The organism is Acidovorax sp. Root568, assembly GCF_001427445.1.
Lineage (GTDB): Bacteria > Pseudomonadota > Gammaproteobacteria > Burkholderiales > Burkholderiaceae_C > Acidovorax > Acidovorax delafieldii.
The window spans coordinates 112,263-227,605 of the sequence record NZ_LMGP01000015.1 but is presented as its reverse complement, the minus strand read 5'-3'; the positions used below and the strand labels follow the sequence as shown (position 1 = coordinate 227,605).

The window sequence follows — 115,343 nt, the reverse complement described above, 5'->3', positions numbered from 1 at the left end:
TCCGGGTATCTGCTGGGGTACTTGCACCGGTCCAGCGCCTGCTTGAACGGGCCATCGCATTCGGCTATCAGCGCGAGCATGTCCTCCAGGCTGCCATGGCTGGGGGTGAGCCAGCCTTCAGGGTCGTGGTGTCGCAGCGCCCACAGCATGATGTCCAGGCTCTGCTCCAGCACCTGGCTGCTGGGCAACACCAGCACGGGCACCGTGCCCTTGGGGGATGCTTGTAGCAGACCCTGGGGCTTGTTCCTCAGCACCACCTCGCGCAGTTCGCAAACCTGGCCGCTCACGGCCAGGGCCAGGCGGGCGCGCATGGCATAGGGGCAGCGGCGGAACGAGTACAGGACGGGCAGGGCGGTCATGTTGTGCCATCCATGCCATCGTCCTCCGCGTGCTTGGCCACAGCGCGTGTGGGGCGGCCGGGTTGCTGCGCGCCGATGTGCTCTTGCCCACGCTGCCGGGCCAGCTGCATCTGCCGCTCGCGCTCGGCCAGGGCGCGTTCCTGCTCGGGTGTGCGGGTGCCGTGGCAATACGGACAGCTCACACCGGGCACGTATTGTGACGACTGCAGTTCGGCCTCGCCCAGCGGCATGCGGCAGGATCGGCACAACTGGTGGTGGCCCGGTGCGAGGCCATGGCCTACGGACACACGTTCGTCGAACACAAAGCAGTCACCGTGCCAGCGGCTGGATTCTTCGGGCACGGTTTCCAGGTATTTGAGGATGCCGCCTTCCAGGTGGTACACCTCGTCAAAGCCTTGTGACTTGAGGAACGCGGTGGACTTTTCGCAGCGGATGCCGCCCGTGCAGAACATGGCCACGCGGGGCTTGCCAGCCAATACGCCGCCAGGCTGCGATTGCTGCGCCACCCAGGCCGGAAACTCTGCAAAGGTCTGCGTGTGCGGGTTGATGGCGCGCTCAAACGTGCCAATGCCCACCTCGTAGTCATTGCGTGTGTCCACCACCACCACGCCCGGGTTGTCGATGAGGGCGTTCCAATCTTCGGGCTTCACATAGGTGCCGGCGTTGCGTGCGGGGTTCAGGCCTGGCACGCCCAGGGTGACGATCTCGCGCTTGAGCCGCACCCGCATGCGGTAGAAGGGCATGCGCTCGGCCAGCGCCTCCTTGTGCTGCAGGGCGGCAAAACGCGCATCGCTGCGCAGCCAGGCCAACACCGCATGCACGCCCTGTGGTTCGCCCGCAATGGTGCCGTTGATGCCCTCGGGCGCCAGCAACAGCATGCCGCGCACGCCGTTCGCGTCGCACAGGGACTGCAGGGGCTCGCGCAGGGCGGCAAAGTCTGGCAGGTCCACAAACTGATAAAGCGCGGCAGTGAGATAGCGGGGTGTGACCGAGTCCACGAAAAAGGCGTTTTTGAAACAGGAAGGGGGATGATAGCTGTCACCTTTCGTTACGATGCGGGGTTACCAACGCTGCTTGCAAGGTGGTCGCATGAGCAAGGAATCCACTCTCAATCTGTTCCGTCGGCTGGAGCAGCTCAATGGCATCGGCGCTGCGCTCTCGCGCGAGCGGGACATCGACCGGCTGCTGGAGAACATCCTGGAGGCCGCCAAGACCATCACCGGGGCCGACGGTGGCACGCTCTACAGCGTGACGGAAGACCAGTCGGCGCTCAAGTTCGAGATATTGCGCACCGACTCGCTGGGCATCAACCTGGGGGGCACCACGGGCAAACCCATCGACCTGCCGCTGTTACCGTTGCGCACGGCCGACGGCGGGCCCAATGATTCGCTGGTGGCGGCCCACGCGGCCATCCACGACCGCACGGTGAACATTGCCGACGCCTACAGCGCGGCAGGGTTTGATTTTTCGGGCACGCGCGCGTTTGACCAGCGCACGGGCTACCGGTCGCAGTCGTTCCTCACGGTGCCGATGAAGAACCACGACCTCGAACTCATCGGCGTGCTGCAGCTCATCAATGCGCGCGACCCGGACACGGGCGAGGTCATCACCTTCTCGCAGGCCGACCAGAGCCTCGCCGAGTCGCTGGCCTCGCAGGCGGCCATTGCGCTGACCAACCGGCTGCTCATCACCCAGCTCGAACGCCTGTTCGAGTCGTTCGTGAACCTGATCAACCTGGCCATCGACGAAAAATCGCCCTACACCGGCGGCCACTGCCAACGCGTGCCCGCCCTCACGATGATGCTGGCCGAGGCTGTGGATGCCACCCGCGAAGGGCCGTTGGCCGCGTTCCAAATGAGCGACCGCGACCGCTACGAGCTCAAGATGGCGGGCCTGCTGCACGACTGCGGCAAGATCACCACGCCTGTGCACGTGGTGGACAAGGCCACCAAGCTGCAGACCATCTACGACCGTATCGGCCTGGTGGACACGCGGTTTGAAGTGCTCAAGCGCGATGCCGAACTGGCCGCACTGCGCCGCCAGCTGGCGTTGCGTCCGGTGGTGGATGCACGGGCTGAAGGCCAGGAGCTGCAGGCCCTGCAGCACGAGATCCATGCGCTGGAGGAAGACCGCGAGTTTCTGCGCCGCAGCAACACCGGCACCGAGGCCATGCGCCCCGAAGACCAGCAGCGTGTGCGCGATATTGCCGCCATGCGCCACTGGCGCAACCCGCAGGGTGTGCAGACGAGCTTTTTGACGGGGGAGGAAGTGGAGAACCTCACCATCCGGTCCGGAACGTTGAACCAGGCCGAGCGCGACACCATCAACTACCACATCGTTGCCACCATCAAGATGCTGGAGACGCTGCCCTGGCCGCGCCACCTCCAAAACGTGCCCGAATACGCTGGGGGCCACCACGAACGCATGGACGGCAAGGGCTATCCGCGTGGCCTCACGCGCCAGCAGATGTCGCTGCAGGCCCGCATGATGGGCATTGCCGACATCTTTGAGGCGCTGACGGCCGCAGACAGGCCCTACAAGAGTGGCATGACCCTGTCGCAGGCGCTGGCCATCATGTGCAGGATGCGGGACAACGGGCACATCGACCCCGACCTGTTCGAGGTGTTTGTGCGCGAAGGGGTGTACCTGCGCTATGGCCAGCAGTTTCTGGATGCAGGGCAGGTGGACGGGGTGGATGTGGCGGCGATGGGGTTTTGACACCGCTGCACCCCGTGCATCACGGCGTACGTTTGCTATGTAATTGATAGCTTCTGGCGCATGATCCACTAGCGCTACCGGCCAAAATCATCCCAATTCTTCAGTCCCGGCACCCACTGTGACGCTGGCCTGTGACATCAGCCAGTCCCGGAACGCCGCCATGGCCCCCGTGGTGGTGCGCGATTGCAAGCGGGTCAGCCAGTAGGCGCCCCGGTGCAGCTCTTGTGCAAAGGGCTGCGCCAGGCGGCCCTGCTGCAGTTCGCGCGCGAACATCTTCACTGGCAACAGTGCCATGCCCGCGCCCTGCGCCGCCGCCTCGGCCAGCGTCAGGGACGAGTCGAACACCGCGCCACGCACCACGGGGCAGGGCGCACCCGCAGCCTCGAACCAGGCCGTCCATTCGTCGGTGCGGTAGCTGCGCAGCAAGGGCTGGCGCGCCAGGTCGGCCACCGTGCGCAGGCCACGGGCCAAGGCGGGCGAGCACATCACGGACATGGGCGCATCCATGATGCGGTCGGCCTGCGTGCCGTGCCATGCGCCGTCGCCAAAGCGGATGGCGTAGTCCAGCCCTTCGCCCGCCATGTCCACCCGGTTGTTGTGCGTGAGCAGGCGCAGGTCCACAAAGGGGCAGGTCTGCTGAAAGTCGCGCAGCCGGGGTAGCAGCCAGCCCACCGCGAAGGTGCCCACGGCGCCCACGGTCAGCACCTCGCGCGGGCGGGTGTCGCCCAGCTTCTCCAGGGCGCGCTGCAGGTTGCCAAACGATTCCACCACCACCGGCAGCAGGGCCTGGCCTTCGTCCGTCAGCGCCAGGCCGCGTGGCAGGCGGCGGAACAGCGGCTTGCCCAGCCGATCCTCCAGCTTGCGGATGTGCTGGCTCACGGCGGTCTGGGTCACGTGCAGCTCCTGGGCGGCGCGCGTGAGGTTCAGGTGGCGGGCCGAGGCCTCGAAGGCCCGCAGAGCATTGAGTGGCAGGTGCATGGTGCCAAAAGGTCAAAGTTTTTCTTGGGGCTTTTGGCAATTATTGTCGATGGTGCTGGGGGCTGAACCTCCGTATCGTTCGGGCCTTGTTCCCCACTACGCTTTCAATCGATATGCAAAGAAGACAGTTTTCCTTGGGTTTGATGGCCGCCACGGCCATGCCTTTATGGGGTTGTGCCGCTGCCAGCAACCCAGACCGCCGCGAGCAGACCACCAGCGCCTGGAACGATGCCCTCGCCAGCATCGAACGCGCCGCCCAGGGCCGTCTGGGGGTGGCCATGCTGGACACCGGGTCGGGCCTGGCGCTGGGCTGGCGGCAGGACGAGCGTTTTGCCATGGCCAGCACCTTCAAGCTGGTGTTGGCCGGCTGGATGCTGGCTCTGGTGGACCAGGGCAAGGAGCGGTTGGAAGCGCGCGTGCATTACCCGGCCACCGACGTGGTGGCGTACTCGCCCGTCAGCGGCCCGCGCGCGGGCGATGGTGGCGGCCTGACGGTGGGTGAGCTGTGCTCTGCCACCGTCAGCCTGAGCGACAACACCGCTGCCAATGTGCTGCTGGCCCGCCATGGCGGCCCGGCCGGGTTCACCGCGTTCGTGCGTTCGCTGGGTGACGAGGTCACGCGGCTGGACCGCACCGAGCCCACGCTGAATGAGGCTGCCGTGGGCGACCCGCGTGACACCACCACGCCGCTGGCCATGCTGCAGACCATGCAGAAACTGGTGCTGGGCAACGCGCTCAGCTCCATGTCCCGGGCCTGGCTGCAGCGCTGGCTGGTGGAGACCAGCACGGGCGATAAGCGCCTGCGTGCCGGTGTGCCGGGCTGGAAGGTGGGCGACAAGACGGGCACGGCGGGCGAGAGCGGCACGGCCAACGACATTGGCGTGTTGTGGCCCGCGGGCGGCGGCGCGCCGGTGCTGGTGACCTGTTACCTCACGCGCTCCAAGGCGTCGCCGGAGCAGCGGGATGCGGCGATTGCGCAGGTGGCGCGCGCCGTGGCGGCCGCGCGCGAGACTTTCACCCGCTCTTAGAGCTTCTTGACCAGCACCTGGCTCTTGCGGTCCCAGTTGTACTTGCGCTTGCGGGCGTCGGGCAGCCAGTCCGGGTCCACGGGGGAGAAGCCGCGCTTGATGAACCAGTGCATGGTGCGGGTGGTCAGCACAAAGATGCTGTCCAGCCCCAGCAGGCGCGCGCGCTGCTCGATGCGCTTGAGCAGCTTTTCGCCGTCGCCCGTTCCCTGGCTTTGCGGCGATACCGTCACCGCGGCCATCTCGGCCGTTTTGGCTTCGGGGTAGGGGTAGAGCGCCGCGCAGCCAAAAATCACGCCGTCGTGTTCGATGATGGTGTAGGTGGCGATGTCGCGCTCGATCTCGGTGCGGTCGCGCTTGACCAGCGTGCCGTCCTTCTCGAAGGGCTCGATCAACTGCAGGATGCCGCCCACGTCGTCAATCGTGGCCTCGCGCAGCTCTTCGAGCTTTTCGTCGATGACCATGGTGCCGATGCCGTCGTGCACATAGACCTCCAGCAGCAGCGAGCCGTCCACCGCAAACGGCAGGATGTGGCTGCGCTCCACGCCGGCCTTGCAGGCCTTCACACAGTGCTGAAGGTAAAAGCCCGTATCGGTGGGCTGCTGCGCCGGGGGCAACTGGGCCAGCAGCGCCTGCGCGGCGGCCAGCGGCAACTCGGTGTCGATGGGGTTGTCGTCGCTCTCGGGCTCGGTGGGCGACATGCGGATGCCCTGCACCTCGGTCAAAAAGATGAGTTTGTCGGCCCGCAGCTCGATGGCCACGCTCGTGGCCACTTCTTCCATGCTCAGGTTGAAGGCCTCGCCCGTGGGCGAAAAGCCGAACGGCGACAGCAGCACCAGTGCGCCCATGTCCAGCGTGCGCTGGATGCCGGCCACGTCCACCTTGCGCACCAGGCCCGAGTGCTGAAAATCCACCCCATCCACAATGCCCACGGGCCGCGCCGTGAGGAAGTTGCCCGAGATTACGCGCACCGTGGCGCCCGCCATCGGCGTGTTGGGCAGGCCCTGGCTGAACGCTGCCTCGATCTCGTAGCGCAGCTGTCCGGCGGCCTCCTGCGCGCAATCGAGTGCCACGGAGTCAGTGATGCGGATGCCATGGGAGTACTTGGCCGCATGCCCCTTGGCTGACAGCTGCTCATTCACTTGCGGGCGAAAGCCGTGCACCAGCACGATCTTCACGCCCATGGCCTGGATCAGTGCCAGGTCTTGCGCAATGCTGTGCAGCTTGCCGGCCGCAATCGCCTCACCCGTCAGCCCGATCACAAACGTCTGGTTGCGGAACTTGTGGATGTAGGGCGCCACCGAGCGGAACCAGGGGACGAAGGTGAAATTGAAGACGGCGGACATGGAGAAAGGTGTTTGGGGCAGTGGTGGTAATGCGCGAGGAGCGAATGATAAGTGTCCTTAGCGACCGGGTGCTGGGATTTGCACGCTCAGCCAGGGTGACCCTCGAACAGCGCCGCGATGCGGCTGCGCCAGCGTTCGGCATCTTCCCGCCGGTCAAACCCGCCCAGCTGCATGGGACGCTCGCCACGCACTGTCAGGCGCAGCACATGGTAGGGGCCGTCTTCTGAGGTGCGTTCCACCACCTCTGGTGGTGCAAAGCGATCAAACGCAATGTGCACAGTGCGGCCCACCAGCGGCCAGCGCGAGGTGCGCCGCACCTGGCGCCTGGCTGGGTCGAAATGTAGCGTCAGCACCCGCCCCAGAGCAATCGCCAAAAACAGCGCACCCATGGCGCAGGCCGCCACCACACACGCGGCGGCCAACAGAAGGTGCAGCCACGGCGTCCGGGCCGTGGCGTGCATCACAAAGGGAACAGGAATCAGGAACATGCCCAGCGCAATGGCGCCCACAAAGAGGCGCATCGGCACCGAGATGTGCTCGGCGTAGTGCAGCCCGTCATCGGACTCGGAAAACCCGCTGGCCATGTCGATCCTTGGTCCTTCGTGCTGGGTGTCACGCCAGCTGGCGTGCAGAGGACGCCGCCCCGCGTGCGCGAAACGCGCTGAGTTTGGCACCAAAAGGCTCCAGCACCAGACCTTCTTCGGGCAAGGTGCCTGCAGCGTCCGAGGGGGCCTCCAGCGCAATGCCGCAGCCCTGGAGCAGCGCCACCATCTCCGCAGGGGCGATGGTGCCGTGTTCCAGTAAGGCGTCCACCGTGCGCCCCAGTGCCTCGTGGTGCGTGGTCAGCAGCGCCTGGGCGCGCTGGTATTGCTGCAGCATCAGCGTCTCGATGGCCTCGTTGCTCGGGCCGATGTCGGTGTTGACATGGTTGTCCATCTCCACGGTGACATCGGTGCGGGCCAGCCGCGCGCCAAAGCCATGGTGGCGGATGTAGCGCGCTGCCTCGGCCGTCACCTGCTTCAAGTCCTGCTCGGCCCCGGTGGTGCAGGCCATTTCTCCAAACACCAGCTCCTCTGCCACGCGGCCCGCCAGGCCTACGCACATCATGTCGAGCGCGTTCTGGCGCGTGGTGGCCTTGAGGCTGGAGAAGCTGTTGTAGCCGCCCTCGAACGAGGCAATGTTGATCTTCACCTCTTGCGGAGCATGGCCGAACAACACGCAGTACGCCAGCCCGTGGCCTGCCTCGTGCACGGCCAGCAGGGCCCGAAAGTCTGCATTGGCACGTTGCTTGAGCCGGTTCAGCTCCAGCGTCACCGCAAACGCGGCCTGCACTGCGCCCTCCGGCCCCTGGCCCGACACCAGCAGGTGGCGCTTGTCGGGCGCCAGGTGAATGGCGAACTCCTGGTCCGTTGAGAGCTGCTCCTGCACCACCCATAACGCCGCGTTGACCAGGTTGGCGCTCAGGATCGCGTGCACCGACGAGAACAGTGGCCGCGTGCCCTGCGCAGGGAACACCGCGTTGGCATACAGCTCGCTCAGCACATCCTGCCCGATGGCAAACCGCACGCCACACTGCGCGGCAATATCGTCCACATAGCGTGTGCACAGGTTATGGATGAGGCGCTCATACGTCGCCTTGCTGAACGACGGGTAGACCACATGTTCATTGCCCAGCCGTGCGATCTGCTCGGGCTTGAAGCGCTCGCCCAGCGCCTTCTTCACATCGATGAGCGAGAGCTTGCGGGTTAGGCGGTGAAAGATGTCGGCATCGGTGTCGCAGTCTTCTACACGCTGTGCGGTCTCGTGGTACATCTCGTCGAGGTTGCCACATACAAACACCAGCAGCTTGCTGTAGTCGGTCTCCCACGCATGGCTGGACTGCTGAAAGCTGGCAAACAGCGCCTGCACCTTGGCGGGCGGCCACTGCATGATGGCGGACAGCGGCTCCTGCAGCTTCAGCATGCGCTTGAGTTCTTGCGCATCCCAGGCGTCCAGCTGAAAGCGGTAGGGCTTCTTGCCTGCGCGGTCGTCATCGCCATCTTCGGCGCGCTCAGCCTCGTAGTGCGCATCGGCCAGCTTGCGCTCGATGTTGGACAGCGCGCTCAACGCGGGTGGCAGGCGCCCGTCGGACAGCAGCGTCCACACGTCCTGGTAGCGCTCCACCTTCACGTCGGCGCCCTTGGTGTCCACCGTGCGAAACCGCTGGAACTCGTCCAGCACCAGGATGCCCGGCATGCCCTCGTGGATGCCCGAGTCGCCCAGCATGCCCGAGATGGACGAGCTGCGGTAGCTCGCGCCGTGGCTGAAGCCGTCCATCTGCACTTCCACAAACCGGTCGTAAAAGCCCAGCAGCTGGGCCAGCCGCCGCGTGAGCTGCGTCTTGCCTGTGCCGGTCAGGCCCCACAGGCAGACGATGACCGGCCGGGTGATGAGCTGCGGCAGCACGTACCAGGCGCGGATGGCATTGATCACGCGGTCGATCACGTCGTCGATGCCGAACAGCTCGGCTTTCAGTTGCAACGCCGCGCGCGCCAAAGCCTGCTGGCGCTGGGCCAGCTCTGCGCTGCTGGCAACTGGCGTGATGGGCGCGGCTGTCTGGGCACGCACAGGGTGCGCTGAGTGCATCGGGGATGGATGCGCTGCCAGCGTTGGCGCACCGGCCAGCGCTGGATGCGGAGTGGGATGCCGCTGGTGTGGCGGCAGTGGGTTGTTGAAGGGATTCATGTCAATCGTTCAAAAAGGGGTTCTGGATCGCCTTGCGCAGGGCGACGTTGTCCGCACGGCGCTGGGCCCCACGGGTTCGGATGTGCTTGCCTGCCGCGCTGGACAGGCTGCGTTGGGCCAGCGCTGCGGCCACAGGGTTTCGGGGCGGGCCCGAGGCTTCGAGCTTCAGCACCAGGGGCTGCTTCATGCGACGCAGCTTCTTGATTTCACCCTGGGCGAAGGCCCGAGACAGTTTTTTGGCACTCATGGTGTGCACGTACTCCACAAACAAAAAACCCCGGCGATGGAGCCAGGGCTTGCGGAGCGCGTGAAAGAGCGCGCGGGTGCATTTGCCATGGCTGAACTGTGTGTGCACAGTCCAGCCGGGGCGGTGGACTGTGGTCAGACGGGTGCGGCGTAAAGGGCAGACATGTCGGGGACCTCCAGGGGTTCGTTCGGGCCGTGCGCCGAGGGTGGCGCTGAACAGGGGCTTGCGAAGAATGGGCGCGATTTTGGCGGCGCTGGCGGGCTTTGGCAACGAAAAGCGCTGAAAACGCGGCGAAATGTCGTACCAAAAGCACAGATGCAGCGCAGGGGGCAGGGTGCTGCTATCGATAATGCGGGCCTATGTCTTCTTCTGATCCGCGTTTGCCTGCGTCGTCCCGCGTTCCTGCTCCAGCACCCGTATCTGCACCTGCACCTGCCGCGCCGCCAGCGCCGCTGCGCATCACGTTCCCCGAGTCGTTGCCGGTGTCGGGCAAGCGCGACGAGATCATGGAGGCCATCACCAAGCACCAGGTGATCATCGTGTGCGGTGAAACGGGGTCGGGCAAGACCACCCAGCTGCCCAAGATTGCGCTGGCGCTGGGCCGTGGCAAGTGCAATGCCAAGCCGGGACAGAAAGGGCAGCTGATTGGCCACACCCAGCCACGCCGCATTGCGGCCAGCAGCGTGGCCAAGCGCATTGCCGAAGAGCTGAACACGCCGCTGGGCGACGTGGTGGGCTTCAAGGTGCGCTTCCAGGACCGTCTCTCGCGCGATGCGTCCGTTAAGCTCATGACCGACGGCATCTTGCTGGCCGAGACGCAGACCGATCCGCTGCTCAAGGCCTACGACACCATCATCATCGACGAGGCGCACGAGCGCAGCCTCAACATCGACTTTCTGCTGGGCTACATCCGCCAGATCCTGCCGCGCCGGCCGGACCTGAAGGTCATTGTCACGTCGGCCACGATTGATGCGGACCGGTTTGCCAAACACTTTGAAAGCGCCAAGGGTCCGGCCCCGATCATCATGGTGTCGGGCCGCACCTTTCCGGTGGAGCAGCGCTACCGCCCGTTTGAAGAGAGCCGCGACTATGGTCTGAACGAGGCCATTGCCGATGGCGTGGACGAGCTGTGGCAGGGGAATGCGGCGGGTGACATCCTGGTCTTTTTGCCCGGTGAACGCGAGATCCGCGAGGCTGCCGACCACCTGCGCAAGCACCTGTCGCACCAGCCCGTGATGCGCAATGCCGAGGTGCTGCCGCTGTTCGCGCGCCTCAGTCAGGCCGAGCAGGACCGCATCTTTGACGGCCACACGGGCCGCCGCATCGTGCTGGCGACCAACGTGGCCGAGACCTCGCTCACGGTGCCGGGTATCCGCTACGTGATCGACGCAGGCACAGCGCGCGTCAAGCGCTATTCATTCCGCAGCAAGGTAGAGCAGCTGCTGGTGGAGCCCATCAGCCAGGCCGCGGCCAACCAGCGCGCGGGCCGCTGCGGGCGCGTGGCCAACGGCATCTGCATCCGCCTGTACGACGAGGCGGACTTCAACAGCCGCCCGCGCTTTACCGACCCCGAAATTTTGCGCAGCTCGCTGGCGGGCGTCATCCTGCGCATGAAGTCGCTGCACCTGGGCGATGTCACGCAGTTCCCGTTCATCGAGGCGCCTTCGGGCCGTGCGATTGCCGACGGCTACCAGCTGCTGGCCGAACTGGGCGCGGTGGACGACGCCAACGAACTCACGCCCATGGGTGTGGAGCTGTCGCGCCTGCCGCTGGACCCGCGCGTGGGCCGCATGATCATCGAGGCGCGTGACCGCAAGGCGCTGGACGAGGTCTTCATCATCGCCAGCGCACTGAGCGTGCAGGACGTGCGCGACCGCCCCATGGAGGCGCAGCAGCAGGCCGACCAGGCGCACGCCAAGTTCGACGACGACAAGAGCGAGTTCAGCGGGTATCTGAAGCTGTGGAAGTGGATCAACGAGGCCCGGGGCGGGGCGCCTAGCCTGCCGTCGGCCCGCGCCCAAAAGGCCATGGCCGCGCAGAAGGCGCCTTCGCAGGCGTATCTGCCGGTGGCGCAGCGCAGCGGCGGGGGCAGCCCAGCGGCAGCGCTTCCTGCACCCGGAGGTGCCGCTGTGGCCCCAGCCGCCACCCACAAGCTCAGCAACCGCCAGTACGAGCAGCTGTTGCGCCAGAACTTCATCAGCATCCGCCGCCTGCGCGAGTGGCGCGACATCCACACCCAACTGCTCACGGTGGTGACCGAGCACAAGTGGCAGATCAACACGCAACCCGCGAGCTACGAGCAGCTGCACCTGTCCATGCTGGCCGGGCTGCTGGGCAACGTAGGCTGCAAGAGTGACGAGGAAGACTGGTACCTGGGCGCGCGTGGCATCAAGTTCTACAAGCACCCTGGCGCGCACCTGAACAAAAAGCCCGGCCGCTGGATCATCGCGTCGGAACTGGTCGAGACCACGCGCCTGTTTGGCCGGGGCATCGCCGCCATCGAGCCGCAGTGGCTGGAGCAGATCGGCGGCCATTTGCTCAAAAAGCAGCTGCTGGACCCGCACTGGGAGAAGAAGTCCGCCGAGGTGGTGGCGCTGGAGCGCGCCACGCTCTACGGCATCGTGGTCTACAACAACCGCCGCGTGAACTTTGGCAAGGTGGACCCGCACGCTGCGCGCGAGGTGTTCATCCGCGAAGCCCTGGTGGGCGGTAACTGGGAGACGCGCCTGCCCTTCCTGGCTGCCAACCAGAAGATGATCGCCAAGGTGGAAGAGCTGGAGCACAAGTCCCGCCGCCAGGACGTGCTGGTGGACGACGAACTCATCTACGCCTTCTACGACCAGCAACTGCCGCCCGAGGTGTGCAGCGGCCATAGTTTTGAGGCCTGGTACCGCGAAGAAAGCAAAAAGCAACCCGACCTGCTCAAGCTCACCCGCGAGGAGCTGATGCGCCACGAGGCTGCAGGCATCACCACCAACGCCTTTCCCAAGACGGTGCGCCTGGGCGGTGTGGACTGCGCTGCAAGCTATCTGCACGAGCCCGGCGATGCGCGTGACGGCATCACCGTGACCATCCCGCTCTTTGTGCTCAACCAGGTGAGCGACGAGCGCTGCGAGTGGCTGGTGCCCGGCATGCTCAAGGACAAGATCCAGGCCCTGCTCAAAAGCCTGCCCCAGCGCCCGCGCAGCCGCTTTGTGCCGCTGCCCGACAGCGCCACGCGCCTGGCCGAGCTGCTGGGCGCACCCGAGCGCTTTGGCACGGGCAGCCTGACCGATGTGCTGCTCAAGCAGGTGCGCGACGAAACCTCGCTCGACGTGAAGCGCGCCGACTTCAAGCTCGACATGCTCAGCCCCCATTTGTTCATGAACTTCCGCGTGGTGGACGAGCACGGCCGCCAGCTGGGGCATGGCCGCAACCTGGGCGCACTCAAGGCCGAGTGGGGTGCCAAGGCGCGGGGCGCGTTCCAGGCGCTGGCGGGGCTCAAATTGGGCAGTACAGCTGCCGATACGGCGGATTTGAAGCAAAAAGCGCCGCAGGCGCTAGAGAATCATGCCCGGGGTGCTATCAAATCAGGAGTTAACGGGCCAGGCCCAGCGGCCAAGCCAGGCGGCACGACGCTTTCCACACCCGCTGCACCATCTACCCCTGCAGGCCAGCGCTACACCACCTGGACATTCGGCGAGCTGCCCGAACTCATGGAGATCAGGAAGGCCGGCCAGACGCTGATCGGCTTTCCGGCCCTGATCGACGGTGGCGACGCCGTGACCATCGAAGTCTTCGACGAACCCGAGGTGGCCGCCGCCAAGCACCGCGCGGGCCTGCGCCGCCTGTTTGCGCTGCAGATCAAAGACGCCCTTAAGTACGTCGAAAAGAACATCCCCGATCTGCAGAAAATGGCCGTAGCGTTCATGCCCTTGGGCACGCAGGAAGAGCTGCGCACCCAGATCATCGACGTGGCGCTGGACCGCGCCTTCTTGCTCGACCCGCTGCCCACCGACGAATACGCCTTCAAGCGCCGCGTGGAAGAAGGCCGGGGCCGCCTCACGCTGATCGCCAACGAGGTCGCGCGCCTGGCCGCCACCATCCTCACCGAATACGCGGCCGCCGCCCGCAAGATCAAAGATACGAAGAACGCGCCCGACGCTACAGCGGACGCCCTGCAGCAGCTACAACGCCTGGTGCCCAAGAACTTCATCGCTGTGGCCCCCTGGGCGCAACTGGCGCACTACGCCCGCTACCTCAAGGCCATCACCCTGCGCCTGGACAAATACCGCGCCGACCCCGCCCGCGACGCCGCCAAGCTGGCCGAGCTGCGCCCGCAAGAGCAGCGCTACTGGCGTCTGGTCGCCGAGCGCAAGGGCGCAGTGGATGCCCGCATGCAAGAGCTGCGCTGGCTGCTGGAGGAACTGCGCGTGAGCTTCTTTGCGCAGGAGCTGCGCACGCCCCAGCCGGTCAGCGTGAAGCGGCTGGACAAGCTGTGGGCGCAGATTCAGAGCTGAGTGGAGGAGGGTGGGCATACGCCCGCCCAGTCCTTACTCTTCGACCACTTCCCCCAGGTCTCCCGCAATCAGTCTGAACTGCGCCAGCGCTGCCTCCAGGTCTTCCACAATCTCGCGCGCAATCACGCCAGGTAGGGGCAGGTTGTCGCTGTCGGCCAGTGATTCGTCTTTGAGCCAGAAGATGTCCAGGCTGGTCTTGTCCCGCGCCACCAGCTCGTCGTAGCTGTAGGCGCGCCAGCGGCCTTCAGGTGTATCTGGCGACCAGGTGGCTTGGCGCTGTTGGCGGTTGTCGGCCTGGTACAGCGCCACAAACTCGTCCAGGTCCGCGCGGGTCAGCGGGTTGGTCTTGAGTGTGAAGTGCTTGTTGGTGCGCAGGTCGTAAATCCACAGCTGCTTGGTCCAGGGCGTTTCGCTGGCGGGCTTCTTTTCAAAGAACAGCACGTTGGCCTTCACGCCCTGGGCGTAGAACAAGCCTGTGGGCAGGCGCAGCAGGGTGTGCACATCGCACGCGTGCAGCAGCTTTTTGCGAATGGTTTCGCCCGCGCCACCTTCAAACAGCACGTTGTCGGGCAGCACCACGGCTGCGCGGCCGTGGGTGGTGAGCAGCGTCTTGATGTGCTGCACAAAATTGAGCTGCTTGTTGCTGGTGGTGGCCCAGAAGTCGTCGCGCTCGATGGTGTCTTTTTCAGTGCTGGTGCGGCCGTCTTCACCCACGATGACGGTGCTGCTCTTCTTGCCAAAGGGTGGGTTGGCCAGCACCACCTCAAAACGCTCGCCAGGGTCAGCCGCCAGCGCGTCGCCCACAACCACAGGCACGGATTTTTCAGAGCCAATGCCGTGCAGCATCATGTTCATGGCACAAACGCGGGCCGTAGCCTGCACCAGTTCGTAGCCGGTAAAGGCCTTCTCCTTGAGGTGCTTGAGCTGGTCGCGCGTCAGGTTCTTGTGGTGGGCTGTGATGTAGTTGTGCGCCGTGAACAAAAAGCCGCCCGTGCCGCAAGCCGGGTCGCAAATGCGCTCTGCCGGTTTGGGTGCCATGCACTCCACCATGGCCTGGATCAGAGCCCGGGGCGTGAAGTACTGGCCCGCGCCGCTCTTGGTGTCTTGCGCGTTGCGCTCCAGCAGGCCTTCGTAGGCGTCGCCCTTTACATCCGCGCCCAGAATTGTCCAGGTCTCGGCACCGATCAAATCCACAATCACGCGGCGCAGCTTGGCCGGGTCCTGGAACTTGTTTTGCGCCTTGCCAAAAATCAGGCCCAGCGTGCCTTTTTCTTGCCCCAGCCTTTCCAGCGCATGGCGGTAGTGGTCAAACAGCTCGTCGCCGTCCTTGGCCAGCAGCGTGGGCCAAGCGTAGTCTGCTGGCACGATGCTGGGCTGGTTGTAGGGCGGCTGCGAACGTTCGTCGGCCATCTTCAGGAACAGCAGGTACGTGAGCTGCTCCACATAGTCGCCATAGCTCATGCCGTCGTCGCGCAGCACGTTGCAGTAGTTCCAGAGCTTCTGGACGAGGGAGTGGGTGGTGGTGTTCATCAGTCTTTCAATCTTGCGATCTGTGCCAGCCGGGCTTTCACGGTGGGTTCGCGCTCGGGGTCGCTCAACAGGCCGGGCAGGGCATTGTGGAAGGCGGGCATTTGCAGCAGCGCTGCGGCTGCTTGCGCCACATGCTGGCGCACGGGTGCGCTGGCGGCGGCCACCTCGCGGGCCACAGCGGCGCGGCCCTCCAGCACGGTCATGATGTCTTCTAGGTCGTGGCTCAGGTACACATCGTTGCCGCCACGGTCTTTGAAGGCCTCCAGCTTGGTCGCCAAAAAGTGCGGTGCCGACAGGTGCCGCACCACCAGTCCATCGGCAAGCCCGTCTGCCCGCCCATCTCCCAGCGTAGCCGTCAGCGCCTCGTCAAACCCCACGCGGTACCACGGGTTGGCAAAGCCCAGCACTTTTTCATCCAGCGGCACCAAGTCCAGCTGCATGCGGTGCCAAAACCAGCGAAAGGGCGGCGTATTGTCGGCCATGGTTTGCGTAAAGCCGCGCTGCATCAGTTGCTCTGTCAGGCGGTGGTAAGCGCCCAAGGTGGCCACCTCCACAATGGCGTCCACGTCTTTGCACCAATGCGGTGGCCCTGTCGCTGCCTTCGCTGAATCCGGCGTGCAGCAGGGTGTCTTGCGTCACCACGTCGATCACCAAGTCTGCCTTTTGCTTCATTTTTAGTAGCTGCTCGCGCAATGCGGGTAAGGCAAAGGGATTGGTTGCGTCCCTGAACCGCTGGTCCGCCTCGGCGGGCGGCATGTCTTGGGTGGCGTCGATGGCGAGCGCTTCCACAATGCCGCGCGCCAGGTCGCGCAGGGTTTTGCCGCCGCTGAGCTCCACCACCTTGGCGCGGTCGGCGTCGCTGGCGTCTTTGTCCAGCCGGGCCAACCTAGCGGCGATGCTGCTCAACACTTCGTCTTCCACATTGCCCAGGCTCACGGCTTGCAGCAGTTTGTCCAGGGGCACGCTCTTTTTGGCGTCCATGGGGCGGCTGTCGGTTTTGTCGCGCTCGCACACACCCACGCAATCGACGATGACGAAGTGGTCTTTTTTGATGTGTTCGCCGGGGTTCACAGCGGCCAGGTCCGTGGGGTTGCACACGCGCACGCCACGGCCTTTCATCTGCTCGAAGAAGCTGCGGCTTTTCACGCTGCGCATGAAGACGACGATTTCCACCGGTTTGATGTCGGTGCCAGTGGCGATCATGTCCACGGTGACGGCCACGCGGGGGTAGTAGCTGGAGCGGAAGTCTTTGATGAGCTGGTCGGGGCTGGTGCCGCCGCCCTGGGCGCTGCGGTAGGTGATCTTTTGCGCAAACTCGTTGCCCCGGCCAAACTCTTCGCGCAAGATTTCGACGATCTTCTCGGCGTGGTTGTCGTCTTTGGCAAAGATCAGGGTTTTGGGCAGCTCGGTGCGGGCTGGGAACATGTCGGGCTGCCAGCGGTCGCGCAGGGTGCGGACCACGGTGCGGATCTGGTCGGGGGTTTGCACGGCGCGGTCCAGCTCTTCGGGCTGGTATTCAAAGTCGTCGTCCAGCTGCCAGGCGGTCTTGCGGCGGGTGGCTTTGTCTTGGGTTTCAAGCCAAAAGCCTTTGTCTACCTTGGCACCGCTTTCGCCCACCTCGGTTTTGATGCGGTAGACGTCGTAGTTCACGTTCACGCCGTCGGCCACGGCCTGGGCGTGGCCGTATTCCATGACCAGGTTTTGGTTGAAGAAGCCAAAGGTCTGTTTGTTGGGCGTGGCGGTCAGGCCAATGAGGTAGGCGTCAAAGTACTCCAGCACCTGGCGCCACAGGTTGTAGATGCTGCGGTGGGCCTCGTCGGTGACCACAATGTCAAAGCTCTCGATGGGGATGGCTGGGTTGTAGCCAATGGGTTCGGGGTCTTTGAACAGGGTCTCAATCTTCTCGGTGGATTCTTCGTCGGCCTCCTCGGCCAGCTCGCGCCCTTTGAGCATGCTGAACATGCGCTGGATGGTGCAGATGACCACGCGGGCGGATGTGTCGATGTGGCCGCCCTGCAGGTGCTGGACGATGTACTCCTCGCCAAATTTGTAGTTGTTGTAGGGGCTGGCGTGGGCGTCAAACTCTTTCTTGGTCTGGCGGGCCAGGTTGCCCCGGTCTACCAAGAAGAGCACGCGGCGCGCGCCGCCAAACTTGATGAGGCGGTAGATGAAGCCGATGCTGGTGAAGGTTTTTCCGCTCCCGGTGGCCATCTGGATCAGGGCCTTGGGCTTGTTGGCGGCCAGGCTTTTTTCCAGGTTGGTGATGGCGCCTATTTGTGCAGGCCACAGCTGGTAGTGCGCGCCGCCGCTGCCCCATTCGGTCACCAGCTTGGGCATGTTGCGCATGCGGGCCAGGAAGGTGCTGGGTGGTTCGCTGGCGCCGTTGCCGTTCATCATTGGTGGCAGCAGCGCCAGCCATTGCACCAGCAGCTCGGGGCGGAAGAAGGCGAACACGCTGCGTGCGCGGGGTTCGGGGTCCAGGCCGTTGGTAAAGTGGGTTTCTACGCCCGTGCTTTCCCACACAAACGGCAGGGGGCGGCCCCAGGCGGGCAGGGTGGTGGGCAGGCCTTTGGCGTAGCGGCTGCTTTGCAGCTCTACGCCGGTCAGGGTGGCGCCTTCTTTTTTGGCTTCGATCACGCCGCAGGCTTTGCCGTTGACGTAGAGCAGGTAGTCGGCATAGCCGTAGCCAGGGTTCAGTGGGAATTCGCGAATCGCCACGCCCACGGCTGCGTGGATGTTGGCGTCTGCAACGTTGCACACGTGCCAGCCTGCTGCTGTCAGCAGTGCGTCAATGGTTTGCCTGGCCTCGACCTCTGGCGTCATGCGTGTTCCTCCCTGCGGGGCATTCTAGGTGCGACCGATACATTTGGTTAATGGTTTGTGGCAGGGCGATGGATTGCGAGTACACGGCCATGTGCTTGCGTGAACAAGGCGAGTAAGCCCGACCTTCGGCGGGGTGCCATGCGTCACATGGGTGACGATCATGGGGGCATTCCCCTTGCTTGGTACAGGTGGGCCATCTAGGCTGCGGGAAACAAGGAGACTGTTTGCCCATGCGCCCTCACTACCAGTTCTGGCCCCGTCGTTTGCCCAAGTCCATCACACTGCCTGCCACCTCGCTGTGGGACAACCTGGCGACCAATGCACGCCGCTACCCTGACAAGGCGGCGCTGGTGTTTTTCGGCACTACGGTCAGCTACCGGCAACTGATGGAAGGCGCGGAGCGCCTGGCTGCGCGGCTGGCCCAACTGGGGGTGCAGCGTGGCGACCGGGTGGTGCTGTGCATGCAGAACTGCCCGCAGTTGGTGATGGCGCACTTTGCCATCCTGCGGGCCAACGCAGTGGTGGTGCCGGTCAATCCGATGAACCGGGCGGAGGAGCTCAAGCACTACATCACCGATCCCGACACCAAGGTGGCGATCAGCACCGGTGATCTGGCCCCGGAGATGGCCAAGGCCAGCAATGCGTTGGCCCCTGGCGAGCGGCTGGCGCATCTGGTGGTCACGCAGTTCTCGGATGCGTTTGACGTGGCCGTGACCGGCATGGATGCGCCGCCCGAGGCGTGGATGGACTGGCTGGGCACGCGCCACCCCTTGCCGGCACTGGAGGGTGGGCAAGCCCACGCCTGGGCAGATGCCCTGGCTTGTACTGATGCGCCCCCCGCTTTGTTGGTAGGCCCGGCCGACCTGGCGCTGTTGCCCTACACCAGTGGCACCACGGGGCTGCCCAAAGGTTGCATGCACCTGCACAAAAGCATCATGCACAACACGGTGGCCGCCAGCCTGTGGGGCAATGGATCTGCCGACAATGTGACGCTGGCGGTGGTCCCCATGTTCCATATCACCGGCATGGTGAGCGTGATGCACACGTCGATCTACTGCGGCGCCACGCTGGTCATCATGCCCCGCTGGGACCGCGACCTGGCCGGGCGCCTGATATCGCGCTACCAGGTCACCACCTGGACCAACATTCCCACCATGGTCATTGACCTGCTGGGCAGCCCGAACTTTGCCAGCTATGACCTCTCCAGCCTGGCCTATATCGGTGGCGGGGGGGCAGCCATGCCGCAGGCCGTGGCGCAGCGGCTTCTGGAGCAATATGGCCTGCGGTATGCCGAGGGCTATGGCCTGACCGAAACGGCCGCTCCGTCGCACGCCAACCCGCCGGACCACCCCAAGCAGCAGTGCCTGGGCATTCCGTTCATGAGCACCGATGCGCGGGTGATCGACCCCGACACGCTGCAGGAGCTGCCCGTGGGCGAGCAGGGCGAGATCATCATCCATGGCCCCGAGGTGTTCGAGGGCTACTGGAAGCGGCCCGATGCCACGGCGTCGGCCTTTATTGAGTTCGAGGGCAAACGGTTCTTCCGCTCGGGCGACCTGGGGCGCATGGACGAGGACGGTTACTTCTTCCTGACCGACCGGCTCAAACGCATGATCAATGCCAGCGGCTTCAAGGTGTGGCCGGCCGAGGTCGAGGCACTGATGTTCCGCCACCCAGCGATCCAGGAGGCCTGCATCATCGCGGCCAAGGACAGCTACCGGGGCGAGACAGTCAAGGCAGTGGTGGTGCTGCGCGCCACCCACAAGGACACGACCGAGCAGCAGATCATCGACTGGTGCCGCGAGAACATGGCCGTCTACAAAGTGCCGCGCATCGTGCAGTTTGTGCCGGCGTTGCCCAAGAGCGGCAGCGGCAAAGTGATGTGGCGTGCGCTGCAGGAGCAGGAAGCGCAGTGACGGGTCGGCACCCGCCGGTTTGACAAACGCGCCAAGAAGAAAAGAGATGCCGCTACGGCGGCGGTGACGAGCCCTGCGGCGGCCGTCAGTGCGCCGCGCCCGCCATGGTCAGTTCGCCCAGGTCCCGCTCCAGCAGGGCGGGGTCGCCCAGTTGCAGCTCGATCAGACGGCGCAGGTGGGTGACGCTGTCCAGGTCAATGCCCTTGCACAGCAGCCCGGTGTGCAGGCCTTGCACGTGGGCCACCTCGGTGGACATGGCGATGTGGTTGCCCGTGTCGGCCAGGGGGATGGTCAGTTGGCACAACGTGCCTTGCCCCAGCGTGGCCTGCGCGGGCACCATGATCAACGCGCCCTTGAGCGACAAATCCAGCACATGCACGCTGAACGCATCGGTGGCCGTGGTCAGCAGGGCCGGTGCATCAAAACCAACGCGGACGAAGTGGCGGCGTTCATGGGGCATCGCTGTCTCCTGGGCGGGCGGGGGTTGGGCACATGCTACCCCAACCGGCACACGGTAGTTAATTTTTGGAGATTTTTGCAAGCATTCGTTAACATGGTTTCTCCATCACCTGGGGGGGCCGGTGTGAAACCTGGCGTGAACTGGCTGGTGCGGCGTTGTGCCGCGTGGCTCAAAGGCATTGTGTGGGCGGCCGTATTGACGGCCAGCGCCAGCATTGCTGCGGCACCCCGCGAGCTGCGTGTGGGCGTGTACTCGAACGAACCCAAGGTGTTCGTGGATGCCGACGGCAAGGCCGCAGGCATTTTTGTGGATCTGCTGCAATTGGTGGCTGCGCGCGAGCAGTGGACCATCAAATATGTGCCCTGCAGCTGGCAGGACTGCCTGGATGCGCTGCGCGAGGGCCGGCTCGACCTGATGCCCGATGTGGCTCGCTCGCCCGAGCGCGAGATCCTGTACGACTTTCACCGCCTGCCAGTGCTGCACAGCTGGTCGCAGATCTATCGGACATCAGGCGCGCCCATCTACTCGTTGTTTGACCTGCAGGGCAAGCGGGTCGCGGTGCTCAAGGGCTCCGTGCAGCGGTCTACATTCCTGAACATGGTGGACAGCTTTGGCATCCAGGTGACTTTGGTGGATGCGCCCAGCCTGATAGATGCGTTTGCCATGGTGCAGCGGGGCGAGGCCGATGCGGTCATCTCCAACCATCTGTTCGGCAATTTCCATTCGGCCCGCTATGGCGTGGTGGACACGGGCATTGTGTTCCAGCCCGCTACGCTGTTCTTTGCGACCGGCCCCGGCCGCAATGCAGATGTGCTGGCGGCCATTGACCGATCCGTCGAGAACTGGCGCAGTGGCGCCGATCCGGCCTATGCCCAGGTGATGCGCCACTGGGGCGGGCAAGACCCTGGCGTGCAGATTTCCCCCTGGGTGTGGCGGGGGCTTGCGGGCTTGGTGGCGTTCAGCTTGCTGGCTGCGTTGATGGTTGCAATCTTGCGTCGCCAGGTCCAAGAACGTACGCGCCACTTGCGGGACAGCGAGCAAAAGCTCGCCACCATTTTGGACAGTGTTGGCGCGTTCATCTACATCAAGGGCAAGGACTACCGTTACCAGTACGCCAACCACCACACGCTGCATTACTTTGGCAGGCCGGCGCACGAGGTATTGGGCCATAACGATGCGGCGTTTTTCGACGCAGCCACGGCGCAACGGCTGAGGGCCAACGACCGCCGGGTGCTGGAGGACGGCGAGACGCTGGAGGCGGAGGAGGTGAACACGCCCGCCGCCACGGGCGAGACACGCGCGTTTTTGTCGATCAAGATTCCGCTGCGCCACGCGGATGGCAGCATTTATGCGCTGTGTGGCATCTCGACCGACATCACCGAGCGCAGCAAGGCCGAAGAATCGCTGCAGATTGCTGCCACGGTGTTTGAGTCGTTCGAGGGCATGATCGTGACAGGGCCCGACCAGAGGATCCTCAAAGCCAACCAGGCCTACGCGCGGCTGACCGGCTACTCGGTGGACGAGCTGGTGGGCCGGACACCGCGCCTGCTGCACTCGGGCCGCCAGGACGCGTCTTTTTATGCGGCCATGAAGAACACCTTGCACTCCAGCGGCATGTGGCAGGGCGAGGTATGGAACCGGCGCAAGGACGGCACCGAATACCCGGCCTGGATCACCATCACCACCGTGCGTTCGCCGCGCGGCGAGATCACCCATTACGTGGGCACGCAGACGGACATCTCCAGCCGCAAGGCTGCCGAAGAAGAAATTCGCCTGCTGGCCTTCTACGACCCGCTCACGGGCCTGCCCAACCGTCGGTTGATGAATGACCGCCTGCAACACAGCCTGGCCGCCAGCGCACGCTCAGGCGCGGGCGGTGCGTTGCTGTTTGTGGATCTGGACAACTTCAAGGACCTGAACGACACCCAGGGCCACGAGCTGGGCGACCAGCTGTTGCGCCAGGTCGCCGCACGCCTAGGGGGCTGCGTGCGCATGGGCGACACCGTCGCACGCTTGGGTGGAGACGAATTTGTGGTGCTGCTGGAGGGGCTCAGCGCGCAGGCGCACGAAGCGGCCGCCCAGGCCGAAACAGTGGGGCGCACGGTGCTGCAGGCTCTCAGCCAGAGCTACCAGCTCGACGGCCATTCACACCACAGTTCTTGCAGCATAGGCATTGCGCTGTATGCCGATGCACGTGGCTCGGTGGACGAATTGCTCAAGCACGGCGATATGGCCATGTACCAGGCCAAGGGCGCAGGCCGCAACACCTTGCGGTTCTTTGACCCGCGCACCCAGGCCAACGTGACCGCGCGCACGCTGCTGGAGGCGGGCTTGCGCGACGGGCTGCGCGAGGGGCAATTCTTGCTGCACTATCAGGCACAGATTCACCAGCAGCGAGGCATTGTGGGCGCCGAGGCGTTGGTGCGCTGGCAGCATCCGCAGCGCGGGCTGGTGTCGCCCGCCGAGTTCATTCCAGTGGCCGAAGCCTCGGGCCTCATCGTGCCGCTGGGCGTGTGGATTCTGCGCACGGCCTGCCTGCAACTGGTGGAGTGGGCACGCGACCCGCAGACTGCCCACTGGACCTTGGCCGTGAACGTGAGCGCACGGCAGTTCCGCCACAGCCACTTTGTGGACGAAGTGCTGGGCGTGCTGGAAGAAACCGGCGCCAACCCGCACCGGCTGAAGCTGGAGTTGACCGAGACCCTGCTGCTTGACGATGTGGAGGACACCATCCAGCGCATGGACATCCTACGTGCATCGGGCCTGGGCTTCTCGCTGGACGACTTTGGCACGGGTTATTCGAGCCTGAGCTACCTCAAGCGCTTGCCACTGGACCAGCTCAAGATCGACCAAAGCTTTGTGCGTGACCTGCTCACCGACGCCAATGACGCCAGCATTGCCCGCACCATCGTGACCCTGGCCCAGAGCCTGGACCTGGGGGTCATTGCCGAGGGGGTCGAAACCCAGGAGCAACGCGACATGCTGGCCGGGCTCGGCTGCCACACCTGGCAGGGCTACCTGTTCGGGCGCCCCGGGCCGGCGGAGGCACTGCAGCAGGCGGCTGCCAGTGCAACGGCGTCGTGATGCCGGTGGACGTATACCAGGCTTAGGCGCCGGCAGCCAAGGCCTTGCGGTACCTCATCTCGCGCCAACAACTGTCGCCATTGGCTGACATTTTGTAGCGTCTGAAAGGTGTAAGGTGCAGGAAACCTTGTGACTCACACAGGGCCGCCCTCCCTGTGCACACACTGTTTGCGTGCACGGTGTGGCAGTCAGCAGGAGCTTTCCATGAAAAACACCATGTTTCCCACGATCCGTCTTCTTGTTTCGGGTGCGGCTGCGGCCGCGCTCCTGGGCCTGGCGGGCGGCGCGCATGCGCAGGCCTACGTCAATGCCACCGTGGGGGGCGAACTGGCACCCGGCGTGTATGGCCGCATCAACATTGGCAATGCACCGCCGCCACCGCTGATTTACGCAGAGCCCGTCATCATCCAGCGCCCTGCTGTGGTGGTGCCGCGTGCGCCCATTTACCTGTATGTGCCGCCCGGCCATGCCAAGAACTGGGGCAAACACTGCGCTCGCTACAACGCCTGCAGCCAGCCGGTGTACTTTGTGCAGGAGCCGCCCCCACGCCGTGGCAACCCGTACCAGGGTCCGCGCGGGCGCGATGACCATCGCTGGGATGACGACCGTGGACGCGGCGGCAAACACGACCGTGACCATGACCGCGGGCATGGCAAGGGTGAAGGCCGTGGCAAGGGCCATGGCAACCGGGACTGAGCGGCTTGCGACCACGGGGGCTGGCCGGGTTGCGTGGATTCGGATGCGGCCCCCACACTGCCCCCACCCTGTTTGCGCCATCGCAGAACCCGTGGTGGCGGCTGCGGTTAAGCTCGGGCCTCTATGGCCCAAGTCTCCTTTTCTCCCCCTTTCACTACACCGGCTGACGTCGCCAGCCAGCTGCAAAGCAGCGGCTTTGCCGTGCTCAGCCCTGAGGCCGTTGCCGAGTGGGTTGGCGCTGACCTGTCGGCGCTGCTGGCCCTCAACAGCGACTGGGCAGCCTTGCCGCCCGATGAATTCCTGAAGGACGGTGGCCGCTACCGCCGTCGTCGCCACGCCTGCTTTGTGCTGCAGGAGGGCCGGATGGAGCAGGTGCCGCACCGCGCCCACTGGCAGCCCGTGGAGTACAACGCGCTGCACGGCGGCATGGAGCGCTGGTTTGCCCCCATGGAGCCCGCCACCGTGGCGCAGCCCGTGTGGCAGCAATTGCTGGCCGCGCTGGCGGGCGTGTCGGACGCCGTGTTTGCCGGGCCGCAGGCACCGGTGCCCTGGTTTGTAGAGGCACACCAGTTCCGCATCGACACCACCGATGGCATTGGTCGCCCCACACCCGAAGGTGCCCACCGCGACGGGGTGGATCTGGTGGCGGTGTTTCTGTTGGGGCGCGAGGGCGTCAAGGGGGGCGAGACGCGGGTGTTTGAGGCCAACGGCCCTGCCGGGCAGCGCTTTACGCTGACGCAGCCCTGGTCGCTGCTGTTGCTGGACGACGCGCGCATGATCCACGAGTCCACGCCCATCCAGCCGCTCAAGGACGGAGGCTACCGCGACACCCTGGTGGTGACCTGCCGGCGGGGCAACTTCCAGGGCGCGGACGTGGTGGGGCAGGCGCCGTCCGGGGCCTGAACACTGCGGCAGAAGTGCATCCGATTTGATGCGAATCAAGATGCGGGGTATGGTGGCGGTTCACACTGTCGCCCATGGTCAGGCCACAAGCCTGGTCCCACCCCTCATTCAAGGAGTAGCACCATGTTCAAACACATTCTGGTTCCTGTCGACGGTTCCAAGACCTCCATGCTGGCCGTCTCCAAGGCCGCAGGCCTGGCCAAAACCTTTGGCAGCGCCGTCACGGCGGTGTACGTGATCGACCCTTATCCCTTCACCGGCGTGGGTGCCGACTTTGCGTACGGCCAGGCGCAATACATCAGCGCCGCCACAGCCGAGGCCAATGCCGCGCTGGATGCCACCAAGAATGCCATGGCGGATGCTGGTGTGCAGGTCACCACCGTGGTGGGCGAGGGGCATGCGGTTCACGACGGCATCCTGCGTGCGCTCGAGAGCACCGGCGCCGACCTCATCGTGATGGGCTCTCATGGCCGCCGCGGCCTGGAAAAGCTGGTGCTGGGCAGCGTCACGCAGCGTGTGCTGGGTGTAGTGCACATTCCCGTGCTGGTGGTGCGGGACTGATTGTTTTTGCCCCATGCAAAACGGCTCCTTTCGGAGCCGTTTTTTATTGCAGCAAGCGCCTCAGGGGGTCACTCAATCTTTGCGCCCGAGGCTTCCACAATGCCCTTCCACTTGGCGTAGTCGGTCTTGAGCAGGGTGTTGAACTGAGCGGAAGACATGGCCTCCGGCTCGGCACCCTGGGCGTGGATGGCGGCCTTCATCTCGGGGGTGGCCAGCAGCTTGTTGATTTCTGCATTGACGACGTTCACCACGGTGGCCGGTGTACCTGCGGGCGCAAACACGCCGTACCAGGTGCTCACATCAAAGTCCTTGAAGCCCGACTCGGACACGGTGGGTACTTCGGGCATGGACGAGCTGCGCTTGGCCGATGTCACGGCCAGCGGGCGCAGCTTGCCCGACTTGATCTGGGCCATGGCCGATGGCACCGAGGACATGAGCAGGTCCACGTTGCCCGACAGCGCGTCCATCAGCGCAGGGTTGGAGCCCTTGTACGGGATGTGGCTGAGCTTGATGCCTGCAGCCTTTTCGAACAGGTCGCCTGCCAGATGGATGGAGGTGCCGTTGCCGGGAGACCCATAGGTGATGGTGCCGGGCGCTGCCTTGGCAGCAGCCACCACGTCGGCCAGCGTCTTGAACTTGGAGTTCGCGCTGGTGGCAATGACCACGGGCGTGTAGGCCACATGGGCCACGGCGGTCAGGTCTTTGGTGGGGTCCCAGGGCAGGTTTTTGTACAGCCAGGGGCCAATCACCAGGTTGTCTTTCTGGCCCATGACCAGGTCATAGCCCGTCGGCGCAGCCTTGACGGCCTCGCCAATACCGATGGTGCCGCCTGCGCCGGCGCGGTTGTCTGCCACCACGGTCCACTTGGCGCTTTCGGTGAGCTTGGTGGCCACCAGGCGCGACAGGATGTCGGTGCCGCCGCCGGGCGGGAAGGGCACGATCAGGCGGATGGGCTTGGCAGGGTATGCCGCAGCGGGCGCAGGCGCCTGGGCGTGGGCCGTGGTGCCCAGCGCGAAGGCGAGGGCGGTGAAGGAAAGCAGGGTGCGCATCATGGTGAGAGGTGTCTCCATCGGTTCAGTGGTGTGCGGGCCGCCGCCAGGCCGCTGGGTGCAGCTGCGGTGGCCCGGCTGATCTGGGGCAGCGGGCGCCAATGATCGCTGATCGACTGTGGCGCTCGCATTGCCAATAGCAGGTGGCAGCATCGCGGGTGGCGATGGCAGTGTGCGCACCCGCGTGCAGGTCAGAGGCGCTCAAAAATCGCCGCAATGCCCTGGCCGCCGCCAATGCACATCGTCACCAGCGCATAGCGGCCCTGAATGCGTTGCAGCTCATGGATGGCCTTGACGGTGATGAGCGCACCGGTGGCGCCGATGGGGTGACCCAGCGAGATGCCCGAGCCGTTGGGGTTGACCTTGGCCGGGTCCAGGCCCAGGTCCTTGGTCACGGCGCAGGCCTGGGCGGCAAAAGCCTCGTTGGCTTCGATCACATCCAGATCGGCCACGGTGAGCCCGGCCTTCTTCAGCGCCAGTTGCGTGGCGGGCACGGGGCCGATGCCCATGTACTTGGGGTCTACGCCCGCGTGGGCGTAGGCCACCAGGCGGGCCAGGGGCTTGGCGCCACGGGCCTTGGCAGCACCGGCTTCCATCAGCACCACGGCGGCGGCGGCGTCGTTGATGCCCGAGGCGTTGCCAGCCGTCACCGTGCCGTTTTCCTTGATGAAAACGGGCTTGAGCTTGGCCAAGTCGTCCATTGTGGCGCCGGGGCGGAAGTGCTCGTCGGTGGCGTACAACACGTCGCCCTTCTTGCTCTTCAGGGTGACGGGCACGATCTGGTCCTTGAACACACCGGCCTGCGTGGCGCGCTCGGCGCGGTTGTGGCTCTCGACCGCCAGCTTGTCCTGGTCTTCGCGGCTGATGCCCCACTTGGCGGCGATGTTCTCGGCCGTCACACCCATGTGGATGTTGTGGAAGGGGTCGTGCAGTGCGCCGATCATCATGTCCACCATCTTGGTGTCGCCCATGCGGGCGCCCCAGCGCATGTTCAGGCTGGCAAAGGGCACGCGGCTCATGTTCTCGGCACCGGCGCCAATGGCCACGTCGGTGTCGCCCAGCAGGATGGACTGGCTGGCATTGACTATGGCCTGCAGGCCCGAGCCGCACAGGCGGTTGACGTTGTAGGCGGGGGTGCCTTCGCCGCAGCCGCCGTGGATGGCTGCCACGCGTGACAGGTACATGTCCTTGGGCTCGGTGTTGACCACATGGCCAAACACCACGTGGCCCACGTCCTTGCCTTCCACGTTGGCGCGGGCAAGCGATTCGCGCACGACGAGTGCGCCCAGTTCGGTGGGGGGCACGTCCTTGAGGCTGCCACCAAAGGTGCCAATGGCGGTGCGCACTGCGCTGACGACGACGACTTCACGGGTCATGGGGAGGTCCTTTCAGAGAAATTCAGGTCAAAACGGCTGCAAGCGCTAGTGAATCATGCGGTTGCAGCTATCAAAGTAGGAGTAAATGGGCTCACGCCTCGCGCACATCGGCCACCGGGTTGGTGCCGAAGTCTGCGCGCTCCAGCCAGGCGAGCACGCGGGTGGCGGCGTCGGCAGGCGATGTGAGCTGGCCACCCGTCTTGAGGTTGGCGAAATTCTGGCGGTCCGGGAAGGCGGCCGGGTCGGCGCCGCGCAGCTGGACCTGCATGTCGGTGTCGATCACACCGGGAGCCAGTGAGCATACCTTGGCCCCATGGGGCTTGATGGCCTCGTCCAGCGCCACGCACCGGGTGAAATGGTCCATGCCCGCCTTGGCGGCGCAGTACGCGGCCTGCGAGGCCATGGCCCGGCGGCCGAGGCCAGAGGAGATGTTGAGCACCTTGCGTGGCACCGTCCAGGTGTCCGTCGCGCCCAGGAAAGCAGCGGTGAGCTGCATGGGCGCCTCCAGCCCCACGCGCAGGGCGGTGGCCAGGTCTTCCGCGTCGCTGGCCGACAGCGGTGCGATGCGCGGGATCATGCCCGCGTTGTTGATGAGGGTGGCGCTGGCAAACGCCTGCGGGCCCTGGGCCTGCAGCCAGGCTTGCAGCTTGTGGGCCGCCTGCTCGCCCTGCGACAGGTCTTGCTGCCACTGTTCGATGGCGACGCCTGCGGCCCGGGCCTCGGCGGTCAGGTCATCGTTGGCGCTGCGGGCGATGCAGATCAGGGTATTGCCGCTGCGCAAGAGCTGCTGTGCCATGGCGAGGCCCATGCCGCGCGATGCGCCGGTGAGGATGTAGAGATGGTTTTGAGGCATCCCGCCATGTTACTGCGCAGTACACAGCGCCGGGTGTCTTCACTGGCCTCTGCGTGACTCCAAAGCGGACAGCAGCAGGGCCAGCCGCGCATCCAGCGCGGCCAGATCGGCCGCCTTGAGGTCGGAAAGGATGCGGTGTTCGTTGGCCACATGGGCTTCCACGGCGCGGTCGATCAGCTCCAGCCCCTGGGGCGTGAGCTGCACCAGCGAGCTGCGGGCATCGGCTGGGTTGGGCAGGCGCTCAATCCAGCCCTGGGCTTCGAGCTTGGCCATGCGGTGCGTCATGGTGCCCGATGTGACCATGAGCGTGGAGAACAGCGTGGTCGGCGCCAGGCAGTAGGGCGCGCCACTGCGGCGCAGCGTGGCCAGCATGTCGAACTCCCAGCGGCTCAGGCCGAATTCGGCAAAGGTTTCATCCAGCCGCCGCTCCAGCAGCGCGGCGCAGCGCTTGATGCGCCCGATGGGGCCCATGGGGCTAGCGTCCAGGTCGGGGCGCTCGCGCTTCCACTGGGCCAGGATGGCGTCGACGGCGTCGGGTTGGCGTGGGGTGGCCATGGGCTTGTGGTGGTTGATTTGTCTTGAATTCGAGATTGTATGGTAGAGTTTTTGTCTTGATTTGAAGATAAATATATGGCTGCTTCACGTGCTTCTGCAAGTTCCTCAACCTGGCTGGATGCGCTCACCACAGCGCTCGGACCGGTCATCTGGGGCTCGACCTACATCGTCACCACCGAGCTGCTGCCGCCCGACCGGCCCTTCACCGCCGCACTGCTGCGCACCTTGCCCGCGGGCTTGCTGCTGGTGCTGTGGTGCCGCCGCTGGCCGGCCTGGGGCGACTGGGTGGGGTGGCGGCGCCTCACGGTGCTGGCGGCGCTGAACATTGGCGTGTTCCAGGCGCTGCTGTTTGTGGCGGCCTACCGGTTGCCCGGTGGCGTGGCTGCGGTGGTGGGCGCCGTGGGCCCGCTGGTGGTGATGGGCCTGACCTGGGCGCTGGACCACCGGCGCCCGCCCGCACTGGCGCTGGCGGCCGGGGCGCTGGGTGTGCTGGGCATGGCGGCGCTGCTGCTGTCACCCGGTGCGCGCTGGGACATGGTGGGCGTGGCTGCCGCGCTGGTGGGCACGCTGTGCATGGCAGCGGGCACGTTCTGGTCGCGGCGCTGGCGGTCTGACTTGCCGGTGCTGGCGTTTACCGGCTGGCAGCTGTTGGCGGGCGGCGTGATGCTGGCGCCGGTGGCCTGGGCGGTGGACCCGCCTTTGCCCGCACTCACCGCCACCCACATCGCGGGTTATCTGTACCTCAGCCTGGCGGGCGCGCTGGTGGCCTATGCGCTGTGGTTCCGTGGCATTGCGCGCCTGCCGTCGGTGGCGGTGTCGTCGCTGGGGCTGCTGAGCCCAGTGACGGCGGTACTGCTGGGCTGGGCGCTGCTGGGGCAGGCCATGACGGGGGTATCGCTGGTGGGCATGCTGGTGGTGCTGGCGAGCATCCTGGCCGTGCAGTGGGCCATGTCGCGCGCCGTGCCGCCGGGCGGGCGCTGATCAGTAACTCCTGTTTGCTATTGAATAGATAGCAATTGGTGCATGTTTCACTAGCGCTGGCGGGCCGTTTGGCTAGAAATCGGCCGCCCACTCCAGCGCTATCTGCTCCCCGGTGGTGGGGTGCGCAAAGGCCAGGTGACTGGCATGCAGCAGCAGGCGCGGGGCTTGTGCCTGCGTGGCGGCATCGGCATACAGTCCGTCGCCCAGAATGGCGTGGCCGATGGCGGCCAGGTGCACGCGCAGCTGGTGGGTGCGTCCGGTGATGGGCTCCAGCTCGATGCGCGTGGTCTGAACCGTAGCGTCTTGCGCCAGTGCACGCCAGTGGGTCAGGCTGGGTTTGCCCACAGCGTGGTCGATGACGCGCAGCGGGCGGCGCTCCCAGTCGGCAGCAATGGGCAGGTTGATCTCGCTCCAGTCGCCGCCCGCTGTGCCCAGCAGCCCTTGCACCACCGCCTGGTAGCGCTTGTGCACCTGGCGCTCGGCAAACACGTGGCCCAGGCGCCGCTGTGCGTCGATATGGCGCGCCATGAGCACCAGGCCCGAGGTCGCCTGGTCCAGCCGGTGCACGATGAGCGCGCCGGGCCAGCGCTGCTGGGCGCGGGCGCTCAGGCAGTCTTGCTTGTCAGGCCCCCGGCCGGGCACACACAGCAGCCCGGAGGGTTTGCACAGCACCAGCAGGTCGTCGTCTTCGTACAGCGCCTGTACGCCATCTGCCACGGGTTCAGGCAGGGTCATGGCCCACGATCAGCCGCTGCACGGTGGCGCAAAGTTCTTCCACGTCATTGGGTTTGTGGATCAGGGCTTGCGCGCCTTCGGCCAGCGCGGCCTGTTCGATCTCGGCCGTGACGTAACCCGAGGCCAGGGCCACGGGCAGGTCGGGGCGGATGAGGCGGGCCTCGCGCACCAGGTCCACGCCACAGAAGCCGGGCATGTTGTAGTCGGTGACCAGCAGGTCATAGGCTTGCGGTGCTGCCCGCAACGCAGCCGTGGCCTCGTGCGGGTCGGTATAGCCGCTCACCTCGTAGCCCCGGCGGCGCAGCAGGCGCTGCACCAGGAAGACCAGGGCCTGGTCGTCGTCCACGTACATCACATGGTGCTTCTTGCCAGGCGCACCGCCGGGTGGTTCGGCAGGCTCCGGTGAAGACGTTGCGGCGGCCAGTGGCACGGCCTGCGCGGCGGGGCTGGGCTGCGCACCAGCAGTCGCACCGGTGGCGACCGGAAAGTACAGCGTGAACCGGCTGCCCTGGCCTGGCGCGCTTTGCACATCCACGCCGCCTTCGTGCGTGCGCATCACGCCATGCACCACCGCGAGGCCCAGGCCCGTGCCCTGGCCCACGGGCTTGGTGGTGAAGAAGGGCTCGAAGATGCGCTCCAGCGTGGCAGCGTCCATGCCGGGGCCGGTGTCGCGCACTGTCAGGGCCACGTAGTCGATGGGCGCGAGGCCCAGGCGCTCGGTCAGGCGCTGGTCGGGCTGCACGGTGGCGGCCTCCACATGGATGCTGCCGCGCTCGGTACCAATCGCATGGACGGCGTTGGTGCACAGGTTGAGCAGGGCCTGCTCGACCTGCGTGGCATCGGCCAACACGGGCGGCAGGCCCGCCTGCAGTTGCATATGCAGCTCGATGGCCGGAGGCAAGGTCACGCGCAGCAGGCGCTCGGTGTCGTGCACCACCTCGGCCAGCGACACGGCCGAGCGCTGCGGGGGCTCGTTGCGGCTGAAGGTGAGGATCTGGCGCACCAGGTCGCGCGCGCGGCGGCCGGCCTTGTCGATCTCCAGCAGGCTCTCCAGCACGGGCGAGCCGGGCGCGTGGGTGGCGCAGTCGGCCTTGGCCAGCTCTACATTGCCCAGAATGGCGCCCAGGATGTTGTTGAAGTCGTGCGCGATGCCCCCGGCCATGGTGCCCACGGCCTGCATCTTGTGCGACTCGCGCAGCTGGGCCTCCAGCTCATTGCGGTGCGCCTCGGCCTTCTTGCGACCGGTGAGGTCGCGGGCGAACACGGTGGTGGTTTCCCCGTCAGCATGGCGCTCGAACGACACGCTCACCTCCACGGCCAGCTCCTTGCCGCTGGCGGTGAGGGCCGTCATCTCGCCCAGCAGGGCCTGCGTGGTGAGCTGGGCAAATGCCAGCGCCTGTGCAGCGTCGGGCAAAAAACGGTCGAGCGTGCTGCCCAGCGCGTCGCTGGCGCTGCACTGGAACAGCGCGGCCGCCGTGGGGTTGAAGACGGTGATGCGCTGGTGCTGGTCCACGCAGATGATGGCGTCCAGTGCGGAGTTGATGACGGCCTCCAGCCGCTTTTCGCTGGCGCGGATCTGCTCATTGCGCTGCTGCAGGGTCTCGGCACTGTGCTGCAAGGCCTGGCGCTCGGCCAGCAGCGGGCCCTGGTCGATCACCGCGCACAAAAACTGCGACAGCGGCGGCCCGCTGGTCTGCGGTGCATCGATGTGGGCAATGTGCAGGTCGCCAGTGATGCGCGTGGCACTGCTGATGGTGAACACCACCTCCTTGACCTCGCTGTGCCCCAGGTCGTGCGCCTGGGCAAAGGCTTCGCGCACGCGCGCGCCGTCTTGCGGGCACACAAAAGGCATCAGCGCGGTCAGTGGCCGGTCGCGCTCGGTGGGCTGGAAAGAGCGGTGTGCCATGGAGTTGGCCTGCACCACCATGTCGTGGTCGTCCACCACCATGAGGGCCAGCGGCACGCTGGCAAACAGGGTTTCGAAGCGTTCGTACGCGCTCTCAGCCACGGCCTGGCTGTAGCGCAGCACCTTGTTCTGGTTTTCCAGTTCGGCCTGGTAGGCACGCAGTTCGGCCACCAGGCCCTCCGCCGAAGCGCCGGGCGTGCGGGAGTGGGGGACAGGCGGGCGAGGCATGTGCTCTGCGGCTGCTGGCTGGCGGCCTGCAGGGTCCAGAAAAGACAGGTCGGGTTCACTCATGAAGGGGCGCGATCAGCCGGGTGCGTGCCCGGGCGCTCGCCCAGGCTTTGTCAAGTGTACGCCTGCCCATGTGGCACCACGCGATGGCGGCAGCATCAACAGAGCGCGGTTGCAAAGCGCTTGTGTGTCGATTGTTGATGAATTGCGAACAATCCGTTTCTTTGGCAGGGCTTACCGAACCCATGTGGGGTGCCTACAGTTCCACCATCGATACATCCCTCGATCCACAACTTCTTTCAGGACGCTGCCATGACCACAGACACCACTCTCGCTCAACCCCTGCTGAACAAGCTGCAATGGCGCTACGCCGCCAAGAAGATGAACCCCGCCAAGAAGGTGCCGCAAGAGAAGGTGGAGCGCATTCTTGAAGCAGCCCGCCTGGCGCCCACCTCCAGCGGCCTGCAGCCGTTCGAAATCATCGTTGTGACCGACCCCGCTGTGCGCGCCAAGATCCAGCCCATCGCCTGGAACCAGGCCCAGATCACCGACGGCTCGCACCTGCTGGTGTTTGCGGCCTGGGACAACTACACGGCCGACCGCATCAACATGATGTTCGACCTGACCAATGACCAGCGTGGCTTCAAGAACGAAGGCTGGGAAAACTACCGCCAGATGCTGCTCAGCAGCTACCCCCAGCGCGATGCCGAAGTGAACTTCCAGCACGCAGCCCGCCAGGCCTACATCGGCATGAGCGCAGCCCTGATCGCTGCGGCTTTTGAAGAAGTGGACTCGACGCCCATGGAAGGCTTCGACCCCAACGCGCTGGATGAAATCCTGGGCCTGCGGGCACGCGGCCTGCGCAGCGTCGCCATCTTGCCCCTGGGCTACCGTGCCGACGAAGGCGACTGGCTGGTAAACCTGAAGAAGGTGCGCCGCCCCCGCGAGCAGTTCGTGACCGAAGTCTGAGGATCTCCTCCTCAGGCACAAAAAGGCTGGACAGTGGTCCAGCCTTTTTTGTGTGGGGAGCCTCAGCGTGTGGCGGGCGCTGCGTCCGTCACGCGACGCATGGGTGTGAGCACAAAGGCCAGTGCCGCCAGCACCACCAGCGTTCCGCCGCTGGCCGCGAACAGCTGGGTGAGCGTGATGCTCTTCATCACCCAGCCCGTCACGGCGGCAGAGATCGGCGCCAGGCCCATGAAGATGAACATGAACAGGCTCATCGCGCGGCCCAGCAGGGCGGGGGGGACCCGGTGCTGGATCCATGTGAACACGCTCACCTGCATGAAGCCGCCGAGCAGTCCGATGACCAGCATCAGCACCGCGCCTTGCCACACGGCGGTGATCAGACCCAGCGGCATGAACAGCGCGCCAATGATGGCGTCGAACGCCAGAATGGTCATGCCCAGGCTGCCGAACCGCAGCCGGGGCACCATGCCCGACACCACCATGCCCAGCAGCGTGCCCGCACCATGGGCGCCCACGATGATGCCGAAGGCGGCGGCACCGAGCTGCGGGCTGCTGCTGGCCAGCACCGGAATGGCGATGTGGATGGGTCCCATGATGAACAGGGCAATGGCGCTCCAGTACAAAAAGCAGGTGCGCAGCTCGCTGTCACGCCAGAAGTGACCGAGGCCCTGCGCCACCGAAGCGAGCACCGCCTGTGGCGCTGCTGTGGGGGCGGAAAGGCCCGCACGCGTCTGCACCTTGGACAGCGTCCAGGCCGACACGGCGAAGCTCAGCGCATCCAGCGCGAAGGCGATGCCGATGCCAGTGGCGTTGGCGTGTGCTGGCGCATCCGCGGCGGTGTGGCCCGCGCCACCGGCGCCAAACAGGGCAATCAACAGCCCCGCGAGCAAGGGCCCCAGGAACATCGTCAGCTGCCGCAGGCCCAGGCTGATGCCGTTGGCGGCCTGCAGCTGGGGGCGTGCCACCACCGACGGCATCATGGCCGTGCCCGCCGGAATGCTGAAGGCCGTGGCGAGCCCTATGCCCAGCGACAGCGCGTACACCATCCACAACGACAGCGTGCCCGCAAACACCAGCCCCGCCAGCGCGGCCAGCAGGACCAGGTTGACGTATTTGGTGATCATCAGCACCTGTTTGGGCGAATGGCGGTCTACCAGCGCGCCGCCGATCAGGATGAACAAGGCGCGCGGCACGCTGATGAGGGCCAGCACGGTGCCCAGCACCAGCGTGTCGCCGGTCATCTGCAGCACCAGCCAGGGCAGTGCGATCAGCGTGAACTGGTCGCCCAGCATGGACAGGGCAGAGCCGCCAATCATCCAGCGGAAGTTGGGGTCCTGCAGCAGTGCGGCGCGCGGGTCTGCGGGTGGGATTGCAGGGCCTGCGCCGGGTGGGTGGGCAGGACGGGGTGAGGTGTCAGGTCGCATGAACAAGGTCTCCCAAAGAATGACGGGTGTGCGTGCGCCCCGTGAGCAAGCGGCCCACAGCGGTAAAACGCACGCAAAGGTGGTAACTGGCCAGGCACAGGGCGGTTGTGGCCAGCACATTGATCAGCATCTTGGCCGGGGCTGGAACGGGCAGGCTGTACAGCAGCGCACCCAGGCCCATCGTGAGTGGCAGGTGCACCAGGTACACCCAATACGAGCTGTCAGCCAGGTAGGCCAGCCAGGCGCGGGGCTGGCCGACATGGCGCAGAAACAGCCCGATCAGCGCAAAGCTCCAGAGCCACGACGCGCTGTTGTAGGCCAGCGCCATCCAGAACTGCAGGTGGCGCGTGGCCGATACGGGCGCGGCCAGCAGATCGGTAAACGCCCCGGTGACCAGCACCAGCACAAAGGCCGATGCCTCGGGCTGAGCCAGCACTTCCGAAAGCAGTGCAGTGACCAGAAAGCCCACCAGCCCCAAGCCGGCCAGCGCAGGCCAGTGTCGTTCGTAGCGCGCCATGAGTGCCTTGCGGTGCACATACAGACACAGGCCAAAGCCGTAGAACAGCCCGTTGTGTATCCATTCCGAGAGCGGTGGCAGGAAGGACCCGCTGGGCGTGACGATGCCGTGGTCGTATCCCGCGCCAATCCACGCCAGGGGCAGCGTGAGCATCAGCAGGCCCGCAGGTGTGCCGCCGAGCCAGAGGGCACCGCGTTGCAGGGCCTGCTGCAGCCCTGCGGGCAATGCGCGTACCGCCCTCCATGCCACGGGCGTCAACAGCGCCAGCCACAGCAGCATCCACAAGAACCAAAGGTGCATGGTGGCTGGGCCCTGGGGCACGTTGGGGCCTCGGGGCAGCAGGCTGCGGTCCACACCCCAGGTGCCATAGGCCATGCGGTGCAGAAACATCAGCCCGAGCAGCGCACAGGCCACGAACAGCGGCGGCCAGAACAGCGCAAAAGGCAGACCGAGACGGCGCAGGCGGTTGCGCACCATGCCAGCCAGCCCCTGGCGTTGGACCAGCGCCGCTACAAAGAACCCGGCGAGGATGAAAAACAAGGGCATGCGAAAGGCATGGATCACCGCCACCAACAGGTCTGCCAGGGGGCTGGACCGGTCGTCGTGCCAGGGCAGAGGCGATGGCCGGCTCATGTAGAGCACCGAGACATGCAGCACGATGCCCAGCCACATCATGGTGGCGCGCAGGTTGTCCAGGGCGTGCAACCGCCGGGTGGGGGCGGAGGGGCTGGAAGAGGGTGTCGATCCATTCATGGGGACCGACTGTGGGGCCTCACGTTGCGTGAGGGTCAAGCACTTTCCAGTGGTTTTTTTGCAGACGGTGTGAGTGTCTCAGCGGCGCGCAGCGACTGTCGCAGCCATGGCGGGAGTGGGTGTGGCCAGCGCGAGCGCCGCCTGCAGGTAGGCGCGCACGGGCGCGCTCAGCGGCGAGCCCGCCTGCAGCAGCGGCTCGTTGGCCGACGCTGTGAGCAGCTTCTGGCGCAATTGCGCATCGCCGCGGGTCAGCTGGTCGAACAGCGTGTTCCAGCGCAGGGCCGCAGCCGCTGCGTCGGTGTGGTTCGTGGGGATTTGGCGGTCCAGCAACTGTTGCACGTCACGTTCCAGTGCCGCCCACGCGGTGTGCGGCACATGGCCCAGCGTGCGCAGGTCGTCGCGGGTCAGGTACTTCTCCAGCAGCGCCAGCCGCAGCTTGATGGCGGTTTCCACGTATTCGATCATGTCGCCGGGCGGTGCGTGGTTGCGCCCCTGCGCGCTGGGCTCGGTGCGAAACATGTGGCCCCAGCGGTCCAGCAGGTCCAGGTCGCCCCCCATCCAGTGCAGCATCAGCGCCATCCAGCGGTAGGCCAATGCCTGCACCTCGGGCGCATCGGGAGGTAGCTGGCGGTCCATGGCGCTGCGCACCAGGTCTTTGACAACGAGCCAGTCGGCCTCGATCAGGCTCCAGTTGGTGAAGATCTGCTTGAGTTCGGTGGTGCTGAAGTATTTGCCGTAGGTGGTCATCAGCGCCAGCGCCTCGAGCCAGTTGCCCATGTCGGGCTCAGCACCCGCCATGAGGCCGTCCCGCAGCATGGTCAGGCGCCCACGCAGTTCTGTGGCCTGCGTGATCTGCTGGTCCAGCGCCCGGATCTGCTGGCCAATGATGCGCTGGGGTGCCACCCCTTCGCCCGCCAGCAGCTCGGCAATGTCGCTGAGCGCCAGGCCCATCTGGCGCATGGTCTGGATGCCATGCAGCCGCTGCACGTCGGCCTGGCTGTACAGGCGGTACCCCGCGTCTGACCGGCCCGAGGGCTTGAGCAGCCCCACCTCGTCATAGTGGTGCAATGTGCGCACCGTGAGGCCGGTGCGCCGCGCGAGGTCACCGACCTTCAGCAGCATGGGGTCAGCGGCCCACGGAGATCAGCTCGATCTCGAAATTCAGCGTGGCGTTAGGGGGAATGACGCCACCTGCACCCCGGGCACCATAGGCAATGCCGGGGGGACAAGTCAGCTTGGCCTTGCCGCCCGGCTTCATGCGCTGCACGCCTTCGGTCCAGCAAGGGATCACGCCATTGAGTGGGAACGAGGTGGGTTCGCCGCGCTTGTAGGAGCTGTCGAACTCCTTGCCGTCGAGGAACGTGCCCTTGTAATGCACCTTGACCGTGTCGGTGGCCTTGGGCGATTCGCCCGTGCCGTCTTTGAGCGATTCATAGACCAGGCCGCTGGCCGTGGTGACGGGTTTGGAGGTCTGGGCCATGGCGGCGGGAGCCATCACGGCGGTGGCGAGCAGAAGGCACAAGAGGTTTCGCAAAGGAGGCTCCTAAAAGGGTGAATCACAACGCAGCCCGCGATCTTATGCGTGTTCCTGCACCTGCCTGTACGGGCCCCCAACGAAAAAAGCCCTGGGCGAGCGGGCTCCAGGGCTTGCAAGAGCAATGGCTGTGGCGGCAGACCATGCAGCCGTGGCCTTCGCTGCAGGGTCAGGCGTAGTCGCTCACCGGGATGCAGCTGCAGCTCAGGTTGCGGTCACCCCACACGTTGTCCACGCGGCCCACTGGCGACCAGTATTTGTTGCTGCGCAGCGCAGCCACGGGGTAGGCAGCTGCCTCGCGGGTGTAGGGGCTGTTCCACTCGCCGCTCAGCAGGCTTTCTGCGGTGTGCGGGGCGTTCTTGAGCGGGTTGTTGTCCTGCGGCAGCTTGCCTGCTTCGATCTGGCGGATCTCTTCGCGGATGGCGATCATCGCGTCGATGAAGCGGTCCAGTTCGGACAGGGTTTCGCTCTCGGTAGGCTCCACCATCAGCGTGTTGGGCACCGGGAAGCTCAGCGTGGGCGCGTGGAAGCCGTAGTCAATCAGGCGCTTGGCCACGTCTTCGGCCATCACGCCGCTGGTGTCCTTCAGGCTGCGCAGGTCCAGGATGCACTCGTGTGCCACATGGCCGTTCTCGCTCGCGTACAGCGTGGGGTAGTGGTCCTTGAGGCGCGCGCTGATGTAGTTGGCGCTCAGGATGGCGGTCTCGGTAGCGGCTTGCAGGCCTTCGGCGCCCATCATGCGGATGTACATCCAGCTGATGGGCAGCACGGCGGCGTTGCCCAGCGGCGCGGCGCTGACAGCACCCACGCCACCAGGCACGCCCGCCGTGGCATGGCCCGGCAGGAAGGGCACCAGGTCTTGCACCACGCACACAGGGCCCACGCCGGGGCCGCCACCGCCGTGGGGAATGCAGAAGGTCTTGTGCAGGTTCAGGTGGCTCACGTCACCGCCAAACTCGCCGGGGGCCGCCACGCCCACCAGGGCGTTCATGTTGGCACCGTCCACGTACACGCGGCCGCCGTGGCTGTGCACCAGGGCGCACAGCTCTTTGACGCTGGTCTCGAACACGCCGTGCGTGCTGGGGTAGGTGATCATCACGGCGGCCAGGTTGGCGCTGTGCTGTTCGCACTTGGCTTTCAGGTCCACCAGGTCCACGTTGCCGTTGGCATCGCAGGCGGTCACCACCACTTGCATGCCCACCATCTGGGCACTGGCGGGGTTGGTACCGTGGGCACTGCTGGGGATCAGGCAGATGTTGCGGTGGCCTTCGCCACGCGATTCGTGGTACCCCTTGATGGCCAGCAGGCCGGCGTATTCGCCTTGCGAGCCTGCGTTGGGTTGCAGGCTGATGCCTGCATAGCCCGTGGCCTGGCACAGCCAGGCGCGCAGTTGCTCGTCCAGCTGCTTGTAGCCCTGTTGCTGGTCAGCGGGGGCGAAGGGGTGCACGTTGGCAAACTCAGGCCAGGTGATGGGGATCATCTCGCTGGTGGCGTTGAGCTTCATGGTGCACGAGCCCAGCGGGATCATGCTGCGATCCAGTGCCAGGTCCTTGTCGGACAGCTGGCGGATGTAGCGCAGCATGCCGGTTTCGGAATGGTGGGTGTTGAAGACGGGGTGTGTGAGGTAGCTGCTGGTGCGGCGCAGCTCGGTGGGGATCAGCGGCTCCACGCCCTTTTCAAACGCATCGAAGGTGGGCAGCGCCTGGCCGTCCTTGGCGAAGATCTTCCACAGCAGCTCGATGTCGGCGCGTGTGGTGGTCTCGTCCAGCGAGACGCACAGGTACTCTTCAAAGTAAATCCGCAGGTTGGCGCCCAGATTGATTGCCTTGGTTGCTATGGATTGTGTAGCGCCCTGGGTGTGCAGGCTCACGGTGTCGAACGTGGCCTGCGCACGCACAGGCGCACCCAGCTGCTGCAGCCCTTGCGTGAGGATGGCGGTGTAGCTGGCCACGCGCTGTGCGATGCGCTTGAGTCCTTCGGGGCCGTGGTACACGGCATACATGCTGGCGATCACGGCGGGCAGCACCTGGGCCGTACAGATGTTGGATGTGGCCTTTTCGCGGCGGATGTGCTGTTCGCGGGTTTGTAACGCCAGCCGGTAGGCAGGTTTGCTATGCACGTCCACACTCACACCCACCAGGCGGCCGGGCAGGCTGCGCTTGTATTCGTCGCGGCAGGCCAAGAAGGCAGCGTGGGGGCCACCGGCGCCCATGGGCATGCCAAAGCGCTGGGTGGTGCCCACCACGATGTCGGCACCTTGTTCACCCGGTGGGGTGATGAGCGTGAGGGCCAGCAGGTCGGCCGCCACGATGAAGGCGGCCTGCTTGGCATGCGCCTTTTCCACGTCGGCGCGCAGGTCGTCAATGCGGCCGCTGGTGGCGGGGTACTGGGCCAGCACGGCAAAGTAATCGCCATTCAGCAGGGTGTTCCATTCCTCGGCCGAATTGGCCAGACGCACCTCCAGGCCCAGGGGCTTGGCGCGGGTCTGGATGACTTCAATGGTTTGCGGGTGCGCGTCGCCTGCCACCACAAACACGTTGCTCTTGCTCTTGACCGAGCGCTTCGCCAGCGTCATGGCCTCGGCGGCGGCGGTGGCCTCGTCCAGCATGGATGCGTTGGCAATCGGCATGCCCGTCAGGTCGCACACCATGGTCTGGAAGTTGACCAGGGCCTCCATACGGCCTTGGGAGATTTCGGCCTGATAGGGCGTGTAGGCGGTGTACCAGGCGGGGTTCTCCAGAATGTTGCGCAGGATGACGCCAGGCGTGTGCGTGCCGTAGTAGCCCTGGCCGATGAAGCTCTTGAGCAGCTGGTTCTTGCCCGCGATGGCCTTGAGTTCTGCCAATGCGGCCGCTTCGGTGAGCGGCGCAGGCAGGTCCATGCCCCGGCTGCGTGCAATGGAGCGTGGCACGATGGATTCGATGAGTGCACGGCGCGAGGCCTCGCCGATCACCGACAGCATGTGCGCTTCGTCGGCCGCGTCGATGCCGATGTGGCGGGGCAGGAATTCGGTGGCGTTTTCAAGCGCGCCAAGGGGGGTGGCGGATTGCATCAGCATGGGGCAGTCTCGTAGGTCGCAGCGGGTTGGGGGCGTTGCCGGGGAGAGGGCTCGCACCCAGCAGGGCGGCGTGCCGGGCATGGCCCGGCGCCATGCCCTCTCAGTCGGCAGGGATCAGGCGTTCTTGGCGAACTCGGTGTATGTGGCTTCGTCCAGCAAGGCTTCGAGCTGGCTCGCGTCGGCCAGCTTGACCTTGAAGAACCAGCCAGCGCCCAGTGGGTCGCTGTTGGCCAGCGACGGGTCGGCGCGCAGGGCTTCGTTCACTTCCACCACTTCGCCGGTGACGGGCATGTACACATCGGCGGCGGCCTTCACGGATTCGACGACGCCGGCCACTTCGCCCTGGGCAAAGCTCTTGCCCACTTCGGGCAGGTCCACAAACACCACGTCGCCCAGCGCGTCTTGCGCGTGGACGGTGATACCCACCACCGAGGCGTTGGCATCAGCGGCGTTGATCCACTCGTGGTCTTTGGAGAATTTGATCGTCATGGGAAGCTCCTCAAGCAAAGGAAAAAAGTAAAGGAATCTGCAATGTAAGCGGGTGCGAGCGCAGTCCGGTCGATGCGCCTGGCGAAATCAGCCGCGGTAGTAGTTGGCGGGAACAAACGGCATGGCGCGCACTTCCATGGGCACCACCTTGCCGCGCACGATGGCGTTGACGCGGGTGCCGATGGCTGCAAAGGCGGGCGTGACGTACCCCATCGCCACGGGTTCGTTCACGGTGGGCCCCAGCAGGCCGCTGGTGACCTCGCCAATCTTTTGGCCGTTCGTGCTTTGCAGTTCGGTGTGTTCGCGCACCGGCACACGCTCCAGTGCCACCAGGCCCACGCGCTTGGCGGAAAGGCTGGCAGGGTTGTCGATTTGCGCCAGCACCTTGTCGGCGCCCGGGAAGCCGCCCGCACGCACGCCGCCGGTGCGGCGGACCTTCTGGATCGCCCAGTTCAGTGCGGCCTCGGATGGCGTGGTGCTGGTGTCGATGTCATTGCCATACAGGCACAAGCCAGCCTCCAGGCGCAGCGAGTTGCGAGCGCCCAGGCCGATGGGCTTGACCTCGGGCTGGGCCAGCAAGGCGCGGGCGAGCGTTTCGGCCTGCGCTGCGGGCACGGAGATTTCAAAACCGTCCTCGCCGGTGTAGCCGCTGCGGGTCACAAAGCAGTCGCAACCAGCAATGTTGAATGCTCCACCGGTCATGAACACCAGCTTCTCCACGCCGGGCGCGAGGCGGGTGAGGGCGACGGCGGCCTGTGGGCCCTGCAGCGCCAGCAGGGCGTGGTCGGGCATGGGCACCACCTTGCAGCGCTGGCCGATGCGGGTTTGGATATGGGCAATGTCGCCGACCTTGCAGGCGCCGTTGACGATGACAAACAGGGTGGGTTCGCCATCCACCACGCCCTGGTTGAAGAACATCAGGTCGTCGATGATGGTCCCCTCATCGGTGAGCAGCAGGCCGTAGCGCTGTTTGCCCACTGGCAGGTCGATCACGTCCACGGGCACCAGGGTTTCAAACGCCGCAGCAGCGTCGGCGCCGACAAGCTTGAGCTGGCCCATGTGAGACACGTCAAACAGGCCGGCTGCGGTGCGGGTGTGCACATGCTCGGCCATCAGGCCTGCGGGGTACTGCACGGGCATGGAATAGTCTGCAAAAGGCACCATGCGGGCACCCAGCTCGATGTGCAGGGCGTTCAGGGGCGTGGTGAGCAGGGGGACGGTGGCTGACATGGCGGACTCCGGGGCAAATGGGGGCCGTGACCATCAACGTGGTCACGGGATTTGCCCTGCTGTCCGCTTTACCTGAGAGATTCACCGCAGCGCCCTGGCTGGCCGTGCGGTTTGCTCCTTCGGTGGATGGCCTGCACACAGGTTTTTACTGTGGGGCCATCTCTCTCCAGCAAGGGAACGCCCGCATCGCTACGGGCGGTTGTCAGTCCTTTTGCCTGAGCGTTCGGCGGGTGCCTGCGCCTTCGGCGGTGCTGCGCGTCCTGAGGACAAGACGGAGCACTCTCTCCTGACCCGACGATTCTAACTACTTTGCGTAGACCAGATCCCGAAGTGCCAGCGAGATCGATGGCACATAGGTGATGATCATCAGGCACACCAGAATCACTCCGACAAAGGGAAGCAGGTGCTTGATGATCCGGTCCAGCGAGATTCTGGCCACCGTGCAGGCTGCGAACAGGTTCACTCCAAAAGGCGGCGTGATCATTCCAAGTGCCAGGTTCACCACCATGATGAGACCGAAGTGCACAGGATCAATACCGAAGTGCATGGCCACGGGCGCCAAGATGGGGGCCAGCACAATGATTGCCGCGCTGGTCTCGATAAACATGCCAATCACGAACAGCGCAGCGTTCACGCCCAGCAGGAAGAGGGCGGGGGACTGCAGCACCGCCTCTAGCCAGCGGCCAATCGCGTCTGGCACGCCAGCCCGCGTGATGAGGAACGCAAACAACCCCGCGTTGGCAATGATGAACATGATCACTGCCGATGAGATGGCCGACTTGCGCAGGATGGCGAACAGGTCCTTGAGCTTGATCTCGCGGTAGATGACGATGCCGACAACCAGTGCGTAGAACACGGCGACGGCAGATGCCTCGGTGGGGGTGAACACACCGCCATAAATGCCGCCGAGGATGATCACGGGCATCAGCAATGCCCAGCCCGCCTGCAGCGTGGCTTTGCCAAAGGGCATGCGCCCATCACCATCGTTTTTGCCCCAGCCCTTGTATTTGCAATACACCCAGACAAACAGCATCAGCGCGGCGCTGATGAGCAGCCCTGGGCCGAAGCCAGCGATGAAGAGTTCGCCAATCGACACCTCGGCACTCACGCCGTACAGGATCATCGGGATGGAAGGCGGGATGATCACGCCCAGCTCGGCACTGGTGGCCTGTAGAGCAGCGGCGTAACTCGTGGGGTAGCCGTGCTTGATGAGCGCAGGAATCAGGATGGCGCCAATCGCAAACGTGGTGGCGACCGACGAGCCCGACACGGCCGCAAAGATCATGCAGGTCAGCACACAGGTCATGGGCAGGCCGCCCTGCACGCCGCCGACGATGCTCTTGGCAAACTCCACCAGACGGCGCGAGATGCCGCCAGTTTCCATCAGGTTGCCCGCGAGGATGAAGAAGGGGATGGCTGCCAAAGGAAACTTGTTGATGGCTCCGAACATCTCCTTGACGGAGATGAGCATGTTCGCATTGGAGGCCTGGATGCCCAGGATGGAAGCCAAACCGATGGACACAGCCACTGAGACGGTGAGTGCAAAGCACAGCACCATCGTTGAAATCATGACCAAACTCATTGAGCAGTCTCCAGTTCCATACGCAGGGGATCAATGAGGTTGCCGATGATGCCGACCACACAAAAAAGGCCACCCACAGGCATGGCGAGGTAAGCCCAGAACATGGACACGGATTCCAGCCCGGCCATGCTTTGCACGCCGCCCCGGCGTGCATAGTCCCAGCCGTACCAGATGATGATGCCGATGAGGACCAGGGCTGCCAGTGCGACCACCCAGTCCAGCACCCGTTTGATGCGCGGCGGACTCCAGCGGTACAGCACGTCCACACTCACCATCGCGCCCTGGCGAAACGCGGCCGGAATGGCCAGGAACACCATCCAGATCAGGCTGAAGCGGATGAGCACTTCGGTCCATTCAGCAGGCTGCTCCAGCACAAAGCGGGTCACGATCTGGAACATGCCCAGGGCCGAAGCCAGGGTCAGCATGGCGCAAGCGCCCAGCATGGCGATGAAGGTGGTCCATCGCTCAAAGGTAAGAAAAGCGTTTTTCATGGGGCGGTGCCAACCATGGGTAGGTGGGAGGTGATCAGAACCATCGATCGTTCAAGAATAAAAACGCCCGATAGCGCAATGGCTACGGGCGTTATCAGCTACAAAGGCAATAGCAATGAACAGGATTATTTGACGTCGCGGATCTTGTCGATGGCAGCCTTGCCAAACTGCTTTTCAAACTCGGCGTTGACGGGGGCCAGTGCCGCCACAAACTTGGCCTTGTCCACGTTGTCGATCACGGTCATGCCCTTGGCGCGGAGGTCGGCCACGCCCTTGGCGTCGTCTTCGTCCACGCGTGCACGGTTGGCCTTGGTACCTTCTTTCGCGGCATCGATGAAGGCCTGCTTGTCCGCCGCCGAGAGCTTGTCGAAAGCTGCCTTGTTCATCACGAAGATGCAGGGCGAGTACACGTGGCCGGTGAGCGTGAGGTGCTTTTGCACCTGATCGAACTTGGCCGAGATGATGACGGACAGCGGGTTCTCCTGACCATCCACCGTGCCTTGTTGCAGCGCCGTGAACACTTCAGGGAAGGCCATGGGCGTGGTGATGATGCCGAAGCCCTTATAGGCGGCGATGTGCACGGGGTTCTCCATCGTGCGCATCTTCAGGCCCTTCAGGTCGCCGGGCTCTTTCACGTCGCGCTTGCTGTTGGTCATGTGGCGGAAGCCGTTCTCGGCCCATGCCAGCGCCTTGAAACCCTTGGCGTCAAACTTGGACAGCAGGTCCTGGCCGATGGGTCCATCCAGCACCGCGCGTGCATGGGCTTTGTCGCGGAACAGGAAGGGGACATCCAGGATCTTGGTCTCAGGCACAAAGTTGGGCACTGGGCCTGTAGAACTGAACGCCAGCTCTTGTGTCCCCAGCTGCACCGCTTCAATCGACTCTCGCTCGCCACCCAGTGCACCGTTGTAGAAGGTCTGTACCTTGTAACGGCCCCCTGTGCGTTTTTCGACCTCTTTGGCAAACGTGTCGATGGCTACACCCTGGTGGGAGTTCTGGGCCGTCGAGATGCTGATGCGCATAGTGGTCTGCGCAGCAGCGGTGGCCACAAAGCCGAGCGCAAGGCTCAGTCCAACGACGAGTTTGGTCAATTGCATGGTGTCTCCTGTTGATATTGGGGCAGGGGAACGGGGCACTTGGGCTCCTTGCAGAGCCACCCCTGGCCTCAGTCAAATTATGGCGGTGCAGCATGGCCGCAGGCATCCGGGTTTGTGCTGGTAAGCGTGCTTATCAACTGGTCAACCCCGCGTTTGCAGTTGCATTGGCGACACCTCTTTGGAATGGGGCGCCGAGGTTCGTACACAGGACGCATGCCGCCGACGGATGCAAGCGGCTATTCAATCTGGGGAGGCATCTGGAATGCCAAGGGCCCCGTGCTGGCGGTAACCAGCCGGGGCCTTGTCAATTTGTGCGCTCCGGTAAGAGCGCCTTGATGGAAGAAGTATGCGCCGGGTGTTGCAGATGAATTTGCTGAATTTGGTGCATTCTGCTGGATATGCAGAATAAATTTCTGTATTTCGTCGGTTTACTGAATAATAAGGTCGATGGATCGACTGGATAGAAAAATTCTCGCTGTCTTGCAGGCCAACGCTCGCGCCAGCCTGCAAGAGATAGGGCAGGCCGTGGGCTTGAGCCCGTCGCCCTGCTGGGGGCGCATCAAAAAGATGGAAGAGGCCGGTGTCATCCAGGGCTACACGGTGCGCATCAACCCCCAGTCGCTGGACCTGGCCGACACGGTGCTGGTGCAGGTCACGCTCGACAGCCACTCCGACAACACGCTCGAAAAGTTTGGCGAGACACTGGCCAGCATTCCCGAAGTGATCGAGGCGCACCTGGTCTCCGGTGACTACGACTACCTGCTGCGCATCGTCGTCAAGGACACCCGCGATTACGAGCGCCTGCTGCGCGAGAAGCTCTACAAGATCAAAGGCATACGGCACAGCCGCTCCAGCTTTGTGCTGCGGACGTTGAAGAAGGCTGACCTGCCCTTGTTCACCGGGTAGGCCGGTGGTGTGGCGTGGCAAGACGCCACAGGTTCCTTGCAGAAAACTGGCAACGCACTTTTAGCAAGCGCCCCAACTGCGAGCAGTTCTGCGTTGTGTCCTTGAAATGCGACGGCACAATGGCTTTTACAGCGCGGTGTTTGCCGGAAAAAGGCATGTGGATTCCGACACCGTGCACCATCACAGTGCGCCCGTCTGGGCAGTGCGCAAAGCCGTTGGTACACAGGCACACCCAGCCCTTCCGAAAAACACCATGAACCTGCGTTTTGTCGAAGCCTTTTACTGGGTGGCCTCTCTCAAGAGCGTGACACGCGCCGCCGAGAAGCTTTTCCTGACCCAGTCCGCGATGTCCAGCCGCATCTCCGCACTCGAAGAGGAGCTGGGCGTGCTGTTGCTGGACCGGCGTGACAAGCACTTCAAGCTCACGGTGGCCGGTGCCCGGTTCCTGGTGTACGCCAAGCGCATGCTGGAGCTACAGCGCCAGCTCAAGACCGAGATGGGATCAGGCGGCCCTTTGGAAGTATCGATTCGTCTGGGCGCCATCGAATCGGTACTGCACTCGTGGCTCATTCCGTGGGTGGAACAGCTGCGCAAGGACAACCCGTTGCTGGAGCTAGAGCTGACGGTCGAGACCACCCCCGTGTTGCTCGACCAGATCCGCCGCGGCACGCTGGATGCCGTTTTCGCAGCCCTGCCGGCGGCCGCGGATGGCATCCGCAGCCAGGCGGTGACGCCCATGGAGATGGTGTTTGTGGGCAACAGCAAAACGCACCGCAAGCGCCGCTATGCGCTGGAAGACTTTGCAGGCGCTGACATCCTGACGTTTCAGCGTGGCTCGCAGCCGCACGTGTCCCTTCTCGATACGCTGCGCCAGGCCCAGGTAGAGCCGCGTTGCGTGCACACCATCTCGTCGATTTCTGCGATGGTGCAGCTGGTGCAGGGCGGCTTTGGTGTGGCCACTTTGCCGCGCCTGGCAGTGCAGCGCCTGCTGGCGTTTCCAGACCTGCGTGCACTGGCTTGCGACACCGCACTGCGGCCGCTGCCCATCCATGTGAGCTACCGCGAAGACCCCTCGTCACCCGCCATGGAGGCCGTGGTGCGGTCGGCGCTGGACTTCATTGAGCAGCAACAGCCCGCGCCAGCCCGCCGCCCTCGCAAGGGCTGAGCCTTTCGTCAAAAAGCTTCGGTGCACCCTGTCGGGTGTGCGCAGCGCATGCCATTTTTTCCTGCAATCCAGGGATTCGTTGGCGTCAGGGTTTACCCGTAAATTTTCTCTCAGGGTTTTCCCTTGGCACCAAGATGGTTCGCCTCTCCCCAATGGAGTGCATGGAAAAAATCGATGACGTGATAGAAATTTTTTGAATTTGCCAGGGTCGTTCACCCCCCAACACAATCTGCCCAACGTCATGCAATTGACATTTCTCAATGCAAGGAAAAACGGTGGACTTCGTTCAAGAAAATTCGCTCGCGGTGTTTGGTTCCGAAGGTGCCAGCAACCCGATCCATGTCCGTGACACCATCCGCAAGGGCCTGTGGACATCGCATACCAGTGGTCTCGCGGATGGCCATGTCCAGGGCAACGTGGTCATCCTCCCCGAGGTGCTTGCCAGTGACTTCCTCCGGTTCTGTCAACGCAACCCCAAGCCTTGCCCTGTGCTGGCGGTCAGCGAGCCCGGACAGTTCACCTTGCCTTCATTGGGCAAAGATATCGACATCCGCAGCGATGTGCCGCTATATCGCATCTGGCGTCACGGTGAAATGTCGGAAGAGGTGGCGGACATCGCCAGCCTCTGGCGGCCAGACCTGGTCACTTTCATCCTTGGCTGCTCGTTCTCATTCGAATCCGCATTGATCGAGGCAGGCATCCGCCTGCGCCATGTCGAGGAAGGCAAGAACGTGGCGATGTTCCGCACCAATGTGCAAACCGAGCCCGCTGGCCCCTTCGGTGGCCCCATGGTGGTGACGATGCGTCCCATGCCTGCAGCAGATGTGATTCGGGCTGTGCAGGTCACCTCGCGGTTTCCCAATGTGCATGGCGCGCCTGTGCATATCGGTGACCCGGCACTCATCGGCATCGCCGATCTGGCCCATCCCGACTACGGGGATGCCGTGGCGCTGATGCCCGGTGAGATCCCTGTTTTCTGGGCCTGTGGCGTGACACCGCAATCGGCCATCCTCAATGCCCAGCCGGCCTTCTGCATCACCCACGCCCCGGGTTGCATGCTGGTCACCGATCTTCTTAACCACCAACTCGCCAGCTTCTAAGCGGCTTACCCCCAGGAGTCTCCCCATGAAAAAATTTGCACTGTGTATGACGGCTGTCCTCAGCGTGTGTGCGGCCCAGGCCCAGGTCAAGTGGGACCTGCCCACCGGCTACGGTGCTAACAGCTTCCAGACGCAAAACGTGCAGCAGTTCGCCGATGAAGTGGACAAGCTCACTGGCGGCAAGCTCAAGATCACCTTGCACCCCGGTGGTTCGCTGTACAAAGCCAACGAGATCAAGCGCGCGGTGCAGACCGGGCAGGTGCCTTCGGCAGAGTTCATCCTGTCGGGCGCCACCAACGAGAACCCGCTGTTTGGCGTGGACTCCATCCCCTTCCTGGCGACCATCTATGCAGAGTCCAAGCGCCTGTACCTGGCCGCCAAGCCCGCGCAAGAGAAGCTGCTCGCCGCCCAGGGCGTGAAGGTACTGTTCTCGGTGCCATGGCCCGGCCAGTCGCTGTATTCGCTCAAGCCGGTGAGCACGCCCGCAGACTTTGCGGGCACCAAGATGCGCGCCTACAACCCTGCCACCACGCGCATTGCCCAGCTGCTCAAGGCGCAGCCCGTGACGATCCAGCTGTCGGAGCTGGGCCAGGCCCTGGCGACCAACACGGTGCAGAACTTTCTGACATCGAGCGCCAGCGGAGTGGAGTCCAAGCTGTATGAGCAGGTCAAGTACTTCTACCCCGTCAGCGCATGGCTGCCGCGCAATGCCACGGTGGTGAACCAGAAGGCCTTTGACGCCCTCGACAAGCCCCTGCAGGATGCCGTGCTCAAAGCCGCAGCTGCCGCCGAAGAACGCGGCTGGGCCACCAGCGAGCGTGTGGATAAGGAATTCATCAAGGAACTGTCTGCCAAAGGCATGACAGTAGCCGAGCCGAGCGACAGCATCAAGAAGGAGCTGGCGAGCATCGGCGAATCCATGACCGCCGACTGGGTGAAGTCGGCCGGGGCAGAGGGGCAGGCCATCATCGACGCCTACCGCAAGAAGTAGTCACGTCTGAACGTGTCTGAGGGCCCCCACGGGGCCGGGTAGCGCACCGCGCGCTACCCCCGCAATCTCGTTACCGATCCCCCTCTTTTTCAAGCGTTACAGGAGTACGCCATGGACAAACTCGTCCGAAATTTCTACAGGCTGCTGATGCTGCTGTCCGGCCTGTCGATGCTGGCCGCGTTCGGCGCAGTCACGCTGGGCGTTTTTGCCCGCGAAGTCATCCATCTCAATATTGACGGACTCGACGCATACGCGGGCTACGCCATTGCCGCCGCCTTGTTCTTTGCGCTGCCCAGCACGCTGCAAAACGGCGATCACATCCGTGTGACGCTCATCCTGGACAGGCTGCCCTCCCGCTGGCGCAGTGCCTTCGAGTGGTTCTGCCTGGTCAGTGCGCTGGTGTTGTCCGTGTACATCGCCTGCTATGCCGTGCGATCGGTATGGATCTCCTACGTCACCCACGACATCTCGCCGGCAGCCGACGCGTCGCCGCTGTGGATTCCTCAGATCAGCATGGCCATGGGCTGTATTGGTTTTGCGCTGGCGTTTGCCCATGCGCTGGTGCTGCGCTTCCAGGGTGTGGCGTTCATGGCTGTGTCCGAAGCAGCCCGTTCCGAATAACCCGATCCAGGAGAACTCATCATGGACGTCATCATTGCTTTGGGTCTGATCGTGGTGCTGTTCGCAGTGCTCGGATCGGGCCTGTGGATCGGCCTGTCACTGCTGGCAGTGGCCTTGGTTGGCATGGAGTTTTTTACCAACCGCCCGGTGGGCGACAGCATGATGCTGACCATCTGGGGGTCTACCTCCAGCTGGACGCTGACGGCTCTGCCGCTGTTTTTGTGGATGGGCGAGATCCTTTTCCGCAGCAAGCTGTCGAGCAGCATGTTCAAGGGCCTGGCGCCCTGGCTGGAGCGCCTACCAGGCCGCCTTTTGCATGTGAATGTGGTGGGCTGCACCATCTTTGCCGCGATCTCGGGCTCATCGGCTGCTACCTGCGCCACCATCGGCAAGATCACGTTGCCTGAACTCAAGCAGCGCGGCTATCCCGAAGATATCTCCGTGGGCACGCTGGCTGGTGCGGGCACCCTGGGTCTGTTGATTCCGCCGTCGATCATCATGATCGTCTATGGCGTGGCGGCCAACGTTTCGATCTCCAAGCTGTTCCTGGCAGGGGTGATTCCGGGGCTGATGCTGGCTGCGCTGTTCATGGGCTACATCGTCGTGTGGGCTCTGTTCAACAAAGACAAGGTGCCTGCGCCTGACGCGCGCCTCAGCTTTGTGCAAAAGCTGTATGCCTCCCGCCACCTGATTCCCGTCGTGTCGCTCATCGTCGTGGTGCTGGGCGCCATCTACAGCGGCATTGCCACCGCCACCGAAGCTGCCGCGCTGGGTGTGGCCGGGTCGTTGATCCTGGCCAAGATCGAGGGCTCGCTGAACTGGGAGCGCTTCAAGGAAGGGCTGGTCGCCGCCTGCCGCGTGTACTGCATGATCGGCCTCATCCTGGCGGGTGCCGCGTTCCTCACGCTGGCCATGGGCTTCATTGGCCTGCCACGGCACCTGGCCGAGTTCATCGGCGCGCTGCACCTGTCGCCCTTTGCGCTGATGCTGCTGCTCATCGTGTTCTTCATTGTGCTGGGCTGCTTCCTGGACGGCATCTCCATGGTGGTGCTGACCATCGCGGTGTTGCTGCCCACGGTGGAGGCCGCAGGCTTTGACCTGGTGTGGTTCGGCATCTTCATCGTGCTGGTGGTCGAGATGGCGCAGATCACGCCGCCTGTGGGCTTCAACCTCTTCGTGTTGCAGGGCATGACGCGGCGCGAAGTGACCTGGATCGCACGCACGGCGCTGCCTCTGTTCGCTCTGATGATCGTGGCCGTCGTGATGACGTACTTCGTGCCGGATGTCGTGCTCTGGCTGCCACGCCAGATGCAAGGCTGACCCCCAGCACCCACGCCTGAAACGTCCGCGCAGGAGTTCCCCATGAAAACTTTGGTGTTGTTGGCCGCGCTCGCCGTGGCCCCGGTGCTGCACGCCCAGACCCAGTGGAAGCTGGCTACTGGCTACCGCGCGGAGTCGTTTCATACCCGCAATCTTTTGCAGTTTGCGCAGGATGTGGAGCGTGCCTCGGCAGGCGCTCTGCGCATCGAGGTCCATGCTAATAACGCCTTGTTCAAGCTGAACGAGATCCCCCAGGCCGTGCAGGAGGGCAAGGCCCAGGCGGGAGAGACCATCATGACCAACCTGGTGCGGGACATCCCCATCGCCGGGGCGGATGCCGTGCCCTTTGTGGTGCGCAGCTATGCCGACGCGCGGCGCATGTGGGACGTGCAGCGCCCTTTGATCGAGTCGCACATGGCCAGCAAGGGGTTCAAGGCGCTGTACGCGGTGCCGTGGCCGCCGCAGGGGCTGTTCTCGATCAACCCCGTGCGCTCGTCCGCCGACTTCAAGGGCACGCGCATGCGCACCTACAACCCCGGCACTGTGCGCATTGCTGAGCTGCTGGGCGCCACGCCCGTGGACGTGCCCATGGTGGAAGTCAACCAGGCCCTGTCGGCTGGCAAGCTCGATTCCATGATCACTTCGGCCCTCACGGGGGTCGAGAACCAGGTCTGGGGCCAGATCAAGCAGTACTACGGCATCAACGCCTGGTTTCCCAAGAACATTGTTTTTGTGAATCAGCAGGCTTTTGACGCACTGCCTGCACCCGCTCGCCAGGCGGTGACCAAGGCCGCCGCCGAGGCAGAAACGCGCGGCTGGGCCATGAGCGCTGCGGTGGCCGAAGAGTCGGTGGCCGAGCTGCAGCGCAAGGGCATCAAGGTGGATCGTGCGCCAGCGGATTTTGATGCCGAACTCAAGCGCCTGGGCGAACGGTTCTCGCGCGAGTGGGTGCGCTCGGTGGGCAGCGAGGCCAACCAGATCTTCATCCCGTACTACACGCAGCGCTGACCTTTCCTGCACGCCTTTCAGGAGAAGCACCATGCACACGCCCTCGGACACCATCGAGATGTACCTGCGCGCCAAGGATCTCAATCGCCCGCACCTCATCGCGCAAGCCTTTGCCGGTGGCGCGCTGCTGCAGATGGAAATGCTCCAGGGCGACGGGCTGGCCCCGGCATGCACCCTGGGCCGCGAGGCCATTGCCGAGACCCTGGTGCGCAACTTTGGCCGCGCCTATGAAAACGCCTACACCTTTTGCCTGACCGATCCACCGGCACCGGCCTGCACAGACTTTCACTGCCTGTGGCTGTCTGCCATGACGGCCAAGGACAACCGCGCCGTGTGCGTGACTGGCGGCCAATACCACTGGCGATTTGCTCCCGGCAACCGCCTGGCGCAAGAGCTGCGCATCGTGATCGACACCATGCAGACGCTGCCACCCGCCGACATCTTGCCCGTGATGGCCTGGGCTGCCGCGCTGACAGGTCCCTGGTGCCGCGTCGAGCGGGCTCTGGCCACCGCACCCCCCATTCCTGCCGTGTGGCAGGTCATGCAAAGGCTGGCCCCCGCCAGCGTTGCCATGGCCTAGCCAAACCGCCACCACCTCTTTCAATTTTTTTATCTCGGAGCCACTACACCATGACCACCATCACACCCCAAACGCACACCCCACGCTGGCAGTTCTGGATCGACCGGGGCGGCACCTTCACTGACATCGTGGCCAAGCGGCCCGATGGCTCCCTGACCACCCACAAGCTGTTGTCCGAGAACCCCGAGCAGTACAAGGACGCGGCCGTGGCGGGCATTCGTCACCTGCTGGGCCTGAAGCCCGGCGAGCCTGTCACGCCTGAGCTGGTGGAGTGCGTGAAGATGGGCACCACCGTGGCCACCAACGCGCTACTGGAGCGCAAGGGCGAGCCCACGCTGCTTGTCACCACACGCGGCTTTCGCGATGCACTGCGCATCGCGTACCAGAACCGCCCACGCCTGTTTGACCGCCACATCCAGCTGCCCGAGCTGCTCTACACCGAAGTCATCGAGGCCCGCGAACGCATGGGCGCCCATGGTGGCGTGCTGCAGAACCTGGACGAAGCCACCTTGCGCGGTGACCTGCTGGCCGCCTACGGTCGCGGCCTGCGCAGCGTGGCCATTGTGTTCATGCACGGCTACCGCTACACGCAGCATGAGCAGGCGGCCAAGCGCATCGCCCAAGAAGTGGGCTTCACGCAGATCAGCACCTCGCACGAAACCAGTCCCATGATGAAGTTCGTGAGCCGGGGCGATACCACGGTGGTGGATGCGTATCTGTCGCCCATCCTGCGCCGCTACGTGGAGCAGGTGGCCAGCGAGATGCCAGGCGTCAAGCTGTTCTTCATGCAGTCCTCCGGTGGTCTTACCGATGCAGGCACCTTCCAGGGCAAGGACGCGATCCTCTCCGGCCCAGCAGGCGGCATTGTGGGCATGGCGCGCACGGCGGGCCTGGCCGGGCATGAAAAGGTCATCGGTTTCGACATGGGCGGCACGTCCACCGATGTGAGCCACTACGCCGGGGCCTTCGAGCGCGAGTTCGAGACCCACGTGGCGGGTGTGCGCATGCGCGCACCCATGATGAGCATCCACACGGTGGCGGCTGGCGGTGGCTCGGTGCTGGCCTACGACGGTGCCCGTTTTCGCGTCGGCCCTGAGAGCGCAGGCGCCAACCCAGGCCCGGTGAGCTACCGCCGCGGCGGCCCGCTGGCTGTGACCGATGCCAACGTGATGGTCGGCAAGGTGCAGCCCCGTTACTTCCCCAGTGTGTTTGGCCCCGCTGCCAACGAAACGCTGGACGCCGATGCGGTGCGTGCCCGCTTTGAAGAAATTGCTGCGCAGACGCAGCGCAGGCCCGAAGAAGTGGCCGAAGGCTTCATCCAGATTGCCGTGCAGCAGATGGCGAACGCCATCAAGAAGATCAGCGTGGCACGCGGCTACGACGTGACGCGCTACACCCTGCAGTGTTTTGGTGGCGCAGGCGGCCAGCATGCTTGCCTGGTGGCCGATGCGCTCGGCATGTCGCGCGTGTTCGTGCACCCGCTGGCGGGGGTGCTCAGCGCCTACGGCATGGGCCTGGCCGACCAGACCGTGATCCGCGAGCAGGCGGTGGAGATGCCGCTGGCGGCTGAATCCCTGCCACTGATCGCTGAGCGCCTGGATACGCTGGGTTCTGCCGCACAGGCCGAGCTGGAGCGCCAGCAGGTCAGCACCAACCCTGTGCAGGTGCGCCACAACGTGCATGTGCGCTACGAGGGCACGGACTCGGCCCTGGTCGTGCCGTTTGGCGACATGGCCAGCATCCAGGCAGCCTTTGAGGCCGCCTACCGCCAGCGTTTTGCCTTCCTCATGGCGGGCAAGGGCCTGGTGGTGGAGGCCGTGTCGGTCGAAGCCATGATTGCCGGTGACGCACCCGCTGAGCCGCGCCTGCCCGTGCACCCACACCGCAAGCACCCGCAGCGCGAGGTGGTCCAGATGTATTCGGGCGGCGCCTGGCACGATGCGGCCCTGGTGGTGCGCGAGGACCTGCACCCCGGCGACGTGATCCCCGGTCCGGCCATCATTGCTGAGAAGAACACCACCACCGTGGTGGAGCCCGGCTGGTCTGCGCGCCTGACCGACCTGGACCACTTGGTGCTGGACCGCGTCACCGCCCGCAAGGTGCAGTACGCCGCAGGCACCACGGTGGACCCGGTGCTGCTGGAGGTCTTCAACAACCTGTTCATGAATATTGCCGAGCAGATGGGGCTGCAGCTGCAGAACACGGCCTACTCAGTCAACATCAAGGAGCGTCTGGACTTCAGCTGTGCGCTGTTCGACGCGGCCGGCAACCTGATCGCCAACGCGCCCCACATGCCCGTGCACCTTGGGTCCATGGGCGAGAGCATCAAGACCGTGATCCGCGAGAACGCGGGCAAGATGCACCCGGGCGACGTGTACATGCTCAACGACCCGTACCACGGCGGCACCCACCTGCCCGATGTGACAGTGATCACCCCGGTGTACGTGGCCGAGGGCAACGAACCCACGTTTTATGTGGGAAGCCGGGGCCACCATGCGGACATTGGCGGCACCACGCCGGGGTCCATGCCACCGTTCTCCACACGCATTGATGAAGAAGGTGTGCAGATCAACAACGTGAAGCTGGTGGACCGGGGCATCTTTCTGGAAGAGGAGGTGCGCACCCTGCTGGCCACGGGCGGCGGCACCACGCCATACCCCAGCCGCAACCCGCAGCAGAACCTGGCCGACCTGCGCGCACAGATCGCTGCGAACGAAAAAGGCGTGCAGGAGCTGTCGAAAATGGTGGACCAGTTTGGCCTGGATGTTGTGCAGGCCTACATGCGCCATGTGCAGGACAACGCCGAAGAGTCGGTGCGCCGTGTGATCACCCAGCTCAAGGACGGCAGCTTCACCCTGCCGCTGGACAACGGCGCGCAGATCAGCGTGTCGGTCAAGGTCAATGTGGCCGAGCGCAGCGCGGTCATCGACTTTGCAGGCACCAGCCCGCAGCAGATGAACAACTTCAACGCCCCGCGCGCAGTGTGCATGGCGGCCGTGCTGTATGTGTTCCGCACGCTGGTGGACGACGACATCCCGCTCAATGCCGGGTGCCTCAAGCCCCTGCAGGTGATCATTCCGCAAGGCTCCATGCTCAACCCCAACCCGCCGGCCTCGGTGGTGGCAGGCAATGTGGAGACCTCCACCTGCATCACCAATGCGCTGTTTGGCGCCCTGGGCGTGATGGCGGGCAGCCAGCCCACCATGAACAACTTCACCTTCGGCAATGCGCAGTACCAGTACTACGAAACCATTGCCGGTGGTAGCGGTGCGGGTGCGGTGCTGGACGCGTCGGGCCAGGCGGTGCGTGGCTTTGACGGCACCAGCGTGGTCCAGACCCATATGACCAACTCGCGCCTCACCGACCCCGAGGTGCTGGAGTTTCGCTTCCCGGTGGTGCTCGACAGCTACGAGATCCAGCGCGGCTCGGGCGGCGCAGGCCGCTGGGCGGGTGGCGATGGCGGCGTGCGGCGCGTGCGCTTCCTGGAGGCGATGACGGCCAGCATCTTGTCCAACGGGCGACTGAACCCCGCCTTTGGCATGGCGGGCGGCCAGCCGGGCAAGCCTGGCGCCAACCGCGTGCTGCGTGCCAACGGTCAGGTGGAGGAGCTGGGCCACATTGGCGCAGCGCTGATGGAGCCCGGCGATGTGTTCGAGATCGCCACCCCCGGCGGTGGTGGCTTTGGCGAATGTGTCACGTCCTGACGTGATGGCCCGCTGACCCCGGTGGGGCAGGTGTTGTGTGCTGTGAGCCTTTGGGGGCGCACGGTGCACGGCGCACGGCGCTGGTCACCACCGACTTCGACCCCCGCACGGTGCGGGAAATGAAACAGGAGAACGCTCATGAACTATTTGCCCGCCACATCCGGGGCGCCTGGCGGCGCCGCCTTCTCCGCCGCACAGGCCGACGCGGAGTGCAGCCGTGCCGTGCCAGACGCTGCCGCTCAGAGCCCTGCACCTGCGCGGCACCGCCGGACTCTGAGCGTGGGGCAAAAGCTGGCGGCCAGCTTTGGCATTCTGGGCTTTGCGGTGGCGCTGCTGGGGGCCACCACCTGGCTCACAGGGCAGGACACGAGCCGTCAGGCCACGTTGCTTACCACGGAGCAATTGCCCATCGAACGCACCGTGCGCGACTGGAAAACCCAGTCGGTCTATATCGGCCAGATTGCATTGCGGGCCACGTTGTCGTCCGATGTGTTCCCCCTGGTGGCCGAAATGCGCAATCAGATCGCCGCCGAAGACGCCATGCGCAAGCGCATTGATGAAGCGCTGACCAAGGCGTCTTCCAGCGAGAGCGCGAGGCCCCTGTGGGCCCAGGCCCAGGCCAAGCGCCAGAAATACGCCGTGCTGCGGGACGCACTGGTGCAGAACGCCTTGGAAGCCAAGATCATCAGCCAGAGGGAGCTGCAGGAGCACGCCGCCGCGTTGACCCAATACCTGCGGTCCATCGACCAGTTGCTTGCAACGTCCGAACAGTCCTCCCTGAAGGCGGGCGACAGCATGATTGCCGACGCGTCCCGTGCGCAATGGATCAGTGCCGTGGCGGTGCTGGTGGTGGTGGGGCTGTCGGCGCTGTTTGGCTGGCTGCTGCGGCGCTCCATCGTGCTGCCGCTGCGCCAGGCCTCCGAGGCGGCCGCAGTGGTGGCGCGGGGCGACCTCACAGTGCGTATGCAAACCCAGCGTACCGACGAGATCGGCCAGTTGCTCACGGCGCTGGACAAGATGGTCGAGTCGCTGCACTACGTGGTGACCGAGGTGCGTGACTCGGGCGAATCCATCCATGTGGCCAGCTCCGAAGTAGCAGCGGGCAACACCGACCTGAGCATGCGCACCGAGCACGCCGCCAGCAACCTGCAGCAGACGGCGGCCAGCATTGCCCAGCTGGCGCAGATGGTGGCCGCCAATGCCGACAGCACGCGCCAGGCCAATGCGCTGGCGCTCAACGCTACCGAGGTGGCCAGCAAGGGGGGCGAAGTGGTCAACCAGGTGGTCAAGACCATGGAAGAGATCAATGCCAGCAGCAAGAAGATCGCCGACATCGTGGGCATCATCGATGGCATTGCGTTCCAGACCAACATCCTCGCGCTCAACGCGGCCGTCGAAGCCGCCCGTGCGGGCGAGCAGGGGCGCGGCTTTGCCGTGGTGGCCAGCGAGGTGCGGGGCCTGGCCGGGCGCAGCGCCAATGCGGCGCGCGAGATCAAGGCGCTGATCTCCACCAGCGTGGACAAGGTGAGTGACGGCGCCCGGCTGGTGGTGACAGCAGGTTCCACGATGGGCGACATCGTGCAAAGCGTGGAGCGTGTGACCACGCTGATGTCCGAGATCAACGAGGCCAGCAGCGAGCAGAGCACGCAGATCGGCCAGGTGAGCCAGGCGGTGGACCAACTCGACCACATGACGCAGCAGAACGCCGCGTTGGTGGAGCAGGGCGCCGCAGCGGCACAGAGCCTCAAGGACCAGGCCAACCGGCTGGCGGGTGCGATGGGGCAGTTTCAGCTCACACGCGCAGCCGCGTGAGCGCCAGTGCCAGAGACATCAATAAAAAAGGGCCTGCAGCGCAGGCCCTTTAAGCACTAGATGCTATGAATTCTGATGGTGCTCACATGCCTGCATAGTTCGGACCGCCGCCGCCTTCTGGCGTGACCCACACGATGTTCTGCGTAGGGTCCTTGATGTCGCAGGTCTTGCAGTGCACGCAGTTTTGCGCGTTGATCTGCAGGCGCTGGGCATCACCGCCTTTGGTGGTGTCGGGCACAAACTCGTATACGCCCGCCGGGCAATAGCGCGCCTCGGGGCCGGCGTACTTGGCCAGGTTGATGTTGACCGGCACGCTCGGGTCCTTGAGCGTGAGGTGGGCGGGCTGGTTCTCTTCGTGGTTCGTGTTGCTGATGAACACGCTGGAGAGGCGGTCGAAGGTCAGCTTGCCATCGGGCTTGGGGTAGACGATGGGCTTGCACTCGGCGGCGGGCTTCAGGTACGCGTGGTCGGGCTTGTCGCGGTGCAGCGTCCAGGGGATGTGGCCGCGCAGCACGAACTGCTCGAAACCGTTCATCAGTGTGGCCGTGGTCAGGCCGTACTTGAACCAGTTCTTGAAGTTGCGGTCCTTGTTCAGCTCGGTGTGCAGCCAGCTCTTTTCGAAGGCTTCGGGGTAGGCGGTCAGCTCGTCGTGCTGGCGGCCTGCCACCACGGCGTCATAGGCGGCTTCGGCGGCCAGCATGCCGGTCTTGATGGCGGCGTGGCTGCCCTTGATGCGGCCGACATTCAGGTAGCCGGCATTGCAGCCCACCAGGGCGCCGCCTGGGAACACGGTCTTGGGCAGGGCGTTGATGCCGCTGGCGTTGATGGCACGTGCGCCGTAGGACAAGCGCTTGGCCGTGATCTCGCCCTTCTCGTTTTCGAAGTAGTAGCGGACGTTGGGGTGCGTTTTCCAGCGCTGGAACTCCTCGAACGGGCTCAGGTAAGGGTTGGCATAACCCAGGCCCGTGACGAAGCCCAGTGCCACCTTGTTGCCCTCCAGATGGTACAGGAAGGCGCCGCCGTAGGTGTCGTTCTCCATGGGCCAGCCGGCGGTGTGCATCACAAAGCCGGGCTGGTGCTTCTTGGGGTCGATCTCCCACAATTCCTTCACGCCAATGCCGAAGCTCTGCGGGTCGCGGTCCTTGTCGAGGTGGAACTTGGCGATCAGCTGTTTGCCCAGGTGGCCGCGTGCGCCTTCGGCAAAAACGGTGTATTTGCCCAGCAGTTCCATGCCGAGCTGGAAGTTCTCGGTGGGCTCGCCATCCTTGCCAACGCCCATGTTGCCGGTGGCCACGCCCTTGACGGAGCCGTTGTCGTTGTAGAGCACTTCAGCCGCAGTGAAGCCGGGGAAGATCTCCACGCCCAGGGCTTCGGCCTGTTCGCCCAGCCACTTGGTCAGGTTGCCCAGGCTGATGATGTAGTTGCCGTGGTTCTGCGCAAAGGGCGGCAGGAACATGTTGGGCACGCGAAAGCCCGACTTTTCAGACAGGAAGATGTAGGCGTCGTCGGTGACGGGCTGGTTCAGGGGCGCGCCGCGCTTTTTCCAGTCGGGGATCAGCTCGGTGAGGGCCTTGGGGTCCATGATGGCGCCCGACAGGATGTGCGCACCGGGCTCGGAGCCTTTTTCCAGCACCACCACCGAGACGTCCTGGCCTTTTTCGGCCGCGAGTTGCTTCAGGCGGATCGCAGTGGCAAGGCCGCCAGGGCCGCCGCCAACGACCACCACGTCGTATTCCATGGATTCGCGGGGGCCGTATTGGGCGAGGATTTCTTCGTTGGTCATGGGCTTCTCGTCGGGCGTTTGATAATGGATTATTTTCTACAGAGCGCCGACCGCGCCCTGTCTGTCTGGCGACTGATTGTATTCACGGAATATAGACAATCGAACGACCGTTCTATTTTGATCAGTAGGGAGACTCTAAATGGCATACAGCATCGACTTGTCCGGCCGCGTGGCCTTCATCACGGGCGCCTCCAGCGGCCTGGGCGCGCAGTTTGCCCGCACCCTGGCCCGAGCGGGCGCAGGCGTCGTGCTGGCCAGCCGCCGGGTGGAAAAACTCAAGGAGCTGCGCGCGCGCATCGAAGGCGAGGGCGGTGACGCCCATGTGATCGAGCTGGACGTGACCGACCACGACTCCATCAAGTCCGCCGTGGCCCATGCCGAGACCGAAATGGGCTCCATCGACATTCTGGTGAACAACTCCGGCGTGAGCACCACGCAGCGCATCCAGGACGTGACGCCCGAGGACTATGACTTCATCTTCGACACCAATGTGAAGGGCGCCTTCTTTGTGGCGCAAGAGGTGGGCAAGCGCATGCTGGCCCGCTCCCGCGGTGCAGCGCCGGGCAGCTTCACCGGCGGTCGCATCATCAATATCGCTTCGATGGCGGGCCTGAAGGTGCTGCCGCAGATCGGCGCCTATTGCATGAGCAAGGCAGCTGTGGTGCAGATGACCCGGGCGATGGCCCTGGAGTGGGGCCGGTTCGGCATCAACGTGAATGCGATCTGCCCCGGCTACATCGACACGGAAATCAACCACCACCACTGGCAGACCGAGCAGGGCAAGAAGCTCATGGACATGCTGCCGCGCAAGCGCGTGGGCCAGCCGCAGGACCTGGATGCGCTGCTGGTGATGCTGGCCAGTGACCAGAGCCATTTTGTGAATGGCGCGGTGATCGCAGCCGACGACGGCTTCGCGGTCTGATCCCTGGGGCACGAGCGGGTATGAAGATCGAAATCCCTGAGGTCAAGAAGCTGGTCTTTGAGATGCGGTTCCCGGTGCGCTGGGGCGACATGGATGCGATGGGCCATGTCAACAACACCGTGTACTTCCGCTACCTGGAAACCGCGCGCATCGAGTGGATGGTGTCGGTGGGCTGCAACCCCGACCCGCGCGGACAGGGGCCTGTCATCGTCAATGCGTTCTGCAATTTCTACAAGCAGCTCGAATACCCGGCCGACGTGTTGCTCAAGCTCTACGTGAGCGACCCGGGCCGCACCACGTTCGAGACCTGGGGCACGATGGAGCGCGTGGACCAGCCGGGCGTGATATGCGCAGCGGGCGGAGCTACGACGATCTGGGTGGACTTTCCGCAGCAGAAGGCCGCGCCGCTGCCCGACTGGATGCGGACGCTGGTGACTGCCAGCTGACCGTCCGTCCCGTCACTTGAGCCCCGTGGCGGGGGCTGGGGGCTCATTTTTTGGACTATTCGGCCGGTAGCGCACGTGATACATGCCTTGATTGCTATTAGAAAGATAGTGTTTGGGCGATTTGCACCGGTGGTTTGACGGTACGGTGGTAGGCAAGCCTCTGCCAGCACCCAGCATCCGTGCCACTTCTTCCCTCTGCTGGTGGCCCTGCGGTAGCCTGCGAATACGGCCCCACAGGCACCCAGGCGCGGAGCACTGTGCCCATACCGCCGACCCCATACCGCGCCTTCTCATTCAACCTCCTGTTCTTTTTGTTACCTGTTAGGATGACTTCGGCAACGATAGAAGAAAACGAATAGAGCCGGGGAGGGGATTTCCAACACCGCACCGACGTGCTGCTTTGTGCTTTCTGAATGAATTCAACCATCCCAGCAAGCGCGGCTGCCAGCAGCATCAACAAGGTGACCAATCTGGTCATCGCATCGGTTCTCTTCATGTTTGGCCTGTACGCCTTTGACGAATGGGGGCAGGTCAAGGACCGTGAAGAGGAGCACATGCAGTCCAACCTGGTGCTGCTGACGCGGACGCTGGACACCTTCTTTCTCTCCAAACGCGCTGGCCTGTTCAGCCTGGCAGAAACCATCGCCATCTCGCCCGGTGGTATCGACAACCTGGCGCTGGCGCAGCAACTGCTAACGGACTACCGCAAGCACCGCCCCGAAGTCAGCGAGATATCCCTGAGCGAAATGAACGGCAAGGTGCTGGCCTCGTCCCATGCGGCGGACAGGAACGGCCAACCCGGCCTGGTGGATCAATCCGGCTTTCAAGACTTTGCGCGGGACGCTAAGGACCAGCACGACATCTACCTGGGACGACCCCAGCGCGACGCGCACAGCCAGGACTGGGTGTTCACGCTGCGTTATGTGCTGCGGGATGCGCAAGGCAAGCCCCGGGCGGTGCTGACAGATGTGTTTCCGGTCGATTTTCTGGAGTCGCTCTGGAAAGACGCGCCGCTGGTGCAGCAGCTCACAGTGGGTGTGCTGCGCGATGACGGCTACCTGATGACCCGCTTTCCGGTGCCCGCCACGGTCACCAAGGACGAGGTGTATGGCATGCGTCGGGACGGGGTGCTGGTACGGTATCTCGCGCAGCACCAGTTCCCCCTGCAAGGGCGGGTCGAGGGACCCAATGCGCTGTTGAAGGGGCAGAACTTTATCAACCTGTTCCACCGGCTCGACAGGCTCCCTGCGACCGTCTTTGTCGGGCAGCCCGAGAGCCGGTTCTTTCAGGTCTGGGCCCGCAGCATCGACACTCCCCTGGCGCTCACGGCGCTGTTGCTGGTGTTTATCAAGCTCGTGTCGCTGCGCCTCGCTCGCCGCGAGCACGAAGCCGAGCAGCAGCGGCTGGCGGTGGAAAGGGTGCTGCGTGAGAGCGAGACCGAGCAGCGCTCCCTCATCGACAACCTGATGACGGGTCTGGTCATCCACGATGCGACGGGCGCTGTGGTGCGGTGCAACGCCGAGGCCAGTAACCTGCTGGGGCTGAGTTTTGAGCAGATGACCGGCAAGCAGCTGATCGACCCGGCCTGGTCCTTCGTCAACGAGCAGGGGGCCGTCATGCCGGTTTCCGACTACCCCGCCTCGCGGGTGCTTGCGACCCGTGAACCTGTCAACGGGATAGTGGGAGGCATCGTCCGTGGCAAGGATGCAGACATTTGCTGGGTGCTCAGCCGGGCCGACCCGTGGTTCACCACCGATGGACAGCTCGACAAGATCGTGGTGACCTTTGTCGACATCACCATGCGGCGCAAGCTGACGTCGCAGCTGCAGGACCGCGAACTCAAGTTCCAGGCGCTGTTTGACAACAGCATGGACGCCGTGCTGCTCACCTCGCCCGATGGCACCGTGCTGGCCGTGAACCAGGCGGCTTGCCGACTGTTTGACTTGAGCGAGGCACAAATCATCGCCCGGGGGCGCATGGGGCTGGCCGACCCTGCCGACCCCCGGTTGCAGGAGCTGCTGGTACAGCGCCAGCAGAGGGGGCAGGCGGCCGGCCTGCTGACCATGGTCCGGGGTGATGGCAGCCACTTCACCGCCGAGATCAGCTCCAGCATTTATGGGGACAGTGAAGGCCGCCAATACAGCAGCATGATCGTTCGCGACATCACGGAGCGCCTGCGCAGCCAGGCCGAGCTGGAGGCTGCCAATGCACAGATGCGCCGCATCAACGAGCAGTTGGCCGAGGTGGCGCACTTTGACATGCTGACGCACCTGCCCAACCGCGTTCTGCTGGCCGACAGGCTTCAGCAGGCCATGGCGCACTGTGTGCGTCGCAACAAGTCGCTGGCGGTGGCGTTTCTGGATCTGGATGGCTTCAAGGACATCAACGACCGGTATGGCCATGCGGCGGGCGACGAGTTTCTGGTGGCGATTGCCAAGCGGCTGCGGTCTGCACTGCGCGATGGCGACACGCTCGCGCGCATAGGCGGGGACGAGTTTGTGGCCGTCATGACCGACCTTACGGCCGAGCAGGACTGCGAGCCCCTGCTGTTGCGGCTGTTGCAGGTGGCGGCCGAGCCGTTGCTGGTGAACGGGCAATCCCTGCAGGTGTCTGCCAGCATTGGCGTCACCATCTACCCGCAGGATGATTCCAGTTCGGAGCAGCTCATCCGCCATGCCGACCAGGCCATGTACCTGGCCAAGCAGGCGGGCAAGAATCGGTTCCACCTGTTTGATGTGGCCAGCGATGCAGCCATCCGGATCAAGCGCGAAAGCCTGGAGCAGATTGCCACCGCCATCGCTCAGCGGGAGCTGGTGCTGTACTACCAGCCCCAGGTCAACATGCAGACAGGTGAGGTGGTGGGCATGGAGGCGCTGGTCCGCTGGTTGCATCCGCAGCGGGGCCTGCTGGCCCCGAGCCAGTTCCTGCCGGTGATTGAAGACCACGATATGGCGATTGCGATTGGCGAGCGGGTGCTGGACATGGCCCTGTCCCAAATGGCGCAGTGGCTGGCGGTGGGGCTGTGCATGCCGGTCAGCGTCAACGTGTTCTCCAAGCAGCTCCAGCAAGAGGACTTTGTACACAAGCTGCGCCAGGCACTGGCCGCGCATCCCTCGGTGCCTTCGTCGGCGCTGGAGCTGGAGATTGTGGAGACCAGCGCGTTGCAGGACATGGCCCAGGTATCTGGCCTGATGCACGCATGCGCCGAACTGGGCGTGCGGTTTGCTCTGGACGATTTTGGGACCGGTTATTCGTCGCTGACCTACCTGAAAAAGCTGCCTGCAGAGCTGCTCAAGATCGACCAGAGCTTTGTGCGCGACATGCTCGAAGACCGCGACGACCTGGCCATTGTGCAGGGTGTGGTGGGCCTGTCCAAAGCGTTCAACCGCAAGGTGATTGCCGAAGGTGTGGAGACCGTGGCCCACGGCCGCACGCTGCTGGCCATGGGCTGTGTGCTGGGCCAGGGCTATGGCATTGCGCGGCCCATGCCCGCGCAGCAGGTACCGGGCTGGCTGGACCAGTGGCAGGTGCAGCAGCCCTGGGTGCGCGAGACCGATGCAGACTTGCCGGCCTGAGGTCCTGAGGTCCTGAGGTCCTGCGGAGCATCGCGCGGGTATCGGTCCGTTGAGTCGCAGTGGGACAGCCTTTATCGTGGGGGCAGGGCAACACATTGCGCCAGAGGCATGCCCTGTGCCTCTGAGGCGCCCAGCAGCAAAAGGCGCTGCAGCTCTGGCAAATACCGGATGGCTGTCTGCGGTGCGCTGTAGCCGTTGCTGTTGTTCAGGCGTTCTTGCATGCGCAGCACAAGACGGCTGGGCAGGTGTTCGATGCTGAGGGTGCGCACACCCGTGTAGAAGGTGGTGTCTATGGTGCCTTCGGTGCCGAAAAAGCCGCCACCCACGCGCGCCGCGCGGCGCCGGCCCTCGAAGGTCGTGGTGATGCGCAGTTTGTCGTCACGGCTGGTACAGCTCCCCTCGAAGGCCGCAGCGCACTCCATGGGCAGCGGATTCTGTTGCACCAGCACTGCCTGCACGGATGGGGTGTGCAGCAGTGCGGGGGGCACGGGCTCCAGGCGTACGCAATCGGCGGTGGGTACGACCTGCCACGCCGTAGCGCCCGGCGAGTCAGGGATTTGCAGGCGCGAGCCTGCAACACCCGCACCGAGGTAGTAAGTCGGCGCCGCCCCCGTGCTGGACTCTTCGCGGAAGAGCGAGGCGGACCGCAACGGCGACAGCGCGCCAGCGGGCACGGCCACAGTCAAAGGGTGAAATGGCAGCGTGCCCTCCGGTGGCCCAAACCCTGCGGCCTGTACCGCAGGGGCGGCCAGCACCCAAAGCCAGATCGTTCGTGCGGAGCGCATGGTTTGGATCAGGCCGCAGGCTTGGCCTTGGGCACACGGCCCATCAGATAGAACTCTGGGTTGGGCTGCATGCCCGCAAAGCTGGCCATGCGGTTGGACAGGCCAAAGAATGCCGTGATGGCGGCGATGTCCCAGATGTCCTCGTCATCGAAACCATGGGGGTGCAGGGCCTCGAAATCGGCGTCGTCGATCTCGTGGGCGTTCTGGCACACCTTCATGGCGAAGTCGAGCATGGCCCGCTCCCGGGGGCTGATGTCCGCCTTGCGGTAGTTCACCGCCACCTGGTCGGCGATGAGCGGCTTCTTCTCGTAGATGCGCAGGATCGCGCCATGCGCCACCACGCAATACAGGCACTGATTGGCCGCGCTGGTGGTGGTGACGATCATCTCGCGCTCGCCCTTGGTCAGGCTGCCTTCTTCCTTGAGCATGAGCGCGTCGTGGTACGCAAAGAATGCACGCCATTCCGCTGGTCGGCGGGCAAACGCGAGGAATACGTTGGGGATGAATCCCGCCTTCTCCTGCACTTCAAGAATCCGCGCGCGGATGTCCTCGGGCAGGGTGTTCAGGTCGGGGAAGGGGTAGCGGCTCACGGCAGTCTCCTCGGTTTTTTGTGTGGGGTGGATAACGGATGCAAGTATCAGGGATGCCATTGCGTCGCCCGCACGGGGGCATGGGCCGGCGCGGCCGAACTCCCTGCCAGTGCGTAGGACAACTGTGTCGCTGCAGCGACCACGGTGTGCGCCAGCGCTTCGAGCTTTTCGGCGGGCAAACGCGAGGCCGGGCCTGAGATGCACACCGAGCCCATGAGCCGCCAGTGCATGCCAAACACCGGCGCCGACACGGTGGCCACGCCCTGTTCCCGTTCACCAATCGACCAGTGGTAGCCCTTCTTGCGGATCTCTTCATAGGCCTTGCCCGGCTCGCCCGAAAACGCCAGGATCACGCGGCCCGGCGAGCCCTTGTCCAGCGGCAGTCCTTCGCCCATGCGGGCGTGGTGGCGCAGCGCCTGCGGGCCTTCCACACGGACAAGGCAGGTGCGCACATTGCCTTCACGCACGTAAAACGCAGCGCTTTCGCCGGTGGCAAGGGTCAGTTCACGCAGCGCGGGCTCCAGCACGTTCTGCACGTCAAAGCCTGCCTGGTAGCGCGCACCCAGCCAGCCTGCGGCCGGGCCCAGGCGCCAGTCGCCATCTTCGCGCTGCACCATGAACCCGGACTGCGCCAGCGTGCGGGCCAGGCGCAGCACTGTGGTCTTGTGAAGGCTGCAGCGGCGGCTTAGCTCTGCCAGGGACAGGCTGGACTCGCCCAGCGCAAAGGCCTCCAGCACCTGCAGCGCACGCGTCACGGCGATCACGCCACCGGTGTCCTTTGTCGCCGCATCGGTCGGCCCGTCTGCGCTTTCATCGGCCCCGGCAGTGGTGGCATTTGGCTGGGTGGCCTTGCGCGGGGCAGGGCGCGCGGGCGAAGAGGGTGGGTTGCTCATGGCGCAATTCGTTTCATTGTGTGCAACTGCATTGTATGGGTTGAAACGCGTGCGTACATTCGCACTCCACGGCGCCAGGTCCGAACAGGCCCTTGCAGACCGGCGTGACGAACCACCATAACGGAGACAAATCCATGACCGCTTTTTCATCGCTTTCACGTTCTTTGAGTGCGCGCCTGTGCGCCGCTTTCCTGGGCCTTGCGGCCGTGGCCGTGCCCCACGGCGCTGCGCAGGCGCAGACGGCCTACCCCGCCAAGGCCATCCGCCTGATTGTTCCGTTCCCCCCCGGCGGTGGCACCGACATGATCGCCCGCGCCGTGGCGCAGAAGATGGCCGACCAGAACAAGTGGAGCGTGATCGTGGACAACCGCCCCGGCGCCGGTGGCAACCTGGGGGTGGACGCTGTGGCCAAGGCCGACCCGGACGGCTACACGCTGGTGATGGGGCAGACCAGCAACCTCGCCATCAATCCCACGCTGTACAAGAAGCTGCCCTACGACCCGCTCAAGGACCTGGCGCCGGTGGCGCTGGTGTCGTCCTCGCCCATCGTGATGGCGGTGCCGGTCAACTCGCGTTTCAAGACCTTTGCCGACGTGGTGGCTGCCTCCAAGGGCAAGCCTGATGCCCTGACGCTGGGCTATTCGGGCAACGGCACCGTGGCCCATCTGGCCGGGGAGCTGGCCGAGAACGCTGCCGGCATCCAGCTGCGCCATATTCCCTACAAGGGCGCGGCCCAGGCCATGACGGACCTGATGGGCGGGCAGATCGATCTGTACATGTCGTCCGTACCCACGCTGCTGGGCCATGTGCGCAATGGCAAGCTCAAGGTCATTGCCATCACCGCGGCCCAGCGCTCCGCGCAACTGCCCGATGTGCCCACCTTGGCCGAGTCGGGCTTCAAGGGTTTTGAGGCCGTGACCTGGTTCGGTGTGCTGGCCCCGGCGGGCACGCCCTCAGCCATCGTGGCGCAGCTCAACAAGGCCATCAACCAGGCCCTCAAGCAACCGGACGTGGCGGACAAGCTGCGCTCTGAAGGCGGCGACATCCTCGGCGGCACGTCCGAGCAGTTTGCGGCACTGCTGCGCACCGAAGTGCCCCGCTGGTCCAAGATCGTGAAGGACTCTGGCGCCAGCCTGGACTGATCGAGCCGCCACGTTCATCCCCCGCTGACTGCCCATCGCCATGACCCGCGATCGTCTTGTCACGCCCGTACCGTTCTCGCTGGGAACGACGGCGCCCCGTACCGCACTGCCTGCGGCGGCGTGCGACTGCCACGTGCATGTGTACGACCAGCGCTTTCCTGCTGCGCCCGGCGCCAGGCTGTTGCCGCCCGATGCGTCGGCCAGTGACTACCGCGCGCTGCAGCAGCGCCTGGGCACCGAGCGCTCGATGCTGGTCACGCCATCCACCTACGGTTCGGACAACCGCTGCATGCTGCAGGGCCTAGCCGCGTTGGGTACGCAGGCCCGGGGCGTGGCCGTGATCGATGGCAGCGAGAGCGATGCCCAGCTGCAGGCCCTGCACGACGCGGGCGTGCGCGGCGTGCGGCTGAACCTGTCGCTGGGCGTCACGGGTTCGGTGGACTCCATCCTGCCCCTTGCCCGGCGCATTGCCCCCTGGGGCTGGCATCTGCAGCTGCTGATGGCACCCGATGTGCTGGCCACGCTGGGCGATGTGCTGCGCAACGTGCCTGTGCCCCTGGTGTTTGACCACCTGGGCCGCATCGCACCCGAGCAAGCCGGGAAGCACCCAGCCCACGCACTGTTGCTGCAGCTGATGGGCGAGGGCAGGGCCTGGGTCAAGCTTTCGGGCGGCTACATCGTCAGCGCCACCCATGCGGTGGACGACCCGGCGCTCGATGCACTGGCCGCCAGCTACTTGCGTGCGGCACCAGAGCGCGTGCTGTGGGGCAGCGACTGGCCCCATGCCACTGCCAGCGCTGGCCTGCACCCCGTGCCGGACGACGCATTGCAAATCGACACCCTGGCGCGCTGGTGCGATCAGGCCGGTGCGGATGCCCTGCGCCGCGTGCTGGTCACCAACCCTGCCGCGCTCTACGGCTTCCCGCCGGTCTCGACTTCTTCATCCCCCACCCCTGTCTGAGGGCCTTGCACCATGACCTCTTTGGTATCTCCCCTATCCACGCACAGCGCGCAGCGCCGCCACCTGCTGACCACCCTGGCCCTTGCGGGCGCTGGCATGGGGGCGGGGCTGCCCGCCTGGGCGCAAAACGATTGGCCTGCGGGCAAGCTCATCACCTGGGTGGTGCCTTACCCCGCCGGTGGCAGCACCGATGTGCTGGGCCGCAACATTGCCCTCAAGCTGGGCGCGGCCCTGTCCACCAACGTCATCGTGGACAACAAGGCCGGGGCCACGGGCACCATTGGCGCGGCCTACGTGGCCAAGGCGGCGCCCGACGGGCTCACGCTGCTGGGCACGTCCATCGGCCCGCAGGCGATCGCCCCGCACCTGATGGCCAAGCTGCCCTACGACCACATCACGGCGTTTGAGCCCGTGATCACCGTGGGCACCATCCCCCACATCCTGGTGGTGGGCGCCAACCAGCCGTTCAAGACGGTGGCCGACCTGCTGGCCGCCGCCAAGGCCCAGCCGGGCAAGCTGGCGTTTGCCTCGGGCGGCAACGGCACCATTTTGCAAATGCAGGGCGAGCTGCTGCAGCAGCAAACCGGCGCGCGCTTCATCCATGTGCCCTACAAGGGCGACACCCCCGCGCTGCAAGACACGCTGGCCGAGCAGGTGCAGTTCATGTTTGCTCCCGCAGCCGCCGCGCTGCCGCATGTGCAATCGGGCAAGTTGCGCGCCCTGGCCGTCACGTCAGCCCAGCGCCTCAAGGCCCTGCCTGCCGTGCCCACCATGGGCGAGGCGGGGCTCAAGGACTTTGTGGTGGAGCAGTGGCAGGCCGTGTTTGCGCCCGCCAAGACGCCCGCCGCCATCGTGCAGCGCCTGAACCGCGAGATCGCCGCCACGCTGAAAGACCCCGCCCTCATCGCCCTGGCCGACAAGCTGGGCGTGACGCTGGTGGGCGGCACGCCCCAGCAGCTGGGCGACCTGCAAAAGGCCGACTCGGCCAAGTGGGCCAAGGTGATCAAAGACGGTGGCATCAAAGCCGACTGACCACCGCAGTTCTCTTATTTCCTTTCTTCATTCCATCGTTCAACCGGACCGTCCCATGAGCCAACTCCCTGAAATCATCCGCACCATCGACCGCGTGAGCGGCGACGTCGTGGCCCAAGCCGCCACCTACCAAGCCGCCATCCTGGCCGACGTGGCAGGTCGCCGCGGCACCATGCATGGCCGCGTGGCGCCTGTGCACCAGAACATGAAGGTGGCTGGCCCCGCTTTCACCGTGGAAGTGCGCCCCGGCGACAACCTCATGATCCACGCCGCCATCGCCCTGGCCCAGCCCGGCGATGTGCTGGTGATTGACGGCAAGGGCGACCAGACGGCGGCGCTGATGGGCACGCTGATGCTCAGCGCCTGCAAGAAGCGCGGCCTGGCGGGTGTGATCGTGGACGCCTCCATCCGCGACAAGCTGGAAATTCTGGAGCTGGACTTCCCCGTGTTCAGCGCGGGCTTCAACCCCGCAGGGCCCACCAAGTACGTGCCCGGCCGCATCAACCACCCCATCAGCGCCGGTGGCGCGGTGGTGAACCCGGGTGACTTGGTGGTGGGCGATGCCGATGGCGTGGTCGTCATCGAGCGCGAAAAAGCCCCCGCCATGCTGGCCCTGGCCGACAAGAAGGTGGCCGACGAAGCCGCCCGTATCGAAGCCATCGCCCGTGGCGACACCGCATCGAAATGGCTGCCTGCCGCCCTGCGCGCTGCGGGTGTCTTGAAGGAAGGGGAATCGCTGTGAGCCCAACCATCATCGTGACCGGCGCCGACCTGGCGCAACAAGCCCTGGATCTGCTCACAGGCTACGAGATCGTTTACGCAGGCAAGACGCCGACGGAAGAGGACATGGTGGCCCTGTGCGGTGCGCACAACCCCGTGGCCATCATCGTGCGCTACGGCAAGGTGGGCGCTGCGGTGATGGACGCAGCCCCCGCGCTCAAGGTCATTTCCAAGCACGGCAGCGGCACCGACACCATCGACAAAGTTGCGGCCAAGGCCCGTGGCATTGAGGTGGTGGCCGCCGTGGGCGCCAACGCTGCTGCCGTGGCCGAACAGGCGCTGGCGCTGCTGCTGGCCTGCGCCAAGTCGGTGGTGCAACTCGATGCGCGCATGCACGCTGGCCACTGGGACAAGGCCACGCACAAGAGCCTGGAACTGGGCGGCCGCACCGTGGGCCTGGTGGGCCTGGGTGCGATTGGCCTGCGCTTTGCCAAGATGGCCGACGCTCTGGGCATGCGCGTGATTGGCTTCGATCCGTTTGCCAAGAACCTGCCCGCCTATGTGCAGGCGGTGGGCCTGGAGACGATCTGGCGCGAATCGGATGCCATCTCGTTGCACTGCCCGCTGACCGACGAAAACCGGAACCTGCTGAACGCCGCCACGCTGGCGCAGTGCAAGCGCGGCGTGATTGTGGTGAACACGGCACGCGGCGGCCTGATCGACGAGGCCGCGCTGCTGGCCGCCGTACGCTCGGGCCAGGTCATGGCGGCCGGGCTCGACAGCTTTGCGGTGGAGCCGATGACGGCGGGCCACCCCTTCCAGGGCGAGCCGCGCTTCATCCTCAGCCCCCACATCGGCGGCGTGACGAGCGACGCCTACGTGAACATGGGCGTGGGCGCGGCGAAGAACCTGCTGGCCGTGCTGGCACGTGCACCGCATGCAGTAGCCGTCGCCTGAGCGCCGGCTTGCCCCAAGAACATGGCCGGGCTGGGTGCCCGGCCGCACAGGAGACAACAGACCATGGCACGCAATTTCAAGAAAAATAGTCCTCTTGCGCTAGTCAATCATGCGCTGGCAGCTATTGTTTTAGTAGCGTCTGGCGCCGCCTGCGCGCAAACGGGCGCAGCAGCCTATCCGACCAAGCCCGTGAAGCTGGTGGTGGGCTTTGCCGCCGGTGGCCCCACCGACGTGGTGGCACGCGCATTTGCCGACCACGCCAGCAAGGCGCTGGGCCAGCCGTTCATCATCGACAACAAGCCCGGTGCGGGCACCATTATTGCCGCGCAGGCCGTGGCCAGCGCCCCGGCCGATGGCTACACGCTGCTGTTCGGCGCCACCAACCACACCATGATTCCGGCGCTGTACCAGGCCCGCGTCAAGTTCGATGCAGTGAAGTCCTTCCGCCCCCTGTGCACGGTGGCCAGCAGCCCCACGGTGCTGGTGGTGGCCCCTAGCCTGCCGGTGAAGACCCTGGCCGACTATCAGGCCAAGGCCCGCGCCGAGCCTGGCCGCGTGACGGCGGGCACGGCCGGGGTGGGCAGCTCAGGCCATTTCGCCACCGAGATCTTTGCCCGCGCCCAGGGCCTGCAGCTCAACCATGTGCCCTACAAGGGCGCCGCGCCGGTGGTGACGGACCTGATGGGCGGGCAGCTCGACAGCTCCTTCGCCACCCTGGGCTCGGTGCTGCCGCAGATCAAGAGCGGCAAGCTGCGCGCGCTGGCCGTGGGCGCGCCCCAGCGCTCGGCACTGGTGCCCGAGGTGCCCACGTTTGCCGAGGCGGGCGGTGGCAACTACGCTGCCGACGTGTGGTACGGCGTGCTGGCCCCGGCAGGCGTGCCCGAGCCCATCGCCCAGGCGCTGGAGCGCACGGCCGCCGACTTTGCCAAGAGCGAATCGGCCGCCGACAAGCTGCGCGGCCTGGGGATGGATGCCGAATCGGTGTGTGGCAACGCCTTTGCGACCCGTGTGGCCCGCGAAGCTGCGACGTATAGCCAGATTGCCAAAGCGCTCGATCTCAAAGCAGATTGACTCTGACAACCCCCTGAGGCGCGTTGCGCCTTCCCCCTTCTCTCGCTTTGCGATGCAAAGCGGGAAGGGGGACGCAGCCGGTGCTGCGGGGCGGCCCTTGCACGGGCGCCCGCGCATGCACCGTGCGACGTGAAACACCGCTACTGCCTTTCCTCTTTTGTTGATTGAATGCTACCCAAGGAGACACCCATGTTTCGCTTCCTCAAACCCCTGATCGCCGCCTGCGCCCTGGCCGCTGGCGTGGCCCACGCCGCCTTCCCCGAGCGGCCCATCACCATCGTCGTGCCCTACGCACCCGGGGGCGCGGCAGATGCCGTGGCCCGTGTGGTGGCCACCCGCCTGGGCGCCAAGCTCGGCGGCAGCGTGATCGTGGACAACAAGGCCGGTGCCAGCGGCACCATTGGCGCCAGCTTCGTGGCCAAGGCCCCGGCAGACGGCTACACCATGCTGTACGACGCCACGCCGTATTCCATCAACCCGCACCTGTTCCCCAAGATGCCGTATGCCGCCAACGCACTGCAGCCGCTGTCGCTGGTGCTGCTGGCGCCCAACGTGCTCATCGTGAAGGCCGATGCGCCCTACAAGAACGTGGGCGAGCTGATCGCCAAGGCCAAGGCGCAACCGGGCAAGATCAACTTTGCCTCGGGCGGCAGCGGCACGGTGCAGCGCCTGGCGGCGGAGCTGATGGCCCAGAAGCTGGGCCTCGATATGGTGCACGTGCCCTACAAGAGCGGTGGCCCCGCCATCACCGATGTGATCGCCGGCCAGGTGGACTTCATGTTCGGCACCGTGGCCGCCACTTACCCGCATGTGGCGGGCGGCAAGCTGCGTGCGCTGGCCGTGTCGGCGCCTGAGCGTTCCAAGCGCCTGCCCGATGTGCCCACGGTGGCCGAGGCGGCCATCCCCGGTTATGAGGCCTATGAGTGGAACGGCGTGTTCCTGCCTGCGGGCGTGCCAGCCGAGGTGGCCACCAAACTGCAGCAGGCCCTGCAAGAGGTGCTGAAAGAAGACGAAGTGAAGCAGCGCCTCGCCGACCTGGGCGCCCAGCCCATCGGCTCCACGCCCGCAGACTTTGCCGCCTTCCTGAAGAAGGAAGACGCGAAGTGGGGCGAGGTGGTGAAGAAGGGCAATATCAAGCTGGACTGACCCATGCCTTTGCCAGCGCTGACCACCCCCGTGCCCCACTCCGTGGGCCTGAACCGCCCGCAGCGCCAGTTGCCGCCCGGCGCGTGTGACAGCCACATGCACATCTTTGACCCGCGCTTTGCGCCGTCAGCCCACTGGCCGCGCACGCCACCGGTGGCGCCCGTGGCGGTGTACCGGCAACTGCAGGCGCGCCTGGGCACCACGCGCACGGTGGTGGTCACGCCATCCACCTATGGCACCGACAACGCCTGCACGCTGGATGCGCTGGACCAGTTGGGCGACGCCGCACGCGGTGTGGCCGTGGTGGGTGACGGTGTGGGTGCCGACGAGCTGGCCCACCTGGCCGCACGTCGCGTGCGCGGGCTGCGGGTCAATTTCGTCTCGCCCCAATCGTGGGGCACCACCACGCCCGCCATGCTGGCCACGCTCGCGCGCAAGGTGGCCGAGCACCCGGCGTGCGCGGGCTGGCATATCCAGGTCTTTGCGCAGCCGGAGCAGCTCATCGCCCTCGCGCCCCAGTTGCATAAGCTGCCTGTGCCCCTGGTCATCGACCACCTGGGCCGCATCGATCCCGCCGAAGGACCAGCCGCAGAGGCCTACGGCGTGGTGCGCGGCCTGCTCGATGGTGGCAACACCTGGGTCAAGCTCTCGGGCGCCTACATGCGCTCGACCGTGCATGGCCCCAGCTACGCCGACACCCTGCCGCTGGGCCAGACCCTGGTGCAGGCCGCGCCGGATCGCCTGGTGTGGGGCAGCGACTGGCCGCACACCACCGAGACGCCTGGCACTGTGAACGATGCCGATCTGGTGGACCTGCTGCAGGCCTGGGCTGGCAGCGACGCGGCCATGGACCGCATCCTGGTCGACAACCCGGCGCGGCTGTATGGTTTCGATGCCGTTCCCGCCGCCTGAACGAATTGGAAAGACCCCACCATGTTTTTGTTGCAAGCCCCTGAGGTCCGCGATCTCGACCTGTTCACCACCATGCCCGAGCACTTTCGCCGCCGCGAGCGCAGCGACTGGGCCGATGCCAACCGGGGCGGCACCATCACCGATTCGTTTCTGGAAGGCCCGGTGTTCGACGACGCAGGCAACCTCTACGTCAGCGACATCCCCTGGGGCCGGGTCTTTCGCATCAACCCGCAGGGCGACTGGGCGCTGGTGGCCGAGTACGACGGTGAGCCCAACGGTCTCAAGTTCTTGAAGCCCGGCACGCTGCTCATCACCGACTACAAAAACGGCCTGATGCAGCTCGATGTGGCCACGGGCGCCGTCACCCCGTACCTGCAGCGCCGCAACAGCGAGCGCTTCAAGGGCGTGAACGACCTGATCTTTGACGCCGAAGGCAACCTCTACTTCACCGACCAGGGCCAAAGCGGCCTGCACGACCCGAGCGGCCGCCTGTACCGCCTGCGGCCCAATGGTCAGCTCGACTTGCTGCTGCACAACGTGCCCAGCCCCAACGGCGTGGCCCTGTCGCCCGACGGCCGTGTGCTGTATCTCGCCGTGACGCGCGGCAACTGCGTGTGGCGCGTGCCGCTGCTGCCCGATGGCAGCGTGGCCAAGGTCAGCCAGTTCTTCACCTCGTATGGCCCCAGCGGCCCCGACGGCCTGGCCGTGGATGCCGAGGGTCACCTACTGGTGGCCAACCCGGGCCTGGGCTATGTGTGGGTGCTCAACCACCGGGCCGAGCCCGTGCAGGTGCTGCGCGGCGCACCGGGCAGCTCCACCACCAACCTGGCGTTTGGCGGGGCAGGGCGTACCACGGTGTATGTCACCGACTCTACCCATGGGCGCATCCTGAGGGCTGACATGGGTGCACCTGGGCTGCCGCTGGCGCGTTCGCGTTGACGCTGCCCCAGCCTCAACTTGTCTGGGTATCGCAACGAAATCAATGAAGGGATGATGATCTATTGATATTGGCTATTAATGGGATTCAATCGATTCAATTTACCTGTCATCGTTTGCTTCCTACCATCTGCCCTGTCGATACGTTTTGCCGACGCGATTTCACAGGAGATGACCCATGACGACCGAAGCCAAATGCCCCTTTGACCACACCAAGGCCGTGCCCACGGGCCCCCGCAATGCCGACTGGTGGCCCAACCAGCTCAATCTCCGCCCCCTGAACCAGAACTCCCCGCTCACCGACCCGATGGGAGACGGCTTCAATTACGCCGAAGAATTCAAGAGCCTCGACCTTACTGCTGTGAAGGCCGACCTGCGCGCACTGATGACCGACTCGCAGGACTGGTGGCCCGCAGACTTTGGCCACTATGGACCGCTGTTTGTGCGCATGGCCTGGCACAGCGCGGGCACCTACCGCCTGGCAGACGGCCGTGGTGGCGCCGGGGCCGGGCAACAGCGTTTTGCGCCGCTCAATAGCTGGCCCGACAACGCCAACCTGGACAAGGCGCGCCGCCTGCTCTGGCCCGTCAAGCAGAAATATGGCCGCAAGATCTCGTGGGCCGATCTGATGATCCTGACGGGCAATGTGGCACTCGAATCCATGGGCTTCAAGACCTTTGGCTTTGCCGGCGGACGCCCTGACGTGTGGGAACCCGACGAAAACGTGTACTGGGGCGCTGAATCCACCTGGCTGGGCAGCGACAAGCGCTACAGCGGTGAGCGCGACCTGGCCAACCCGCTGGCTGCTGTGCAGATGGGCCTGATCTATGTGAACCCCGAAGGCCCGAACGGCAACCCCGACCCCATCGCCGCCGCGCGCGACATCCGCGACACCTTTGCGCGCATGGCGATGGACGATGAAGAGACCGTGGCATTGATTGCTGGCGGCCACACCTTTGGCAAGACCCACGGTGCTGGCGATGCCGCGCTGGTGGGCAAGGAGCCCGAAGGTGCAGGCATCGAGGACCAGGGCCTGGGCTGGAAGAGCGGCCATGGCTCTGGCAAAGGCGGTGACACCATCACCAGTGGCCTGGAAGTTACCTGGACCACCACGCCCACGCAGTGGAGCAACAACTTCTTCGAAAACCTGTTCGGCTACGAGTGGGAGCTGACCAAGAGCCCGGCAGGCGCCCACCAGTGGACGGCCAAGGGGGCTGCAGCGACGATCCCGCACGCACACGACCCGTCGAAAAAGCTGGTGCCCACCATGCTCACCACCGACCTGTCGCTGCGCTTTGACCCGGCCTACGAAAAGATCTCGCGCCGCTTTTTGGCGCACCCCGAGCAGTTTGCCGATGCATTTGCGCGTGCCTGGTTCAAGCTCACGCACCGTGACATGGGGCCGCGTGCCCGCTATCTGGGGCCGGAGGTGCCCGCCGAAGTGCTGGTCTGGCAAGACCCTGTGCCTGCCGTGGACCATGCCTTGGTGAACGCGCAGGACATCGCTGCGCTCAAGGCCAAGGTGTTGGCATCGGGCTTGTCGATTTCGGAACTGGTATCCACGGCCTGGGCCTCTGCCTCCACGTTCCGGGGCGGCGACAAGCGGGGCGGCGCCAACGGCGCGCGCATCCGTCTGGCTCCACAAAAGGATTGGGCTGTGAACCAGCCTTTGCAACTGGCCAAGGTGCTGGGTCAGCTCGAAGCCATCCAGCGCGAGTTCAATGCGGCGCAGACGGGTGGCAAGAAGATCTCGCTGGCGGACCTGATCGTGCTGGCCGGTGGCGCTGCCGTGGAGGCTGCCGCAAAGCAGGCAGGGGAGGGCGTGATCGTTCCCTTCACGCCTGGCCGCACGGATGCCTCGCAAGAGCAGACCGATGTGCCGTCGTTCGAGGTGATGGAGCCTGTGGCCGATGGCTTTCGCAACTACGTGCGCCCTGGCCTGGAAGGCGCCGTGGCCGAGCTGCTGGTGGACCGCGCCAACCAGCTCACGCTGACGGCGCCCGAGATGACGGTGCTGGTGGGTGGACTGCGCGTGCTGGGTGCCAACGTGGGGCAGGCCACCCATGGTGTCTTCACGCAGCGCGTTGGTACCTTGAGCAATGACTTCTTCGTGAACCTGCTCGACATGCGCACCCAATGGCAGAAGTCGGCGGGTGCAGCGGGTGTGCTGGAAGGTGTGGACCGCAGCACAGGTGCCAGAAAATGGACCGGCACGGTGGCCGACCTGGTGTTTGGCTCCAACTCGGTGTTGCGTGCGCTGGCCGAGGTCTATGCCAGCAGCGATGCACAGGCAGTGTTTGTGCAGGACTTCGTCAAGGCTTGGACCAAGGTGATGAACCTGGACCGGTTTGACCTGACCTCAGGCGGTGCCAGCGCCTGATCAGTGAGGCCTTGCTCCCATGTCGTCAGGGGATGGCATGGGGCGAGCCGTTCACGAAGCCATGAAGCCCGGCGTGTGCAGTGCATGTGCCGGGCGTTCTGTTGTTTGCGCGGTGGAAGCCCTGCGTGCGCTCGCTACCATCGGGCCTTGATGTTTCAACCCTTCAAGGAGAGCCCGCGTGACACCAACCCCGACCAAAGACTACGAAAAAGGCCTGGCCACCCGCCGCGAGGTCATGGGTGACGATTTTGTGGACCGTGCGCTGGGCAACGCCACCTCTTTCACGCAGCCCATTCAGGAATACATCACGCGCAACGCGTGGGGCGATGTCTGGCAGCGGCCAGGGCTGGACCGCAAGACCCGCAGTCTCATCACGGTTTCCATGTTGATCGCGCTGGGCAAGCAGCATGAACTCAAGGGCCATGTGCGTGGCGCGCTGAACAATGGCGCTACTGCAGAGGAGTTGCAGGAGGTGCTGCTGCACGCCAGTGTCTACTGCGGCCTGCCGACGGCGGTAGAGGCGTTTCGCACCGCCGCCGAAGTCATCGACGGCCCGGCCAAGTAGGCAATAGGGCGGTAGTGCTGTCCTTCGAGGGCAGGTTCAGCCACCTGCCAGCAGCTTGTGCACCAGGTCGGCGGCGGTGGAGGCGTTGTACTTGCGCATGAGGCGCGCACGGTAAATTTCTACCGTGCGGTGGCTGATCTCCAGCGCCCGACCGATCTCCTTGGAGGTCAGGCCTTCCAGCAGGCGGGCGGCTACCTCGCGCTCACGGCCCGTCAGCTCCGCCTTCACGGCGCGCTGCGAACTCAGATCTTCGAAGCTCCAGATGCCGGACTCATGCGGGGCATCGCGGTTGAGTGCGCGGCCGGACACGTGGCACCAGAACACTTCGCCATTGGCGCGCTTCATGATGCGGTTGTCCGCATAGTGGCCCTTGGCGTTCAGGATGGGCTCCATGTGCGCCCCAAGCCGCTCATATTCGTCGGCGCTGGGATAGAGTATCTGGAACGACTGGCCGATCAGCACTTCGCGCGAGGCGCCGAACATTTCGCAGACATGGCGGTTGCAGTCCACCATGGTGCGGTTGCGCGAGAGCACCAGCCCCACAGGGGCCATGTCGAAAGCCAGTCGGTAATCAACGTCCATAGTGCTAATCTTTACGGAAAACTACTTATTTAAGTACGTAGTATCGTAGCGCATCCCATTCATAAGGAGATCGTGGTGAACAAGTTATTCCCCTCCGCAGCCGAGGCCCTGAAGGGCGTGGTTGCAGATGGCCAACTCATGGCTGTTGGCGGCTTTGGACTGTGTGGCATTCCTGAAGCCTTGATCGACGCGCTGCGCGATTCGGGCGTGAAGAACCTGACCGTGATCTCCAACAATGCGGGCGTGGACGGCTTCGGCCTGGGCAAGCTGCTCGAGACCCGGCAGATCAAGAAAATGATCTCGTCGTATGTGGGCGAGAACAAGGAGTTCGAGCGCCAGTATCTCGCTGGCGAGCTGGAGCTGGAGTTCACCCCCCAGGGTACGCTGGCCGAAAAGCTGCGTGCGGGCGGTGCGGGCATCCCGGCCTTTTTCACCAAGACCGGCGTGGGCACCATCGTGGCTGAGGGCAAGGAACTGCGCGAGTTCGATGGCGAAACCTATGTGATGGAGCGTTCGCTGGTGCCCGATGTGTCGCTGGTCAAGGCCTGGCGTGCCGACAAGTCGGGCAACCTGCAGTTCCGCCTCACGGCGCGCAACTTCAACCCCGCCGCGGCCACGGCTGGCAAGATCACCATCGTGGAGGTGGAAGAGGTGGTGGAAACCGGCGCTATTGCGCCCGACCAGATCCATCTGCCTGGCATCTATGTGCACCGCATCGTGCACAACGCCACGCCCGAGAAGCGCATTGAAAAGCGCACCATCACCGAAAAAGCGGGCGTCTGAGCCGCTGCCGCAAAACCGTACAGAACAAGCTGGAGAAGTATCTATGTCGTGGAGTCAAGACCAAATGGCGGCCCGTGCCGCCCATGAACTCGAAGACGGCTTTTATGTGAACCTGGGCATTGGCATCCCCACGCTGGTGGCCAACTTTGTGCCTGCCGACAAAGAGGTGTGGCTGCAGTCCGAAAACGGCATGCTGGGCATCGGCCCGTTTCCCACCGAAGACGAAGTGGATGCCGACCTGATCAACGCCGGCAAGCAGACCGTGACCACCATCAAGGGCTCGTCCATCTTTGGCAGCGACCAGTCGTTTGCCATGATCCGTGGCGGCAAGATCAACCTGTCGATTTTGGGCGCCATGCAGGTCAGCGAAAAGGGCGACCTGGCCAACTGGATGATCCCCGGCAAGATGGTCAAGGGCATGGGTGGCGCGATGGACCTGGTGGCTGGCGTCAAGCGCGTGATCGTGCTCATGGAGCATGTGGCGCGCAAGAAGGATGGCACCGAAGACCTGAAGATCCTGCCCCAGTGCACGCTGCCCCTCACGGGCGTGGGTGTGGTGGATCGCATCATCACCGACCTGGCCGTCATGGACGTGACGCCCCAGGGCCTGAAGGTGGTGGAGCTGGCTCCCGGCGTGACTTTTGAGGCCCTGCAGGCCAAGACCGGCGTCAAGCTGATCCCATAAGCATTTGAGCCACCCCTGCAGTGGAGTGGCATCACAAAAAAGGCCGGGGCCCCTCACAGGACCCCGGCCTTTTGCATTGGCACTTTTCACAAAGCCCTCATGCAGTCTGCATGGGGCCTCTGGCAATTACATTGCGTTGCCGATTTCGCCAGAAGAGATCTGGCCCGTGCGCAGGGCTTCAGCAGCCTGGGCACGCACAGCAGCACGGTCAGCCGTGGACTTGTAGGTCACCACACGCGAACCAGCGGGCTCGATGGAGCGGGTCTGGGCCACGGTAGCAGCTTCTGCAGCCACTTCAGCACGGGTGCGGTTGGTTTCGAACTTGGTGGCGAACTGCGAAGCATCGGCTTCGTCAGCATGGGCACCAAAAGCGGCAAAAGCGGCGACAGCAGCAACGGACAGGAAACGGACAGACTTGTTCATGGTGAAACTCCGGAAAATTCTAAAAAGAGGACTTGNTGGGCACCAAAAGCGGCAAAAGCGGCGACAGCAGCAACGGACAGGAAACGGACAGACTTGTTCATGGTGAAACTCCGGAAAATTCTAAAAAGAGGACTTGGGTACTGAGAGATACGGCGCAACCAGGGCGGCAGATTCAGCCGCCCCTGGTGAATCAGCCGCGCTCACCCGAAGAAATCTGACCGGTGCGCACTGCTTCAGCAGCCTGGGCACGCACGGCAGCGCGGTCAGCCGTGGACTTGTAAGTCACCACACGCGAACCAGCGGGCTCGATCGAGCGGGTCTGGGCCACGGTAGCAGCTTCGGCAGCCACTTCAGCGCGGGTGCGGTTGGTTTCGAACTTGGTGGCGAACTGCGAAGCATCGGCTTCGTCAGCCTGGGCGCCAAAAGAAGCGAAAGCGGCGACAGCGGCGATAGACAGGAAACGTGCGGTGTTGTTCATGATGGAAATCCTTGAAGTTAAAGAAGCGTCTCAAAAAAAGCCGGGACAAAGCGCCAAAAACAAAGAAAGCTACTTGGGACCGGGTTCGGTGAGTCGCCTTGCGGGTTCGGCTCATCGATGGGATGAACTGTACGCCGGTGGGGTGCAGAGAAAAACCACCGGGTCGCGAACTAACTGTTCCAGTATTGNGAGTCGCCTTGCGGGTTCGGCTCATCGATGGGATGAACTGTACGCCGGTGGGGTGCAGAGAAAAACCACCGGGTCGCGAACTAACTGTTCCAGTATTGTGAACAATCAATGCGGAACTTTTCAGGGTTTACCCAAGCCTGACTGTCCAGGATCACCAAAAAGCAGGCTATCGGCGACATTGTTGAATGGAAACCCTGACGCCTATTTGGGACAATGACATTGGGGTGACAGGGGGCTTTGTCACCCCGGCGAGCCCGGGCGGGTCCAGGCCTTGGTCATGGGAATCCGGACGTGTGATCTCTGCCATGCGGCAAAAAACGAGCACGGGTAGCAGCGCCTGCTGCTTGATGTGCATCAAGATTGCATGTCGGTATCGCGTCACGCGAGTCAGTGCCCCGCAAGAGAACCCCCTATAGTGCGAAGTAACGATTTGTGTTGCTTGCATGACCGATATTCTTCTTTCAGCGGATGCCGAGGACGCTGACAGTCCCCATTACTTGCGTGCGCTGACCGACATGGCCGACCGGCGTACGGTGGTCGCAGGCGCTGCCATCTACACCGACAACGGCATCAAGCTGGTGGAGAAGGGCGCGCGCATCGACAGCCGCCTGTACGACCGCCTGGTGCAGCACAAGCTGCGCGAGCCCATTGACCGCCATCTGTCCATCGAAAACCCGGTGGACGTGCCTGCGCTGCTGGCACTGGGCCAGACGCTGATCGAGCAGGAAACCCTGCCCGCCATGCTGGCTGAGGCGCTGGGCTCAGGTGCCCGGTTGCTGGCTCCCCTGCGGTCCCTGCCGTTGCCTTCTGCCATGGCCTGCAAGCTCACCGTGATGCGTGACCAACGGCCCACGCTGTTCCAGCACAGTCTGGTGATGACCACCGTGGCGGTATTTCTGGCGGTCAAAAGCGGGCTGAGTGAGCGCGACTGCAGCACGGTGGCGGCTGCTGCGCTGCTGCATGACCTGGGTGTGCTGCACATGGACCCAGCCTGGGACGACCCGGACCACAAAATGGTAGGGGTAGGGCGCAAGCACCTGGTGGCCCACCCCATTTCGGCCATGCTCATGATCCGCGACACGCAGGCCTACCCACGCGCTGCCGAGGTCGCTGTGCTGGAGCACCATGAGCGCATTGACGGCAGCGGCTATCCACGCGCCTTGCCAGGGGCGGATATCACGCCCATGGGCCGCATCCTGCTACTGGCCGAAGTGGTGGCCGCTTTCTACGAGAAATACGACGATATGCCCGCGCAGCGGCTGTCGCTGGTGCTGCGGCTCAATCACCGCAAGTTTCCTTCGGCACTGGTGGCGTTCATCCTGCCGCTGCTGCAGGAGGAAGTGGCCCGCGAATCGGCCTTGATGCCTCTGGGTAACGATGCGCCCCGCCAGATCGAATTGCTGGCCGAAGCCTTTGCCTACTGGGACCAGCTCAAGGCGGCCTTGCCTCCAGACACGGCGGCCAAGTCTCCTGCGGGCACTGCCTTTGCGTTTACCGATTCCCGCCTCATGGCCTTGCAAAAAGCCCTGATCGAAGCGGGCTCGCACCCCCGGCACCAGGGCGAGCTGCTGGCGCAATTGCAAGGCGACGCCATTGGCATGGCCGAGGTCGCCCTGGTGGGACGCGAGGCCTTGTGGCAACTGCAAAGCATCCTGAACGCCAGCCACCGCCGCTGGCCCCAGCTCTCGGACCGTGCCACGCCCGCCGATGCGGCGGTGGCGGACTGGTGCGATTGGGCGATGCGTACGCTGTAAGCAGACTTTCGGATTGACCCCGCCAAGGCCTCGGCGTCGTCGCGCGCCTGGATTGGCGTGGCGGGGGAGGCCTTCGCATTGGCAAAAATAGTGTGAACAAGCCCTGGCCTGCGTCGGCCTCCTCATACCGATGTCCTTGGTGGGTCTTCGCTTCCAGGTTCACCCATTCGGCAAAATACTGGTTATATTTACAGTATTTGTGTTGCCTCAACTTCTCCCACCACCATGCCTGCGCCACGCCCCTCTTTGCGGGTTGCGTCCGATTTGCCCATCCCCGTGCCTGGGGTGTGGCATGCCGACGCGCTGGGGGCCAGCGCGCAGCGCGTATTGCCTTCGGGCCATGCCGCGCTGGATGCCCAGCTGCCGGGTGGCGGCTGGCCAGTGGGGGCCCTGAGCGAAGTGCTGCAGCCCCTGGCGGGCTTGCACGAATGGCAACTGGTGCTGCCCGCACTGGTGCAGGCCACGGCCCGGCAGAGCGGGGCCGTGGTGCTGGTGGCGCCGCCGTTCGAGCCTTTTGGCCCGGCCCTGCAGTCGCAGGGGTTGCGGGCAGAGCGGGTGTGTGTGGTGCATGCCGACTCCCCCATGGTCGCCTTGTGGGCGGCCGAGCAGGCGCTGCGCTGCCAGGGCGTGGTGGCCGTCATGGCCTGGCTGCCCCAGGCGCAGCCTGCCGCCTTGCGGCGGTTGCAATTGGCGGCGGCCCAGCAGCAACAATTGTTGTGGGTGTTTCGTCCGGTCGACGCCCCAGGGCCCGCATCACAGGTGTCTCAGGCGTCGCCGGCCCAATTGCGGCTGCAGGTGCAGGGGCTGGCTTTGCCAGGGGATGCCGCAGCAGCCCCCGGCATGCAGGTGCGGATCCTCAAGCGCCGAGGGCCTCCGCTGGCGCAGGCGCTCCAACTGCCGGGCTGCCACCCTCAACTGGCGCAGGTGCTGGTGGCACAGGCCGAGCGGCGCCGCGCTGCGCAAGAGGCTGCCATTGCCCAGGTGGCGGGGCGCCAGGCCGCGGCCGCCCGTGTGGCCGGGGTCTTGGCGGGTTCGCTGGCGCGCCATGTGTCCCCAGTCCAGCCCCCAGTCCAGCCCGTATGCGAGCCAGGAGGCCGACCCGGAGGCCGGCCAGAAGGGAGCAGGCATGCACTGGATCGCCCTGCCATTGCCCTGGTGCGATGAGGTCGCCGCCTTGGCGGGTACAGGCACGGATAGAAATACCGGAGTGCTGAGCGCCGCCGCCGGCTGGTGGGCCTTGCGCTTCACGCCGCGTGTGGCGCTGGCCGATGGCGAGGCGGTGTTGCTGGAGGTGTCCACCACCGAACGCCTGTGGGGCGGGCGCGATGCGCTGCAGGCACTGGTGCTGCAAGCCTGGGCTGATGCGTCGGCCCGATGCGAAGGGGAGTGCGTTGCCCTTCCACCCGTCCGCAGCGCTGAAGAGCCTGCCCATTCCTTTGGATCGACCACAGCCCCGGTGCCCCATGCACCGACTGTGTGGGGCACAGGCCCCACCGCCCTGGTCGCTCAGGCCAGACTGCGCATGGCATTGGCAGGGCGCATCTGCCCGCCGCAGGGCAGTGCAGAGAACCTGCCTTTGCACACGCTGACAGCACTGCGCCCCCATGTGGCCAGCCTGGAGCGCATGGGGTGCCGCACCTGGGGGGCGCTGCGGGCCTTGCCGCGTGCGGGCGTGGCGCGGCGTCTGGGGGCGGGCGTGCTGCAAGTGCTGGACCAGGCCCTGGGTGATGCCCCCGAGGCCCATGCCTGGCTGCAACTGCCCGAGCAGTTTGTGTTGACCACCGAGCTGCCCGCCTTGGCCGCGTCGGCCGACGCACTGTTGTGGAGCGCCAGCCGCAGCCTGACGGCCCTGCAGGCCTGGCTGCAGGCGCGCCAGCAGGGCGTGCTGGCGCTGGAGCTGGCCTGGCGCCACGACCTGCGGCGCCTGGATGGCGTGGCGCTGCCCCCCACCCAGGCGCTGCAGGTGCGCACCGCCCAGACCACCCACGACCTGGTGCACCTGCGGCGCCTGCTGGCCGAAAACCTGGCGCGCACCACGCTGGCCGCGCCGGTCAACCAGATCACGCTGCGGCTGCTCGAATCGGCACCGTTGCCGCACCGCAGTGCCAGCCTGCTGCCCCCGGGGGAGGTGGGCGGGCGTGACCCCACAAGCCATGGCAGCACCGACCCGGCCGGTACCCCCGGCGAGGCCCTGCACCAACTGCTGGAGCGCCTGTCGGCCCGCCTGGGGGCCGACCACGTGGTGGCCCCGGTGCTGCTGGCCGACCATCGGCCCGAACGCATGCAGCAATGGCGACCGGCTGCTGAAGTGCTGGGCATGCCCTCGGCTGCGACGCGCAATGCAGCCACGCGGACACCCACCGGTCCTGTGTCCGCGCGTGCGGACGGTGCTTCGCCGGGCATCGGCCCAGATGCCCCCTTGCTGCCCACCTGGCTGCTGAACCCGCCCCGGCAGCTGGCCGTGCAGGGCAACCGCCCCTGCCACCACGGCCTGTTGCGCTTGCTGGCCGGGCCCCACCGGTTGGAGGCGGGCTGGTGGTCTGCCACCGACGATGCGGTGGACCCAGCACGCCCCTGCGCAGACCTGGCCTTGCGCGACTACTTTGTGGCCCACAACGATGTGGCGGGACTGGTGTGGGTGTTTCGCGAGCGCCTGGCGCCTGCGCTGGACGGCACGCCAGCGGTGGCTCGCCCACACCGCTGGTTCTTGCACGGAATCTTTGGGTGAGCGGGCAGGGTGGTTGTCCATGGGTTTGACGCACCGACATCCTCTACAGGCCACTGCGGTGCCAGGCCCCGCAGCGGGCGCGGGCGAGCTGCCGGGCTATGCCGAGCTGCATTGCCTGTCCAACTTCAGCTTTCAGCGGGGGGCATCGCACCCGCAAGAGCTGGTCACGCGCGCTGCCCAACTCGGCTACCAGGCGCTGGCGCTGACGGACGAATGCTCCGTGGCCGGCGTGGTGCGTGCCTGGGGAGCGGCCAAGGAATGTGGCCTGCACCTCATCGTGGGCAGCGAGTTTTTGTGGGGTGACCTGCGGCTGGTGGCACTGGCACGCGATGCCGAGGGCTGGGGCAACCTGTGCGAGTTCATCACCGCCGCCCGAGCTGCTGCGCCCAAGGGGCAATATCGCGTGGGTGCGGACAGCCCCTGGCACTTGCTGCAGGGGTGCGAGCTGCTGCTGGCACCATGCCGTCAGCGCTTTGATGCTTCTGATTTTGTAGCAATCAGCGCATGTATCACTAGCGCTACCAGCCAATTTGGCTCTCAAAAGGCTCCGCAGGTGTGGCTGGCGGTCGAATTGCACCAGGCCGCCGACGACAGCCTGTGGCTGGCCACGCTGCAGCGCCTGGGCGCTGCACTGCAGCTGCCGCTGGTGGCGGCGGGCGACGTGCACATGCACGCCCGCTCGCGCAAGCCGCTGCAGGATGTGATCACCGCCGTGAAGCGCGGCTGCACCGTGGCCGAGTGCGGCTTTGCGTTGCAGCCCAACGCCGAGCGCCACCTGCGCCAGCGCGTGCGGCTGGCAGGCATCTACCCGCCCGAGTTGCTGGCGGCCACGCTCACCGTGGCCGGGCGCTGCACTTTCAGCCTGAGTGAGATCCAGTACCGCTACCCGCTGGAGACCGTGCCCGAGGGCATGACACCTGCCCAGGCACTGGCCTGGCTGGTAGAGCTGGGGGTGCGAAGCCATTACCCGCTGGGCGCGCCCGAGAGCGTGCAGGCGCAGATCCGCAAAGAGCTCGACCTGATCGCGCACTGCGGGTATGAGATGTATTTCCTGACCGTGCACGACATCGTGCGGTTTGCGCGCAGCGTGGGCATCCTGTGCCAGGGCCGGGGCTCGGCGGCGAACTCGGTGGTCTGCTACGTGCTGGGTATCACGGCGGTGGCCCCCGAGCAGTCCCACCTGCTGTTCGAGCGCTTCATCAGCAAGGAGCGCAGCGAGCCTCCTGACATTGATGTGGACTTCGAACACGACCGGCGCGAAGAGGTCATCCAGTACATCTACGACAAATACGGCCGCGACCGCGCCGCCATCGCCGCCGTGGTCACCTGCTACCGCACACGCAGTGCCCTGCGCGACGTGGGCAAGGCCCTGGGCGTGGCGCCCGCCCTGGTCGATGCGTTTGCCAAAGACCACCACTGGTTTGACGAAACCTTCGCCACCGACCGCCTGCAGGAGCTGGCCCAGGCGGTGGGCGTGTCGCTGCACCGGCACATCGCCCGGCTGTGGCTGGAGCTGGCTGCCGACCTGAAGGATTTTCCGCGCCACCTGAGCCAGCATGTGGGCGGCTTTGTGCTAACCCAGGGCAAGCTCACGCGGCTGGTGCCGGTGGAGCCCGCCAGCATGAAGGACCGCTCCGTCATCCAGTGGGACAAGGACGACCTGGATGACATGGGCCTGCTCAAGGTCGATGTGCTGGCCCTGGGCATGCTCAGCGCGCTGCGCCGCTGCCTCAACCTGCGTGCAGCCCTGCGCGGCGAGCACTGGGGTCTCAAGGAAATCCCGCGCGAAGACCCCGCCACCTACGACATGATCTGCGCCGCCGACACCGTGGGCGTGTTCCAGATCGAAAGCCGCGCCCAGATGAGCATGCTGCCCCGCCTGCAGCCGCGCGAGTTCTACGACCTGGTGGTCGAGGTCGCCATCGTGCGCCCCGGTCCCATCCAGGGGGGCATGGTGCACCCGTATCTGCAGGCGCGCGAGCGCCGGCGCAAGGGCGAGCCTCTGCAACTGGAAAAGCCGGAGCTGGAGGACGCCCTGGCGCGCACACTGGGCGTGCCCATCTTCCAGGAGCAGGTGATGCAGATCGCCATGATCGCGGCGGGCTTCACCCCCGGCATGGCCGACGACCTGCGCCGCTCCATGGCCGCCTGGAAGCGCAAGGGGGGCGTGCATCGCTTTGAAGAGCCTCTCAAACAAGGCATGAAAGACAGGGACTACCCCGCCGAATTTGCCGACCGCATCTTCCAGCAGATGCTGGGCTTTGGCGAATACGGCTTTCCTGAAAGCCACGCCCACAGCTTTGCGCTGCTGGCCTATGCCAGCAGCTGGCTCAAGTGCCACGAGCCCGCGTGCTTTTTGGCGGCGCTGCTCAACTCGTTGCCCATGGGCTTTTACAGCGCCTCGCAACTGGTGCAGGACGCCCGCCGCCACGGCGTGCGCGTGCTGCCGATCGACGTGACCGTGAGCGACATCGACTGCACGCTGGAGGGCAACCCCGAGCCGCTGCGCCCCGCACGCGGCCTGGGCGCACCGCCGCTGCCCCAGCCCGCCGTGCGCCTGGGCCTGCGGCTGGTAGGCAGCCTGCACGGAGATGCCGCCCGGCGCCTGCTGCAAGCACGCGCCACAGGCCCCGCCTTTGCCACCACCGAAGACCTGGCCCTGCGTGCCCAACTGAGCCAGCAAGACCTGCAAGCCCTGGCAGCCGCCGATGCCCTGGCCAGCCTGTCGGGCCACCGGCGCCAGCAGATGTGGGACGCCGCCGCCCAGCACAGCGCGCCTCCCCTGTGGCGCGACGTGCCCGTGCACGAGGCCCCGCTGCAACTGCCCGAGGCGCCCGAGGGCGAAGAAATCCTGTTCGACTACGCCGCCACCGGCCTCACGTTGCGCCGCCACCCCCTGGCCCTGCTGCGCCCCCGCCTGGCCCGCTGGCGCCTGCAAACCGCCCTGCAACTGCACAACGCCGCCCACGGCCGCAAGGTGCGCGCCTGCGGCATCGTCACGGTGCGGCAGCGCCCTGGCACCGCCAAGGGCACCATGTTCGTCACGCTGGAAGACGAAACCGGCCCCGTCAACGTCATCGTCTGGCCCGCCTTGGTCGATGTGTGGCGCAATGCGCTGCTGCGGTCGCAGCTGCTGGCGGTGGAAGGGATGTGGCAATGCAGCGCCGGCCCACCCGGCAGCACGGCGGTGGTGCGCCACCTGGTGGCCCAGCGCTTCAAGGACCTGACGCCCCTACTGGGCCGCATGGGGCAGGCGCTGCAGGGGAGCCGGGATTTCCATTAAAGGAGAGTTTCCGAGGCTTGTAGCGAGGGATGGCAGTCAGGCTAAACAGCGGCCCATGGGGCTTGCGCGCCGCCAGTCCCTCCAACGCCTGGCACTCTAGATAGAGCGCTTGGCTGCTTGTTGTATGCAGCCGTTGAAGACGGGGCTCCAAAAGAAAGCCCGCACAAGGCGGGCCAAGAGTGAGGGTGTCGGCAAAGGGCAAAGCCGACGGTCGATGGTAGCGGTCTTGGCGCGCCAAGCCCACCCGACGATGGTCGTATTGCGCAGGTTGCAAGCCTATTGAAGGCGAGGCGCTGCGAACGATAGCCCAGGCATGCGTGCCAAAGCTCTGCGGCCACCAGGCAATTTGAAGAACGCGACCGCACTGACAAGTTCTGCAGCCTGATTGTTCAAGCTGCTAGCAGCGGCTGCCATCTCTTCCACCAACGCGGCATTCTGTTGGGTGACCTGGTCCATTTGGGTCACAGCTTCGCCCACCTGCGCCACGCCCTGGCTTTGCTCTTGGCTGGCGGCGCTGATCTCACCCATGAGGTCCGTCACCCGCTTGATGGAGCTCACCACTTCCGTCATCGTCGTGCCTGCTTGGTCCACCAGGGTTGTGCCCTGACTCACTCTCGAAACGCTGTCATCGATCAGCGTTTTGATCTCTTTGGCCGCTTCTGCGCTGCGCTGTGCCAAGTTGCGCACCTCGGTGGCCACCACGGCAAAACCGCGGCCCTGTTCGCCGGCCCGTGCTGCTTCCACCGCTGCGTTCAGTGCCAGGATGTTGGTCTGGAACGCGATGCCATCGATGACGCTGATGATGTCCGCAATTCTCTTGCTGCTGTCGTTGATGCCCTTCATGGTCTCGACGACCTGTCCGACCACCTCGCCCCCTTGTATTGCGACCGTAGAGGCGCTCATTGCCAGCTGGTTGGCCTGGCGTGCGTTGTCTGCGTTTTGCCGGACTGTGGAGTTCAGCTCTTCCATGGACGCCGCAGTCTCTTCCAGCGCACTGGCCTGTTGCTCCGTGCGGGCGCTCAGATCGTGGTTGCCCTGGGCAATTTCTGAGGAGGCCGTAGACACGTTCTCAGAGTTTTGCCGAACCATGCTCACGGTGTTCACCAGGCTTTGCTGCATGCGCTCCAGCGCTGCCATGAGCTGTCCCGTTTCATCCGTACTGGTGACCTGGATGGTGGTGCTCAGGTCACCACCAGCCACATGCTCTGCCAGTTGCACGGCTTGGGCCAACGGGCGCGTGATGGAGCGCACCAGCAAGAGGGCTGTCACCACGGCCAGCACTATCGCAAGGGTCGAGATCAGCAGCAGCGTTGCGCGTGCATTGGCATAGGTTGCCTCCGACTCTGCCCGGGATGCCTCCGAGCCGTCGCTATTTATCTTTACCAGCTGGTCCAGCGTCTCCATGGTCAGGTCAAACAGCTTCTTGGACTCACCCTCCACGAGACTCCGTGCCTGATCGTTTTCGTTCTTGCGCGAGAGTGCAAGCACGCGGTCATCCACCTCACGGTACTGCTTCCATTGCTGCACGAGCTGGTCATATGCCTTGCGCTCGTTGTCCCCGCTGATGAGCTTCTCGTAGGCCTTCAATGACTGATCCAGTTTCTGCCGGTCGGTCACTACCTTCTTGTCAATCGCCTCCATCGCCGCCGCGTCAGTATTCATGACATGACCCAATACGGTCATGCGTGCCACCAACAGCTGCGAGTCCATCTCATTGGCTGCCCGCACACTGGGGAGCCAGTTGTCCGCAATTTCCACGGTGGCTGACCGCATGGTGGAGAGCTGGAGGGCAGCCAGCCCTGCAAGCCCCATCAGCAGCAATATCAGGGTGGCAAATGCACCGTACAGGCGGGTCGAGATTTTCAGATTTTTCATGTCGGCATCTTTCTGGATGGTCTTGTCTCGACGGGATTCCTTGAATCCTCTCCAACCCGGGCAGTCATGGCGGGGGCGTTGGGCTTGACCTTCAACGGCCTGTTTTCACCTGCCGCCAAGGTCGCAGCCTGTCAATTTAATCATATATACCATATAAATCATTTATATGCGAAGGCCGAGATCATTTTTCGGTGTCTGTCCGGCATTCGGACCGACCCTTCAGGTGTGCTCCGCGAGCCGGAATCGAGCGTCTTCTGTTCCTGGGCCCGCGTTCTTGGCAGCATGAAGCGGCTGGATTAACTTGGTCTTAAGGAACTCGCAACTTGTCCACGCAGCCGTCTGCGGCCCGGAGCCCCTAAGATGGCCGAGTTGTGTCGCATTCACCCGCCACCATGGCGCAGCAGGAGGAACCACACATGGGCATGGAGTTTCAGCACGCGCGCAGAAGTGCGCTCATTTGCGCGGCGTCCGCCGTCCTGACCGCCTGCGGAGGCGGAGGGGCCGGCGACGGTGCAGGGCCCGCCGCATCAGGCCAGGTGATCAACTCCACCATCAAGTCGGTTGCCAATGGCAACACGTACGCCATTCAGGTTTTCTTGCCAGAGTCATACGCCAACAGCACGACCGTTTTGCCTGTGATCTACGCGACCGAAGGGGACGCTCCGTATGGGGGCGCCAATCGCTCGCGCTTTGACACGTTCAAAGAGGTCATGCAGCGCCGGGGTACCCAGGCTGTTTTGGTTGGCATTGGGGGAACAGCCTGGAGGGGCACTGACTTTCTCATGCCCGGCGCAACGAAGTACCTCGACTTTCTGGTGAAAGAACTGGCGCCCACCATTGAGAGCCAGTACCGGATTGATCGCAAACGAAGGGCGTTGTCGGGCTTGTCCCATGGTGGGTACTTCGTTCTGGCCGCGCTGATACTGGAGGCGCGTGCAGGTGTGCCCCCCAGTTTTTCATACTACCTGTCGACAGAGTGCAGCGTGGGGGAGCACACCAGCCCGGCGGGGGTCTTAGCGTTTGAAAAGCAGATTGATGGAAAGGCTGTGCCAGCGACCTTGTTCCTTGCGGGTGCGAGTGGCGGCAACCACCCACTGATCGGTATCCCTGTTTTCAATCAGATCGCCTCTCAGAACCTACCGGGCCTGGTATCGCTCAAGGCCGAGTACAACACTTCGCATGTCGGTGCGGATGTGCCTGCATTTGAAGATGCGTTGAAGCGGTTCTTTTCCTAGGCGGGCGTTGTGCTGCGGCGCCTGCACCTGCGCCAGCGTCCGGCGTCACGAACCAATGCACTTTTCTCGGTCATCGCCACGTGCAGACATCGGGTCATCCCTTCATGACTCCAGCTTCACCAGTCGATGCAGCTGTGCCCCTTTGGCTCCCGCAACCACCGCCTCTATCAACGCCCGTGCGGGCACTGACAGCGCTCGGTCCCTCTGCTGCATCACAAACACCTCGCGCTGCACGGTAGGGCGCAGGGGCGAAAAGCGCAAATCGGCAGCATCCCTGTGCGATGCGCCCAGTGCGGACATCACCGCAATGCCCACGCCAGCCCGTGCCATGGCCAATTGCAGGGCGAGGCTGGAGACTTCCACCCCATGGTCCATGTGTGCCACCAGGTCAGAGCCTTGCGCGCGCAGCACGCTGACGATGCTGGTGTCGCTGCCTTCCTTCAGCAGAGGCAGGTCGCCCAGTGTTTCGGTACGGACCCAGGCCTTGAGCTGGTGCAGCTGGGGGTTGAACAGCAGGCCTAAAGGCGCACTCAGCAGCTTGGTGCAGCGCAGGGCCTCGGTGCGGCCTACGGGGGAGCCAATGCCGAAGTCCACTTCGCCTTGTGCCACGCGGCGGGTGATGCCCTGGCTGTTGTCGTTGACCACGCGCACCCGCACGCCAGGGTGTTTTTTGACGAAGGACTGGAGGATGTCGGGCAGCACGGTGCAACCAAAGGCCTCGCCCACTGCCAGGCTGACCGAGCCGCTTTGGCCCGTGGCTTCACCCTGGATCAGGGCGGCGGCCTCCGTCAGGTCGTGCAGCAACCGTTGGGCGACGGGCAGGAATCGCTCACCCTCTGGCGTCAAGGCCAGTTGGCGGGTGGTGCGCAGGAATAGCGCGACCCCCAGCTGGCTCTCAAACTCTTGCAGTGCGCGGGTGAGCGCGGGCTGGCTGATGTGCAATGCCTCGCTGGCGCGGGAGATGTTGCCCACGGCGGCGGTGGTCACAAACATGCGCAGCTGGCGTTGGGTGAGATTCATAATGATTGGCTATGAATTGCGTCAATTGATGCATTGGACAGGAATTGTGCCGCTTTCTACAGTGCAACCCCAAAGGAGTTGCACCATGAAAAAAATCTCGACCCTGTCTCTGGCCATCCTGTTGTCTCTGGGCCTTAATGCTGCCCAAGCCCAAACACCAGTAGGGGAGGTCAAGGGCACAGCGACAGTCCACACCGAGGCGTCTGCCAAAGGCGTGATGGCAGGGGCGCAGCTGGTGTTGCCCGCCCAGGCCACCGGAGGCGCCGCCTATGTGGGGGCGTTCAAGGATGCGCCCGCCACGGTGCGCAACAAGGTGCCCGTGGTGGTGTTCCTGCATGGCTCGTCGGGCCTGGGGCTCAAGGCCATTGGCGAGTGGCAGCAATGGCTGGGCAGCCTGGGCATTGCCAGCGTGGCGCCCGACTCATTTGCGCTGCCTGACCGCGTGACCTACAAGTCGCCCGCCAGCAAGGAGGCGTACGAAAAAATCCACGCGCTGCGCCGGTCGGAGATCACCCTGGCACTGCAGACCTTGCAGACCCAGCCTTGGGCGGACATGCAGCGTCTGGTGCTCGCAGGCACCAGCGAGGGCGCGACGGCCGTGGCACGCTATGGCGGCGCCGAGTTTGCGGGCCGCATCATCTTTTCGTGGAGCTGTGAGGACAACTACTTTGTGGAGCGGCCCGACACGGCCGTGGTGCCGGGACAGCAGGTGCTGAACATCATCAGCGCAACCGACCCCTTCTTTTCACCCACCAACACCTGGCTGGGCAACGCATCGGCCAGCGGGCATTGCGCCCGGGCCTTCAAAGACCATCCGCAGGCCAGTGTGGTGTTGATTCCCGGCGCGCCCCACACACTGCTGAACCTGCGGGCAGCGCGGCAGCCGGTGCAGGGCTTTCTGGTGGACTTGTTGAAGCCCTGAAAAACACCGGCGACTCGCAGGTGCGGTGCGGCCTTCAGGGCGCCTGCAGCTTTTGCAGCAGCTCCAGCGTCGGATACCCGTCAGCCACCACGCCCAAGCTGCGCTGGTAGCCGCGCAGGCCTGCGCGGGTGGCGGGGCCCATCACGCCGTCGGGGGTGCCTGCGGCAAAGCCTTTGCGGTTCAGGGCTTCTTGCAGCGTTTGCAACTGTGCACGCGACAGCGGCTCGATGTCGCGGGGCCACGGGGTGGCCACCGGGCCGCCGCCGTCGATCTGGCGCGCGAGCAGGGTTACGCCCAGCGCGTAGTTGACCGAGTTGTTGTAGCGCAGGATGGTGCGGAAGTTGTTGCCCACCAGAAACGCCGGGCCCCGCGCGCCCGCAGGGGTGACGATGGAGGCCCCGGCCAGGTCGGGCAGCGGCGCCCCGTCGATGGACCGCACCCCTTCGGACTCCCACTGGGTTGTGGTCTGGCGCACGGCGGGGTCGGCGCGGGCGTGGTCGAAGGTGGGTGGCAACTGCACTTCGGCCCCCCAAGGCTCGCCAGATTTCCAGCCCGACCGGGCGAGGAAATGTGCGGTGGACGCCGTCACATCCGGTACGCTGCCCCAGATGTCGCGGTGCCCGTCGCCGTCGGCATCCACAGCGTAGGCCAGGAACACCGAGGGCAGGAACTGGGTATGCCCCATGGCCCCGGCCCACGATCCGATCATGCGGTCGGCGGCGATGTCGCCCTGGTCAATGATGCGCAGCGCTGCCAGCAGCTCGGTCTGCGCCCAGGCGCGGCGGCGGCCTTCATACGCCAGGGTGGCCAGTGCATCCACCGTGCGGAAGGTGCCAAAGTTGCTGCCGTAGTTGCTCTCCATGCCCCAGATGGCGGTGACGATGTTGGCCGGCACGCTATAGCGGGCGGCTGCCGCCTGCAGGGCGGTGCTGTGCGCCGCCAACTGCGCTTGGCCCTGGGCGATGCGCTGGGGGGAGACGGCGCTGTCGAGGTACGCCCATGGGGTGCGGGTGAACTCGGGCTGGGCGCGGTCCAGCTCGACCACGCGGGGCAGCCACTGCGCCTTGCCCAGCACGTCGCGCACGGTGGCGGGGCGAATGCCCGCCTCCAGCGCCTGGGCCGAGAAGCTGCTCAGCCATTGGGCAAAGCCGGCCGTGTGGTCGGCATCGGGACTGGCCTGCGGCGGTGTGGCGGCTGTGGTGGGCGACGTTGTGGGCGGCGTGGCCGCAGCCAGAGGTTTTGCTGCGGGTGAGGGGGTGGTGCTGGGGGCTGACGCGCAGCCCGCGAGGGCGAGGGCGGCTGCCAGGGCCACTCCGGCAACGCCTGTGGGGGCGTAGGAAGCGGCGACGGGCAGGGCGGGGGCGCGCCCCAGGGAGCAAGGGGAAGCAATGAAACTGGGCATGCGCCATTGTCCCGCGTGTCAGTCCGCGTACAGGGTGCGAATGTGCATCAGTCCGTATGGTGAATATGCTTACTATGTTTTTGATAGCTGCTTGCACATGTTCCACTAGCGCTTGCGGCCAAAAACACTGAAAAATGCGGTTACAGTGGCACCTTGATCGCCTTGCGCCCCGCCCGCCGTGCGCGAGCCTCCGCCTGCAGCCCCCTGTTAGCCTACCGACCATGGCGCCCCACACCTTTCTCTGGCACGACTACGAAACCTTTGGCGCCAACACGCGCCGCGACCGGCCCGCGCAGTTCGCGGCCATCCGCACCGATGCCGAGCTGAACGAAATCGGCGAGCCGCTGATGCTGTACTGCCAGCCCGCCAACGACTATCTGCCCGACCCGGTGTCGTGCCTCATCACCGGCATCACGCCCCAGCAGTGCCTGGAGCAGGGTGTGCCCGAGCACCAGTTTGCCGCGCGCATCGAGTCCGAATTTGCGCAGCCCGGCACGATTGGCGTGGGCTACAACACCATCCGGTTTGACGACGAGATCACGCGCTTCATGTTCTGGCGCAACCTCATCGACCCCTATGCGCGCGAGTGGCAGAACCAGTGCGGCCGCTGGGACCTGCTGGACGTGGTGCGCATGACCTATGCGCTGCGGCCCGACGGCATCACCTGGCCCAAGAAGGAAGACGGCGTAACGCCCAGCTTCAAGCTGGAGCACCTGTCCAAGGCCAACGGCCTGCAGCACGATGCCGCGCACGATGCGCTGTCGGACGTGCGCGCCACCATTGCGCTGGCACGGCTGATCCGCCAGCACAACACCAAGCTGTTCGACTTTGCCCTCAGCCTGCACAAGAAGGACCGCGTGGCCGCCGAACTGCGGCTGCCCGCCACCACGGCCACGGCGCGCGCGTTCTTGCATGTGTCGGGCATGTTCCCCACCGAGCGCGGCTGCCTGGCTGTGATGTGGCCGCTGGCCAGCCACCCCACCAACAAGAACGAGCTGATCGCCTGGGACCTGGCCCACGACCCACGCGAGCTGGCCACGCTGAATGTGGAGGACATCCGCCTGCGCATGTTCAGCAAGGCCGACGCGCTGCCCGAGGGCGTCACGCGCCTGCCCATCAAGACCATCCACCTGAACAAGTCGCCCATGGTGGTGGGCAATGTGAACACGCTCACGCCCGCGCTGGCGCAGCGCTGGGGCATCGACCTGGCCCAGGCCGCACAGCACGCCGAGGTGGCGCGCGCGCTGCCCGACATGAGCGGCATCTGGCCAGCGGTGTTTGCCCGCCCGCAAGAGCCGGCACCGGATGTGGACCAGGACCTGTACGGCGGTTTTGTGGGCAACAACGACCGGCGCCTGTTGAACGACCTGCGCACCCTGAGCGGCGACCAACTGGCCAAGGCGCGTGCGAACTTTGATGACCCGCGCCTGGCCGAGCTGCTGTGGCGCTACCGGGCGCGCAACTTTCCGCAGACGCTGTCGCCCGAGGAGCAGGAGCGCTGGGAGGCGCACCGCGCCGCCTGCCTGTTCGATGGGCAGGGCGGGGCGCGCACGGTGGAGCAGCTGTTCACCGAAATCGACGAACTCTCGGAGACCGCCGACGACGAGCGCACGCAGGAAATTCTGGGCGCCTTGTACGATTACGCTGAGCACATCGCACCGGAGCGATGACTCCCCCTGAGGCGCTGCGCGCCTTCCCCCGGAGGGGGACGCACCCGGTGGCCTGGCAAAGCCAGTTCCACGGGTGCACTGGCATCAGGGCGCGCCAGTAGTGATCGCCCCGTCTTGTAAGTAGCCACGCAGAAACAGCGCAGATTTTTATGACGACACCGCAGAACCACAGTTTCACCACCCAGATCGTGCATGCCGACCGCCTGGGCGGCGCCGAGCACGGGGCCATCCACAAGCCCATCCACACCTCGGTGCAGTACGGCTACGAGAAGGTCGAGGACCTGATCGCCGTCTTCCAGGGCACCGCCAAGGGCGGCTTCAACTACGCGCGCCAGGGCACGCCCACCACGGCGGCGCTGGAGGCCAAGATCACGCAGATGGAGCGCGGGCACGGCTCCATCGTGTTCTCCACCGGCATGGCGGGCATCTGCGCGGTGTTCCTCACGCTGCTCAAGGCGGGCGACCATCTGGTGGCCAGCCAGTTCGTGTTTGGCAACACCAACAGCGTGTTCGGCACGTTGGCCGACCTGGGCATTGAAGTGACCACGGTGGACGTGACCGATGCGGCCAACGTGGCTGCCGCGCTGCGCCCCAACACCCGCATGGTGTTTGTCGAAACCATTGCCAACCCCGGCACGCAGATCCCCGACCTGGAAGGCATTGGCGCGCTGTGCAAGGCGCATGGCGCGCTCTACGTGGTGGACAACACCGTGGCATCGCCCTACCTGTTCCGCGCGGCCACGGTGGGCGCGGGGCTGGTGGTCAACTCGCTCACCAAGAGCATTGGCGGGCAGGGCGATGCGTTGGGCGGCGCCATCACCGACACGGGCCTGTACGACTGGTCGGGCTACCCCAACATCTTTGCGGCCTACCGCAAGGGCGACGCGAAAGGCTGGGGCCTGCAGCAGCTGCGCAAAAAGGGCCTGCGCGACATGGGCGGCACGCTGTCGTCCCACGCCGCCCACCAGCTGGCCCTGGGCGCGGAGACTTTGTCGCTGCGCATGGACCGCACCAGTGCCACCGCCCTGGCGCTGGCGCAGCGGCTGGAGGCGCACCCGGCCGTCTCGCGCGTGCTGTACCCCATGCTGCCCTCGCACCCGCAGCACGCCTTTGCGCGCAAGCACCTCAAGGCGGGCTCGTGGCTGCTGTCGTTCGAGCTGCGCAACCCCGACCAGTGCCTGGCCGTGTGCAACCGCCTGCAGTTGCCCATCAAGGCCACGGGGCTGGCCGACACGCGCACGCTGATCATCCCGGTGGCGCACACCATCTTCTGGGAGGCCGGCCCCGCCGTGCGCGCCACCATGGGCATTGCCGACAGCATGATCCGCCTGTCGGTGGGTCTGGAAGAGGCGGAAGACCTGCTGGCCGACTTTGAGCAGGCGCTGGCCGGAGCCTGACCCCACCTGAACTGCCCACCCTGACCGGGAGCCCCGCCATGGCCACTGCCACCTCTGCACCGCCCGCCAACATCGGCAAGTACCGCATCGAGCGTGAACTGGGGCGGGGCGCCAGTGGCATCGTGTACCTGGGGCTCGACGGCTTCCGAGGCCGCAAGGTGGCCATCAAGCAGACCCACGCGCACTTGCTGAAGGTGCCCGAGCAGGCCGAGCGCTACCGCAAGCTGCTGCGCAACGAGGCCGCGCTGTCGGGCCGCCTGCGCCACCCCAACATCGTGCGCCTGCTGGATGCGGACGAAGAAGCGCTGCCGCCCTATCTGGTGCTCGAATACGTGGACGGCCAGCCGCTGTCCGACTTTGCAACGCCCGACACCCTGCTGCCCGTGCCCCAGGTGCTGGACATTGCCTTCAAGTGCTGCAACGCGCTCGAATACGCCTACCGCGAGGGCTTGGTGCACCGCGACATCAAGCCCGCCAACCTGATGCTGGCGCGCGGCGGCGATGTGAAGCTGACCGACTTTGGCGCCGCCCTGTCGTTGCGCAGCGATGCCACGCAGCTGTCCGGGCTGGTGGGGTCGCCGTCGTACATGTCGCCCGAACAGGTGCGCGAGCAGGACCTTACCCACCACAGCGACATGTTTTCGCTGGCCGTGGTGGTGTACGAGCTGCTCACCGGCCGCCGCCCGTTTGATGGCGACACCGACTTCGCCACGCTCTACAAGATCAGCAACGAGACGCCCACCCGGCCCAGCCTGTTGCGCGCGTCCCTGCCAGCGCATGTGGACGAGGTGCTGCTGCGTGCGCTGGCCAAGCAGCCCGCCGACCGCTTTGCCACCTGGGCCGACTTTGCCCAGGCGCTGCTGGCCGCGCACCGGGGCCTGCCCCGCCAGAAGTCGCAGGACACCGAGGCTGAGCGCTTTGCACGCCTGCGTGCGCTGCCGTTTTTTGCCGACTTTCACGACGTGGCGCTGTGGGAGCTGATGCGCCTGGGCAGCTGGCGCCGGCTGGAGCAGGGCACCGTGCTGATGCGCGAGAACACGCCCGGCGACTCGTTCTGCATCCTCATCGAAGGCCAGGTGGCCGTCAGCCGCCAGGGCTGGAACCTCAGCACCCTGGGCCCCGGCGTGACCTTGGGCGAGATGACCTACCTGCGCCCCGACAACCGCATCCGCACCGCCACCGCCGTGGCCGAAACCGAGGTGCTGGTGCTCAAGGTGCGCAACCCTGCGCTGCGCGAGGCGTCGGAGGATCTGCAGTCGCGCTTTGACAAGGCCTTTATCAAGCTGCTGGTCGGGCGGCTGATTGCCACCAACGAGCAGCTGGCTGAGTGGGAACTGGTGGCTGCGCCAGGGCCCGCTGGCGGTTGATACCCTGATTGCTACTTAATTGATAGCTGCCAGGGCATATTGCACTAGCGCTATCAGCCAAAACTATCCAAAAAACCGGTAGCACACCGCGATGGCGGCCACCACCCCCGCCAGCTCAGCCAGCAAGGCGCAGCCCACGGCGTGCCGGGCGCGCTGAATGCCCACGGCCCCAAAGTACACGGCCAGCACGTAGAACGTGGTTTCGGTGCTGCCCTGGATGGTGGCGGCGGCCAGGGCGGCGAAGCTGTCTACGCCCTGGGTCTGCATGGTCTCGATGAGCATGGCGCGCGCCGCGCTGCCCGAGAACGGCTTGACCAGGGCGGTGGGCAGCGCGTCCACAAACCGGGCGTCGGCGCCCAGCGTGGTCACGCACCAGCGGATGCCATCCAGCACATAGCCCAGCGCGCCCGAGGCCCGGAACACGCCCACGGCGCAGAGCATGGCCGCCAGATAGGGCAGCAGGCCCTTGGCCACGTCAAAGCCCTCGCGCGCCCCCTCGATGAATGCCTCGTACACCGGCACCTTGCGCCACGCGCCCAGCGCCACAAACAGCACGACCAGCGCAAACAGCGTGAGGTTGCCCAGCAGCGACGACAGGGATGCCAGTGCGGCGGCACTCAGCGTGGTCAGCAGCGCCATGAACCCGCCCAGCACCAGCGCCACGGGCAGCAGGTAGGCCAGCACCACGGGGCTCCACAGCGGCAGGCGCTGCACCACGGCCACGCTCAGCAGCCCCACTAGGGTGGAGGCAGACGTGGCCAGCAGGATGGGCAGAAAGACCAGCGTCGGGTCGGGCGCGCCCTGCTGCATGCGGTACATGAAGATGGTCACCGGCAGCAGCGTGAGCGACGAGGCGTTGAGCACCAGGAACAGGATCTGTGCGTTGGTGGCGGTGTCGGGCTCGGGGTTCAGCTCCTGCAGGGCCTTCATGGCCTTCAGGCCCATGGGCGTGGCCGCGTTGTCCAGCCCGAGGGCGTTGGCGGCAAAGTTCAGCGTCATCAGGCCCAGGGCAGGGTGGCCCCGGGGCACACCCGGCATCAGGCGCAGGAACAGTGGGGCCAGCCACCGGGCCAAGGCATCGACCAGGCCCGCCCTCTCGGCAATCCGCAAAAAGCCCAGCCAGAGCGTGAGGGTGCCAAACAACAGCACCATCACCTCGACCGACAGTTTGGCCATGGCAAACAGCGCTTCGACCATGGCCGCAAAAATCTGGGCGTTGCCCCCCACCAGCCATTGGGCCAGGGCCGCGATGGCCGCCGTGAGGAAAAAGCCCAGCCAAAGGGTGTTGAGCATCAGTGCACCGGGCAGGGGTCAAAAGAAGGAGCTTTGCGCATGTCGCCGAGGTTAACTGCACCGCTGCGTGCGGCTGATAGAGAGCGTGGCGGAAGGGCAACGATAGTGTCCTTGGTGGTCAGTGGTACCCTATAGGGTTCGGTCTGAAGTTGCACTCCCATCCTCTGGGGGCTGTTCGGGAGGCGTTTTTTCTCCCGGCGGCTCCTGCATGGCTGCAGCAACTCCCACACACGGCGCCCCAGCGCGCCGCATTCACATCAAGGAAAAGAGATCCATCATGGGCGCGCAGTGGAAAGCAAAAGGCAAGGCACAGGTGGCCGACGCCAAGGGCAAGCTGTTTGGCAAGCTGGTCAAGGAAATCACCGTGGCTGCACGCGGCGGTGCCGACCCGGCCAGCAATGCCCGCCTGCGCCTGGTGGTGGAGCAGGCTCGCAAGGCCTCCATGCCCAAGGACACGCTGGAGCGTGCCATCAAGAAGGGCTCGGGCACCGGCGCGGACGCGGTGAACTACGAACGCGTGATCTACGAAGGTTTTGCCCCCCATCAGGTGGCCGTGATGGTTGAATGCCTGACCGACAACGTGAACCGCACGGCCCCCGAGATGCGCGTGCTGTTCCGCAAGGGCCAGCTGGGCACCTCGGGCTCGGTGGCCTGGGACTTCAACCATGTCGGCATGATCGAAGCCGAGCCCGCCACCCCCGACGCTGACCCCGAACTGGCCGCCATCGAGGCCGGTGCACAGGACTTTGAAGCGGGCGACGAAGAGGGCACCACCACCTTCTGGACCGACCCCACCGACCTTGACCTTGTCAGCCGCGCGTTGCCCGCCCACGGCTTCACGGTGCTGTCCGCCAAGCTGGGGTACAAGCCCAAGAACCCGGTGAACCCCGCCAACCTCACAGCTGAGCAGCTGGAGGAGGTTGAGAACTTCCTGGCGGCCATCGATTCGAACGACGACGTGCAAAACGTGTTTGTGAGCCTGGGTGGTTGATGTGCGCGCGCAGGCGCCGACACAGGTGCTGAAGAGGGTGCCGTGGATGGCGCCCCTGGCTTTGACGGACGGACTGACTGTTTCATGACTGCTGACCACTACGCAGCCCTCGGGCTGGCGGCCAACGCGTCGCTGGCGGACATCAAGAAGGCTTTTCGCCAGAAGGCCTCGTTCTACCACCCCGACCGCAACACGGCGCCCGACGCCGCACAGCGCTTTGCCGAGGTGCAAAAGGCCTATGAGGTGCTGTCTGACGACGACGCCCGCCAGGCCTATGACGACAACCGCCGCCGCAACCTGCTGGACGACCCGCTGCAGACCGCCCAGGAGATCTGGCAGGCCTACAGCGCACGCATTCTTTCTCATCCTTCCGCCCTGTGAAACTTTCTCCCTATTTTTATGACCTGCGCTCGGCCTACCAGGCCGAGCTGGACGACCTGGTGTCCGACTCCGAGGGCAACGACGTTCTGCGCAAGCGCCTGGCCGAAAAGCGCAACGAGATGGCGTTTTTGGTGCAGATGATGGAACTGGCCCCCGAAATGGTGGCCGTGGTCTTTCACCGGGGCTTTCGCTTTACCAAACCGGCTGCACTGGAGCATCTGTTGGGCTTGCCGGTGAACGAGCTGCCCGACTGGCACAGCCTGACCCATGCCGTAGCGTTGGAGCCCTGGGCAATGAGTCTGGCCCAGACCGTGTTGCGCGAACCCCAGGGCGCACGTTTTCTGACGGTAGCCGCCGGCCTGGAATACCTGCAACAGCACGCGCGCCTGGCTCCGGCCGCAGCGTCGCATGGCGACAGCGATGCCGAGGACGATGGTGAAGATGCCGCCGAACACGACGATGACTACAGCGCCCTGAGTGCCGACGACGCGGTGGACCCGCAAAACAGCCGTACGCGCGAAGAGTCCAGCGCCAACTGGCTGGCCGATGTGGGCTTTGAGCGCAAGGAATGACGACCATGAGCAGCAGCAACCAACACCTGGCCCTGATCACCAAGACCACCAGCCTCATCGCGGCCGGTGACATCGTGGGCGCCGAGTCGGCGCTGGCCGAACTGGCCGACAGCGATGGCGACGGCGCGCTGATGGTGGTGCTGGACCAGCTGGCGCCCAAGGACATCCTGGCCGTGATGCGCGAGTACGACGACTCCAAGGCGTCCGTGGTCAACATGCTGGTCACGCCCGAGCAGTTTGCGCGCGCGATGGTGCTGGAAAAGCAGTACAAGGACCTCACCCACACCCACCTGCGCAACATGGTCAACGCCGTGGTGTTCCGTGACGATGCCGACCCGGTGGAGTTTCTCACCGCGATTGGCGACCTGGAGGGTGGCGCCGAGGCCCTGGCCAACTACTTTGCTGAAAAGTGGAGCCGCATCGAGGCCTTTGCCCGCACCGGCACCTTTGACGCCACCGAAGACTACGGCGTCACACTGAGCGACGATGAGCTGCTGGCCTCGGGCTATGTGCAGCCGCGCATCGACCTCGATGAAGTGGCCGACCGCGACTGGATGCAGATGGCCTGGCTGCTGCGCTATGAGTGCCGCGACCTGTTCATCGAGATGCTGCTGGTGCTGCGTGCCAAGGCCCGCGCGTTTGACCAGGGACTGGAAGAAGGCGAAGAGACGTCCGAAGAAGACGATGGCAAGTTCGAGACCAGCGAAACCGACCGCGGCAAGGCCACGCCTGCCGCACGTGCTTCCGACGAAGAGTCTGCAATTTAGTGAACAACCCCCTGAGGCGCTTCGCGCCTTCCCCCTTCTCTCGAATGGCTGTGCCATTCGGGAAGGGGCACACCGCCAGCGCGGCGGGGCGGCCCTTGCGCGGCGGTCCTGGAATGGGCCGCGCCAGTTTCATAGCCCATGAGCAGCGCGAAGCGCGATAGATTCAGACATGACCGTGCCTCCCACGCCTTCCTCAATTTCTGCACCAGTCGCTACTGCCAATGCCCTGCAACTGCACGACGCGCGCCCTTTCTTTGAAAAAGCGCTGGTCTACGGCGTGCAGCACGGACTGATTGACGCGGACCGGCTGGCGGCCATCAATGCCGATGCGCCCAAGGGCATGGTGCAGATCGCGCGTTACTTTGGCAGCGAGTTTCTGCGCCCAGAACTGGAGAAGGCGCGGGACCGCATGGTCAACCTGATCAGCCTGTACCTGCTGGAGACCACGGCCGGTGATCTGGCCAAGGCGGCGGTGTCGCTGCGCGACAACTCCTTTTTGTCGCGCTCCAAAGGCGGCTCGGACATGCTCAAGCGCCTGATCGCCATGCCCGAGAGCAGCAACTTCGGCATGGGCGGCTATGCGGATGCCGAAACCCCACTGCTGGCTGCCTGGTCGCTGCGCAGCCATGCCGACTACCGCGCCGAGCTGGCTTGCCGCAGCCACATCGCCCAGGCCATCGCCGCCGCCGAGTGGCTGGCCGCGCAGTACGACCTGGATACCGAAGAGCTGGAAACCGCCGGGGCCGACGCCGAGGCCGTGATCCGCACAGGGCTCCTGATGCAGGCGCTGAACCCCAAGGCCATGGCGGCGAGTGAGTGGCCCAGCGCCCCGGTGTTTGAAAAGCTGGTGACTGCACTGCGCAAAAAGAAGGCACCCCTGCCGACGGCGCTGCGCCTGCCCCCCGGCGTGCCAGCAGAGCTGCGTGACGTGCTGCAAGCCCAATGCGCCACCGTGCTGGCCGACCTGCCCAAACTGCTGCAATCCGCTGCGCCGCTGCGCACCCTGCTGCGCCCCATGGGCGCCTTCAGGGCACGATACTTCCTGCTGGACGACCCTCTGGCCGAAGTGGACAGCTTTCACCGCAGCCTGGATGTGCTGGAGGACGACGATGAGCCTCCACAGCCTGCCACCAAGACATGGACCAAGGCGACCGGGGGCAACGACGATGAGCACTCGCTGCTCACGCTGTTTCTGTGCCTGGCCGCCGGTGCGCCCAAGAAGACGCTGCTCACCGAGAAAACCGCCGCAAGCCTGGTGCGCAAGATCCGCAAGTCTGGCCTGCAGCCCGAGCTGGCGTCTGACTTCATCCGCAGCCACGCGGCTGCCGCCTTCCAGCAGGACTACCTGGCTCTCTGGTCTGGTTTTGTGCAAGACGCGCAGACCACGCTGACCAGCGACCGCGACTACCAGATGCACGATGCGCTGGCGCTGCTGCGGCGCGAATGCCACGTGGTGGGTTGACAGGTGCTCCCAACGGCCACGCGAGGAAGTATGGCCTGAGGGGCTCCAAGCGCCGGCTGAAGCACTGCATTGCTGCCCGCAAAGCGTCGCGGGGCAGTCAATGCTCTCGGTTACCATTGTTCACGTTGATAGTCATCTCACAGCCGGCAGGCGATAGCAGCCGGGCGTTGAGCGATGGCGTCGCGTTGTGAACCCCACTCCATCGCCTGCCCGTACCCTCTGTGCACAGCCCCACCCTCCTTATCGTCGCGGCCATTCTTGCAGCGCTGGTCACTGGCGTTTTGTCCGCAGTGTGGCTCTTCAACAGACGTATTCCGGGACTTCGCCTCTGGGCGCAGGCATTGTTCTGCGCCACTGTGTTCTGCATCAACCTGTTGCTGCGCGACCATGTGCCGCTGCCATTGTCTGTCGTGCTGGCGCAGTCTTCCATTGCTTTGACTGCATACCTGTGCCTGCTGGGCGCACGCGAGTACATGGGCAAGGCGCCCCTGGGGCATGGTGTTGCCGCTCTGGCCTTGGGGCTTCTGCTGGCGACAGCCTTGTTTTTTACCCTGGTGAAGCCTAACGTGCAGGTGCGCATCGTGCTGACGGGTCTGGTGCCAGGGGTGATATTCATTGCGGCTGCACACACGCTGGCACGTGGCGGTTTTCGCAAGGTACCCGCACGGTACCTGTTTGCGGCCACGGTGGGTGTGCACGGTGCCTTCTTGCTCGTGCGGCCCTTATTGTTCAAGCTGGCCGCACCCGCCGAAGGGGCGCAGCCCGAGGCGGGCATAGTGGCTGCACTGTCGCAGTTTGTGGTTCTGGAGTCCACCCTCGCTGTGGTGCTGGTGGCGTTCGGCGCGTTGATGCTGACCAATGAGTTCATCACCAACGAACTGCGCCACCTCGCCGAGGTGGACCCGCTGACCAATGTGTTCAACCGCCGCGCGTTTCTGACCTTGTTGGACAAGGCCATCAGCAACGCCCAGCGCACGCAGACGACGTTGCCCGTGCTGGTGATGGACCTGGACCATTTCAAGAAGGTCAACGACAGCTGGGGCCATCGCGCGGGCGACGATGTGCTGCGCCATTTTGTGATGCTGGCCCAGCGCTGCCTGCGCAAGGAAGACATGATGGGCCGCCTGGGGGGGGAGGAGTTCGCGATCTTCTTGCCCAATGCAGGGGCAGGTGGCGCCATTGCGGTGGCCGAGCGCCTGCGCGCCATGGTGGAGGCCCACCCTGTGGTGACCGAGCAGCGCAGCATTGCGCTCACGGTGAGTGTTGGTGTCACCCTGTGCGCGGGCAGCGAGTCGGCGGGTACGGCCTTGCAGCGTGCGGACGAGGCCATGTACCTGGCCAAGGAGCGGGGGCGCAACCGGGTGGAGATGACGGTGGCCCCAGCAGCGCCCTTGGTCCCCGTTACGGCAACCCCCGCGCCGGCCGCACCAACCACCCTGGCGGCCTAGGCGCAGCGGAGCGCCGGGAAGGCGCCCAGGCCTTGCAGCCCTGCGCCATGGCGGGCTGTGTCGGCTGCCCGACCCTGGCGATGGCCGCAGGGGGCACAAGGCAGGCGCTGCCCGGCACAATCAAAGCTTTCACACCACCCCCGGTGATGCGGGCAGACAACCCCATGGCAGTTCCACCCCCTCTTGGCGCACCCAAAGCCGCTACCTCCAAAGCCACCCACCCCTCGCCCTCTGCGCCGCCTGCAGCGCCCGACCGGAGGGCGTTTCTGGCCATCGGCACGGGGGTGGCGCTCGCAGCGGCTGGTGCTGCCGGGTATTTTCTGCACCAGCCAGACAACGACAGGCAGCTGGTGTTTGCCACCCTGCACGATGCGATGCGCGAGGCCGAGCGGCTGAACGCAGCTTCCGTCCACGCGCTGGAACCTGCCACGGCCTGGACCTGGGCACAGACGCTGGTGCATTGCGCACAGAGCATTGAATACTCGCTGCAGGGTTTTCCGTTGCCCAAATCTGCGCTGTTCCAGAACACCCTGGGGGCGGCAGCTTTCAAGGTGTTTACCCTGCGGGGACGCATGAGCCACAACCTGGCAGAGCCTATCCCGGGCGCTCCCGCGCTGGATGCGCAGGCCACGGACACATCGGCAGCCATGGCCCGCCTGCGCCAGGCGGTGCAGGACTTTGCCATCCACAAGGGGGCGCTGCAGCCCCACTTTGCCTACGGAGCGCTGAGCCGGTCGCAGTACGAGCAAGCGCATGCCATGCACCTGGCCAACCACCTGTCGGCCTTTGACGGGCGGGGGTAGGGCAGTCTCCGGCAACCGACGCAACGCCTCTCAGAACCCGCAGCGGCGAGCTTGTGCCGCAGGCGGAAGCCCCACGCAATTGCAGCCAAATTGATGCAAGTCAAGTGAGGCGGCTGGCCACAAGCAGCCCATGAAGGCGCTGCGCTTACGATGCATTTTGAGGTGAGGCGCCTTTGCTGACGTGACTGGAAATGCGCTCCTGCCTCCGCATCAAAAGGGATCAGAGCCATGGGCAGCAAGTGGAAAATTTATGCGGCCGCCGCAGCGCTGTTGTTGCTGGGCACCGTGCTGGTCGTGCGGTGGGCGCCCTGGCAGCCCAAGGGGCCCGGCCCTGGGTTTGTGAGTGGCAATGGCCGCATCGAGGCCACCGAGATTGCCGTGGCCACCAAGCTGGCGGGGCGTGTGCTCGATGTTTTGGTGGCCGAGGGCGATTTTGTGAAGGCGGGGCAGCCCCTGGCCCGCATGCAGATCGACGGCCTGCAGGCCCAGCGCGAAGAGGCCGTGGCCCGGCTGCAGCAGGCGCAACTGGCCATCAGCAGTGCCCAGGTGCAGGTGGCCCAGCGCGAGAGCGACTACCAGGCCGCCTTGGCCGTGGTGGCCCAGCGCGAGAGCGACCTCGACACCGCCCGCCGCCGCCTGCCGCGCTCTGAGCAGCTAGCGCGCGAAGGCTTTTTCTCCAGCCAGTTGCTCGACGATGATCGCGCCAAGGTGCGCAGCCAGCAGGCCGCTGTGACGGCTGCCAAGGCCCAGGCCAAGGCCGCACAGGCGGGCATTGGCGCGTCGCGCACCCAGGTGACCAGTGCCGAGGCCAATGTGCGTGCGCTGGAGGCCACGCTGGCGCGCATTGATGTGGAGCTGGCCGACAGTGAACTCAAGGCCCCGCGCGACGGCCGCGTGCAGTTTCGCGTGGTGCAGCCCGGCGAGGTGGTGGGCGCGGGCGCACGGGTGCTGCAGCTGGTGGACCTGAGCGACGTGTACATGACCTTCTTTTTGCCCGAGACCGTGGCGGGCCGGGTAGCACTGGGCAGCGAGGTGCGCATCGTGCTCGATGCTGCGCCGGGCTTTGTGATTCCTGCAGAAGTCTCGTTTGTCGCCAGCACCGCGCAGTTCACCCCCAAGACGGTGGAGACCGCCAGCGAGCGCCAGAAGCTCATGTTCCGCGTGCGCGCGCAGATTGACAAGGCGCTGCTGCTGCGCCACCAGGAGCAGGTCAAGACCGGTCTGCCTGGCGTGGCCTGGCTGCGGGTGGACCCCGCCGTGGAATGGCCCGCCAACCTCGCCATCAAGGCCGACCAGTGAATCTCCCCGGCGGCGTTGCACCCGTGGCGCGCCTGCGTGGCGTGGGCCAGCGCTACGGTCGTACGGTGGCGCTCGCAGACATCGATTTGGAAGTGGCCGGGGGTCGCATGGTGGGCCTGATCGGGCCGGATGGCGTGGGCAAGTCCAGCCTGCTCGCGCTGGTGGCGGGCGCTCGTGCAGTGCAGCAGGGCACGGTAGAAGTGTTGGGCGGCGACATGTCCCAAAGCCGCCACCGCAGCCGGGTGTGCCCCCGCATCGCCTACATGCCTCAAGGGCTGGGCAAGAACCTGTATCCCACGCTGTCGGTGGAAGAGAACCTGCAGTTCTTTGGCCGCCTGTTCGGGCACGACGCGGCCGAGCGTCGCCGGCGCATCGATGAACTCACGCGCAGCACCGGTCTGCATCCATTCCTGGCGCGGCCTGCGGGCAAGCTCTCGGGCGGCATGAAGCAAAAGCTGGCCCTGTGCTGCGCGCTCATCCACGACCCCGACCTGCTCATCCTGGACGAGCCCACCACCGGCGTTGACCCTTTGGCGCGCGCGCAGTTCTGGGATTTGATCGGCCGCATCCGCGCCGCGCGGCCAGGCATGAGCGTCATCGTGGCCACGGCCTACATGGAAGAGGCCCAGCGTTTTGAATGGCTGGTGGCGATGGACGAGGGGCGCATCCTGGCCACGGGTACGCCTGCCGAGCTGATGGCCCGCACCGGGCACGATGTGCTGGAGCAGGCCTTTGTGGCACTGCTGCCCGAGGCCAAGCGCCGGGGCCACCAGGCGGTGCAGATTCCGCCGCTGGACCGGTCGCAGGCCCATGATGCCGCCAATGTGGCCATCGAGGCGCGCGACCTGACCATGCGGTTTGGCGACTTTGTGGCGGTGGACCACGTGAGCTTTCGCATCCAGCGGGGCGAGATCTTTGGCTTTTTGGGCAGCAATGGCTGCGGCAAGTCCACCACCATGAAGATGCTTACCGGCCTGCTGCCCGCCAGCGACGGGCAGGCCTGGCTGTTTGGCCAACCGGTGGACCCCAAGGACATGGCCACGCGGCGGCGGGTGGGCTACATGTCGCAGGCGTTTTCGCTGTACAGCGAGCTGTCGGTGGAGCAGAACCTGGTGCTGCATGCCCGACTGTTCCACGTGCCCGAGGCCGAGGTGCCCACGCGCGTGACGGCCATGCTGGAGCGCTTTGACCTGCAGGCCGCTCGCAGCGCACTGCCCATGAAGCTGCCCCTGGGCATGCGCCAGCGCCTGTCGCTGGCCGTGGCCATGGTGCACCAGCCCGAGCTGCTGATCCTGGACGAGCCCACCTCGGGCGTGGACCCGATGGCACGCGACAACTTCTGGCGCCTGATGGTGGAGCTGGCGCGGCGCGACAAGGTCACCATTTTCATCTCCACCCACTTCATGAACGAGGCCGAGCGCTGCGACCGCATCTCGCTGATGCACGCAGGGCGCGTGCTGGAAAGCGCTGCGCCGCAGGACATCGTGGCCAAGCGCGGCGCCGCCACGCTGGAAGAAGCCTTCATCGGCTATCTGGAGGATGCTGCGGGCACGGCCCAGGCTCCTGTGTCCGCGGCGGCTTCGGGCCCCACTGCGCTATCGCCGGTGTCTGCGCCCAACACTCCCACCTGGCCCACCCGCCTGCGCCAAAGCCTGGCCCGCATCCACAGCACCCAGTGGCGCGAAGCGCTGGAGCTGCGCCGCGACCCGGTGCGTGGCGCCATGGCACTCCTGGGCTCGCTGATTTTGATGTTCGTGATGGGTTACGGCATCAGCATGGACGTGGAGAACCTGCGCTTTGCCGTGCTGGACCGCGACCAGACCGCGCTGAGCCGCGCCTACACGCTGAACCTGGCGGGCTCGCGCTACTTCACCGAGCAGCCGCCGATTGCCACCTACGCAGAGCTGGATGCACGCATGCGCTCCGCCGAGATATCGCTGGCGCTGGAGATCCCGCCCGGCTTTGCCCGCGACGTGGCACGCGGCCAGCCGGTTCAAATCGGCGCGTGGGTGGACGGCGCCATGCCCCAGCGCGCCGAAACCGTCATCGGCTACGCCCAGGGCCTGCACCAGCAGTGGCTGGTGGAGCAAAGCCGCAGCCACACTGGCTTGGTGCCCCGGGGCCTGCTGGAGGTGGAGCCGCGCTACCGCTACAACCCCGACGTACGCAGCCTGCCGTCCATGGTGCCCGCCGTGATTCCGCTGCTGTTGCTCATGCTGCCCGCCATGCTCACGGCCCTGGCGGTGGTGCGCGAGAAAGAGCTGGGCTCCATCATCAACCTGTATGTCACGCCCACCACGCGCACCGAATTCATGCTGGGCAAACAGCTGCCCTATGTGCTGCTGGCGCTGTTTAATTTTGGCCTGATGTGCCTGGCGGCGGTGACGGTGTTTGGGGTGCCCATCACCGGCAGCTTTGCCACGCTGACGCTGGGTGCAGTGCTGTTCAGCCTGTGCTCCACGGGCATGGGGTTGCTGGCCTCCACCGTTACGCGCAGCCAGATTGCAGCCATGTTCTTCGCCATGGTGGGCACGCTCATCCCGGCGGTGCAGTTCGCCGGGCTCATCAACCCCGTGTCGTCCATGACCGGCTTTGCGCGCTGGGTGGGCGAGGCCTACCCGGCCAGCCACATGTTCACCATCAGCCGGGGCGTGTTCAACAAGGCGCTGGGCCTGCAGGATCTGCAGGCCGAGTTCTGGCCCATGCTGGTGGCGGTGCCTGTCATCGTTGGCACCGCCATCCTGTTGCTACGCAAGCAGGAGACCTGACATGGCGCTGCGTGGCCGCTGGTCCAATATCTTTCGGTTAGGCATCAAGGAGCTGTGGAGCCTGTGGCGCGACCCGGCCATGCTGTTCCTCATCGTCTACACCACCACGCTTGCGGTGTATTCGGCGGGCATGGCGCAGCCTGAGACGCTGCGCCACGTGCCCATTGCCATCGTGGACGAGGACGACTCGGCCTTGTCCCAGCGCATCGCCACCGCGTTCTACGCGCCCCAGTTCACCCGCCCCGCCATGATCAGCATGCGCGAGGTGGACCCGGGCCTGGACGCCGGCCGCTTCACGCTGGTGCTGCACATCCCCGCGCATTTCCAGCGCGATGTGCTGGCGGGCCGGGTGCCGCAGGTGCAGCTCAACATCGACGCCACGCGCATGGGGCAGGCGTTTGCGGCCAATGGGGCGGTGCAGCAGATCGTGCAGCTGGAGGTGGCCGAGTTCGTGCAGCGCGACCGCACCGTGGCCGCGCAACCCATCGAACTGACGGTGCGCTCGCGCTTCAACCCGGCGCTGAACCCCGCGTGGTTCGGCTCGCTGATGGAGCTGATCAACATCGTGACCATGCTCTCCATCATCCTCACCGGCGCCGCGCTGATCCGCGAACGCGAGCATGGCACGGTGGAGCATTTGCTGGTGATGCCCGTCACTCCCGGCGAGATCATGCTGGCCAAGGTCTGGGCCATGGCGCTGGTGGTGCTGGTGGCTACCTGGGTGTCGCTCACGGCGGTGATCCGCTGGGCGATTGGTGTGCCCATCGAGGGCTCGGTACCGCTGTTTCTGCTGGGAGCCACGCTGCATCTGTTTGCCACCACGTCCATGGGCATCTTCATGGCCACGGTGGCGCGCAGCATGCCGCAGTTTGGGCTGCTGATGGTGCTGGTGATGATGCCGCTGCAGATGCTGTCGGGCGGCGTCACCCCGCGCGAGAGCATGCCGCTGTGGGTGCAGTACGGCATGGCGCTGGCGCCCACCACGCACTTCACCGAGCTGGCCCAGGCCATCCTCTACCGGGGTGCGGGCTGGGCGGTGGTGTGGCC

93 protein-coding genes and 2 riboswitches (2 of these 95 cut by a window edge) are annotated in these 115,343 nt (G+C 65.2%); of the genes, 55 read left to right on the top strand and 38 right to left on the bottom strand.

Annotated features, from left to right (window positions below; all coding sequences use genetic code 11):
- A protein-coding gene (locus ASD75_RS12855; RefSeq protein WP_056746210.1) for a glutathione S-transferase crosses the window boundary here: on the bottom strand, positions 1–359 show its 5' portion. 313 nt of this gene lie to the left of the window's left edge; only the first 359 of its 672 coding nucleotides appear in the window; the start codon lies at positions 357–359; the stop codon falls past the left edge of the window.
- On the bottom strand, positions 356–1,357 hold the full coding sequence (locus tag ASD75_RS12850; RefSeq protein ID WP_056746208.1) for a rhodanese-related sulfurtransferase: 1,002 nt from the start codon (positions 1,355–1,357) through the stop codon (positions 356–358). The genes ASD75_RS12855 and ASD75_RS12850 overlap by 4 nt, the downstream gene beginning before the upstream one ends.
- 91 nt (positions 1,358–1,448) lie before the next feature.
- Between ASD75_RS12850 and ASD75_RS12845 the strand changes: the two genes are divergently transcribed.
- On the top strand, positions 1,449–3,077 hold the full coding sequence (locus ASD75_RS12845) for an HD family phosphohydrolase (RefSeq protein ID WP_056746206.1): 1,629 nt from the start codon (positions 1,449–1,451) through the stop codon (positions 3,075–3,077).
- Between the two features lie 87 nt (positions 3,078–3,164).
- Here ASD75_RS12845 and ASD75_RS12840 read toward each other — a convergent pair whose 3' ends face one another.
- A complete protein-coding gene (locus tag ASD75_RS12840; RefSeq protein WP_056746204.1) occupies positions 3,165–4,055 on the bottom strand; it encodes a LysR family transcriptional regulator in 891 nt (296 codons plus the stop codon).
- Between the two features lie 113 nt (positions 4,056–4,168).
- On the opposite strand from ASD75_RS12840, the gene bla reads away from it, so the two are divergent.
- On the top strand, positions 4,169–5,083 hold the full coding sequence (gene bla, locus ASD75_RS12835) for a class A beta-lactamase (protein ID WP_056746202.1): 915 nt from the start codon (positions 4,169–4,171) through the stop codon (positions 5,081–5,083).
- Here bla and argA read toward each other — a convergent pair.
- The 4 genes from argA to ASD75_RS12815 all read right to left on the bottom strand — a co-directional run bounded on the left by argA (position 5,080) and on the right by ASD75_RS12815 (position 9,397).
- Positions 5,080–6,426 carry an amino-acid N-acetyltransferase gene (gene argA / locus ASD75_RS12830; protein ID WP_056746200.1) on the bottom strand — a complete coding sequence of 449 codons (1,347 nt, stop codon included), beginning with the start codon at positions 6,424–6,426 and terminating at the stop codon, positions 5,080–5,082. The two genes, bla and argA, sit on opposite strands and share 4 nt — an antisense overlap.
- 86 nt (positions 6,427–6,512) lie before the next feature.
- On the bottom strand, positions 6,513–7,010 hold the full coding sequence (locus tag ASD75_RS12825; RefSeq protein ID WP_056746199.1) for a hypothetical protein: 498 nt from the start codon (positions 7,008–7,010) through the stop codon (positions 6,513–6,515).
- Between the two features lie 28 nt (positions 7,011–7,038).
- On the bottom strand, positions 7,039–9,051 hold the full coding sequence (locus tag ASD75_RS12820; RefSeq protein WP_235511617.1) for an AAA family ATPase: 2,013 nt from the start codon (positions 9,049–9,051) through the stop codon (positions 7,039–7,041).
- Between the two features lie 100 nt (positions 9,052–9,151).
- The gene (locus tag ASD75_RS12815; RefSeq protein ID WP_015014345.1) at positions 9,152–9,397 is read right to left on the bottom strand and encodes a hypothetical protein; all 246 of its coding nucleotides are present in this window, start codon (positions 9,395–9,397) and stop codon (positions 9,152–9,154) included.
- Between the two features lie 359 nt (positions 9,398–9,756).
- Here ASD75_RS12815 and hrpA point away from each other — a divergent pair, with 359 nt between their 5' ends.
- Entirely contained in the window at positions 9,757–13,896 is a 4,140-nt protein-coding gene (gene hrpA / locus ASD75_RS12810; RefSeq protein WP_056746196.1) for an ATP-dependent RNA helicase HrpA, read from the top strand.
- 33 nt (positions 13,897–13,929) lie between these two features.
- Here hrpA and ASD75_RS12805 read toward each other — a convergent pair whose 3' ends face one another.
- From ASD75_RS12805 to ASD75_RS12795, 3 genes are read right to left on the bottom strand one after another with little or no spacing between them, the layout of a single operon-like run.
- Positions 13,930–15,426, bottom strand: coding sequence for a class I SAM-dependent DNA methyltransferase (locus tag ASD75_RS12805; RefSeq protein ID WP_056746193.1), 1,497 nt, complete (start codon positions 15,424–15,426; stop codon positions 13,930–13,932).
- Complete coding sequence (locus ASD75_RS12800; protein ID WP_056746191.1) at positions 15,426–15,866, bottom strand: hypothetical protein; 441 nt, start codon at positions 15,864–15,866, stop codon at positions 15,426–15,428. Before ASD75_RS12800 ends, ASD75_RS12805 begins: the two co-directional genes overlap by 1 nt.
- Positions 15,838–18,249, bottom strand: a complete 2,412-nt coding sequence (locus ASD75_RS12795) for a DEAD/DEAH box helicase family protein (protein WP_056746188.1) — start codon at positions 18,247–18,249, stop codon at positions 15,838–15,840. The genes ASD75_RS12800 and ASD75_RS12795 overlap by 29 nt, the downstream gene beginning before the upstream one ends.
- Before the next feature lie 230 nt (positions 18,250–18,479).
- Here ASD75_RS12795 and ASD75_RS12790 point away from each other — a divergent pair, with 230 nt between their 5' ends.
- Positions 18,480–20,165, top strand: a complete 1,686-nt coding sequence (locus ASD75_RS12790; protein ID WP_056746186.1) for a long-chain fatty acid--CoA ligase — start codon at positions 18,480–18,482, stop codon at positions 20,163–20,165.
- An 85-nt stretch (positions 20,166–20,250) separates the two neighbouring features.
- On the opposite strand, the gene ASD75_RS12785 is transcribed toward ASD75_RS12790, so the two are convergent.
- On the bottom strand, positions 20,251–20,625 hold the full coding sequence (locus tag ASD75_RS12785) for a PilZ domain-containing protein (RefSeq protein WP_056067655.1): 375 nt from the start codon (positions 20,623–20,625) through the stop codon (positions 20,251–20,253).
- Positions 20,626–20,718: 93 nt separating this feature from the next.
- Between ASD75_RS12785 and ASD75_RS24250 the strand changes: the two genes are divergently transcribed.
- The 4 genes from ASD75_RS24250 (at position 20,719) to ASD75_RS12765 (ending at position 25,869) form a co-directional block, all read left to right on the top strand.
- Complete coding sequence (locus tag ASD75_RS24250) at positions 20,719–23,709, top strand: EAL domain-containing protein (protein WP_082565013.1); 2,991 nt, start codon at positions 20,719–20,721, stop codon at positions 23,707–23,709.
- Between the two features lie 204 nt (positions 23,710–23,913).
- Positions 23,914–24,405 carry a hypothetical protein gene (locus ASD75_RS12775; protein ID WP_056067657.1) on the top strand — a complete coding sequence of 164 codons (492 nt, stop codon included), beginning with the start codon at positions 23,914–23,916 and terminating at the stop codon, positions 24,403–24,405.
- A gap of 123 nt (positions 24,406–24,528) precedes the next feature.
- Positions 24,529–25,308, top strand: a complete 780-nt coding sequence (locus ASD75_RS12770; RefSeq protein WP_056746184.1) for a 2OG-Fe dioxygenase family protein — start codon at positions 24,529–24,531, stop codon at positions 25,306–25,308.
- 123 nt (positions 25,309–25,431) lie between these two features.
- Complete coding sequence (locus tag ASD75_RS12765; protein WP_056746181.1) at positions 25,432–25,869, top strand: universal stress protein; 438 nt, start codon at positions 25,432–25,434, stop codon at positions 25,867–25,869.
- A gap of 68 nt (positions 25,870–25,937) precedes the next feature.
- Here the strand turns inward: ASD75_RS12765 and ASD75_RS12760 are convergent, their stop codons facing one another.
- The 4 genes from ASD75_RS12760 to ASD75_RS12745 all read right to left on the bottom strand — a co-directional run bounded on the left by ASD75_RS12760 (position 25,938) and on the right by ASD75_RS12745 (position 29,702).
- The gene (locus tag ASD75_RS12760; protein WP_056746179.1) at positions 25,938–26,921 is read right to left on the bottom strand and encodes a tripartite tricarboxylate transporter substrate binding protein; all 984 of its coding nucleotides are present in this window, start codon (positions 26,919–26,921) and stop codon (positions 25,938–25,940) included.
- 188 nt (positions 26,922–27,109) lie between these two features.
- Positions 27,110–28,294, bottom strand: a complete 1,185-nt coding sequence (gene bktB / locus ASD75_RS12755) for a beta-ketothiolase BktB (protein WP_056746178.1) — start codon at positions 28,292–28,294, stop codon at positions 27,110–27,112.
- 91 nt (positions 28,295–28,385) lie between these two features.
- Positions 28,386–29,147, bottom strand: coding sequence for an SDR family NAD(P)-dependent oxidoreductase (locus ASD75_RS12750; protein WP_056746176.1), 762 nt, complete (start codon positions 29,145–29,147; stop codon positions 28,386–28,388).
- Positions 29,148–29,186: 39 nt separating this feature from the next.
- On the bottom strand, positions 29,187–29,702 hold the full coding sequence (locus tag ASD75_RS12745) for a MarR family winged helix-turn-helix transcriptional regulator (protein ID WP_056746174.1): 516 nt from the start codon (positions 29,700–29,702) through the stop codon (positions 29,187–29,189).
- Positions 29,703–29,777: 75 nt separating this feature from the next.
- Here ASD75_RS12745 and ASD75_RS12740 point away from each other — a divergent pair, with 75 nt between their 5' ends.
- On the top strand, positions 29,778–30,683 hold the full coding sequence (locus tag ASD75_RS12740) for an EamA family transporter (RefSeq protein WP_056746172.1): 906 nt from the start codon (positions 29,778–29,780) through the stop codon (positions 30,681–30,683).
- Between the two features lie 72 nt (positions 30,684–30,755).
- Here ASD75_RS12740 and ASD75_RS12735 read toward each other — a convergent pair whose 3' ends face one another.
- Together ASD75_RS12735 and ASD75_RS12730 are read right to left on the bottom strand one after the other, a co-directional pair.
- Positions 30,756–31,418 (bottom strand): RluA family pseudouridine synthase, encoded by a 663-nt coding sequence (locus tag ASD75_RS12735; RefSeq protein ID WP_056746170.1) that lies wholly within the window; start codon positions 31,416–31,418, stop codon positions 30,756–30,758.
- The gene (locus tag ASD75_RS12730) at positions 31,405–33,615 is read right to left on the bottom strand and encodes an ATP-binding protein (protein ID WP_056746168.1); all 2,211 of its coding nucleotides are present in this window, start codon (positions 33,613–33,615) and stop codon (positions 31,405–31,407) included. The genes ASD75_RS12735 and ASD75_RS12730 overlap by 14 nt, the downstream gene beginning before the upstream one ends.
- A gap of 249 nt (positions 33,616–33,864) precedes the next feature.
- Here ASD75_RS12730 and ASD75_RS12725 point away from each other — a divergent pair, with 249 nt between their 5' ends.
- Entirely contained in the window at positions 33,865–34,521 is a 657-nt protein-coding gene (locus ASD75_RS12725; protein ID WP_056067837.1) for an NAD(P)H-dependent oxidoreductase, read from the top strand.
- Between the two features lie 62 nt (positions 34,522–34,583).
- Here ASD75_RS12725 and ASD75_RS12720 read toward each other — a convergent pair whose 3' ends face one another.
- From ASD75_RS12720 to ASD75_RS12675, 10 genes are all read right to left on the bottom strand, one after another.
- On the bottom strand, positions 34,584–35,945 hold the full coding sequence (locus tag ASD75_RS12720) for an MFS transporter (RefSeq protein ID WP_255356271.1): 1,362 nt from the start codon (positions 35,943–35,945) through the stop codon (positions 34,584–34,586).
- Positions 35,935–37,215 carry an acyltransferase family protein gene (locus ASD75_RS12715; protein WP_056746164.1) on the bottom strand — a complete coding sequence of 427 codons (1,281 nt, stop codon included), beginning with the start codon at positions 37,213–37,215 and terminating at the stop codon, positions 35,935–35,937. Before ASD75_RS12715 ends, ASD75_RS12720 begins: the two co-directional genes overlap by 11 nt.
- A gap of 78 nt (positions 37,216–37,293) precedes the next feature.
- A complete protein-coding gene (locus tag ASD75_RS12710) occupies positions 37,294–38,337 on the bottom strand; it encodes a MerR family transcriptional regulator (protein ID WP_056746162.1) in 1,044 nt (347 codons plus the stop codon).
- Positions 38,338–38,341: 4 nt separating this feature from the next.
- On the bottom strand, positions 38,342–38,749 hold the full coding sequence (locus ASD75_RS12705) for an FKBP-type peptidyl-prolyl cis-trans isomerase (RefSeq protein ID WP_056067685.1): 408 nt from the start codon (positions 38,747–38,749) through the stop codon (positions 38,342–38,344).
- A gap of 169 nt (positions 38,750–38,918) precedes the next feature.
- Complete coding sequence (gene gcvP / locus ASD75_RS12700) at positions 38,919–41,807, bottom strand: aminomethyl-transferring glycine dehydrogenase (protein WP_056746160.1); 2,889 nt, start codon at positions 41,805–41,807, stop codon at positions 38,919–38,921.
- A 114-nt stretch (positions 41,808–41,921) separates the two neighbouring features.
- The gene (gene gcvH, locus ASD75_RS12695; protein WP_056746157.1) at positions 41,922–42,296 is read right to left on the bottom strand and encodes a glycine cleavage system protein GcvH; all 375 of its coding nucleotides are present in this window, start codon (positions 42,294–42,296) and stop codon (positions 41,922–41,924) included.
- An 87-nt stretch (positions 42,297–42,383) separates the two neighbouring features.
- A complete protein-coding gene (gcvT, locus tag ASD75_RS12690) occupies positions 42,384–43,526 on the bottom strand; it encodes a glycine cleavage system aminomethyltransferase GcvT (RefSeq protein ID WP_056746155.1) in 1,143 nt (380 codons plus the stop codon).
- A 49-nt stretch (positions 43,527–43,575) separates the two neighbouring features.
- Positions 43,576–43,706: riboswitch (glycine riboswitch) on the bottom strand.
- A gap of 13 nt (positions 43,707–43,719) precedes the next feature.
- A riboswitch (glycine riboswitch) is annotated at positions 43,720–43,825 on the bottom strand.
- Between the two features lie 5 nt (positions 43,826–43,830).
- Positions 43,831–45,108 (bottom strand): TRAP transporter large permease, encoded by a 1,278-nt coding sequence (locus tag ASD75_RS12685; RefSeq protein WP_056746153.1) that lies wholly within the window; start codon positions 45,106–45,108, stop codon positions 43,831–43,833.
- A complete protein-coding gene (locus ASD75_RS12680; protein ID WP_056067696.1) occupies positions 45,105–45,599 on the bottom strand; it encodes a TRAP transporter small permease in 495 nt (164 codons plus the stop codon). Before ASD75_RS12680 ends, ASD75_RS12685 begins: the two co-directional genes overlap by 4 nt.
- A 125-nt stretch (positions 45,600–45,724) precedes the next feature.
- The gene (locus ASD75_RS12675; RefSeq protein WP_056067699.1) at positions 45,725–46,696 is read right to left on the bottom strand and encodes a TRAP transporter substrate-binding protein; all 972 of its coding nucleotides are present in this window, start codon (positions 46,694–46,696) and stop codon (positions 45,725–45,727) included.
- A gap of 447 nt (positions 46,697–47,143) precedes the next feature.
- Between ASD75_RS12675 and ASD75_RS12670 the strand changes: the two genes are divergently transcribed.
- From ASD75_RS12670 to ASD75_RS12625, 10 genes are all read left to right on the top strand, one after another.
- A complete protein-coding gene (locus ASD75_RS12670) occupies positions 47,144–47,602 on the top strand; it encodes an Lrp/AsnC family transcriptional regulator (RefSeq protein ID WP_056067700.1) in 459 nt (152 codons plus the stop codon).
- 253 nt (positions 47,603–47,855) lie between these two features.
- The gene (locus ASD75_RS12665) at positions 47,856–48,767 is read left to right on the top strand and encodes a LysR family transcriptional regulator (protein WP_056067702.1); all 912 of its coding nucleotides are present in this window, start codon (positions 47,856–47,858) and stop codon (positions 48,765–48,767) included.
- A gap of 305 nt (positions 48,768–49,072) precedes the next feature.
- A complete protein-coding gene (locus ASD75_RS12660; RefSeq protein ID WP_056746675.1) occupies positions 49,073–49,867 on the top strand; it encodes a putative hydro-lyase in 795 nt (264 codons plus the stop codon).
- A 25-nt stretch (positions 49,868–49,892) separates the two neighbouring features.
- The gene (locus ASD75_RS12655) at positions 49,893–50,858 is read left to right on the top strand and encodes a TRAP transporter substrate-binding protein (RefSeq protein WP_056746151.1); all 966 of its coding nucleotides are present in this window, start codon (positions 49,893–49,895) and stop codon (positions 50,856–50,858) included.
- Between the two features lie 111 nt (positions 50,859–50,969).
- A complete protein-coding gene (locus ASD75_RS12650) occupies positions 50,970–51,479 on the top strand; it encodes a TRAP transporter small permease (RefSeq protein ID WP_056746149.1) in 510 nt (169 codons plus the stop codon).
- Positions 51,480–51,500: 21 nt separating this feature from the next.
- On the top strand, positions 51,501–52,799 hold the full coding sequence (locus ASD75_RS12645; RefSeq protein ID WP_200947593.1) for a TRAP transporter large permease: 1,299 nt from the start codon (positions 51,501–51,503) through the stop codon (positions 52,797–52,799).
- Positions 52,800–52,841: 42 nt separating this feature from the next.
- Positions 52,842–53,807: a TRAP transporter substrate-binding protein gene (locus tag ASD75_RS12640; protein WP_056746145.1), complete on the top strand. Its 966-nt coding sequence runs from the start codon at positions 52,842–52,844 to the stop codon at positions 53,805–53,807.
- Positions 53,808–53,838: 31 nt separating this feature from the next.
- Positions 53,839–54,387: a hypothetical protein gene (locus ASD75_RS12635; RefSeq protein ID WP_056746143.1), complete on the top strand. Its 549-nt coding sequence runs from the start codon at positions 53,839–53,841 to the stop codon at positions 54,385–54,387.
- 50 nt (positions 54,388–54,437) lie between these two features.
- The gene (locus ASD75_RS12630) at positions 54,438–58,091 is read left to right on the top strand and encodes a hydantoinase B/oxoprolinase family protein (RefSeq protein WP_056746141.1); all 3,654 of its coding nucleotides are present in this window, start codon (positions 54,438–54,440) and stop codon (positions 58,089–58,091) included.
- Positions 58,092–58,229: 138 nt separating this feature from the next.
- Positions 58,230–59,903, top strand: a complete 1,674-nt coding sequence (locus tag ASD75_RS12625) for a methyl-accepting chemotaxis protein (RefSeq protein WP_056746139.1) — start codon at positions 58,230–58,232, stop codon at positions 59,901–59,903.
- 82 nt (positions 59,904–59,985) lie between these two features.
- Here ASD75_RS12625 and ASD75_RS12620 read toward each other — a convergent pair whose 3' ends face one another.
- A complete protein-coding gene (locus tag ASD75_RS12620) occupies positions 59,986–61,686 on the bottom strand; it encodes an electron transfer flavoprotein-ubiquinone oxidoreductase (RefSeq protein WP_056746137.1) in 1,701 nt (566 codons plus the stop codon).
- A gap of 139 nt (positions 61,687–61,825) precedes the next feature.
- On the opposite strand from ASD75_RS12620, the gene ASD75_RS12615 reads away from it, so the two are divergent.
- The 3 genes from ASD75_RS12615 to ASD75_RS12605 all read left to right on the top strand — a co-directional run bounded on the left by ASD75_RS12615 (position 61,826) and on the right by ASD75_RS12605 (position 66,629).
- Positions 61,826–62,608, top strand: coding sequence for an SDR family oxidoreductase (locus ASD75_RS12615; RefSeq protein WP_015014335.1), 783 nt, complete (start codon positions 61,826–61,828; stop codon positions 62,606–62,608).
- 20 nt (positions 62,609–62,628) lie between these two features.
- Positions 62,629–63,054 carry a thioesterase family protein gene (locus ASD75_RS12610; RefSeq protein WP_056067722.1) on the top strand — a complete coding sequence of 142 codons (426 nt, stop codon included), beginning with the start codon at positions 62,629–62,631 and terminating at the stop codon, positions 63,052–63,054.
- Positions 63,055–63,467: 413 nt separating this feature from the next.
- Complete coding sequence (locus ASD75_RS12605) at positions 63,468–66,629, top strand: EAL domain-containing protein (protein ID WP_056746135.1); 3,162 nt, start codon at positions 63,468–63,470, stop codon at positions 66,627–66,629.
- 71 nt (positions 66,630–66,700) lie between these two features.
- Here ASD75_RS12605 and ASD75_RS12600 read toward each other — a convergent pair whose 3' ends face one another.
- From ASD75_RS12600 to ASD75_RS12590, 3 genes are read right to left on the bottom strand one after another with little or no spacing between them, the layout of a single operon-like run.
- Positions 66,701–67,414, bottom strand: a complete 714-nt coding sequence (locus ASD75_RS12600) for a hypothetical protein (RefSeq protein ID WP_056746133.1) — start codon at positions 67,412–67,414, stop codon at positions 66,701–66,703.
- An 8-nt stretch (positions 67,415–67,422) separates the two neighbouring features.
- Positions 67,423–68,004, bottom strand: coding sequence for a peroxidase-related enzyme (locus ASD75_RS12595; RefSeq protein ID WP_056746132.1), 582 nt, complete (start codon positions 68,002–68,004; stop codon positions 67,423–67,425).
- A 47-nt stretch (positions 68,005–68,051) separates the two neighbouring features.
- Positions 68,052–68,897 carry an IclR family transcriptional regulator gene (locus tag ASD75_RS12590; protein WP_056746130.1) on the bottom strand — a complete coding sequence of 282 codons (846 nt, stop codon included), beginning with the start codon at positions 68,895–68,897 and terminating at the stop codon, positions 68,052–68,054.
- Positions 68,898–69,031: 134 nt separating this feature from the next.
- Here ASD75_RS12590 and ASD75_RS12585 point away from each other — a divergent pair, with 134 nt between their 5' ends.
- From ASD75_RS12585 to pcaC, 11 genes are all read left to right on the top strand, one after another.
- Positions 69,032–70,039 carry a tripartite tricarboxylate transporter substrate binding protein gene (locus ASD75_RS12585; RefSeq protein ID WP_056746129.1) on the top strand — a complete coding sequence of 336 codons (1,008 nt, stop codon included), beginning with the start codon at positions 69,032–69,034 and terminating at the stop codon, positions 70,037–70,039.
- A 40-nt stretch (positions 70,040–70,079) separates the two neighbouring features.
- Positions 70,080–71,000, top strand: a complete 921-nt coding sequence (locus ASD75_RS12580; RefSeq protein ID WP_056746128.1) for an amidohydrolase — start codon at positions 70,080–70,082, stop codon at positions 70,998–71,000.
- Between the two features lie 12 nt (positions 71,001–71,012).
- On the top strand, positions 71,013–72,032 hold the full coding sequence (locus ASD75_RS12575) for a tripartite tricarboxylate transporter substrate binding protein (protein ID WP_056746125.1): 1,020 nt from the start codon (positions 71,013–71,015) through the stop codon (positions 72,030–72,032).
- Positions 72,033–72,087: 55 nt separating this feature from the next.
- Positions 72,088–72,774: a diguanylate cyclase gene (locus tag ASD75_RS12570; protein ID WP_056746123.1), complete on the top strand. Its 687-nt coding sequence runs from the start codon at positions 72,088–72,090 to the stop codon at positions 72,772–72,774.
- A complete protein-coding gene (locus ASD75_RS12565) occupies positions 72,771–73,709 on the top strand; it encodes an NAD(P)-dependent oxidoreductase (RefSeq protein ID WP_056746119.1) in 939 nt (312 codons plus the stop codon). Before ASD75_RS12570 ends, ASD75_RS12565 begins: the two co-directional genes overlap by 4 nt.
- Positions 73,710–73,772: 63 nt before the next feature.
- Complete coding sequence (locus tag ASD75_RS12560; protein WP_056746117.1) at positions 73,773–74,780, top strand: tripartite tricarboxylate transporter substrate binding protein; 1,008 nt, start codon at positions 73,773–73,775, stop codon at positions 74,778–74,780.
- Between the two features lie 189 nt (positions 74,781–74,969).
- Positions 74,970–75,926: a tripartite tricarboxylate transporter substrate binding protein gene (locus ASD75_RS12555; RefSeq protein ID WP_056746116.1), complete on the top strand. Its 957-nt coding sequence runs from the start codon at positions 74,970–74,972 to the stop codon at positions 75,924–75,926.
- Between the two features lie 3 nt (positions 75,927–75,929).
- Positions 75,930–76,838 carry an amidohydrolase gene (locus ASD75_RS12550; protein ID WP_056746114.1) on the top strand — a complete coding sequence of 303 codons (909 nt, stop codon included), beginning with the start codon at positions 75,930–75,932 and terminating at the stop codon, positions 76,836–76,838.
- A gap of 21 nt (positions 76,839–76,859) precedes the next feature.
- Positions 76,860–77,777 (top strand): SMP-30/gluconolactonase/LRE family protein, encoded by a 918-nt coding sequence (locus ASD75_RS12545; protein ID WP_056746112.1) that lies wholly within the window; start codon positions 76,860–76,862, stop codon positions 77,775–77,777.
- Between the two features lie 175 nt (positions 77,778–77,952).
- Positions 77,953–80,154, top strand: coding sequence for a catalase/peroxidase HPI (gene katG / locus ASD75_RS12540; RefSeq protein ID WP_056746110.1), 2,202 nt, complete (start codon positions 77,953–77,955; stop codon positions 80,152–80,154).
- A gap of 178 nt (positions 80,155–80,332) precedes the next feature.
- The gene (pcaC, locus tag ASD75_RS12535; protein ID WP_082522567.1) at positions 80,333–80,719 is read left to right on the top strand and encodes a 4-carboxymuconolactone decarboxylase; all 387 of its coding nucleotides are present in this window, start codon (positions 80,333–80,335) and stop codon (positions 80,717–80,719) included.
- 36 nt (positions 80,720–80,755) lie between these two features.
- Here pcaC and ASD75_RS12530 read toward each other — a convergent pair whose 3' ends face one another.
- Positions 80,756–81,301: a PAS and helix-turn-helix domain-containing protein gene (locus tag ASD75_RS12530; protein WP_056067748.1), complete on the bottom strand. Its 546-nt coding sequence runs from the start codon at positions 81,299–81,301 to the stop codon at positions 80,756–80,758.
- A gap of 75 nt (positions 81,302–81,376) precedes the next feature.
- Here ASD75_RS12530 and ASD75_RS12525 point away from each other — a divergent pair, with 75 nt between their 5' ends.
- Positions 81,377–82,084 (top strand): CoA transferase subunit A, encoded by a 708-nt coding sequence (locus ASD75_RS12525; protein ID WP_056067750.1) that lies wholly within the window; start codon positions 81,377–81,379, stop codon positions 82,082–82,084.
- A gap of 43 nt (positions 82,085–82,127) precedes the next feature.
- On the top strand, positions 82,128–82,769 hold the full coding sequence (locus tag ASD75_RS12520; RefSeq protein WP_056746107.1) for a CoA transferase subunit B: 642 nt from the start codon (positions 82,128–82,130) through the stop codon (positions 82,767–82,769).
- A gap of 126 nt (positions 82,770–82,895) precedes the next feature.
- Here the strand turns inward: ASD75_RS12520 and ASD75_RS12515 are convergent, their stop codons facing one another.
- Complete coding sequence (locus ASD75_RS12515) at positions 82,896–83,192, bottom strand: hypothetical protein (RefSeq protein WP_056062211.1); 297 nt, start codon at positions 83,190–83,192, stop codon at positions 82,896–82,898.
- A gap of 190 nt (positions 83,193–83,382) precedes the next feature.
- Positions 83,383–83,670 (bottom strand): hypothetical protein, encoded by a 288-nt coding sequence (locus ASD75_RS12510; RefSeq protein WP_056746105.1) that lies wholly within the window; start codon positions 83,668–83,670, stop codon positions 83,383–83,385.
- Between the two features lie 632 nt (positions 83,671–84,302).
- Here ASD75_RS12510 and ASD75_RS12505 point away from each other — a divergent pair.
- The 4 genes from ASD75_RS12505 (at position 84,303) to ASD75_RS12490 (ending at position 91,624) form a co-directional block, all read left to right on the top strand.
- The gene (locus tag ASD75_RS12505) at positions 84,303–85,613 is read left to right on the top strand and encodes an HD-GYP domain-containing protein (RefSeq protein ID WP_056746103.1); all 1,311 of its coding nucleotides are present in this window, start codon (positions 84,303–84,305) and stop codon (positions 85,611–85,613) included.
- Between the two features lie 225 nt (positions 85,614–85,838).
- On the top strand, positions 85,839–86,777 hold the full coding sequence (gene imuA, locus ASD75_RS12500; RefSeq protein ID WP_056746101.1) for a translesion DNA synthesis-associated protein ImuA: 939 nt from the start codon (positions 85,839–85,841) through the stop codon (positions 86,775–86,777).
- Positions 86,740–88,341: a hypothetical protein gene (locus ASD75_RS12495; RefSeq protein WP_056746099.1), complete on the top strand. Its 1,602-nt coding sequence runs from the start codon at positions 86,740–86,742 to the stop codon at positions 88,339–88,341. Before imuA ends, ASD75_RS12495 begins: the two co-directional genes overlap by 38 nt.
- Before the next feature lie 19 nt (positions 88,342–88,360).
- Entirely contained in the window at positions 88,361–91,624 is a 3,264-nt protein-coding gene (locus ASD75_RS12490; RefSeq protein ID WP_056746097.1) for an error-prone DNA polymerase, read from the top strand.
- 276 nt (positions 91,625–91,900) lie between these two features.
- On the opposite strand, the gene ASD75_RS24245 is transcribed toward ASD75_RS12490, so the two are convergent.
- Positions 91,901–93,499: a methyl-accepting chemotaxis protein gene (locus tag ASD75_RS24245; protein ID WP_082565012.1), complete on the bottom strand. Its 1,599-nt coding sequence runs from the start codon at positions 93,497–93,499 to the stop codon at positions 91,901–91,903.
- Between the two features lie 416 nt (positions 93,500–93,915).
- Between ASD75_RS24245 and ASD75_RS12475 the strand changes: the two genes are divergently transcribed.
- Positions 93,916–94,734 (top strand): alpha/beta hydrolase-fold protein, encoded by an 819-nt coding sequence (locus tag ASD75_RS12475; RefSeq protein WP_056746092.1) that lies wholly within the window; start codon positions 93,916–93,918, stop codon positions 94,732–94,734.
- Positions 94,735–94,836: 102 nt separating this feature from the next.
- Here the strand turns inward: ASD75_RS12475 and ASD75_RS12470 are convergent, their stop codons facing one another.
- Positions 94,837–95,754 (bottom strand): LysR family transcriptional regulator, encoded by a 918-nt coding sequence (locus ASD75_RS12470; protein WP_056062232.1) that lies wholly within the window; start codon positions 95,752–95,754, stop codon positions 94,837–94,839.
- Positions 95,755–95,839: 85 nt separating this feature from the next.
- Between ASD75_RS12470 and ASD75_RS12465 the strand changes: the two genes are divergently transcribed.
- Positions 95,840–96,676 (top strand): dienelactone hydrolase family protein, encoded by an 837-nt coding sequence (locus tag ASD75_RS12465; protein WP_056746090.1) that lies wholly within the window; start codon positions 95,840–95,842, stop codon positions 96,674–96,676.
- A gap of 34 nt (positions 96,677–96,710) precedes the next feature.
- Here the strand turns inward: ASD75_RS12465 and ASD75_RS12460 are convergent, their stop codons facing one another.
- Positions 96,711–98,078, bottom strand: coding sequence for a lytic murein transglycosylase (locus ASD75_RS12460; protein WP_235511616.1), 1,368 nt, complete (start codon positions 98,076–98,078; stop codon positions 96,711–96,713).
- Positions 98,079–98,299: 221 nt separating this feature from the next.
- Here ASD75_RS12460 and sbcB point away from each other — a divergent pair, with 221 nt between their 5' ends.
- The 3 genes from sbcB (at position 98,300) to ASD75_RS12445 (ending at position 102,512) form a co-directional block, all read left to right on the top strand.
- Positions 98,300–99,748, top strand: a complete 1,449-nt coding sequence (sbcB, locus tag ASD75_RS12455; RefSeq protein ID WP_056746088.1) for an exodeoxyribonuclease I — start codon at positions 98,300–98,302, stop codon at positions 99,746–99,748.
- Between the two features lie 149 nt (positions 99,749–99,897).
- A complete protein-coding gene (locus ASD75_RS12450) occupies positions 99,898–101,145 on the top strand; it encodes a cystathionine gamma-synthase family protein (RefSeq protein WP_056746087.1) in 1,248 nt (415 codons plus the stop codon).
- Positions 101,146–101,183: 38 nt separating this feature from the next.
- Entirely contained in the window at positions 101,184–102,512 is a 1,329-nt protein-coding gene (locus ASD75_RS12445; protein WP_056746086.1) for a protein kinase, read from the top strand.
- Between the two features lie 63 nt (positions 102,513–102,575).
- Here the strand turns inward: ASD75_RS12445 and ASD75_RS12440 are convergent, their stop codons facing one another.
- Positions 102,576–103,805 (bottom strand): nucleoside recognition domain-containing protein, encoded by a 1,230-nt coding sequence (locus ASD75_RS12440; protein ID WP_056746084.1) that lies wholly within the window; start codon positions 103,803–103,805, stop codon positions 102,576–102,578.
- Between the two features lie 277 nt (positions 103,806–104,082).
- Here ASD75_RS12440 and ASD75_RS12435 point away from each other — a divergent pair, with 277 nt between their 5' ends.
- The 10 genes from ASD75_RS12435 to ASD75_RS12390 form a co-directional block, all read left to right on the top strand.
- Positions 104,083–104,796, top strand: a complete 714-nt coding sequence (locus ASD75_RS12435) for a YebC/PmpR family DNA-binding transcriptional regulator (protein WP_056062254.1) — start codon at positions 104,083–104,085, stop codon at positions 104,794–104,796.
- A gap of 84 nt (positions 104,797–104,880) precedes the next feature.
- Positions 104,881–105,177, top strand: coding sequence for a DnaJ domain-containing protein (locus tag ASD75_RS12430; RefSeq protein WP_015014301.1), 297 nt, complete (start codon positions 104,881–104,883; stop codon positions 105,175–105,177).
- Entirely contained in the window at positions 105,174–105,749 is a 576-nt protein-coding gene (locus ASD75_RS12425; RefSeq protein WP_056746082.1) for a hypothetical protein, read from the top strand. The genes ASD75_RS12430 and ASD75_RS12425 overlap by 4 nt, the downstream gene beginning before the upstream one ends.
- A 5-nt stretch (positions 105,750–105,754) precedes the next feature.
- Positions 105,755–106,516: a hypothetical protein gene (locus ASD75_RS12420; protein WP_056746672.1), complete on the top strand. Its 762-nt coding sequence runs from the start codon at positions 105,755–105,757 to the stop codon at positions 106,514–106,516.
- Between the two features lie 169 nt (positions 106,517–106,685).
- Positions 106,686–107,978: a hypothetical protein gene (locus ASD75_RS12415; RefSeq protein ID WP_056746080.1), complete on the top strand. Its 1,293-nt coding sequence runs from the start codon at positions 106,686–106,688 to the stop codon at positions 107,976–107,978.
- A gap of 221 nt (positions 107,979–108,199) precedes the next feature.
- Entirely contained in the window at positions 108,200–109,426 is a 1,227-nt protein-coding gene (locus ASD75_RS12410; RefSeq protein WP_056746078.1) for a GGDEF domain-containing protein, read from the top strand.
- Between the two features lie 164 nt (positions 109,427–109,590).
- Entirely contained in the window at positions 109,591–110,229 is a 639-nt protein-coding gene (locus ASD75_RS12405) for a DUF1569 domain-containing protein (RefSeq protein WP_235511615.1), read from the top strand.
- Positions 110,230–110,457: 228 nt separating this feature from the next.
- Positions 110,458–111,528, top strand: coding sequence for an HlyD family secretion protein (locus ASD75_RS12400; RefSeq protein WP_156401014.1), 1,071 nt, complete (start codon positions 110,458–110,460; stop codon positions 111,526–111,528).
- Positions 111,492–114,296 (top strand): ribosome-associated ATPase/putative transporter RbbA, encoded by a 2,805-nt coding sequence (gene rbbA / locus ASD75_RS12395; RefSeq protein WP_056746073.1) that lies wholly within the window; start codon positions 111,492–111,494, stop codon positions 114,294–114,296. The genes ASD75_RS12400 and rbbA overlap by 37 nt, the downstream gene beginning before the upstream one ends.
- Position 114,297: 1 nt before the next feature.
- On the top strand, positions 114,298–115,343 hold the 5' portion of the coding sequence (locus tag ASD75_RS12390) for an ABC transporter permease (protein ID WP_056746071.1). 88 nt of this gene lie beyond the right edge of the window; 1,046 of the gene's 1,134 nt are visible here — the first part of the coding sequence; its start codon is at positions 114,298–114,300; its stop codon lies off the right edge, out of view.

Coding starts and splice junctions, on each gene's coding strand:
- ASD75_RS12845 (WP_056746206.1), top strand. CDS start 1,449: ATGAGCAAGGAATCCACTCTCAATCTGTTCCGTCGGCTGGAGCAGCTC.
- ASD75_RS12840 (WP_056746204.1), bottom strand. CDS start 4,055: ATGCACCTGCCACTCAATGCTCTGCGGGCCTTCGAGGCCTCGGCCCGC.
- bla (WP_056746202.1), top strand. CDS start 4,169: ATGCAAAGAAGACAGTTTTCCTTGGGTTTGATGGCCGCCACGGCCATG.
- argA (WP_056746200.1), bottom strand. CDS start 6,426: ATGTCCGCCGTCTTCAATTTCACCTTCGTCCCCTGGTTCCGCTCGGTG.
- ASD75_RS12825 (WP_056746199.1), bottom strand. CDS start 7,010: ATGGCCAGCGGGTTTTCCGAGTCCGATGACGGGCTGCACTACGCCGAG.
- ASD75_RS12820 (WP_235511617.1), bottom strand. CDS start 9,051: ATGCACTCAGCGCACCCTGTGCGTGCCCAGACAGCCGCGCCCATCACG.
- ASD75_RS12815 (WP_015014345.1), bottom strand. CDS start 9,397: ATGAGTGCCAAAAAACTGTCTCGGGCCTTCGCCCAGGGTGAAATCAAG.
- hrpA (WP_056746196.1), top strand. CDS start 9,757: ATGTCTTCTTCTGATCCGCGTTTGCCTGCGTCGTCCCGCGTTCCTGCT.
- ASD75_RS12805 (WP_056746193.1), bottom strand. CDS start 15,426: ATGAACACCACCACCCACTCCCTCGTCCAGAAGCTCTGGAACTACTGC.
- ASD75_RS12800 (WP_056746191.1), bottom strand. CDS start 15,866: ATGCAGCTGGACTTGGTGCCGCTGGATGAAAAAGTGCTGGGCTTTGCC.
- ASD75_RS12795 (WP_056746188.1), bottom strand. CDS start 18,249: ATGACGCCAGAGGTCGAGGCCAGGCAAACCATTGACGCACTGCTGACA.
- ASD75_RS12790 (WP_056746186.1), top strand. CDS start 18,480: ATGCGCCCTCACTACCAGTTCTGGCCCCGTCGTTTGCCCAAGTCCATC.
- ASD75_RS12785 (WP_056067655.1), bottom strand. CDS start 20,625: ATGCCCCATGAACGCCGCCACTTCGTCCGCGTTGGTTTTGATGCACCG.
- ASD75_RS24250 (WP_082565013.1), top strand. CDS start 20,719: ATGGTTTCTCCATCACCTGGGGGGGCCGGTGTGAAACCTGGCGTGAAC.
- ASD75_RS12775 (WP_056067657.1), top strand. CDS start 23,914: ATGAAAAACACCATGTTTCCCACGATCCGTCTTCTTGTTTCGGGTGCG.
- ASD75_RS12770 (WP_056746184.1), top strand. CDS start 24,529: ATGGCCCAAGTCTCCTTTTCTCCCCCTTTCACTACACCGGCTGACGTC.
- ASD75_RS12765 (WP_056746181.1), top strand. CDS start 25,432: ATGTTCAAACACATTCTGGTTCCTGTCGACGGTTCCAAGACCTCCATG.
- ASD75_RS12760 (WP_056746179.1), bottom strand. CDS start 26,921: ATGATGCGCACCCTGCTTTCCTTCACCGCCCTCGCCTTCGCGCTGGGC.
- bktB (WP_056746178.1), bottom strand. CDS start 28,294: ATGACCCGTGAAGTCGTCGTCGTCAGCGCAGTGCGCACCGCCATTGGC.
- ASD75_RS12750 (WP_056746176.1), bottom strand. CDS start 29,147: ATGCCTCAAAACCATCTCTACATCCTCACCGGCGCATCGCGCGGCATG.
- ASD75_RS12745 (WP_056746174.1), bottom strand. CDS start 29,702: ATGGCCACCCCACGCCAACCCGACGCCGTCGACGCCATCCTGGCCCAG.
- ASD75_RS12740 (WP_056746172.1), top strand. CDS start 29,778: ATGGCTGCTTCACGTGCTTCTGCAAGTTCCTCAACCTGGCTGGATGCG.
- ASD75_RS12735 (WP_056746170.1), bottom strand. CDS start 31,418: ATGACCCTGCCTGAACCCGTGGCAGATGGCGTACAGGCGCTGTACGAA.
- ASD75_RS12730 (WP_056746168.1), bottom strand. CDS start 33,615: ATGAGTGAACCCGACCTGTCTTTTCTGGACCCTGCAGGCCGCCAGCCA.
- ASD75_RS12725 (WP_056067837.1), top strand. CDS start 33,865: ATGACCACAGACACCACTCTCGCTCAACCCCTGCTGAACAAGCTGCAA.
- ASD75_RS12720 (WP_255356271.1), bottom strand. CDS start 35,945: ATGCGACCTGACACCTCACCCCGTCCTGCCCACCCACCCGGCGCAGGC.
- ASD75_RS12715 (WP_056746164.1), bottom strand. CDS start 37,215: ATGAATGGATCGACACCCTCTTCCAGCCCCTCCGCCCCCACCCGGCGG.
- ASD75_RS12710 (WP_056746162.1), bottom strand. CDS start 38,337: ATGCTGCTGAAGGTCGGTGACCTCGCGCGGCGCACCGGCCTCACGGTG.
- gcvP (WP_056746160.1), bottom strand. CDS start 41,807: ATGCTGATGCAATCCGCCACCCCCCTTGGCGCGCTTGAAAACGCCACC.
- gcvH (WP_056746157.1), bottom strand. CDS start 42,296: ATGACGATCAAATTCTCCAAAGACCACGAGTGGATCAACGCCGCTGAT.
- gcvT (WP_056746155.1), bottom strand. CDS start 43,526: ATGTCAGCCACCGTCCCCCTGCTCACCACGCCCCTGAACGCCCTGCAC.
- ASD75_RS12685 (WP_056746153.1), bottom strand. CDS start 45,108: ATGAGTTTGGTCATGATTTCAACGATGGTGCTGTGCTTTGCACTCACC.
- ASD75_RS12680 (WP_056067696.1), bottom strand. CDS start 45,599: ATGAAAAACGCTTTTCTTACCTTTGAGCGATGGACCACCTTCATCGCC.
- ASD75_RS12675 (WP_056067699.1), bottom strand. CDS start 46,696: ATGCAATTGACCAAACTCGTCGTTGGACTGAGCCTTGCGCTCGGCTTT.
- ASD75_RS12670 (WP_056067700.1), top strand. CDS start 47,144: ATGGATCGACTGGATAGAAAAATTCTCGCTGTCTTGCAGGCCAACGCT.
- ASD75_RS12665 (WP_056067702.1), top strand. CDS start 47,856: ATGAACCTGCGTTTTGTCGAAGCCTTTTACTGGGTGGCCTCTCTCAAG.
- ASD75_RS12655 (WP_056746151.1), top strand. CDS start 49,893: ATGAAAAAATTTGCACTGTGTATGACGGCTGTCCTCAGCGTGTGTGCG.
- ASD75_RS12650 (WP_056746149.1), top strand. CDS start 50,970: ATGGACAAACTCGTCCGAAATTTCTACAGGCTGCTGATGCTGCTGTCC.
- ASD75_RS12645 (WP_200947593.1), top strand. CDS start 51,501: ATGGACGTCATCATTGCTTTGGGTCTGATCGTGGTGCTGTTCGCAGTG.
- ASD75_RS12640 (WP_056746145.1), top strand. CDS start 52,842: ATGAAAACTTTGGTGTTGTTGGCCGCGCTCGCCGTGGCCCCGGTGCTG.
- ASD75_RS12635 (WP_056746143.1), top strand. CDS start 53,839: ATGCACACGCCCTCGGACACCATCGAGATGTACCTGCGCGCCAAGGAT.
- ASD75_RS12630 (WP_056746141.1), top strand. CDS start 54,438: ATGACCACCATCACACCCCAAACGCACACCCCACGCTGGCAGTTCTGG.
- ASD75_RS12625 (WP_056746139.1), top strand. CDS start 58,230: ATGAACTATTTGCCCGCCACATCCGGGGCGCCTGGCGGCGCCGCCTTC.
- ASD75_RS12620 (WP_056746137.1), bottom strand. CDS start 61,686: ATGACCAACGAAGAAATCCTCGCCCAATACGGCCCCCGCGAATCCATG.
- ASD75_RS12615 (WP_015014335.1), top strand. CDS start 61,826: ATGGCATACAGCATCGACTTGTCCGGCCGCGTGGCCTTCATCACGGGC.
- ASD75_RS12610 (WP_056067722.1), top strand. CDS start 62,629: ATGAAGATCGAAATCCCTGAGGTCAAGAAGCTGGTCTTTGAGATGCGG.
- ASD75_RS12605 (WP_056746135.1), top strand. CDS start 63,468: ATGAATTCAACCATCCCAGCAAGCGCGGCTGCCAGCAGCATCAACAAG.
- ASD75_RS12600 (WP_056746133.1), bottom strand. CDS start 67,414: ATGCGCTCCGCACGAACGATCTGGCTTTGGGTGCTGGCCGCCCCTGCG.
- ASD75_RS12590 (WP_056746130.1), bottom strand. CDS start 68,897: ATGAGCAACCCACCCTCTTCGCCCGCGCGCCCTGCCCCGCGCAAGGCC.
- ASD75_RS12585 (WP_056746129.1), top strand. CDS start 69,032: ATGACCGCTTTTTCATCGCTTTCACGTTCTTTGAGTGCGCGCCTGTGC.
- ASD75_RS12580 (WP_056746128.1), top strand. CDS start 70,080: ATGACCCGCGATCGTCTTGTCACGCCCGTACCGTTCTCGCTGGGAACG.
- ASD75_RS12575 (WP_056746125.1), top strand. CDS start 71,013: ATGACCTCTTTGGTATCTCCCCTATCCACGCACAGCGCGCAGCGCCGC.
- ASD75_RS12570 (WP_056746123.1), top strand. CDS start 72,088: ATGAGCCAACTCCCTGAAATCATCCGCACCATCGACCGCGTGAGCGGC.
- ASD75_RS12560 (WP_056746117.1), top strand. CDS start 73,773: ATGGCACGCAATTTCAAGAAAAATAGTCCTCTTGCGCTAGTCAATCAT.
- ASD75_RS12555 (WP_056746116.1), top strand. CDS start 74,970: ATGTTTCGCTTCCTCAAACCCCTGATCGCCGCCTGCGCCCTGGCCGCT.
- ASD75_RS12550 (WP_056746114.1), top strand. CDS start 75,930: ATGCCTTTGCCAGCGCTGACCACCCCCGTGCCCCACTCCGTGGGCCTG.
- ASD75_RS12545 (WP_056746112.1), top strand. CDS start 76,860: ATGTTTTTGTTGCAAGCCCCTGAGGTCCGCGATCTCGACCTGTTCACC.
- katG (WP_056746110.1), top strand. CDS start 77,953: ATGACGACCGAAGCCAAATGCCCCTTTGACCACACCAAGGCCGTGCCC.
- ASD75_RS12530 (WP_056067748.1), bottom strand. CDS start 81,301: ATGGACGTTGATTACCGACTGGCTTTCGACATGGCCCCTGTGGGGCTG.
- ASD75_RS12520 (WP_056746107.1), top strand. CDS start 82,128: ATGTCGTGGAGTCAAGACCAAATGGCGGCCCGTGCCGCCCATGAACTC.
- ASD75_RS12515 (WP_056062211.1), bottom strand. CDS start 83,192: ATGAACAAGTCTGTCCGTTTCCTGTCCGTTGCTGCTGTCGCCGCTTTT.
- ASD75_RS12510 (WP_056746105.1), bottom strand. CDS start 83,670: ATGAACAACACCGCACGTTTCCTGTCTATCGCCGCTGTCGCCGCTTTC.
- ASD75_RS12505 (WP_056746103.1), top strand. CDS start 84,303: ATGACCGATATTCTTCTTTCAGCGGATGCCGAGGACGCTGACAGTCCC.
- imuA (WP_056746101.1), top strand. CDS start 85,839: ATGCCTGCGCCACGCCCCTCTTTGCGGGTTGCGTCCGATTTGCCCATC.
- ASD75_RS12495 (WP_056746099.1), top strand. CDS start 86,740: ATGCACTGGATCGCCCTGCCATTGCCCTGGTGCGATGAGGTCGCCGCC.
- ASD75_RS12490 (WP_056746097.1), top strand. CDS start 88,361: ATGGGTTTGACGCACCGACATCCTCTACAGGCCACTGCGGTGCCAGGC.
- ASD75_RS24245 (WP_082565012.1), bottom strand. CDS start 93,499: ATGAAAAATCTGAAAATCTCGACCCGCCTGTACGGTGCATTTGCCACC.
- ASD75_RS12475 (WP_056746092.1), top strand. CDS start 93,916: ATGGGCATGGAGTTTCAGCACGCGCGCAGAAGTGCGCTCATTTGCGCG.
- ASD75_RS12470 (WP_056062232.1), bottom strand. CDS start 95,754: ATGAATCTCACCCAACGCCAGCTGCGCATGTTTGTGACCACCGCCGCC.
- ASD75_RS12465 (WP_056746090.1), top strand. CDS start 95,840: ATGAAAAAAATCTCGACCCTGTCTCTGGCCATCCTGTTGTCTCTGGGC.
- ASD75_RS12460 (WP_235511616.1), bottom strand. CDS start 98,078: ATGCCCAGTTTCATTGCTTCCCCTTGCTCCCTGGGGCGCGCCCCCGCC.
- sbcB (WP_056746088.1), top strand. CDS start 98,300: ATGGCGCCCCACACCTTTCTCTGGCACGACTACGAAACCTTTGGCGCC.
- ASD75_RS12450 (WP_056746087.1), top strand. CDS start 99,898: ATGACGACACCGCAGAACCACAGTTTCACCACCCAGATCGTGCATGCC.
- ASD75_RS12445 (WP_056746086.1), top strand. CDS start 101,184: ATGGCCACTGCCACCTCTGCACCGCCCGCCAACATCGGCAAGTACCGC.
- ASD75_RS12440 (WP_056746084.1), bottom strand. CDS start 103,805: ATGCTCAACACCCTTTGGCTGGGCTTTTTCCTCACGGCGGCCATCGCG.
- ASD75_RS12435 (WP_056062254.1), top strand. CDS start 104,083: ATGGGCGCGCAGTGGAAAGCAAAAGGCAAGGCACAGGTGGCCGACGCC.
- ASD75_RS12430 (WP_015014301.1), top strand. CDS start 104,881: ATGACTGCTGACCACTACGCAGCCCTCGGGCTGGCGGCCAACGCGTCG.
- ASD75_RS12420 (WP_056746672.1), top strand. CDS start 105,755: ATGAGCAGCAGCAACCAACACCTGGCCCTGATCACCAAGACCACCAGC.
- ASD75_RS12415 (WP_056746080.1), top strand. CDS start 106,686: ATGACCGTGCCTCCCACGCCTTCCTCAATTTCTGCACCAGTCGCTACT.
- ASD75_RS12405 (WP_235511615.1), top strand. CDS start 109,591: ATGGCAGTTCCACCCCCTCTTGGCGCACCCAAAGCCGCTACCTCCAAA.
- ASD75_RS12400 (WP_156401014.1), top strand. CDS start 110,458: ATGGGCAGCAAGTGGAAAATTTATGCGGCCGCCGCAGCGCTGTTGTTG.
- rbbA (WP_056746073.1), top strand. CDS start 111,492: ATGGCCCGCCAACCTCGCCATCAAGGCCGACCAGTGAATCTCCCCGGC.